This window comes from Barnesiella sp. B2-R-119 (assembly GCF_023656675.1).
GTDB lineage: Bacteria > Bacteroidota > Bacteroidia > Bacteroidales > Barnesiellaceae > Barnesiella > Barnesiella intestinihominis.
Genome location: NZ_JAMOKL010000006.1, coordinates 115,343 through 218,032, shown reverse-complemented (window position 1 = coordinate 218,032; position 102,690 = coordinate 115,343). Strand labels below are relative to the sequence as shown.

The following is a 102,690-nucleotide window of genomic DNA, read 5'->3' as shown; positions in this document are numbered from 1 at the left end:
CGGCCTCTTTACCCGCATGGCTGGTAAAATCGCAGCATTGACGTTCATGCAATATGTCAATTTCGTTAATCATCGTCCGATTGGAAAGATAAAATATTCTCTAATCTAATTCAACCAACAGGTTAATTTATCATTCGGTAATTTCGACATTGTTACCTTCCGGGTCGAGTATAGTACTCTCATAAAATCCATCACCGGTAAGCCGAGGTTGTCCTATAACCGTATATCCATCGGTTTGCAAACGTCGGGTAAGCTCGTCGACAGCTTCTCGACTACCTACCGATATAGACAAATGGGCCAAACCTTTCACTTGGCCTCGGTTGAAAGGCATATCTAAAATATCAGGACGATTCATTAATTCAAGACAAGCTGTTCCCTCATCAAAAGATAAAAAATAAGAAGTAAATTTCTTGGATTCATTGACATATCTGTCATTGCATAAAGCGCCGAAATATTTCATATAAAAAAGACGAACCGATTCGATATCGTCTGCCCATAGTGCAACGTGATTAAGTCTCATATGAATGTGTAATTTCTGTACAAATGTACATTACTTATCTATATTACAAATTCTCATCGATTAAAAAAAATTAAAAGAATAACGATTATCATGTGATTTTCATTTTGTTTTTTATTATTATTTTTGCAGAAAAATCTCAAATCATGAAAAAGATAGTATTTTTATTTCTAATTTGTATGCCGATATGCCAGGTTGTATCGGCTCAAACCTTAAAGAAGCAGAACCAAATGCTGAAAGATTCCATCGGTATTATGCACAAAGTAATCGATGAAAAGTCTTCGGTAAATAGTGCTTTATCGAAAGACAACAGTACACTTAAAAATCAAAATGTATTACTAAAAGCCAGTAAAGACTCATTGATTAAAGAGCAGAAAACACTTCTCGGTAAATATAAAAATTTATCAGAAGAAAACGATTTATTAAAAGATTCGCTTTTTATATATCGGGGCCAAAATAAAACATTGAATTTACAAGTAGATAGCCTTAATACAAAAATTGAGAATCTTACCGAAGAAATGAATACAAAACTTGATTACATGGCTAAACAAGAAAAAATTTGGGGAAGAAAAAAATACTTCAATATTTCTTATGGTATGCCTTCATTAACCCGGGGTAATGGCTTAGAAAAATTAAATAGTGATTTTGCTGTGGCTATAAACCGAGGGAATACTTATTATTTGCACAAAAAGCCTCTTTTCGGAATGTTGAAATTCGGATTGGATTGGACAGTCTTCGATATAGCAGCAGCAAAATATACCGTAGAAGAAAGTGATTTTGAAGACGGCGGAGATATTTATAAAGCTGAAATCGGAATGCAGTTTGGTCCTTCTATCACGATTAATCCGGTCGATTTCTTAAAAATAAACGTATATTTCCGTTATGATCCGACTTTCTCCGTCGCATATAATCAAGACAGTGATTTCCTGATGAACTATGGATCTTATTTTAATACAGGTTTAGCAGCTTCATACAAAGTTATATCTCTTGGTGCTGAATATCGTTGGGGTACGACTTCGTATAAGATAGATGAAGAAAATCAAGATTGGAAAGTATCAGGCGCATACCTATATGTTAGTTTCCGATTCTAATCTGTATAATTTATTATAGAGGCACAGCCGATAGGATTCCTTCTTATCGGCTGTGAATTTTTCGAACAATTTGCCAATATATAGATTTTATATCTGTATCTTGGGCAGATATAGCAAAACTACCGGTCTCTATGCGGCAATTGATACAGGGAGTACAAATAACTTCATCTTGAAAAACAAATCCAATTCGTTTCCCTATCGAATGCTCTGTTGCGTCTGCCCACTTTTCTACACAATCAGCAGCTACATGGCCCGTAATTTGATATATGAACTTACCTTTTAAGTTTTCTGCCGAATCTAATTTTATTTCTTCAAAATCATTAATAGTTACGATAGGTTCTAAAGAAATACTGTCTTCTACACGATCGGTGATATAATACCACCCATTTGGTCGCTCGTTTTTTTTCGGATTGCAGACACTCAACAAAAAGAGACATAAAGGAATACAAATAAACCTATTCATCATACAAATTGTAATCGAGGTAAAAGTACGTAAAACTTGGTTTACACCAAAGCATAAAATTTACATTTAGTACAAATGTACTATATTTCTCTGAATAGCTTTACCTCGTATTTCAAATTATTGGCAAAACAATTTAGAGATAAAGAATGTTTAAAAATAAACTGACATTTTATAGCCAGCTTTATACTCATAATAACAAAGATATCTTGTTAATATTAAAAAATTAAGTATATTTGAATTCTGACAATTATAAATGCATTTCTTTTTATACTTTATTCCCATCTCAATTAAACATAACAAAAAAATGAAAAAATTACTTTCTTTATGGATAACGGTTGTTATCATTCTATTTCAAGTTCAAGTCTCAGAAGCTTGTACCGGCATTACTTTAACAACAAAAGATAATTCTATGATTCTTGCCCGAACAATCGAATGGGGCGGCAGCGATTTAAATAGCCAATATGTTGTCGTTCCTCGTGGTTACGAACAGTATTCCTATATTCCCGGAGGAGAGCGATCGGGAATGAAATTTACAGCTCGTTACGGTTATATCGGGTTATCCGTCGAACAAAAGGAATTTGTGGCAGAGGGACTAAACGAGGCTGGACTATCTGCCGGATTATTTTATTTTCCCGGATATGGTCGATATGAAGACTATGATTCCAAACTGAAAGATTCCAGTATAGCCGATTTACAATTAGTATCATGGATATTGGGAAACTTTTCAACGGTAGACGAAGCTATGAAAGCTATAAAAAAGATACACATCGTGCCGATTGACCCGAGAGCCTCAACCGTTCATTGGAGAATGGCAGATATTACAGGAAAGCAAATCGTATTGGAGATTGTTGATGGTCAACCTAATTTCTATGAAAATACATTAGGAGTACTTACCAATTCTCCCGGTTTTGACTGGCATATGACCAATCTGAATAATTACATCAATCTTTATCCCGGGACTACTAATCCGAGGACACTCGGAAATATAAAACTTTCCTCATTTGGTGCAGGCAGTGGTTTCCTCGGCATTCCCGGTGATGTCACTCCCCCATCCAGATTCATACGTGCCGCTTTTTACCAGACTTCTTCTCCACAAAAAGAAACAGCGATAGAAGCTGTTATACAGAGCTTTCACATTTTGAACAACTTTGATATACCTATCGGTATAGAGTTTTCTGAAAGTGAAACGCCTATCGATATACCGAGTGCCACACAATGGACATCATCGACAGATCTTACACACAGAGTTATCTATTATCGTACTATGTATAATAGCGACATTCGTTGCATAGACTTGAAAGCCATCGATTTTAATCGTGTAAAATATCAAGCGGTTCCACTCGATTTGATAAAACAGCAACCTATACAGCCGGTACGAATCAATTGATCAATACTCGGTATACTTTGTAAATGTAATCACAAAAAGACCGTATCTATCATAACGATATGGTCTTTTTCCATTTTGGAAATATCGCCTTTATATTTGAATTTAATAATTAATTATAAATCAAATAATTATATAAATTTCAAACTATGGTATTTTAATTGCAAAGTATAAAACGAAAACTCTGTAATAGAGACATGTGAGAAATGGAAAAGCAGAAAATGGATCGTAAACAAGAAAAATTCAAAATCTTGAAATTCGGAGGAACTTCATTAGGAACCGTCGAGAGAATCAAACATGTAGCAAATCTTATTTGTAATAATGAGTTGAATCTGGTCGTACTATCGGCAATGTCGGGCACGACCAATTCATTAGCAGAAATAGCCTCATTACTATTTAATGGAGATATCGACGGTGCACAACGTGACATTGAGTGTTTGAAAAGCAAGTATATCGAAGTCGCCGATAAGCTCTATCTTTCTGCAAAGAGCATAGAAGAAGCTAAAAAGTTTATTCTGTGCTCTTTTTCATCGCTACAAACAATAGCTCAATCTCCCATTTCTTCAAAACAAGAAAAAATTATACTGTCACAGGGCGAATTACTGATAACTCGACTGATGCATATTTATTTGAAAGAAATTGGAATCGTATCGGTTCTGCTTCCTGCGATTGAGTTCATGCGTACCGACAGAAACGGAGAGCCCGATATACACTTTATCAAAAGGAATGTATGCAAATTATTAAAACACTATCCCAATAATCGTTTGTTTATTACGCAAGGTTATATTTGTCGTAACGTATCCGGTGAAATAGACAACTTACAACGAGGCGGTAGCGATTATACTGCATCATTATTGGGTTCTGCCTTGAATGCATGTGAGATACAAATATGGACCGACATAGACGGACTACACAACAACGACCCAAGAGTAGTATCGACAACTGCACCAGTGCGTACTCTGACTTTTGACGAAGCCTCCAAACTCGCTTATTTCGGTGCAAAGATTTTGCATCCGACATGTATCCTTCCGGCCAAATTAAAAAATATCCCTGTAAGGTTACTCAACACTATGAATCCCCAAGCTCCGGGAACGCTTATTTCCGATACTGCCGACACCGGGAAAATAAAGGCTGTTGCAGCCAAAGATAACGTAACTTATATTAAGTTGCGCTCTCATTATAAAATACCGTGTTACCGTTTCCTCGAAAAAATATTTCACTGCTTTGCACAATCCCATACACCTATCGATTTGGTTGTAACGTCTAATGTGGAAATATCTTTATCAATCGACAATAAGATACATTTGCCGAAAATAATCTCTATGCTGGAACGATATGCCGATGTTTCGGTCGAAGATGATATGGTAATTATTTGTGTTGTGGGTGATCTGAAATGGTATAATGTGGGCTTTGAACATCAAATAGTCGAAGCCTTAAAAGATATTCCTGTACGAATGATCTCTTACGGAGATAACTGCGATGTGTCGTTCGTTATGCGTCGTGATGATAAAAAGCGAGCTTTGGAAGCACTTAGCCAACGTGTCTTTTCTTAATAAATAGCAAAATAAACCTGTTAAAACGGGTGATAAAGTCAGACAAAAAAGGTCATTCTGAAAATGAATGACCTTTTTCTTATAAAAATAATTTTAATTCTACTAATTTACATCTTTCACTCCCGCAAGTTCCGGGTCGATCATAATACGTCCGCAATATTCACAAACGATAATTTTCTTACGCATTTTGATATCGAGTTGTCTTTGAGGTGGAATACGATTGAAACACCCTCCACAAGAGTCGCGTTGAATATAAACCACTGCCAAACCATTGCGTGCGTTCTTACGAATTCTCTTAAATGCAGACAACAAACGAGGCTCTACTTTATTTTCAAGTTTCTTGGCCTTTTCCCTCAGCTTTTCTTCATCTTGTTTGGTCTCCGAAACAATTTCATCAAGTTCGCTTTTCTTTTCATTCAAAATATGCTGGCGATCCTGTAAAATCTCCTCCGAAGCTGCGACTTCATTACTCTTGGCCTCTTGTGCTGCGATAAATTCATTGATACGTTTTTCGCACAATTGAATTTCAAGCGTTTGATATTCGATTTCTTTCGACAGAAAATCAAATTCTCGATTATTCCGCACATTATCCTGCTGCTTGGTATATTTCTCTATAAGCGTTTGGGCATTTTGTATTTCTACTTTTTTAGCCGACACAGCAGCTTTAAGGTCTTCTATTTCTGTATGAAAGTTTTTGATACGAGTTTCAAGACCTGCAATCTCATCTTCAAGGTCTTGAACTTCAAGAGGAAGCTCACCTCTCAATGTTTTTATTCTATCGATTTCCGAAAGAATGGTTTGCAAATCATACAGTGTTTTCAACTTCTCCTCCACTGTATATTCTTTCTCTGCTTTTGTTTTGTCAGTAGCCATACTTTACAAATAATTTATCGGATTTGTATCTACCTGTGTAGAATGGATTGCAAAGGTAGGGAATTTTTTTTGAATTATCTCACAAAAAATTTCTTTTGTATATTGTTCGCTCTCATAATGACCGATTTCGGCCAATAGTATATGAGATTCAAATTCGAAATAGTCGTGATAACGAATCTCTCCTGTAACAAACATATCGGCTCCGGCTATGACAGCTTTTGTCATCAATGAGGCTCCGGCTCCTCCACATAATGCTATTCGTGAAATTTTTCGGTTATGCAACGGAGAATGTTTTACGCAACCGGTCTTAAAAATTTCTTTCAGCTTTTCCAAGACCAACACTTCATCGACAGGTTCCGGTAAGGCTCCTACAACACCGCTCCCGACTTGTTCCCATCGGTTGGATAACGGAATCAAATCGAATGCCGGTTCTTCATACGGGTGGCTCCTTTTCAGCGCATCGATAACCGCTTCTTGTACATGTATAGGAACTATCACTTCCAAGCGCGTCTCTTGTTCCCGGTGAAACTCCCCTATCGTACCGCAATATGGATTAGCATAGGTTCCCGCACGAAACGTCCCTGTCCCTTCTTGTCCGAAACTACACTTGTCATAGTTTCCTATATGACCGGCTCCTGCTTCAAAAAGAGCGCTTCTTACGCTCTCGACATGAGTCGAAGGTACATAGGTAACCAATTTTATCAGTCGGCCGCATAACGGGTCTAAAACTCGAATTGAGGTCAATCCCAGTTTCCGAGCCATTCTGTAAGATACCCCCTCCGGGGCATTGTCGAGATTGGTATGGGCTGCATAAATGGCTATGTTGTGTTGAATAGCTTTAATGACAATCCTCTCGACATAACTATTCCCCGTTATCGATTTCAATCCCTTGAAGAGTAAAGGATGGTGAGATACAATCAAATTATATCCCATAGAGATAGCTTCGTCGACTACGGCTTCCGTGACATCGAGACAAACAACCGCACCCGAAACCGATTGAAACCGACCGCCCACTTGCAATCCTGCATTATCATAGGATTCTTGCCAATTCAATGGAGCGACCGATTCTATCGCCTTTATGATATCGTTAACTATTATCACGAATCTCTAATTCTTCGGGTTCACTTTTATACATAGTTCTTCTAACTGGGATTCCGCCAAAACAGAAGGTGCATTAAGCATAACATCTCGACCGGAATTGTTTTTGGGGAATGCGATGCAGTCTCGTATAGAATCTAATCCGGCGAACATCGAGACTAGACGATCCAAACCGAACGCCAAACCTCCGTGAGGCGGTGCTCCATACTTGAATGCATTGATTAAGAAACCAAACTGATCCAATGCTTGCTCTTCGGTAAATCCCAGCAAACGGAACATATGGTCTTGCAATTCACTGTCGTGTATACGGATAGACCCGCCACCCAATTCGACACCGTTGATAACCATGTCGTAAGCGTTCGCTCTGACGGCTCCGGTATCGCTATCCAATAGAGGAATATCTTCCGCTTTCGGGGAAGTAAACGGGTGATGCATGGCATAGAAGCGCTGGGTCTCCTCGTCCCATTCGAACAAGGGAAAATCGATAACCCACAAGGGTGCAAACGTATCTTTATCCCGCAACCCCAAACGAGAGCCCATTTCCAGCCGCAGCTCACAAAGAGCCTTACGGGTTTTCATCGCAGGACCAGCTAATATCAACAACAGGTCGCCTGGTTTTGCACCGAATCTTTCGCCCCACTTTTTCAAATCGTCTGCCGAATAAAATTTGTCGACCGATGACTTTGGCGTGCCGTTTTCATCGAAACGGACATAGACCAACCCTTTGGCTCCTATTTGTGGACGTTTGACGAACTCGGTCAATTCATCGAGTTGCTTACGGGTATATGTCGCACACCCTTCGGCACAGATACCGCCCACATACTCGGCACTATCGAACACCACAAAATTATGTCCTTCGGTTAAATCTTTCATTTCAACGAATTTCATACCGAAGCGCATATCGGGTTTATCGCTGCCATAGTATTTCATGGCGTCGGCCCATGTCATACGCAAAAACGGTTCGTTGAACTCAATGCCACGAATCTTTTTGAACAGGTGTTTAATCATACCTTCAAAAATATTCAAAACATCTTCTTGCTCGACAAAAGACATTTCACAGTCTATCTGAGTAAACTCGGGCTGACGGTCTGCCCGTAAATCCTCGTCACGAAAACATTTCACGATTTGGAAATAACGGTCGAATCCCGATACCATCAATAACTGTTTCAATGTCTGGGGTGATTGAGGGAGCGCATAAAACTCTCCCGGATTCATTCTTGAAGGCACTACAAAATCACGAGCCCCTTCGGGAGTAGACTTGATCAACACCGGCGTCTCCACCTCCAAGAAGTTCAATTCGTCGAGATAACGGCGAACTTCGAATGCCATCTTGTGACGTAATTCGAGATTACGGCGTACTACCGATCGTCTCAAATCAAGATAACGATACTGCATACGAATATCGTCTCCTCCGTCCGATTCGTCTTCGATAGTAAAAGGCGGTGTCTCTGCGGTATGCAACACGACCAAATTTTCGGCTATGATTTCTATTTCACCGGTCGGCAGATTGGCATTTTTGCTTGACCGTTCCGTTACCGTACCGGTCACCTGTATGACATACTCACGCCCCAATTTATTCGCTTTATCGCATAAATCGGCATCTGTTTCTTGATTAAAGACCAACTGTGTGATACCATATCTGTCTCGCAGATCGACAAATGTCATTCCGCCCATTTTGCGACTGCGTTGTACCCACCCTGCCAACGTTACCTTTTGGCCGACATGGTTCAACCGCAATTCTCCGCACGTATTCGTTCTATACATTATTATATGATTTATTTTCGTTGATTATACTCCGACATTCTTATGAAAAATTATCTTTGCAAAATTAAAATAAAACATCGGTAAACAAATATGATTCCTTAAAGAATTTGATAAAAATATGGGAGCATAGTTGTGGATATAAAAAAAAGCTGTAAATTTGCAGCACCAAAATCGAGAAACGATTAATGGGATTCGGGGTGTAGCGCAGTCCGGTTAGCGCACCTGCTTTGGGAGCAGGGGGTCGTGGGTTCGAATCCCGCTACCCCGACAAAATATAAACACTGATTATCAAATGATTTTCAGTGTTTTTTCTTTATATATTTCATCAAAAAATATACTTTCAATCGATACATAAATTATCGACGTTTCGTATATTTTTGTTGTGCTTAGGTGCGTTTTGTTTCAAAACCGTGCAAATTCCGTGCAAAAAAACTTGGCAAATATGGCTTCTACAAATCGTACTTAGACACACATCAAAAAAGAAAGATTGAATATCACCACTCAAATCGAGATTCAACCATTGGAATAAACATGCAATTCAAAATTCCTATTCACTATTTCCTTCCACTTTGATAAAATTTACAAAGACCACGTTTACAATCTCTTATAAAAGAAGGGCAAAAAATAATTTAGATTAGGTAAAAATTCTAGGATTATTTTACAAAATAATCAAAAACAAATCCTTATATTTGTATCATACAAGTGAATAAATTCGTGGTGGCGATTGCCATTTCGGGTGGTTTGACATAGGCCTCCGATCCATAATAAAATGCAAATAGAGTTTTGCATTTCACGAATTTATTCACTGTTCTTTTTATTATCGTGTATTATGGTCGGAGGCTTTTATATAAAAAAGTTATGACTAAAATTAAATGGTTTCAACTTAGATTATTTAGAACAATTCGTCATCAAATTTGTTCAATAGACATGATTGATATAGAAACATTTACAAATATATTCCGATTGCTCAACCACGTTGACCGGTCAATCATTGAAAAATATATACAAGGATATTCTATAAAATCTATTGCTGATGAATTCGAATATTCCAAAGCATTTGTGTCCGAAAGAATCTATGTATTCCGGAACGAATTAAAAAAAGAAATTTCCAAAAAACAGAGTAAAGTTAAGAATTAAAATAAATCTGTCCTATTTTTTTCTTATCAAGTTCATAAAAAGCGTATTAAAGCCTTTTCTTATCGATTTGCGACCCAGAAAATAAAAACGAAATCGTACATTCCGTTTCTTCTACTGTCGTATTATCGACCGTCATGATGCATGAATCGACAAGGGGAATAAATTGCTTCCGAAAAACATAAAAAAGAAAGGTTACCCGATATCACATCGGATAACCTTTCGAGAGAGGCAGTCTTTTCAGACTGTTATTAACCTGAAACAATCTTCTTTATTTCTTAAACATCTTCTGGCTACGTACCACATTGCCTTTCTGCATCTTCACTACATACATAGCAGAAGACAGATCGGAGACATTCACAGATTCGGGATTGTTGTTTACGTATTTAACCAACTGTCCATCGACCGTATATATCCAAGCCTTATCTACAAGGGTATGTCATGTATTAATAATGATTATATAATATCATAGAATAAGCTTAATCCCTAGTGAAAAATGGAATTTTTTTTGCTCCTTTGAAGAAAATAGTAGTAAAACCGATTGAAATGGTTTATAAACAAATACAAATTACCCCAAAGATTGCACTTTTTAGAAACTATCTATGATTTTCTCCCAAACAGCATTTCTTATTTATTATCGGAATCTCTATCCGGCACAGAACCGTCCCTTTCCGTATTACGTTTAATATCTAAATATTGTCACAAAAAAGGCGTATTTGAAGAAAAAAGAGTACTTTTGCGGACTATTCCATTCTCATATCAGGATTATTGTGTATTTACTATACAAAAAGTTTCTTGACTTTATGATAAAAATTTCATTTGAAAATATTCGGCAAGCCGCTAAAAATATCGGCAACTATGCTTTACGGCTTAGTGAAAAGATTCGTCGTGTTTCTCCTCGGGTATGGTTGTACGTGGGGGCAGGTATTCTCCTATTAAGCGGAGGATTATATTGGTTACTGCGTCCCGCACCTCCGGGTCCCGACCTACCGATAGTCGAAGTCGAGCCTGTTGTTACGGACGATGTGGAAATTTACGGGGAATATGTAGGCCGCATTCGTGCTCAGCAATTCGTTGAAATAAGGGCCCGGGTAGAAGGGTTCCTTGAAAAAATGCTCTTCGATGAGGGTACTTATGTAAAAAAAGGACAACCCCTTTTTATAATCGACCCCAAACAGTATCAAGCTCGAGCAAATAAAGCCAAAGCTCAGCTAAACAAAAACAAAGCGTTGGCATTGAAAGCCGAGAGAGACTTGGAGCGCATCAGACCTTTGTATCAACAAAATGCAGCCAGCCAACTCGATTTAGATAACGCCATCGCTTCTTATGAAAGTGCAAAAGCCGAAGTAGAGATGAGCGAGGCCGATTTAACCCAAGCCGAAACAGCATTGGGTTATACGACTGTGAGCTCCCCTATCTCGGGATATATATCGGAACGTAACGTCGATATAGGAACACTTGTCGGCCCCGGCGGACAATCGTTATTGGCTACGGTCGTAAAGAGCGATACCGTTCGTGTCGATTTCAGTATGACCGGACTCGATTATTTGAAAAGCAAAGCCCGTAACGTTAATTTAGGGCAAAAAGACACGACCCGAACGTGGGAGCCTTACATTACTATTACTTTACCCGACAATTCGCCTTATCCTCAACGGGGAATAGTCGATTTTGCCGATCCACAAGTCGATCCTCAAACCGGTACATTCTCAGTAAGAGCCGAAATGCCCAACCCCGAACATATATTATTACCGGGGCAGTTCACCAAAGTAAGGTTACTGCTCGATGTTCGGGAAGCGGCAGTCGTAGTCCCCAATAAAGCAATCGCTATCGAAAAGGGGGGCGCTTACATATTCGTCGTAAGAGCCGATAGTATTGCAGAAAGGCGTATGGTCGAATTGGGACCGGAAGTAGGAAACAATGTCATTATCGAACGAGGTTTGGTTCCCCACGAAAATATAGTGGTCGAAGGATTTCATAAACTCACTCATGGAGATAAAGTTATCCCCTCGACTTATCGGGCAGAACAAGAAGACCATTCTAAAAACTAGTATGTTATGAAATCGGACTTCTTTATCGACAGACCCATATTTTCAATTGTTATTTCAATTGTTATCGTTATCGTCGGTGTATTAGGTCTTTTTTTACTCCCGATAGACCAGTACCCCCAAATTGTTCCTCCGGTAGTCAAAGTATCGGCCTCCTATCCGGGAGCTAGCGCACAGACGGTCACCCAAGCTGTCGCCACTCCCATCGAGCAGGAATTGAATGGTACGCCCGGCATGCTCTACATGGAATCAACGAACAGCAATTCAGGAAGTTTTTCGGCAACAATCACATTCGACATATCGACCGACCCGGATTTAGCTGCCGTTGAAATACAAAACCGCGTGAAACAGGCCGAAGCTCGTCTCCCGGCCGAAGTAGTACAAAACGGCATTTCCGTGGAAAAACAGGCTTCCAGTCGATTAATGACTGTCACTTTGCGCTCTAACGATCCGAAATTCGACGAAATATACCTCAGTAATTATGCTACGCTCAATGTGTTGGACATGTTGAGACGGGTCAAAGGAGTGGGTAGCGTATCGAATGTCGGTAGCCGTTATTACGCTATGCAGATATGGGTTCAACCCGACCGCTTGGCTAATCTGGGACTTACAGTGGACGATTTACAAAAGGCATTGAAAGACCAGAATCGGGAATCGGCCGCCGGAGTATTGGGTCAGCAACCGATTTCCGACATCGATATAACGACTCCTATCATAGCACAAGGGCGATTATCTTCCGTAGGAGAATTTGAGGACATTGTCATACGGGCTAATCCCGATGGTTCTTTGATTCGTTTGCGCGATGTCGCTCGCATCTCTCTCGAAGCACAATCTTACAACACGGAAAGCGGAATAAACGGAGGTAACGCAGCCGTACTTAACATCAACATGCTACCGGGAGCCAACGCTATGGAGGTCGCTGAATCTGTGAAGAAAGAGATGGAGGAGATTAGTCGTAACTTCCCGGAGGGTATTACTTATGAAATTCCCTTCGATATGACCTCTTATATTTCCCAATCTATAAACGAGGTTTACCATACGCTTTTCGAAGCCCTGATTTTGGTTATCTTGGTTGTATTTCTCTCGCTACAAAATTGGAGAGCTACACTTATCCCGGTTATAGCTGTACCTATTTCGTTGATAGGAACATTCGGAATCATACTTGCGTTCGGATTCTCGCTCAATATGATGACCCTTTTGGGTTTAATCCTTGCTATCGGAATCGTGGTCGACGATGCCATAGTCGTAGTCGAGAATGTAGAGCGAATCATGAATGAGGAACATCTTAGTCCCTACGAAGCTACCAAAAAAGCCATGCAAGGATTGGGTAGTGCCATTATCGCTACCTCGTTGGTGTTATGTGCCGTATTCGTCCCGGTCAGCTTTTTGGTCGGTATTACAGGTCAATTGTATCGTCAATTCACGATTACTATTGCCGTTTCGGTCCTTATTTCGACATTAGTCGCACTAACTTTGAGTCCCGCCATGTGCGCGTTATTGCTCAAACCGGATTCAGGAAAAAAGAAAAACAAACTCTTTCGTTACATAAACTTATGGCTAGCACGAGGCAATAGACTTTACGAGAAACTCATTCGAAAAGGATTGAAGCATGCTCGTAGAGTAGTAGCGGCTTTCGGTATATCTCTGATAGCGATATGGGTTCTTAACGAAATAGTTCCTCAAAGCTTTATGCCACAGGAAGATCAAGGGTATTTTACCGTTGAGTTAGAATTACCGGAAGGCGCTACATTGGAAAGGACACGACATGTAACCGAACGAGCCATGAACTATTTAATGTCTCGTGAAGACGTAGAGTATGTACTCAATGTGACAGGATCTAGTCCCCGTGTCGGTACGAACCAATCTCGAAGTCAATTAACGGTTATTCTAAAACCCTGGGAAGATCGCAAATCGTCGAATCTCCGAGATATTATGGAGGATATTCGCGAAGAATTAAAAAAATACCCCGAAAGTAAAGTTTATTTGAGTACTCCTCCCGTTATTCCGGGATTAGGTAGTTCGGGCGGTTTCGAAATGGTGCTCGAAGCACGAAGCGATGCGAGTTATGCCGATTTACAACGAGCCGCCGACACATTACTTTATTATGCCTCTCAACGAAAAGAGATAAGCGGTTTATCGTCTTCTATTCAAAACGATATACCTCAGCTTTATTTTGATGTAGATCGGGACAAGGCCCAAATGCTCGGAGTAAAAATAGCAGATATTTTTTCAACGCTCAAAACATTTACGGGGTCGATCTATGTGAACGATTTCAATATGTTCAACAGAATCTACCGTGTATATATCCAAGCCGAAGCACCGTATAGGGCACATAAAGATAATTTGGGACTCTTCTTTGTCAAAGGAAGCAACAACGCCATGATACCTATTACCGCTCTTGGTACAACCTCGTATACAACAGGTCCGGGGACCATTCGTCGGTTCAATATGTTCACCTCCACAACCATATCGGGAGAAGCGGCCCCGGGTTATAGTTCGGGACAAGCGATGGCTATACTCGAAGAAATAGCAAGCAAGCATTTGCCTAAAAACATTGGCGTTGAATGGAGCGGACTTTCCTATCAGGAAAAACATGTAAGTGGTCAGACAGCCTACATATTGGCCTTAGCATTACTTTTTGTCTTCTTATTCCTTGCAGCTCAATACGAAAGTTGGTCTATCCCAATAGCAGTTATATTATCTCTTCCGATAGCAGGAGTCGGAGCCTATTTAGGAAACTGGATATGCGGCCTTGAAAATAATATTTATTTCCAAATCGGCTTGGTTATGTTGGTGGGATTAGTCGCCAAAAATGCAATTCTTATCGTAGAATTTGCCAAAGACGAAGTTGAGAAAGGAAATAATGCAGTGGATGCTGTAATCAAAGCCGCACACTTACGATTCCGCCCTATCGTAATGACCTCTTTGGCCTTTATCTTAGGAATGCTACCTCTTGTTTTTGCCAGCGGTCCGGGATCGGCCAGTCGCCAAGGTATCGGTACTGGTGTGTTTTTCGGTATGATTGTGGCGATTACCGTAGGTATTATTTTTGTTCCCCTTCTTTTCGTATGGGTTTACAAGTTAAAATCTAAAATGATGAAACGATGAAACAGATGAAAGTTTTCATATATATATTTGTGACAGCATTCATTTTAAGTAGTTGTTCTATACAAAAACGCTGTCAGGCTCCCGAACTGAATTTACCAGATGAAATTATTGCGGGAGAAAACGATACATTAACCATTGCCGATATGTCATGGTGGGAACTCTATTCCGATTCAACTCTTAGTAATTTAATCAAAAAGACATTAAGAAATAATCGGAATATGCAAGCCGCAGAAGCTCATATCAGGCAAATGGAAGAATTATACCGCGTGAGTAAAGCCTCCCGTTGGCCGACTATCGGAGCTCAACTTTTCGCCGATCACGAAACCAATGATTATTACGGTGAAAAGTTTAAAAAAAGCCCCGAATTTAGTCTTAAAGCCTCATTAGGTTGGGAAATAGACCTATGGGGTAGCCTACGTTGGGGAAAAAGAAAGGGCGCGGCAGAGTACTTGGCCTCAGTGGAAGCTGCACGAGCCATGCAAATGACCCTAATTGCCGAAACAGCGACTGCCTATTTCGAATTAGTTGCATTGGATCAAGAACTTGAAATTGTTTTACAAACCGTAAAAACTCGTGAAGAAAGTGTCAATCAAGCCCGATTACGATTCGAAGGTGGTCTCACTTCCGAGACAGCTTATCAACAAGCGCAAGTAGAACTGGCCAGTGCTTCGGCTCTTATCCCCGAGTTGGAGCAAAAAATCGCATTGAAAGAAAATCAAATTGCGGTATTAGCCGGAGAATATCCGTCGAAAGTGGAACGAGGAGAATTCGACTTAAATGTAAGTTGGCCAGAAAATATACCTATCGGGCTTCCCTCCACCCTACTCCAACGAAGACCCGATGTGCGTCAAGCAGAGCAACAGCTACAAGCCGCTATGGCGGCGGTAGGAATTGCATATGCCGATCGGTTTCCACGACTGACTATAAGTTTAGTCGGAGGGCTTGAAAACGACGAATTAAAAGGATTTTTCGAATCTCCATTTTCCTATGTGTCTGGCAATCTCGTAGCTCCTTTATTAACCTTTGGAAAGAAGAAAGCCCAATATAAAGCGTCATTGGCAGCCTATGACGAAAAACGTTTCGCCTATGAACAAAAGGTTCTTGAAGTTTTCCGAGAAGTAAATGATGCCGTGATAACTTATCAGAAAAAAAGACGAACATCGGAACTTCAACTCAATCTTTTTGAAGCAGCTCAAAAGTATGTAGATCTAGCACAATTACAGTATTTCAACGGAGTTATTCGTTACATCGATGTTTTAGATGCCCATCGAAATTTTTTCGATGCTCAAATCGGTTTGAGCAATGCTGTAAGAGACGAGTATCTTGCTATGGTGAATTTGTATAAAGTATTAGGTGGCGGCTGGGGAACAGACCCAATTTAAGCGAGCAAATTTTTCTATAAATAGATAGAGCCGGGGGATTATAATCCCCCGGCTCTATCTATTTATATCCATTTTTTATCAGCAAAGTTTACGTGCCCCATCGGCAATCACGACATCATAAACTTTGGGAAGACGACCGAATTTTGTCTTATATTCTGCTTTGGCTTTTTCCACAAACGCATCATACAATTCGTCCTTAACTAAGTTTATCGTACAACCGCCAAATCCACCTCCCATCACACGAGAGCCGGTCACGCCACACTCTTTGGCAATATCATTTAGGAAATCGAGTTCTTCACAACTTACCTCATATAATTTACTCATTCCATGATGAGTCTCATACATCTTCTGCCCTACTGTCTCATAATCTCCTTGTTCAAGAGCATCGCATACGTCAAGGACTCGTTGCACTTCACCGATCACATATTCTGCACGCATATAATCCTCGGCAGACACCTCTTCTTTTACCTCGTCTAACATAGACATATTGGCATCTCTCAGGAACTCTACATGCGGGTGTTTCTTTTGTATGGCGGCAACCACATTCTCGCACGATTTGCGTCGGTCGTTATAAGCGGAAGATGCCAACTCATGCTTTACGACAGAATCAAGCAATACGAGTCGGTAACCTTCGGGCTTGAACGGGAAGTATTGATATTCCAACGAACGGCAATCCAGTCGTATCAGATGACCGGCTTTACCGAACACCGAAGCAAATTGGTCCATAATACCGCAATTTACACCACAATAGTTATGCTCGGTAGCCTGTCCGATTTTAGCCAATTCGAATTTGTCGATGCCACAGTTGAACATATCGTTCAAAGCGAAAGCATAAGTACTCTCCAATGCAGCCGACGAAGACATACCTGCCCCCAGAGGAACATCGCCGGCAAATGCTGTATTAAATCCGACTATTTTACCGCCTCGTTTAATAATCTCGCGGCACACACCGAATATATAACGAGCCCAGCTGGCACGGGGAGCGTCTTCCTCGTTCAATCCAAACTCTACATAATCTTTTAAATCTATCGAATATGCGCGGACTTTATCCGTCCCATTAATTTTAAGTTCTGCAACCATTCCTTTATCGATGGCTCCCGGAAATACAAATCCACCATTGTAATCTGTATGCTCTCCTATTAAGTTTATACGACCGGGAGAGGCATATACCGACCCGGTAGAGCCATCAAAATGTTTGATAAAACGACTTCTTACAAATTCTATATCCATAATACTAAATTAAATAATTGTATAACTTATATGATTATTTCTCTCGAACCGAAAATTTAAACTGTGTATGACTTTCGAATTTTTCATGAGGGCGTAAGATAACGGAAGGATAATTTTCATGATTAGGGCTATCTGGAAAATGTTGAGTTTCGAGACAGATAGCAGCTCTCATCGGATACCGTTTCCCATTTTTCCCGATAAAATTTCCTGTCATCCAATTGGCTGTATAAAGCTGTACACCGGGCTCTGTCGTAAAGACGTCCATCACGATCCCGGTTTTGGGCGAAACACACTCTGCACAAAATGAAAATTCACCGCTCCGCTTCTTATTCAAAATATAAGTATGATCGTAACCTTTTCCATAAACCAGTTGTTCAAACGGCTCGTTTATACGGCTACCGACTTCATAAAGTTTACGAAAATCCATCGGGGTTCCCTCTACCGCCGACTTCTCTCCGTAAGGTATAGCCGTATCATCGGTTGGTAAATAGTAATCGGCATCAATGCATAACAGATGATCACCGATGTAAGGATCTCCCGCACCCGACAAATTAAAATACGAATGGTTTGTCAGATTAACGATGGTAGGTTTATCGGTTTCTGCATAGTAAGTTATATCAACGGCATTATCGTCAGTTAATTTAAATATGACCTTCACTTGCAGATTTCCGGGAAACCCTTCTTCACCGTCAGGAGACAATCGGGAAAATTCTATTGTTTGTTTATCCAATTGATTGGCATCCCAAACATGAAAGTTGAAGCCTTTTACCCCTCCATGCAGACTGTTAGGCCCATTGTTTATCGCTAATTTATCATACAAAACTCCATCGACCGTGAATTTTCCTTTTGCAATACGATTGGCATATCTACCACAAGTCGCTCCAAAATAAGGTTCCTCCGATGTAAGGTATTCCTGTATGTTATTATGCCCCGTAACCACGTCTATCATCTTCCCATTTTTATCGGGAACCATTAACGAAACGATACGCGCGCCATAATTAGTTAGGGTCAATTCGCACCCATTTTTATTAACCAAGATATAGAGACCGGTTTGTTTACCATCGACTAAGCCTTGAAAATGTGTTGGATTCAATCCTGAAAGAGTCATATCCATATTCTTCTTTTTAAGGTTAACTAAATTTGTTGATTGTGTAAAGTTAACGTTATCTTTTTTTCTTGCAAAGATTTTTTTATGGTTTTGCATAAAATTATCAGAGAAGAAAATTTTTAACGGATTTTTCACTACATCTCTCCTCTCCCGATTCACATCTGCATATCGAGCGATTCATAAAACCCGTGACGCAAATCTGTATCTGATTAAACATACTTATTGAAACTCATTTTTCCTTCGTTCTTAACACCTCTCATAGACTTGCACATAACTTCTAAATATCTCGGCTCATATTCATAAAATCCAACCCGGTGTTTCGTCAAGACTTTGCCGATCTGGATTTTCACCTATGTATTCGATTAAATCCCGTAGACGAGAGCCTATTCTTTTATCCTCCATTATTATCTTATATTAATAATTTTATGGGTTTGAAGTGAAAGCCTCCATCGGGGGTGGCTCTTAATGTATTCGATAGCTGCGGTAAGATTGTTTTCATTTTTTATCTCATCATTGACATCACAAGGTTGCAAGCTACAAAAACACTCATAAGCTGTGGCGATTTTTTCATACGGTTCCATATCTTGTCCCTGATAAACGACTTTGATTTCATTCATACGCTGTATTTTCACAGGAATCGTTTTAGGAGAGCAAGTAATCCAATCGATCGACCGTTCCAAATCGGTATCTAATGCGATTGATCCGTTGGTTTCGATTTGGACAAATTTCCCGACTTCATGCAATCGGTCGACAAGCGAATGCGTAAGTTGTAAAGTGGGTTCCCCTCCTGTAATAACTACATGTTTCGCAGGATAATCAGAAATAGCCTTTACAATCTCTTCTTCTGTAAAAATAGTATAATCCTCATGTTTTGTATCACAGAAATCACAATGCAAATTACACCCCGCTAACCTCACAAAAATCGCAGCCGTACCTGTAAACACACCTTCACCCTGTAATGAGTAAAAAATTTCATTTACTTTCATCTGTCAATATTTTCATTTTCAAAATCGTCGATTTCGTAAATAGCCGTATTTCCACCACTTTCTTGAACTTTGGTTTTATAACATTCGGGAATCTGATCCGTAATCCATTTCGCTATGTTTTCAGCGGTCGGATTAAAAGGCAGCAATTCATTCAGATTCCCATGATCAAGATAGCCATGAATCTTATCTTTAATATGTTTAAAGTCACAAACCATACCGTCTTGATTCAGTTCTTTCGCTTTACAATAAACCGTAATAATCCAGTTATGGCCATGTAATTTTTCACATTTACTTTCATATGAAAGGTGCAAAGAATGCGCGCCTGCAATTTCCATTGTCTTAGCTACGTAATACATTATAACTTAACCGTTTTATTCGTTATTAATCCTCGTATTCTGTCTGATCTTCAATCCCGGCATCCCGAAGAGCCTCTTTGCGTTCTACACAAGTACCGCATTTCCCGCAATGTTTCTCCCCTCCTTTGTAACAAGACCACGTTTCGGCATAGTTCAAATTCAACTTTTTCCCCCGACTGGCAATTTCTGTTTTTGAAATATCGGTATAGGGAGCAAAGATGCCAATATTCTCATAAGTTCCCGAACGCATAGCTTTATCCATAGCTTGGATAAACTCCGATCGACAGTCGGGATAAATAGCGTGGTCTCCGCCATGATTAGCAATGAGAACTTGTTTCAAGCCATTGCTTTCTGCGATACCGCAAGCAATTGATAACATAATGCCATTCCGAAACGGGACAACCGTACTTTTCATATTTTCATCGGCATAATGTCCCTCCGGTACAGAGTCGCTACCGTCCAACAACGAACTTCTGAAATATTCTTTCATAAACGCAAGAGGTATTACTATATGCTTTATTTTTAACCGCTCGCAATGAATACGAGCAAACGGTATTTCTTTATGGTTATGATTAGCTCCATAATCAAAAGAAACAGCTAATGCTATGCGGTCGGCACACTCATACAACAAAGTAATACTATCCATACCGCCAGATACTACGATCAACGAATCTTTCATATTTTCTATTCTTATATTCGATTGCAAAGATAATGAAAGGTAAGAGTAGGATAAAACGGACAAGTTCGTTTTTCGTACCTATTTTTGTATTTCTCACAAAGGGGGGGGACGTGCAAAGCCAGAGTTGAAACACGCTTTATTTAATTATTCAATGCAACCTATCTTTACAGGTTGTAAAGATAAATTAAATCCATATTCCTCTTATAGGATTTCTTGCGCAAGCCATTAAAAAAATCGCTATCTTTGTAGATACGAAGATGGGATTCGGTTCGGCATAGTCAAATCGGAAATGAATTTTCCGTTTGTCTCTGCGCTCACCTTTTATTATCTTTGCCAAAAGTAAAGATAAAATTGAATATCGCAATGAAAGCAAAAACACGTGTTCGCATTATCTTTTTTTGTCTAACCGTCTCTGCCATAGGCCTCCCTTTAATATTGATTAGCACCCCTTCTATCCATCAGCATTTCGAGCCTGAAAATATAGCCATATCTTTCGTCGAAAATCTATCCAACGCTAACTTCCAAGAAGCTAAAAAGCTATCGACTCCCGAGTCGGCCGAAACACTATATTTGTTTGAGACCTTAGTCGGGAATCAATCCGATGAATTAAAAAACACACCCACTCATTTCAATATTTCTTATTCTGAGATGAATACTTCACAAGATACCCTGTTCGTACAAGGGAAATTATTTTTCTCACATAAACACAAACTCATACGAAAAATTAATCTTACTTTGGTTAACCGTAGAGGAAGCTGGTTGGTCGATTGTCGTGACAATACTATTTTCTGATATTCACGGAACGAATCGAACCAACAGAACCATACCGCTGTTAAAATCATATTCATCTTATTAAATTTCAAGACATGAACAAATTTCAAGATATTATCGCAGGTGATACCCCGGTTCTAGTAGACTTTTTTGCAGAATGGTGTGGTCCCTGCAAAATGATGAAACCAGTCCTTGAAGAATTGAAAAAGAAAATGGGGAATAAAATCATTATACTAAAAATAGATATCGATAAAAATATTTCCTTGTCTTCGGAATATAGAATACAGTCAGTCCCTACCCTTGTACTATGGAAACAAGGCGAAATCATTTGGCGACAATCTGGTGCCCTGTCGTTAAACGAATTAGAACAAATTCTATCGTCTTATATACGATAGTTTCATAAGATTGTCACTTTTTTATACGATCTAGACAACTGAATACGAAAACAGGTTATACTTCGATATATCCAACTAAACTTGTTTCTGTTCCAACCTTATATTATCTTTGATAAAAGTCCTCAAAAGATTACTGGTCGAAAAGAAAAAAGAACTTATTCGTTTTATCTTTCTCTTGCCTTACACTATCTTTGCAAAAATGCGAAAATAGGCGGCACTCGACATAACCAAATAAATTTGTTTCTGCCCTCGTTTGCACTATCTTTGCAGCGCATTAAAAAGAAACTATGAGATCGAATCTGTATCTGAAACTATTCATATCATTTTTTAAAATAGGTGCGTTCACATTCGGAGGCGGTTGGGCTATGATACCTCTCATTGAAAGAGAAGTCGTGGATAAACAAAACTGGATTAAACGGGAAGATTTTGTCGACGCACTTGCCATTGCACAATCATTGCCCGGAGTTTTGGCGGTGAATATATCCATATTGATCGGAAACAAATTGCGAGGATTAAAAGGTTGTCTCACGGCGACACTCGGTACAATTCTACCCTCTTTTCTAATCATCTTGGCTATTGCAATCTGGTTTGTTCAAACGTATGACAATCCGGTAGTCGAGCGTATATTCAAGGGTATAAGACCAGCAGTGGTCGCACTCATCGTGTCTCCGGTATTCAGTACGGCTAAAACAGCACGTATCAATATTAAAACGGTTATTATTCCCATTATAGTGGCATTATCAATCTGGTTAGGAGGGGTTTCCCCCATTTGGTTCGTCTTGTTAGGAGCTATCGGTGGAATACTTTACTGCAATCATGTCATCGCCAGTTCAAAACAAAAGAGTAATAAAGAAGAAAAATAGCCATGTGGATCGTATATCTCAACTTATTTTGGGCCTACCTAAAAATCGGACTATTCGGTTTTGGTGGCGGATACGCCATGCTCTCTCTCATTCAACACGAAGCGGTAGAAGTCGTTCATTATGGCGAAAGCCAACCGTGGCTTACCCCGACCGAATTTACCGATATCGTAGCTATTTCTCAAATGACTCCCGGTCCCATAGGAATAAACAGTGCTACTTATGTAGGATATGTAGCTGCCGGTAATAGTATTTGGGGGTCGATAATCGCCACATTTGCCGTATGTTTGCCGTCTTTCATTTTAGTCTTATTAGTGAGCCGTTTTATACTTAAACATAAAGATAACATTACTATCAAAAGCATATTTTCCGGACTTCGTCCTGTGGTTGTCGGTCTGATAGCTTCTGCCGCACTCCTCCTCATGAATAAGGAAAACTTTCCAGACTATACAATAAGTATCGGTATTGCAGTAATCTCATTTGTTCTGGTACACTATGCGAAAATACACCCCATACTCGTTATCGTATTGGCTGGTATTTCAGGATATGCCTTATACTAAATATGAAATATGAATTATGAATTACGAAGAAACATTGGAATATTTATATAAACAACTACCCGTTTTTCAACAAATAGGAAGTGCCGCTTATAAACCGGGACTGCAAAATACCGAAGCGCTGGACAAATATTTCGGATATCCCCATCGAAAGTTTCACACCATACATGTTGCCGGGACCAACGGCAAGGGATCGGTATCGCATCTATTAGCCGCTATTCTGCAATTAAACGGATATAAAACTGGATTATATACCTCTCCGCATCTTATCGATTTCAGAGAACGTATCCGCATCAATGGAAAAATGATTTCCAAAGAAGATGTTATTCAATTTGCAGAGAAACACCTTGCATCTACACTCCATATCCAACCATCATTTTTCGAACTCACCATGATGATGGCGTTTAACTACTTTGCCGAAAATCAAGTAGATGTCGCTGTTATCGAAGTCGGATTAGGCGGAAGATTGGACAGTACAAATATCATTACTCCTGATTTATGTGTCATTACCAATATCAGCTATGACCATGTGCAAATGCTCGGAGACACCCTGCCGAAAATAGCCCGAGAAAAAGCAGGTATTATAAAATCCGGAATACCGGTCGTGATCGGTGAAGCTCAGGGAGAGGTGAAGCAAGTATTCATCGATCGAGCGAAAGAGATAAAAGCCCCCATTATATTCGCAGAGGGACAAATTCATTTCCGGTCGACCCAACGGAATGACAAAGGTTGGGAATTCGATTCTCCCGAATTTCCGCACCTTTTCGGGGAGTTAAGCGGGCTATGTCAGGAGAAAAATGCAGCTACCGTTCTGACAGCAGTCGGCCAATTACGAAATTTAGGATACAATATCTCCCACCAATCGGTCTATGATGCTTTCGCCCATGTCACCAGTCTTACCGGTTTAATGGGGCGATGGCAACAATTGGAATCGTCTCCCCGACTAATTTGCGACACCGGGCACAACACCGGAGGCATACAATATATAGTTCGACAGTTGCAAAACGAATCTTATCAAAACTTGCGTATTATCATCGGTATGGTCAATGACAAAGACATTTCGGGAGTTTTGGCTATGCTCCCCCAAAATGCCGTTTACTATTTCACCCGGGCCTCGATACCTCGCGCTTTACCCGAGGAAAGACTGTACGAATTAGCAATAAAAGCAGGATTGACAGGGAAGTGTTATCCGTCGGTTCAACAAGCTGTGGAAGCGGCGAAAAAAGAAAGCCGCCCCGATGATCTGATCTTCGTAGGCGGCAGTACATTCATCGTGGCCGACTTGCTAAAAACTATGCTTTCACAGCAATAACCTCTATTTCGACTAATGCTTGTTTCGGTAATTCTTTAACTGCAAACGCCGACCGAGACGGAAATACGGACCCGAACTGCTCGGCATATATTTCGTTCATTTCTCCGAAAAGAGACATATCGGCCAACAGCACGGTCGTCTTTACAATATGTTCGACCGAATAACCGGCCTCCGCCAAAATAGCTTTAATGTTCGCAAACGCTTGACGAGTTTGAGCTTTGATGCCCTCAGGCATTATTCCGGTTTTGGGGTCAATGGGCAATTGACCCGAAAGGAAAATCATATTTCCGGTTTCAACAGCTTGACTATAAGGTCCGATAGCAGCCGGAGCAGATGTCGTAGAAATTACTTTTTTCATATCACTCATTATTATTTAATTTATGGGAAAGCACTCGGCTTTCTTCTATTTTCAAATCTTTCAACGCAATACTATCACCCTTCTCTTCCATAAGCCTACGGGTATCTATTATAGCCGCCCATTCCTTTGGGAAATCGGCTTTTAAATTACAGATAAAATCCTCGTCTCCTTCTCTGTCGATGGCTCGCAATAAATAGCCCAAAGTCAATCGGCTGATGTCTACCGCCGGTTGATATGCAGGAACCCTCTCTTCTTCCGACAATGTCTGCGAAATAATATTCACCCGTTCCAATTCATCGACGGTACGCTCTACCAACTGTATGGGAATAGCATAACGTCTCGATATCTGTCCTTTGGTCATCGGCGGAAGTCCCTCCTTGAACCGATGGACAATAACTGTGGCTATGACTAATATAATATAATCGGAATACCGACGAGATATATCGTTGGTCTCTTTTTCGAAATTGAAATTTACTACATTTTGAGATGAGTAAGTCAACACAGCACCAAACAGACAAATCAACCATGAAAATTGCATCCAAATGAGCAACAACGGCAAAAATGCGAAACTCCCGTAAATAGCATTATATTTCGATACCCAAATTTGGCCCGAAATATATATAAATTGAAAAATCTGAAATACCGTACCACAAATAAGCCCAGAAATAAACGCATATTTGAACTTAACCTTTGTATTGGGTATAAAAATATAAATAGCGGTAAAGAACAAAGCGGTAAGTATATATGGAGCTAATCGAAAGACCCAACGCAGCAAAGGGCTCATAAAATCGAATAGAACCGAAGAACTGAGCATGGTTGACATAAACAAAGAAAATCCGCTCGATGCAACCATCAAAATAGGCAAAATCAAAAACATCGAGGTATAATCGGTAACCTTACGATAAAACGATCGACCGCCTTGTACCTGCCAAATATCATTGAATGCTTTCTCTATATTGGATAACAAACTTATCAAAGTCCACAAAAGGAAACAAAGGCCTATCCCCACGAATACTCCACCTTTCATCTGATCGAGATACTGGTCGACGAACCCTAACATATATTCCAATGCATTGCGTTGCGCCGGGAAATAATCGAACAACTGACTTTGTATAATATGTTGGAATCCGAATCCCTTACAAATAGCAAATAACATAGCCAACGCAGGCACGATTGCCAAAATCGTACTAAACGTCAAAGCGGAAGCCTTTTCCTGCAACTTTTCATTTAAGAAACAGCGTACCGACAAGTTCAATGTTTTAAGAATATGAATATGGAGCTTATACTCGGTCACATGCCATATATCGACCGAGACAAACTGCCATAACCGTTTTATCAAAAGGCTGGCGCGGGCAAAAAAAGAGGGCTTGTTTTTACGCTGAACCATAGAATATATCGTACAGAAAACTTCTACAAAAAAATACAGCAGGCCTGTAAGCCGGGTTATGTACTCTCGAAAGAGTGTCTGTCATTTATCTCGACCTTGTGTCACCACAAGGCTCTAGCGGTTTACCCCCCGGCATCGGGCGAGCAACCCTACAACGCCGGTATACATAACCTTACAACCCATAAGACGTACGGCATTCTACATTACTGTAAAACCCGGTGAGCTCTTACCTCACCTTTTCACCCTTACTGCTTTCGCAGCGGTTATTTTCTGTTACGCTACTCCACTCTCGCGAATGGCTTCCCGTTAGGAAATATGGTGCTCTATGTTGCCCGGACTTTCCTCTCGCATCATACGAGCGACAGACCGTCCTGCTGTACGTTACAAAGATACGATAAAAATGGCAAAGACAGAATACTGTCAGTATGATTTTTAATCTTGTAAATTTTAACGGACAATATGACATGCCTAAGTATATAAAAATGATTCTCATGACAGTCATCTGCGTTAACCCCTGTTAAGTAGCTATCCTGCTTATTAAAAGAGCTTAAAAAGAAGATGCAGGGGTTTCAACGGCACGATAAATGTATTAAATTTAACGTCTGAAAAACTTAAATACAAGATAATATTAACATTTAAAGCTAATAGATTATGAATTCTTACGGAAAAAAATTGATGGGCATCGCCTTAATTGCAGCTCTGAGCTCCGGAATTACAATCGGCGCATTTAGTATATTGAATAAGTCGGCCGATTCAAAAATACAAGATCAATCGCTCGACAGTGGATATGCACAGCCGACTCGCTTTACAAGAGTAATCAATCGACCGGCTGTTGAAACAGATTTCACCACTGCCGCCGAAAACACGGTTAATGCCGTCGTTAGTATAAAATCGATTTCTACACCCAAACAAAGTCAATTAGGCGGTTTTAGCGATCCGTTTTTCGAATATTTCTTTGGACAAGGAGGGCGCAATATACAACCTCAGCCTCGTGCTGGATTGGGGTCGGGAGTAATTATTACCCCCGATGGATATATTGTAACCAATAATCACGTAGTAGAAGGAGCCGATAAATTGGATATAACCCTGAATGACAATAGGACTTTCAATGGTCGTGTAATAGGAACCGATCCTTCTACCGATTTGGCATTGATAAAAATAGATGCCAAAGATCTCCCCATCGTCAAATTTGGCGATTCCGATAATTTGAAAGTCGGAGAATGGGTATTGGCGGTAGGAAATCCGTTAGGATTGACATCGACGGTTACTGCTGGTATCGTAAGTGCCAAAGCTCGTAGCATAAGCGCACTCAACCCTCGTAGCCAAAAAATGGGTATAGAGGCGTTTATCCAGACCGATGCAGCTGTAAATCCGGGAAATAGCGGTGGAGCATTGGTAAATACAGCAGGTGAATTAGTGGGTATCAATACAGCCATTTACTCCGAAACAGGAAGTTACGCCGGCTATTCATTCGCTATTCCCACTTCCATAGTAAGTAAAGTAATTGCCGATTTGAAAGAATATGGTACCGTACAAAGAGCCGTATTGGGTATAGGGTATAGAGAAATAGACTCCGAATTGGCCAAAGAAGAAAATCTTGAAGTACAAGAAGGAATATACGTCGGTGAAGTATACAATCGCAGCGCTGCGATGGAAGCAGGAATAAAAGAAGGTGATGTTATAACCTCTATTAATGGCGTAAAGATTAAAAATGGAGCTATGCTTTCCGAACAATTGAGTAAATATCGTCCCGGAGATAAAATAAAAATAGGGTTGTTACGAGGAAAAGAATCCAAAACTGTATCCCTGACATTAAAAAATAGTCAAGGCAATACCGAGATAACCAAGATTGCCGGAATGGATTCTTTGGGAGCTGGATTCAAAGAATTAGATACCAAGAGTTTGAGAGAGATGAATATCCGATATGGAGTGCAGGTCATTGGATTGAAAAACGGTAAATTCAAAGCGGCCGGTATGCGAGAAGGATTTGTCATTCTTGAAATCAATAACACCCCGATGAAGTCGGTTAGTGACTTGGAATCCATGTACGACTCTATTGTAAAATCAAATCAAAATCAAAAAGTTATGTTCATTACGGGTATTTATCCGAATGGAAAAATGATGTATTATGCAGTAGATTTGGCCGATTAAATCTTTTTGGAATATGACCCCTAAACAAGGGTCATATTCCAAATTAAAAGATAATTATTAAATATAGCACAACAAACACAACAGAACAAATATTCAAACGTTATAATAATAAATACGAAAAAGGCAGGAGCAGTAAAATGGTATTTTTGTAGATTCACGTTCAAAATTAAACATTTTTTACAGCTCCATTAACAATAAATATAGTATATTTGCAGTCCCAAAATCTCAATATTGCAAGATGAGACAATTAAAAATTACAAAATCGATTACGAACAGGGAGAGCGCTTCTCTTGACAAGTACCTACAAGAAATCGGACGCGAAGACTTGATTACGGTAGAAGAGGAAGTAGAACTTGCCCAACGCATTAAAAAAGGCGATCATGCAGCACTGGAAAAGTTGACACGAGCCAATTTGCGTTTTGTCGTTTCGGTTGCCAAACAATACCAAAATCAAGGGTTAAGTCTCCCGGACTTAATCAATGAAGGAAATTTGGGTTTAATTAAAGCTGCCGAAAAATTTGATGAAACGAGAGGCTTCAAGTTCATTTCCTATGCAGTGTGGTGGATTCGTCAATCTATTCTTCAAGCTCTAGCCGAGCAATCGAGAATCGTTCGTTTGCCATTAAATCAAGTAGGATCTCTCAATAAGATCAGTAAAGCTCTTTCTAAATTCGAGCAAGAAAACGAACGTCGTCCCTCTCCCGAAGAGCTCGCAGAAGAATTGGATATACCGGTAGATAAAATCTCCGATACATTAAAAGTGTCGGGACGGCATATTTCGGTAGACGCCCCTTTTGTTGAAGGAGAAGATAATAGTCTGCTCGACGTATTGGTTAATGACGATTCCCCCATAGCAGATAGGTCGTTAATTAACGAATCTCTCTCGAAAGAAATCGATCGCGCACTTAAACAACTTACTCCTCGTGAAAGCGAAATCATTAAAATGTTTTTTGGAATCGGCTGTCAAGAAATGACTCTCGAAGAAATTGGAGACAAGTTCGGATTAACCCGAGAAAGAGTTCGACAAATAAAAGAAAAAGCCATCAGAAGACTCAGGACTGCTTCGAGGAGTAAACTGTTAAAGACTTATTTAGGGTAACCTTATTGGATTGTCTGCCCCAATGGCAGGAAAAACCGACCTGCACCTCAGGTTGGTTTTTTATTTTAAATACCTCTTCATTTATTTTTTCAGTCGTTCGATTGCTCAATCGCAATAAAAAATTTACCTTCGTCCTCAACAAATAATAAAATCATGGCTAAATACCTATATCGGATATTGTTAATATCAACTCTATGCCTTTTTTTACAAAATACATCGGCACAAGAATCGACCACAGGTTTTGAAAACGGGAACAATCAATACGTCATGCGCGAAAGCAACTTGTCGGATATGAGCAAAGATAAAAAAATCAAACCTGTTACATTTGGAGTTGAAGCAGGAGCATCCATCGATATGTCGGGGAATGACTTTTCTTCTTTCGATTTAGATTTATTCGCAGGCTACCGGTCCCACACCATCAAATGCTTTGGTTTAGGAATAGGTCTTCACAGTTCATTTTCCAACAATCGATACTACCTCCCTATTTATGCACTTTTCCGTTGTAATTTGCTAAGCAACAAATCTCTTCTTTTTGTTGATTTCAGAGCGGGTTATTCTACCAATCAAATGTACAAAGGAGAAAATCAAGGTGGCTTTTTTGGTTCTGCCGGATTAGGTATGAACCTATCTGTAAGTAAAAAATTCGGGTCTCATATTCTTATCGGATATAATTTTTATCAAATATCTCCATTTACCGATGAAAAAGGAACTTTCCAAGATATGAACGGATGCCATCTCGTATCTATCCGATTAGGAATAAGCTTCTAATAACGCGAGTTATTAATTACAAATAAATATATTTTTAGCAATAAAAATTACAGATTATAGATTTAAATAAGAAAAATACGATATTTTATTTTGTTTTCTCAAAACAATAACTACCTTTGCACAAGAAACAAAATAATTCAATAATGATAATAGAATTGCTAAACAGCCTAATTATTGATCTTCTATCGAATGTAACAGAATAGAAGTGAGATATAGTGCCTAGCAATTTACGATACAAAAATTATAGCCTTTCTCACGAATACGTCGAGAAAGGCTTTTTACAATTTAATATAGCAATAACATGTCCGACAGATTATTTATCTTTGACACAACATTAAGAGACGGAGAACAAGTTCCCGGATGCCAACTCAACACAGTTGAAAAAATACAAGTAGCTAAGGCATTAGAGACACTTGGTGTCGACATCATAGAAGCCGGATTTCCTGTATCGAGTCCCGGAGACTTCGAATCGGTCGTCGAAATATCCAAAGCTGTAACATGGCCCACGATCTGTGCGCTTACCCGTGCTGTCGAAAACGATATAAAAGTTGCAGCCGAGGCTCTTCGATATGCCAAACATAAACGTATTCATACAGGCATTGGAACTTCGGACTATCACATTAAATATAAATTCAATTCGACTCGTGAAGAGATTGTAGAAAGAGCTGTGGCTGCTGTCAAATATGCGAAAAAATTTGTAGAAGACGTACAATTTTATGCTGAAGATGCAGGCCGTACCGATAATGAATATTTAGCCAGAGTAGTCGAAGCCGTCATCAAAGCAGGCGCTACGGTTATAAACATACCAGATACAACTGGATATTGTTTGCCGGACGAATTTGGGCAAAAAATATTATATCTCAAAGAACATGTCTCAGGAATCGATAACGTTACGATAGCCACTCATTGTCACAACGATTTGGGCATGGCAACGGCGAATACGATGGCTGGAATCCAAAACGGAGCCAGACAAGCCGAAGTTACGATAAACGGCATCGGTGAAAGAGCTGGAAATACAGCCCTTGAAGAAATAGCCATGATTTGCAAATGCCACCACAACTTACAGATAGAGACTAATATCAATACACAAAAGATTTACGGAATAAGCCGCATGGTCTCTAATCTCATGAACATGCCGGTACAACCGAATAAAGCAATCGTTGGCCGCAACGCATTCGCCCACTCGTCAGGAATCCACCAAGACGGTGTATTGAAGAATCGGGAAAGCTATGAAATCATAGATCCCAAAGACGTCGGAATTGACGAAAACTCTATCGTATTAACCGCAAGAAGTGGACGGGCTGCTTTGAAACATAGACTTCATTTATTAGGTATCGAATTGGAAAAAGATGCTTTGAACAAAGCTTATGATTCATTTCTTAAACTTGCCGATCGTAAAAAAGATATCAATGACGACGATATATTAATGTTGGTAGGGAAAGAGAGAACAGCCAATGCACGCATACAACTAGACTTCCTACAAGTAACTGCCGGAGTAGGAATAAAATCCGTTGCCAGCATCGGATTAGACATAGCCGGTGAAAAATTCGAAGCAGCAGCTTCGGGAAACGGACCGGTAGATGCCGCCATAAATGCTATACGATGCATCATTCACCGAAAAATGGTAGTCAAAGAATTTCTTATACAAGCTATCACCAAAGGCAGCGACGATGTAGGGAAAGTACATATGACTGTGACCTACAACGGAAACTCATACTACGGATTCTCGGCAAATACAGATATTGTCGCAGCCTCTGCCGAAGCCTTTATAGATGCTATTAATAAATTCATTATATAACGAAATCACATGAATACATTATTTGATAAAATATGGGATACCCACGTCGTAACCTCGGTGAAAGGAGGCCCCGATCAATTATATATAGACAGGCACTATTGCCACGAGGTTACCAGTCCTCAGGCTTTCAACGAACTGAGGGCTAGAAATTTGAAGGTTTTTCGACCGGAAAGAACAACTTGTTCTCCCGACCATAATATTCCTACGTTAAATCAAGATAAGCCTATTGCCGACCCGGTTTCCCGCAATCAAGTAGAGACACTCGCCACCAATGCTAGCGAGTTCGGTTTAGCTCATTATGGACTGGGAAATGAAAGAAACGGAATCATTCACGTTATCGGACCGGAATATGGGTTGACTCAACCGGGAATGACCATCGTTTGCGGAGACAGCCACACTTCGACCCACGGGGCTTTTGGAGCCGTCGCTTTCGGTATTGGCACGAGCGAAGTTGCTATGGTATTGGCATCCCAATGTATTTTACAGCCCAAACCTAAAACAATGCGCATAAATATCGAAGGAAAACTTTCTCCCGGAGTCACAGCTAAAGACATCGCTTTATTTATCATTTCTCGAATGACGACAGGAGGAGCTACCGGATATTTTGTGGAATATGCAGGAGAAGCAATCCGCTCGCTCAGTATGGAAGAAAGAATGACAGTCTGTAACCTCAGTATCGAAATGGGAGCTCGCGGAGGTCTGATTGCTCCCGACGAAACGACATTCGGTTATATAAAGGATAAAGAATTCGCACCCAAGGGAAAAGATTGGGACAAAGCCCTCGCCTATTGGAAAACTCTATATAGCGATAAAGATGCTACATTCGATAAGGAAGTGACATTTAATGCGGCAGAAATCTCCCCTCGCATTACATATGGGACAAACCCCGGAATGGGAATCGCTATCGACGAAAGAATACTGTTGGAAGAATCGATCGAAGACAGTGGAAAAATTTCGTTTCGCCGGGCATTGAGTTACATGGGTTTCTCTGCCGGAGAGCTTCTAATGGGGAAAAAAATCGACTATGTCTTTTTAGGAAGCTGTACAAACGGCCGTATTGAGGATTTCAGAGCTTTTGCCAATTTGGTAAAAGGGCACAAAAAAGCTAATCATATAATTGCTTGGCTCGTACCGGGTTCACAAGCCGTGTTGCGACAAATCAAGGAAGAGGGCATCGATCTTATCTTGTCGGAAGCAGGATTCGAAATACGTCAACCCGGTTGTTCGGCTTGCTTAGCCATGAACGAAGATAAAGTCCCCCCGGGAAAATATGCTGTATCGACCTCTAATCGGAACTTTGAAGGTAGACAGGGTCCCGGAGCGCGGACTATACTTGCCGGACCTTTGGTAGCCGCTGCGACAGCAATTACAGGAGAGATAACCGATCCCAGAAAATTTTTATAACTTTGTATGACTATGATAAAAAAAATCGACATCATAACATCGACATGTATTCCTCTTCCCCAAGAGAATGTAGATACCGATCAAATTATCCCAGCTCGTTTTCTAAAAGCCGTTTCTCGGGAAGGTTTCGGAGAAAACCTGTTCCGCGATTGGCGCTTCGATAAAACAGGGCAACCTATTCGAGATTTTATTCTTAACAACCCGCTCTATTCCGGTTCCATTTTAGTAGCGGGGAAAAACTTCGGTAGCGGTTCCAGCCGTGAACATGCTGCTTGGGCTATTGCTGGATATGGATTCCAAGTAGTAGTATCTAGTTTTTTTGCCGATATTTTCAAGAACAATGCACTTAACAACGGAGTACTTCCGGTAATTGTCTCAGAGCAATTTCTTACCAGTTTATTCAAACATATTTTTTCGAACCCACAATCGACTGTTACAGTCAATTTGAAAGAGCAAACCATTACAGATGACACAAGCGGAGAATCGGAACATTTCGAAATAAATCCTTACAAAAAGAACTGTTTGCTCAACGGATATGACGACATCGATTATCTACTGAGCAAAAAACAAGAAATAGAAAACTGGGAAAAAAAACATTCATAACGAAATCGAGAAGTACTATGGTTGTAGAAATTATGGATACTACTCTGCGAGACGGAGAACAAACGTCGGGGGTATCGTTCGCCCGACAGGAAAAATTGAGTATCGCTCGCTTACTTTTAGAAGACCTAAAAATTCCTCGCATCGAAATTGCCTCGGCAAGAGTTTCCACCGGAGAATACGAAATGGCGAAACAATTATGCGAATGGGCCGAGAAACGAGGACACATCGACAAAATCGAGATATTGGGATTTCTCGATAAAGGAGCTTCTATCGAATGGATTCGTTCTTGTGGAGCCAAAGTGATGAATTTGCTCTGCAAAGGATCGGAAAAACATTGTACCTTCCAACTTCAAAAAACGGTACAGGAACACGTCGAAGATATCAAACAAACTATTAAGAAAGCGAAAGAAGTCGGACTGAAAATCAATCTCTATTTGGAAGATTGGTCCAATGGGATACAACATTCCCCTCAATACGTTTTTCATTTAATGGATGCTTTAAAAAATGAAGCTGTGGAAAGGTTCATGTTGCCCGACACATTAGGTATCTTGAATCCTCTTCAAACGCTAAAATTTTGCAGAGCCATGCGCAGGCGTTACCCCGACTTACGATTCGACTTTCATGCTCATAACGATTACGATTTGGCGACTGCCAACACTTTCGCTGCAACTCTAACCGGAATACAAGGCGTGCATTGTACCGTAAACGGGCTGGGCGAAAGAGCAGGAAATGCACCCCTCACCAGTGTCGTAGCCGTGTTGCATGATCACGTAAAAGCAACAACCGGAATTACCGAAAACATGGTAAACAAAGTGAGTCGTATCGTTGAATCCTATTCGGGAATACGAGTCGCAGCCAATAAACCTATTATTGGAGAATCCGTATTTACTCAATGTGCGGGAGTTCATGCCGACGGAGATAATAAGAACAATCTTTATTACAATGATTTATTACCCGAACGATTCGGGAGGAAACGCGAATATGCACTTGGCAAGACTTCCGGGAGAGCCAATATCCGTAAAAATCTCGAATCGTTAGGTATCGAACTCGATGACGAATCCATCAAGAGAGTAACTCAGAGAGTGGTCGAGTTAAGTGATAAAAAAGAAATGGTTACCCCAGAAGATCTTCCCTATATCATTTCAGACGTATTAAAACACGAAACCATAGCTCAGCACGTCAAGGTAATAAATTATACTTTAAACCTTTCTCAGGGATTAAAGCCAGTAGCAATCATTGCCATCGAAGTAAACGGAAAAACATACGAAGGAGCGTCTACCGGCGACGGACAATACGACGCATTCGTAAAAGCCATACGGAAGATATACAAAGAACAACTCGGACGAACGTTCCCGTCGTTGACAAACTATACAGTAAACATACCTCCCGGCGGACACACCGATGCATTGGTACAAACCGTTATCTCATGGGATTATAATGGAAATATTTTGAAAACACAGGGATTGGATGCCGACCAAATGGAAGCCGCCATACAAGCCACAATCAAAATGCTTAACTTAATAGAAGATAAAGAGCTGAATATACAAGACAATTAAAATAGAAAGAATATGAAATTACATATCGCAGTATTGCCCGGCGACGGAATTGGACCAGAAGTAGTGGAACAGGCTTTGAACGTAACGAAAGCCGTTTGTGAAAAATTCGGACATTCTCTGGAATATCAAACAGCCCCGGTAGGAGCTTGCGCCATAGAAGAAACCGGATTGCCCTACCCCGACTCTACTCATGAATTATGTATGCGCTCCGATGCCGTTTTGTTTGGAGCCATAGGTTCGCCCCAATACGACAATAACCCCAATGCTACCGTACGCCCTGAACAAGGATTACTTGCCATGCGGAAAAAGCTCGGACTATTCGCAAATATTCGTCCCATAACCACCTTTCCCGGATTGATTCATAAATCCCCCCTCCGTTCCGATATTATCGACGGCGCAGACTTTATGTGTATCCGAGAATTAACAGGAGGACTATATTTCGGACGACCACAAGGCCGTAGTGAAGACGGGAACATAGCCTATGATACCTGTATATACAGTCGGGAAGAAATTGTACGAATTGTCCAATTAGCATACGAATACGCCATGAAACGGCGTAAAAAAGTTACAATGGTCGATAAAGCGAATATATTGGCGACCTCCCGACTATGGAGAGAAATCACGCAAGAAATAGCATCGGAGTATCCAGAAGTCGAAACCGAATTTTTATTCGTCGATAACGCTGCCATGCGCATGATTCAATGTCCCAAAAGTTTCGATGTCGTCGTTACCGAAAACATGTTTGGCGATATACTCACCGACGAAGGTTCCGTTATCACAGGATCCTTAGGCATGCTGCCATCGGCATCGATTGGCCTGCATACTTCTGTATTCGAACCTATACATGGGTCCTATCCTCAGGCAGCAGGGAAAAATATAGCTAACCCGTTGGCGACCATATTGTCGGCGGCTATGATGTTCGAATATGCATTTGGGTTGAAAGAAGAAGCCTTATCGATTCAAACGGCCGTGTCCAAATCGATGAATGCCGGAATCGTGACCGAAGACCTCGCCGGCACAAGTACGAAATCCTACCATACCGACGACGTAGGTGAATGGATTGTCGAATGGATAAAAAGCCACTGATCAAAGCAATAATAAAGCGGATAGTAAATTTTGAATACTATCCGCTTTTTTGCTACTTCCTTATCTAATTATCTATTGAACCGAACCAGAAAATACGACAATTCTATTCCAATTATTATTTTTCGGATATAATTGAGAATCACTACCATTAGCAATAATCTGTATTCGTTTTCTATCTATATTGTATTTCTCGGTCAATAATTTGACAACAGACTCTGCACGACGCTGGCTCAATTGTTTATTATACTCGGGTGTTCCGGTTGCTTTATCGGCATACCCTATTACCGAGATATTACAAGAAGGATTGCTTTTCATCCATTGTGCTATGTTATAAACATTTACCATTTCTTCATTAGAAACAACAGCGCTATTGATCGTAAAGCGTACTACACCCGTCAACTCTTGGCTACAAGCAGCTGGCTCTATTACAGTTACCTCCTCGACAACCGCTTCTGGACATGGAGGACATTCCACAACTCTTGACTCGCACTCGTTCAATTGAGCCCTCAATGCATTAACCCTATTATTCAAATCGCCGATAACCATTTGATCGGCATAAGCATCGTATGCCTTAAATCGGTCTTTGCCGAATTTAATAGAAAAACCTCCGATTGCCGAAATAACACTTTCGACTTCTGTTCCTTCGACAATTCCATTAAAATGATCGCCAATTAAATTACCTCGTCCCTCCAAGAAGAAATCGACATAATGCGACAATCTGAAATTCAACTTAATACCGGCTGTTATAGGGAAAGCATACGTTTTATTATTATATGGAGTATTATGGAATGAATAAATACCACCGGCTCCGGCAAAAGGTATGATAGAAAATACACGATCCTCGTTATAACCGTGGAAAGTATTAAACATATTCCACATGATATCGCCGTAAACCGCAGCATAACGCATATGTGTCATCACTCCTTCGGCAAGCGGCCAATTGGTATGTAAAGCACCTCCCATCGCAGATAACCGGAATCCCAAATACGGGCTGATCCATTTACCGATAGCAAAGTCCATAGCCAGCGTATATTGAGCATCTCCTACATGTTCGGTCAAAAAAGTTTGACCTCCGGCTCCTATCGAAATAAACCAGTTATTTTTATGACTATCAGAATAATACCGAGGCTTGGTAGGTACAACCTCTGTTACCGAAACATCTTCTTCAACAATAATCGCTTGAGCTCCTGCCGATTCGGAATAACAGAAAAGCGAAGTTGTAGCTATGGCTACTGCTAAATAAAAGAAATTTGTTTTCATTTTAATTTGTTTTAGTTATACAATTTTGCAATTACATTTCAAAAAAAACAGGAGCATAAGTCAAACGCTATTATCCGTTTTTGTAAATTAAAACAAACAGATAAAAGAATGTGTTCACCAACCGTCAAAAAAAGAGATAGTAAAATTCTATATTATTTAGGCTATATAAGCTTCTTATAAAAAATGAAAACAGGTTATACCGGTTGGTAATAAATTATTAAATTTGCACATACCGATGAATGCGAAACTTTTACCCATCGAATAACAGAGGTAATATTTATGAAACGAAATAAAAAAAATTCTGATTTTTTCTCAAAAAAACGCTCCAAATACAAACTTACATTTTTCAACGAAAGCTCTCTTGAAGATGTATGGACTATTTGTTTTTCCCGATTTGGAGCCATAATGACCGCCATTCTTCTCATTGGTCTGATTGTCGTAGCTATACTCTCTGTAATCGTAGGTACACCTGTAAAAAATTTATTACCCGGATATTTGAAAACAGAAGAACGAATCGAAATGGTTGATAAAATCCTTAGAGTCGATTCTTTGGCGGCAGAAGTACAGCGTCGCGACGCATATATAAAAAATCTTGCTTCCATACTTACCGGTGAAATAAAAATAGATTCTATCGGACAACAAGCCGACAGTCTGCTTTCCACAACGACAGATACTCTTCTACCGGAATCTAAACTGATGGCAAACTATATCAAGCAATACGAACAAGAAGAAAAATACACGCTAAATGTTTTTACCCCGACTACTCCTATCGACGGAAAACTGTTTTACCCGCCGCTAAAAGGCAAAATAATCAAAGCCTATAACCCCAAAGAAGGACATTTCGGTATCGACATACAGTGCCCCAGAAATACAGCTGTTTCTGCCGTCCTCGATGGCACGATTGTTTCCGCCGGTTATACAATCGATTACGGATATGTCGTATATATACAGCACAGCAATAATTACCTGTCGGTCTATAAATATAATTCGGGGATTCTTAAAAACATAGGAGATAAAGTATCGGGAGGTGAAAAAATAGCCGTGACCGGGTGGGAAGATGGTAAATCCTCAAAACAATCATGTGTGGCCGAATTTCAATTGTGGCACATGGGTCAGTCGTTAGACCCGGAAAAATATATCACTTTCTAATCCCGATTCATTAAAGATACACTTTATTTTATACCTTTGTAAAGTTAAAATTGAGATTTGACCTCTTAAACCGAATGAAAAAGCAATTAGCAATATTAGGCTCTACCGGATCGATTGGAACTCAAACATTAGAAGTTGTCGCCGAATATCCCGACTTATTCGAGGTATACACATTAACAGCGAATAATAACGTCGACTTGCTGATAGAACAGGCCAAACATTTTAATCCCGATTCGGTAGTAATAGCCAACGAAGCTCATTATAATAAGCTGAAAGAAGCTCTGAAAGATTTCCCTATAAAAATATATGCGGGAGAAAATGCCATTTCTGAAATCGTAGAGGCAGCGCCCATCGATATAGTAGTCACGGCAATGGTAGGATATTCGGGGTTAAAACCTACTATACGAGCTATCGAAGCTCATAAGACCATTGCTTTGGCCAATAAAGAAACATTGGTAGTTGCCGGGGATCTCATCAAACGTCTTGCTCTCGAATACCGGACACCTATCATTCCTGTCGATTCGGAGCACTCTGCTATTTTCCAGTGCTTAGTTGGCGAAGGAGATAATCCTATCGAGAAAATCATTTTAACGGCATCCGGCGGACCATTCCGAAAATTCACGGCAGAACAGATGGCGCATGTTACCAAAAGCGACGCTTTAAAACACCCCAAGTGGCACATGGGACATAAAATTACCATAGATTCTGCAACACTTATGAACAAAGGCTTTGAAATGATCGAAGCCAAATGGCTGTTTGACGTATCCCCTCAAAACATAGAAATTGCCGTACACCCGCAATCTATCGTGCACTCTATGGTTCAATTCAAAGATGGATCTGTCAAAGCTCAACTGGGGACCCAAGATATGAGACTCCCCATTCGATACGCCTTGTCCTATCCTGCTCGTTTGGAAAGCTCGGCTCCGAAATTGACACTCGAACAATACTCCGAACTCACATTCGAGTATCCCGATTTCGAACGATTCCCTTTGTTACGATATGCATTTGACGCTGTCGCAACAGGTGGGAATATGCCCTGCATTATGAATGCGGCCAACGAAATAGCCGTAGCCGGTTTCCTTAACGACACGATCGCCTACCCCGACATTGCCCGCATTGTTTCTGAAACAATGGAGCACATAGAATTTATCGAGTCACCCGAATATGAGGATTACGTCCACACAAACAAATTAGCCCGCAATTATGCGACCGAACTTGTTAAATCATATCAATAAAAAATAGCATTATTAATGGAAACATTCTTAATAAAAACAGTACAACTACTATTAAGCCTCTCCATATTAGTCATTTTCCACGAATTTGGACATTTTATATTCGCCCGAATGTTCAAGGTTCGGGTTGAAAAATTCTATCTGTTTTTCGATCCGTGGTTTTCTCTTTTCAAATTCAAACCTAAAAATAGCTATACCGAATATGGAATCGGCTGGCTACCGTTCGGAGGATATGTGAAGATTTCGGGAATGATCGACGAATCGATGGACAGAGAACAAATGAGCCAGCCGCCCAAACCGTGGGAATTTCGGTCGAAACCGGCATGGCAAAGGCTCCTAATTATGGTAGCGGGCGTTGTATTTAATTTCATTTTGGCCGTCTTCATCTATTCGATGATCGTCTACACATGGGGAACATCTTATATACCGTTCAAAAACGCTTACGCTGGTATGGAATACTGTGAGTCGGCAAGAAACATAGGATTCCAAAACGGAGATATTCCTCTCTCGGCCGACGGTGTCGATTTGAATTATATGTCGAGCGAGACCCTTCAAAAAATAGTAGACGCCAAAGAGGTGAAAGTTTTGCGAGATAACGACACAGTAACCATCGAAATCCCCAAAAACTTTATGTTACGATTGATCGATAAAGAAGAACTGTTCGCATTATACCGTATTCCTTCTGTCGTGTTCGAAGCCTCCCCGAATACCGGGGCAGCACGAGCCGGTCTGCAAAAGGGAGACCATATAGAATCGATCGATGGAGAAAAGGCATCATCACTAAATGAAATGCACAAAATACTGGAATCCAAACCTAACACCAGCGTGTCGGTTGTCTACTCCCGAGGCTCAGAAGTGAAAACGACAGAAATCACGACAGATTCTTTGGGACGATTAGGCATAGCCATTGCTCCTTTGAGCGATAGTTATGCAATAGTCACAGAACATTATGGATTCTGGGAATCTTTTCCCAAAGGGATAGAATTGGGAGTGGACAAATTGAAGAGCTACGTGAGTAGTATGAAATATGTATTCACCAAAGAAGGAGCTCAAAGTTTAGGCGGATTTGGAGCTATCGGAAGTATATTCCCGGCAACATGGGACTGGGAGGCTTTTTGGAGCATGACAGCATTTCTCTCGGTCATATTAGCCTTCATGAATATTTTACCTATTCCTGCTCTTGACGGAGGACATGTCTTATTCCTACTATACGAAGTGATTACAAGAAGGAAACCGAACGATAAATTTATGGAATACGCACAAATGGGAGGCATGCTCTTCCTATTTGCATTATTGATTTATGCTAATGGAAACGATATATTCCGATTTTTCTTTAAGTAACAGACTATGGACTACATTAAAATAACATTAAAACCGGGGAAAGAAGACTCGTTCCACAGATTCCACCCATGGGTATTCTCAGGAGCGATATATCGCTTTGAGAAACAACCAGAAGAAGGAGATATCGTCGAGGTAACAGACCATCAAGGAAATTTTATCGGTATAGGCCAATACCAAATCGGTAGTATTGCCGTTCGTATATTGACTTTTAAACCGGAAGAAATAAACGAGCAATTCTACTTCAAAAGATTGCAAGAGGCATATAATGTGCGATTAAGTCTCGGTCTCCTTAACGGAGAGTATAACAATACCTGCCGATTGGTACATGGAGAAGGAGACAATTTACCGGGGCTTATCATCGACTTATATAATAAAACGGCTGTCATGCAAGCTCATACTCCGGGCATGCATTACGCCCGTCATCAAATAGCCCAAGCGTTGAAATCGGTTTTGGGAAATGCGATAGACAATATCTACTACAAATCGGAAACTACTCTCCCCTATAAAGCAGAACTTGATGCAGAAAACGAATATCTGTTGGGGGGCGATGCACCTAATATCGCCACGGAAAACGGACTGAAATTTTATGTCGATTGGGTTCGTGGGCAAAAGACCGGGTTCTTCGTCGACCAACGGGAAAACCGGGCCTTGCTCGAACGCTACGCTCACGGACGATCGGTTTTAAACATGTTCTGCTATACCGGCGGTTTCTCTTTTTACGCCATGCGGGGTAATGCCAAATTGGTACATTCGGTCGACAGCTCTTCGAAAGCTATCGATCTGACCTGCAAAAATGTAGAGTTGAACTTTCCCGGAGATAACAGGCATCAAGCATTTGCCGAAGATGCGTTCAAATTTTTGGATACTATGGGAGATCAATATGATTTAATTATTCTCGATCCACCGGCATTTGCAAAACATAAAAAAGTATTGAATAATGCTTTGCAAGGTTATCGGAAACTGAATGCAAAAGCATTCGAAAAAATTCGTCCGGGAGGAATATTGTTCACATTCTCTTGTTCGCAAGTAGTAAGTAAAGAAAATTTCAGATTGGCTGTTTTCAGTGCCGCAGCACAATCGGGACGCAATGTCCGCATTTTACACCAACTGACTCAACCCGCCGACCACCCGGTTAATATCTATCACCCGGAAGGTGAATACTTGAAAGGGTTAGTCTTGTATGTAGAATAAACCAAATTTCAAAAAATCACGTTATATGAAAAAAATTGTTTGTACAATGGCTTCATTGCTTATCTTAGCATCTTGTGCTACCAAACAGGAAAAAGACGACTTCGATTACACCGTAGAATCGTTTGCCGATCTTGAAATCCTGCGTTATAAAGTTCCCGGATTCGAGGAATTATCTTTAAAACAAAAAGAATTGGTTTATTACCTCTCCGAAGCTGCGGCATACGGCCGGGATATACTTTATGACCAAAACGGAAAATGGAACTTGGCCATTCGCCGCACTCTCGAAGCAATCTATCAAAACTATACCGGAGACCGCGAAAGTCAGAATTTCAAAAATTTTGAAGTTTATCTGAAACGGGTGTGGTTTTCAAATGGAATTCACCATCACTACGGCTGTGACAAATTTGTTCCCGAATTTTCACAAGAATTTTTTACCGAAGCTGTTAAATCGCTCGACCCTGAAACACTTCCTCTAACCACTGGTGCAAGTGTAGACGATCTACTCAATACATTGACTCCTGTTATTTTCGATCCCTCGGTCATGCCCAAACGAGTAAATCAAGCTGCCGGTGAGGACCTCATCGTCACCTCGGCATGCAATTATTACGATGGTGTGACTCAGGCCGAGGCAGAAGCGTTTTACAACAAAATGAAAAATCCCAAAGACGAAACTCCTATCTCGTACGGACTGAATAGCCGTTTAGTAAAACGTGACGGAAAAATCGTAGAAGAAACCTATAAAGTGGGCGGACTCTATACCGAAGCTATCGAGAAGATTGTATATTGGCTCGAAAAAGCTGCCGGCGTAGCAGAAAACGAACAACAGAAAGAAGTCATCGAGAAACTCATCGATTATTACCAAACCGGTGATTTGAAACAATTCGACGAATATGCCATTCTCTGGGTAAAAGATCTCGATTCCCAAGTAGATTTTGTCAACGGTTTTACCGAAACTTACGGCGATCCATTGGGCATGAAAGCGAGCTGGGAATCTATCGTCAACTTTAAAAATCTCGAAGCATCGGAACGGACTCATACGATCAGCGATAATGCTCAATGGTTCGAAGACAATTCTCCGGTGGATTCTCGATTCAAAAAAGATAAAGTAAAAGGTGTTTCAGCCAAAGTAATCACAGCGGCAATGTTAGCCGGAGACTGTTACCCCTCCACCCCCATAGGTATCAATTTACCCAACTCTAACTGGATTCGCCACATTCACGGATCAAAATCGGTAACGATCGAAAACATTACCGAGGCTTACGAGAAAGCCGCGCAAGGTAACGGATTCAACGATGAGTTCGTATGGAGCGATACCGAACGGAATTTGATGAATAACTACCTCTTCCAAGCCGACAACCTTCACACCGATTTACACGAATGCTTGGGTCATGGATCCGGTAAATTGTTACCCGGTGTAGATCCCGATGCATTAAAAGCATATAGCTCCACATTGGAAGAAGCTCGTGCCGACTTGTTCGCTCTATATTATATGGCCGATCCCAAAATATTGGAATTAGGTCTTCTTCCTTCGGAAGATGCTTACAAAGCAGCTTATTACAAATACATGATGAACGGGCTCATGACTCAGCTCACCCGCATAGAACCGGGAAAAAACATAGAAGAGTCGCACATGCGTAATCGCCAATTAATCGCCCGTTGGGCCTACGAACATGGTAAAGCCGACAATGTCGTGGAATTTGCCAAACGTGATGGAAAAACTTACGTTGTCATCAATGATTATGAAAAACTACGGAGTTTGTTCGGTAAATTACTGGCCGAAGTACAACGGATAAAATCGGAAGGTGATTACGAAAGCGGTAAAAACTTAGTCGAGGAGTATGGAGTAATTGTCGACCAAGATTTGCACAATGAGGTATTGGCTCGATATGAAAACCTACACATAGCTCCGTACAAAGGATTTGTAAATCCGGTCTATACACCTATCACCGACGAGAACGGAAATATAACCGACATACAAATCTCCTATAACGAAGGATATGCCGAGCAAATGTTGAGATACTCCAAAGATTATTCTCCTCTGCCTATCTATACGTCTATACCCGTTGTTTGTAAATAATCGATACAACGATACTATCCTCACCCCGATATATGCCAGATATATCGGGGTGCTCTTTTTCTACAAAACATCTTTACTCGCTTATTTTTAATTTGTATCTTGCAACAAATTTCAATTACACATCATGCAACAAAAAATCAAAGACATAAAACTTAAATTCAGACAGGCAATGAACGGGATCGTTTCTCAAAACATGAGAAATCTCGGAGCCAACTACAAAATAAACTTTGGACTAACATTACCCCTGTTAAAAAAAATAGCCGAAGAGATACCGGCGGATGCTCAACTGGCAAATGCTTTGTGGAACGATACCGCCGTGCGTGAATCGATGATGCTGGCGCCTATGCTCTACCCCTCAGATGAATTTAACGAAGATGAAGCAGAAAAGTGGGTCACGAATATGCCCAATATCGAAATTGCCGATATATGCTGTAAAAGCCTGTTCCGCCGACTCCGATTCGCACCTCGAAAAGCACTGTCATGGAGTCTCTCCGACAAGATGATACGACAGTATACCGGATTGCAGTTAGCGACAGCTTGGCTTATCGACCACCACGAAATAAACGACATTTCGATATTCGAGCAGATAGCCGATATCGCACTAAAAAAAGTGGCAGACCCAAATGTCAATTTAGCTTTTCCTGCCGTCAATTATCTCAAACAAGCCATGCATCATGACAAACTTTCTGTCTATATTCTGTCGAATTCAAAAAACTCATTCGAGAACAATGAGTTATACAGTAACTTATTCGATGAATTAAACCAAGAAAAGGAACTGTTCAAAGAATTTTCGAGATACGATTCAAACTGAATTTGTTTTGCTTGTAATACAAAAATAGCTAAATTTGTAACATAGGTTGTTTACCATGCCAGAAGAAAAATCAAAAGAAACTGTAAAACAGTTGTTTATACAATTTTTAGAATCCCGGAATTTACGAAAAACCCCGGAACGGTTTGCTATATTGGAGAAAATATACACGACAACTCAACACTTCGATGTAGAAACTCTATATGAAGCTATGATCCAAAATGGATACAGAGTAAGCAAAGCCACGGTCTATAACACGATAGATCTGTTACTCGAAGCCAACTTAGTGCGCAAACACCAATTCGGGAGTAATCTGGCACAGTATGAACGAGTATATAATGCCAACCATCATCATCTCATCTGTATGAAATGTGGTAAAGTCAGGGAAGTAAAAGATTTGGATTTGATGTCCAATTTGAATACTCGCAAATTCAATAAATTCAATACATCGTACTATACCCTATATGTCTATGGCATTTGTAGCCGATGTAGCAACAAAAACAAAAAAGATAAAATCGAAAAGAAATAAACCGAATTAAAGTTTACATAACACTCAAATTATGAAAGTCGATGTTCTCTTAGGATTGCAATGGGGCGACGAAGGTAAAGGTAAAGTCGTTGATGTATTGACACCCAATTATGATATAATCACTCGCTTTCAGGGAGGCCCCAATGCCGGCCATACACTGGAATTCAAAGGCGAAAAATATGTTTTACGCTCTATTCCTTCGGGTATTTTTCAAGGAGGGAAAATAAATATCATCGGGAATGGCGTAGTTTTGGATCCTATTCTGTTCAAAGAAGAAGCCGAAAGTTTAGCCGAAAGCGGACACGATCTCACCCAATGCCTCTACATTTCAAAAAAAGCTCACCTGATTTTACCCACACACCGAATTCTCGATGCGGCTTATGAAGCTGCGAAAGGAAGCTCCAAAATCGGGACCACAGGAAAAGGTATCGGACCCACCTATTCCGATAAAATCAGTAGAAACGGTGTTCGCGTAGGCGACATATTCCTCGATTTCAAAAAAATATATACCACGGCAAAAACTAAACACGAAAATATTCTTCGCTCTCTTAATTACGATTACAACATAGACGAATTGGAACCCAAATGGTTCGAAGCTATCGAATACTTGAAAAGATTTAAAATCATTGACAGCGAACACGTTATCAATCATTACCTGAAAGAAGGAAAATCTATCCTCGCCGAAGGAGCGCAAGGAACGATGCTCGATGTCGATTTCGGTTCTTACCCGTTCGTCACGTCATCGAATACCGTATGTGCCGGGGCATGTACCGGATTGGGAGTTGCTCCTAGTAAAATCGGAGAAGTGTATGGTATATTCAAGGCCTATTGTACCCGGGTAGGAAGCGGCCCCTTTCCAACTGAACTATTCGACGAAACCGGAAAGAAAATACGAGACCTCGGCCATGAATACGGTGCTGTGACAGGACGAGAACGACGCTGCGGCTGGATCGATTTGGTAGCCTTGAAATACGCAATTATGATAGATGGAGTAACCAAACTAATCATGATGAAAAGCGATGTTCTCGATTCTTTCGAAACCATTAAGGCTTGTGTCGCTTATCGGATAAATGGAAAAGAAACTACTGAATTCCCCTACTCTATTGAAGAAAATATTGAACCGGTTTATGTAGAACTTCCGGGCTGGAAAACCGATATGACTAAGATTCACACAGAAAAAGAATTTCCCCAGAAGTTCAATGATTATATCGCATTTTTGGAAAAAGAATTACAAGTACCTATCCAAATTGTATCGGTGGGACCGGATCGTGAACAAACGATTATCCTCTCCAATAAATAATAACTAACCTAACCTCTATCTACTATGGCAAAGATTAAACCATTCAAGGGAATACGTCCTCCGAAAGATTTCGTCGAGCAGGTGGCCTCACGGCCTTATGATGTTCTCAATTCAGAAGAAGCGCGCCAAGAAGCTGATGGCAATGAAAAATCGCTCTACCATATTATTAAACCTGAGATCGATTTCGTTTCCGGTACGGACGAACATAGCCCAGAAGTTTATCAAAAAGCGGTAGAGAACTTTAATATGTTCCAAGAGAAAGGTTGGTTGGTACAAGATAACAAAGAACATTATTACATCTACGCTCAAACCATGAACGGACATACTCAATATGGATTGGTCGTAGGTGCATGCGTCGAAGACTATATGTCGGGAGCAATTAAAAAGCACGAACTTACTCGGCGAGATAAAGAGGAAGACCGTATGAAACATGTGCGTATCAATAATGCCAACATCGAACCGGTATTCTTCGCTTATCCTGATAATACAGAACTCGATGCAATCATCAAACAAGAAACTTCTGTTTCTCCTGAATATGATTTTGTAGCTCCCGATGGATTCGGACACCATTTTTGGGTAATCGACAACGATAAAACGATAGCTCGAATTACAGAACTATTTGCACAAATTCCCAGTTTATATATTGCTGACGGACATCACCGAACGGCTGCTGCCGCCCTAGTGGGGAATGAAAAAGCCCGGCAAAATCCCAATCATCGCGGTGACGAAGAATACAATTACTTCTTAGCTGTCTGCTTTCCAGCCTCTCAATTACAGATTATCGATTATAACCGAGTTGTAAAAGACCTGAACGGACTTACCCCTCATGAATTTCTTGAAAAACTAAAAGAAAATTTCATTGTCGAAGAAAAAGGAGTGCAAATATATAAACCGAAAAAGCTACATAATTTTTCTCTATATATAGATGGAAAATGGTATTCCTTAACGGCAAAAGAAGGTACATACGACGATAACGATCCCATAGGAATACTCGATGTAACTATATCTTCCGACCTAATTCTCAGGGATATTTTGGGTATAAAAGATTTACGTTCGGACAAACGAATCGATTTCGTCGGAGGAATCCGGGGACTCGAAGAATTGCAACACAGAGTCGACAGCGGTGAAATGAAAATGGCTTTGGCTCTATATCCGGTATCGATGAAACAACTGATGGACATAGCGGATACGGGTAACATAATGCCACCCAAAACAACATGGTTCGAACCTAAATTAAGATCTGGGCTGATTATTCATAAATTGGAGTGAGAAGGCTGGCCTATTTCCACACTTAGCGGTTCTTTGATATAATATTATTTAACAAAGAACTGCTATATTATTTTTTATCTCATGCAGCAAAAAAGGGTTTGATTACATCTATTTAATGTAGAAGTAACTCAGGCCGAGTAAATCGGTATGAATGAAAAAGAGCTGATAGAAGCTTGTAAAAACAACGACGTTCGAGCGCAGAAGTTACTTTACGAAACTTTTGCTCGCAAAATGATGTCAGTGTGTTTGCGTTATGCCGATAATCGAGAAATGGCAGAAGACTTTTTGCAAGACGGATTTATCAAAGTTTTTTCTTCCATACGGAGTTACAGTTACGAAGGTTCTTTTGAAGGATGGATGCGGCGTATTTTTGTCAATACGGCATTAGAGGCTTTACGCAAAAACGATCTGTTAAGAAACGGAGTCGAGTTAAATGCGTTAGAACCACAGCAAGAGGCCGACTACTCTGCCGTAGAAAAAATCTCGGCCGATGAATTGATGGAACTCATCGCGCAACTACCTCCGGGCTTTCGGACGGTTTTCAATATGTTTGCTATCGAAGGCTATTCACATAGAGAAATAGCCGAGACTTTAAACATCAATGAAAGTACTTCGAGATCGCAGTATACACGGGCAAAAAGATTGCTGCAAAAATGGATTAAAGAATTAAAGTAAACAGGTATTGATAACAATCTATTAATGATAGACGATCAGAATTTCGAAAAAGCAATACGCACCAAACTGGTACAACATGAATCCGATGTTCCGGATGCCATGTGGTCGGGTATTGAGTCGAGATTGCTTAAAAGAGTACCCAATAAAGTACCCCTCTATCGTCGTATCATGTGGTATTCGGCCGCTGCAATCGTTATGGGTGTTATCGTTACGGTGGCTTTATGGCAATATCCGGATAAAGAAATATCCGCACCTCTCGCTGTTAATGAGGATTACACGGTTCCCACAATAACACAACCTTCTATTTCAAATCTTCATTCAAGTATTGAATCTCCTTCGGTAGAGACACTCAAATTTTTACCGGTTTCATCGCCTCAGTCTCAGAGTCAAACAAAGCAAGAAACTCAAACTGACTCAAAAATTGAAATCGTCGAAACGAATAAAATGAATGAATCCCAAGTAGAAAACAGATCTAACAATACGAAATCAGAACAATACGATTCACAATCCTATCGGAAAAAGTTAGAAGATTTCGAAAATGACGGCAAAAAACTGAAAGAAGCCGATCTTGCAATTACCGAACCGATGAAAAAGGGTAAAAGCAATGGGCTAAAATTCGGACTTATGGCATCCAATGCGACCTCTGGAAACAGTAAGAATCCGGCAAAAGCTATTCGCACGAGGAATCCGCTAATGATGATGTCGGCAAAAAGGAATCCGGTTTATGAGTTTGACCACAAGATGCCATTATCTGTGGGAGCCACAGTTTCCAAAAGTTTGGCAAGAAACTGGGAGTTAGAATCAGGTATAATATATACTTATTTATACTCCAAATATCATTCAACCAACGGAAATGGCAGCCAAGAATTACATTATTTAGGTATTCCCATAGATATTATATATCGATTTGCCCGAGTGAAACGAGCATCTTTTTATGCTTCTGCGGGAGGTAAGGTCGATTTTTACCTTACCGGACAACAGAAAGACGAAGGGCACGACAAAGGAATTTCCGGATCTGGGTATAAAAAGCTCGAACATGAAAATGTACAATTCTCTGTACAGGCCAAATTAGGAGCGGCTCTCACACTGTATAAACAAACGGAACTTTATTTGGAGCCTCATATCGCATATTATATCGAGAATAATTCGAGTATACACAATATATGGAAAGATAAACCTTTCAACTTTGGATTAACGTTGGGAATAAGAACTGGCTTTTAAACGAACAACATTTATAAACTAAGAACAAAAAAATAATGAACACATTGAAACTTGTATCTATTCTAATTTTACTCTGTGGCGTTTTATCATTATCCGGCTGTTTAGGCGATGGTGGAAATACATTATCTGTATACTCTACGGGCAGTATCTATAAAACTTCGACAGGAACTTCCTATATGTTTATAGACCGAGCCGGTATATCTGCGACAAGCGCAGAATTACAAGGTGAAAGGTTAGAAGTAGGCGACAGAATATTAGCTACTACGACCATCGATTTCGATAATCAGGGAACCCAATTGGCGCAAGGCATATACAATGCCACAATTGCAGGAGTACATAAATTCGATTGTAAAAACTATACATTCGACAATTCTATATCCTCTTTCGCTAGTGACACATTGCCCACACTATATGGTGTAGAACCTTTCCTAAGCTATCGCAAAGACGACACGATATTGACTTTTGCATATGTCAAACATGATGTAGAAAACGGTGATCCGAGCTCTTTGAAGCTAGTCCAACCTAAATTATACAATCCAGAGGCTAAAACAGATACTCTCTTTCTCATATATGAAAAAGGGAATATCAAAGATAGCAAAAGCTCGGACTATATTTCTTTCAAATTACCTCAATATCCGAGTGACACAGATATTAACGTCGTTGTAAGATACAATGCCGAAAGTTCCAATTTATCGACCAATAACGGCGACAGAACCAGTAAACTATTTTCTATAACATATAACAGACCTTCGACACTAAACTAATTCTATAAAGAACTTTTATTTTTGATGTTTATAATTTCAGACGGGGTGTCCGTGAGGATACCTCTTTCTTTTTATAAAAATGGAGGCATTTCTATCGATTTCACTCATTGCAATAATTACAAAATAATATTATCTTTGTCTCCTTATAATACTCATAAAAAACGATGAAAAAACTTTTTTTCTTTACTATTGCCCTGCTATGGACAGGGTTCAGCTCTTTCTCGAAAACTCTTTCTTTGCAAGGAGAGTTTATAAATTCCTCGCACCGATACATTCAATACATAGGCCGTATCAGCCATAAAGCTCCGGATACTATTCGTTTCAATTATCCCGGAGTTCAAATACGGGCTTCATTCCGGGGTACATCTCTAAAAATGTATGCCAAGCCCATGAGTGGATTTTTTATGGTAAAGATAGACAATGCTGCCCCTTTCAAAATTTCATTCAATTCCCCCTCCGACTCGATCGTTACCCTTGCCACTGCACTAAACGATACGGTTCATACCGTGACTATCATGAATGTAATAGAGTCTTTTCATCGTCAACCGGAATTCAAAGGCTTTTTGCTTGACAAAGGGAAAAACTTGGTATCCCCGCCAAACCTTCCACAACGCAAAATAGAATTTATCGGTAATTCCATCACATGCGGATATGGAATAGAGAGTGTTGAAGCCTCCGATCCCTTTACCGAAGAAACGGAAAATCACTATTACACCTACGCCGCAATCACCGCCCGAAACCTCCATGCCCAACATTTTGCAATAGCTCGCAGTGGAATAGGTATCTACCGAAATTATAACGGGCCACGTGAAGGCAGTCCAGATTGTATGCCTGCCATGTATAATCAAACTCTTTTCAATGATTCCTCCGAAATTTGGGACTTCTCCCGATATATCCCAGATGTCGTATGCATAAACCTCGGTACAAATGATACCAGCACGCCCGGTTATGATACGGATCGTTTGTATAATGCCTATCTCGCTTTCCATAAAACAGTACGCAATAATTATCCAAAAGCCAAAATCGTGTGGCTTACAGGCTGTATGCTTCATGGCGAGTCGTTGTCTCTGGTTAAAAATACGCTCGACCGACTCTCCGATACACTTCACAAAGCCGGAGACCTCGAAGTATATCGTTTCGATATGACTCCCCAAACCGGAGAATTAGGATACGGAGCAAGCTGGCATCCCAGCCTTTTACAACAACAACGAATGGCTGACGAACTGACTCCATTTCTCCGTAAGTTAATGAGCTGGACAGACTAACCATCTTCAACAAAAAACATTACGGAAAGCGGGCTTAAAATAAATTCGTTTTATTTTGAGCTAAGCCATATTCTGTAAAAGTCAAATATAAAAAAGCCCAGAAAGATTGAGTTCTTTCTGGGCTTTTTTATATGTTGGGTAGAACTATCTTAACGAAACAAATCCGTGTGGTCTGCGATATACCAATCGTACATCTTTTGTACCCCCTCCTCTATCTCGATTTTATGATGCCACCCCAAAGCATGTAGTTTGGAAACATCGGTCAATTTACGCATGGTCCCGTCCGGTTTATCGGCATTGAACCGAATCTCTCCTTCATAACCGACAACTTCCCGTATCCGATGAGCCAAAGCAGCTATGGTTATTTCTTTACCTGTTCCGATATTGATATGGCAATTCCTTACTTCCGGGTTATCACCTTTCACATCAGAGAAATCGACATGTTCGAGAATATATACCGAAGCATCGGCCATCTCCTCGCTCCACAAAAACTCACGTAACGGTTTCCCGGTCCCCCACAATTCCACATAATCGGGATAAATACCATACTTACCCAACACCGTGAGAATAGCTCCTGTCGTGGCGGTTCCGTCGATACCCTCCACTGGCCGCAACGATAGATCTTTACGAACAGCGCCCCAATCGTCCATCATTAAACATTTTCCCAAATGTATTTTACGAATCATAGCAGGCAACACATGGCTTCGCTCCAAATGGAAATTATCGTTAGGGCCATAGAGGTTAGTAGGCATTACAGCAATATAGTTGGTTCCATATTGCAAATTAAAACTTTCACACATTTTCAAACCGGCAATCTTGGCAATCGCATACGGCTCGTTCGTATATTCCAACGGAGAAGTTAACAATGCATCTTCTTTCATCGGCTGTCGAGCATCACGCGGATAAATGCAAGTACTGCCCAAGAACAACAATTTCTTTACTCCATGTCTGAAACTTTCACCGATGACATTCTGCTGTATTTGCAGGTTTTGATAGATAAAATCTGCCCGATAGATACTGTTTGCCATAATTCCCCCCACATGAGCGGCCGCCAGAATCACATACTCCGGTTGCTCTTCGTCAAAGAATCTCTTCACAGCAACCCCGTCGAGCAAATCCAATTCTTTATGAGAACGACCTATCAAATGGGTGTAACCCTTTTCCTGCAAATTCTTCCAAATAGCCGATCCCACCAATCCGTGATGTCCGGCTACATATATTTTGGCACTCTTTTCCATACCGATTCTTTTCTTATTTAACAATACCCTTTTCCAGATATTCAGCCAAGTTCATGCGAATCTCGTCTCCGGCTCTCTCGACCGCCACTTTCGCCATGTCGGCATCGACCATAATCTTCACCAATTCTTCAAAAGAGGTCTTCATGGGATTCCACCCCAACTCTTTCTTCGCTTTCGTCGGGTCACCCCACAAATTCACCACATCGGTAGGACGATAAAAATCAGGAGAGACCTCGACAATGATCTTTCCGGTCGCCCGATCTATTCCCTTTTCATTCTCCCCTTCGCCTACAAAATCCAATTCTATACCTACATGATGGAATGCCAACTGACAAAACTCCCGTACCGAATGCTGTACACCGGTGGCAATCACAAAATCCTCCGGTTTATCATTCTGTAAAATGAGCCACATGCACTCTACATAATCCTTGGCATATCCCCAATCTCGCAACGACGAAAGATTTCCCAAATAGAGCTTCTCTTGTTTCCCTTGTGCAATACGAGCGGCGGCCAATGTAATCTTACGAGTCACGAAAGTCTCCCCCCGACGTTCCGATTCATGGTTAAACAAGATACCCGAACAGCAGAACATATTATAAGCCTCACGATACTCTTTGACAATCCAAAATCCATAGAGCTTGGCCACTGCATAAGGGCTGTACGGGTGGAATGGAGTCTGTTCGTTTTGTGGAACTTGTTCTACCTTACCATACAACTCCGACGTCGAAGCCTGATAAATGCGACAAGTTTCGGCCAAACCACATTGGCGGACGGCTTCAAGAATGCGAAGCACACCGGTGGCATCTACATCGGCTGTAAATTCCGGGGCATCGAATGACACTTGTACATGGCTTTGAGCTGCCAAATTATATATTTCATCGGGCCTTACTTTCCCGACCACCTGAATCAGACTCATCGAGTCTCCTAAATCGGCATAATGCAAATGGAAATGAGGCCGACCTTCCAAATGGGCTATACGTTCACGGTAGTCTACCGAAGACCGACGGATCGTTCCGTGCACTTCATAGCCCTTTTCCAATAAAAATTCTGCAAGAAATGACCCATCTTGCCCGGTAATACCGGTAATTAGCGCTGTTTTCATAACTGTATTTATTCGCTTTTATTGATTATTTCATCTATTTATAATGTCACCATAAAAATATGGCCGAATGCAAAAAACGAGCTTATTCGAGTTCCTTACCGAAGTAACTCCTTCATTTTACAAATATACGGAAAGGTGAGTGCAAAGGCAAACGGAAATCACATTTCCGAATGGACTATACCGATATTCTACAAATATAGGGAAAGTCGAAAGCAAAAAAGTTAAGCTCGCTTAGGCTTTTTGATAAAACACATCTTATATTCCATAAATATAACAAAAGACAAATGTAGTATCAAATTTTCAAATTCGGCTCTACCGGCCTACTTCCTCGAATCAATCACTCGGTTTTTCCCGCCAATTTTTTACGTTTTCGCTTGCGATTCCACTCTTGATAAAGCAATTTAGGCAGAGATTCCACAATCATCGAGCAACGCCCTATTTGCTTTTTCGGTTCGCAATAAATTCGGTGCAAAAATTCCAAATGAGCCCGCACCATCCAATAAGGAGCCCTGTTCACATCGGTTCCGCTATAAAATTTGAATGCCGCTCCCACTGCGATCATCACCCCTCGTTTCAAATAGGGTTTCAATTTGCTCATAAATATCTCTTGCTTGGGAGCACCCAATGCAATCCAAATAATTTCGGCGCCATCTTTTTCCAACATCTCGGCAATAGCCGGATAGTCAAACTCTTCAACTCTCTTATAAGGTAATGAGTAAAACCACATGTTTGCAATTCGTGGATCTATCTCCGACAAGTTATTTTGCAGCCCGTTTAAAGTCGCTTGCGTCGTTCCAAGAAAAGCCATTTTATATCGCTTCATATGGACAATATCCATAAAAATCTCGCTTCCGCAATACTGGTGACGTTCTATGCCATAAATCCATCGCAAATACAAGGGTACATAACCACTGTCACAAATAGAGAACATAGCTCCATCTACAACCTGTCTGTAATCCGGGTCCCGGTTTACCGTACTTAAAATAACCCCGTCCGAGACACATATATATCCCGGCTTCCCCAATAACAACGCTTCGTCGATAGCCTGTAAAACGGCTCGTTTATCAAACTCATACCTGATATTGAAATAATTCTCCATAAAAATTGATATATAAAGTGACTGTCGGAACTCCCCTATCCCGACTATAAAACAATCTTACCCGCTTGTTTGATTTCAGACCGAGCCCATCGATGACTTATTTACCCGGTTTGTAAATGTATTACTCTACTTGAAATATAATCCTTCGTTATTCCCTATCTACTCCACCGTTCCGAATCTTTTTCACACCATTCTCCCCTCCCAAACACGGGAATCACAGAAGCAGAGAAATATTTACTGAAATACAATCTACGACAATATGCCTCTTGCTTACGATTCAAAAGTCCCGGCTTCTCGTAATTTCACTAAGAAGAAAATAGAAAAAATTAAAACTGTACAAATTTTTACATCAACCTTTTCACCAAACAGAATGTACCCTCTTTCACCCAAGCCAATAAGAATGAGCCAATAAACAATATGGGAACAATAACAAAGAAATAGATCCCAAATTGCGACTGATTCACAAAATAGTGTTCCATGAAATAGGGATAAACCATTGCGTCGAACAGATAACAACATAGATACATATCGAGAGACAAAAGCGAAATCTTTGTCAAACTTTTACGCAATACCGGTAATTTGAAATCGGTCTGATAAAACAGCAGAAAAAATGCCATAGCAATAACCGTTCCAAATACACCCCACGGGCCTCCCGCAATTTGAATAAGCGTATGATTATGTACGAACAATGAATTAAATACAGGATTTATCAGGCACAATAACAAAATCACAATCCACAACTTCCAACTTTCAAACCGTGGTTTATACTCATGAATATAAGAGCCGGCAAAGAAAAATGTCAACGGATAGCACGAAGCCCAGAATCCGGGAACCAAATGTAGTCCATACCGATTCAACAAATCGGGCAATGCCGTCATCACATACAATGTCAATATCAAAACCTGTTTCTGCCACCGAGTAGGTATTGCTTTATACAACATATTCAAGAACGGTGTCAAGAGGAACAATCCTATCCACATCTCGATATACCATGCATATGGTATAGCCGAAAAATCGAATATCTTCAAAATCCATTTTGCCCAAGTCAAATCCTCTTGTAAATAATATTTACGAAACAAAATCGTAAGGAGCGAAAACAGAAAATAAGAAGCCAGTACCCGAATACAGCCTTTATAATACCGTTTCGATACCGTTTTATTGATATTCAAATAACCGGTCAACAGAAGAAATAACGGAACTCCCGTCATAAATAACGGAATGGACATTGCCTGCAAAAACATCGAAAAACCTCCAAAATCTGTATTTTTAAATGGAGTATTCAAAACAAAAAAATGGCCTGCTATCACAAATAATATCGCACAGCTTCGAACTAAATCCAGCCCTATTATTCGATTTTGGCACGATTTTTGCCCCCCCCTAAATTGTTCTTGCATAATTGTTCCATATTAATTTTTGAAATAGATTATCCCATTTTTGATAAATTACTTCCGACGAATATTCCCGTTTCAGTTTCTCGAAAGCCTTCTCACCCAATCGGGCAATCTCGTCGGGACGGTTCCACAACGATACCACTTTTCGCTCCAAATCATCTAGATTATTAGGCTCGAACAAGTCTCCTATCGCCTGCTCTCCCCGACCGATAATCTCGGTAAAACCACCATGAGCCGGCCCAATAGTAGGTTTGCCGTAGCAAGCAGCTTCGAGAATAGCCATAGGGAACCCTTCGTACCACTTACTCGCCATAACGAAAAAAGCAGACTCCCTATAAAATCGAGATAAAGACTCACCCGATAAATATCCAACTAATTCACAATTAGACGGTAAATCTTCAACAAGTCCTTTATCCCTCACTTCCCCTGCCAACTTAAACAATATATAAGGATTCCGACGAGCTATTTCTAAAATTAAATCAACTCCTTTTTCTCTACTGATACGTCCACAAAAAGCTATATATTTACCGACTTCGTTTTCATATAACTTCGGCATAGGTAAAAAATTAGGGATAACTACTATTTTCTCCGAATCATATCCAGCAGCGATCAACTTCTGCCGTTGAAAATCGGTAATGCAAGCAAACGCAGCTACATTCTTTCGATAAGCCCCAGTCCAACGGGCATATACATTGCGAAGGGTATATCCAATCGATTTTAATCGACTACATTCGCAATTATATCGCACACAACTCCACTCATTACTTCGCGCCAAACACGCTTCACACGGCAAACCATCACGCATAAACAATCCCGTGGGACAAATCAATCGGAAATTATGTATAGTCATAACGATCGGAACTCCAGCCTTTTTACACTCGAAAAGTGCAGCCGGACTGATAAACGGATACAGATTGTGCACATTCACAATATCGGGACGTTCCCGTCGCAAGGCTTCCCGCATCCCCCGTACTCCGGACGGCGAATAAATCCCTGACAAAAATCCCTTTATCTTCCCAACGGCCGATTCTCTCACGCCCTCAGTTGTCCGGCGATAAAACGCCACCTCATGACCGTGAGACGTAAGCATATCTGCCATCTTATCGACAACAGCCTCCTCCCCGCTATACTTCCCGTAGTTATTATGAACAATTAAAACTTTCATTTATAGTCTCCATCCTCCTATTTCTTTCAATTCTCGTGCTGGAATTCCTCCTATAATTCTATTTGAAATCAAATAAGATCTATTTAAGAGCGAATTAGAAGCTATTACACAATTATCAGGTATAACCGTTCCTTTTAAAAGGGTACAATTAGCAGCAACCCAGACTTTATCTCCAATTACAATCGGTTGCATATTAATATATTCCGTACCATTTCTATCCCAAACGATATGAGCATCACTATCCATAACCAACGTGTTCCAACTAAATTGAACATCATTGCCTATTGAAATACTTTGGCTACATACTATACTTGTCGTACCTGATATTGCAAAATTTTTTCCGATAGTCAAGATACCACTTTTTACGCATATCAAAGCCCCCCTACCGATATGAGCGTCCCCTGTAAAAATAAGTTGTCCTCTTTTCCGAATATCTATAATCGTATGAACAGAATAAATATCAACCGAATCAGCCAAATGATAACCAAGTCGGACTAATCCAATAGAACATTTCCCCTTCAATTTTATTCCACCTCTATGTAAATTCCTAATTCTAACATTATTAGCAATCCAAATTGGTAAACAAACAGCTTCACGAAACGGTAAATACCTGAAATTAAACCAAATTGAGCGTGGTAAAGTCAATAATCTATTTAATACATAACTAAATGACATACCTTAATATATTTATGATTAATATCGATTTATAATATATGCCCTCAACTTAGATGGTAACAACATAAGGAAAAAGAAAAATATTACTTTCAAATTTAAAACATTATATTTTAATGCAAGAAAAACCTCCTTCATAACTTCCATAGTTTCTCCACACCTTACAGCAACAGATGCTCTCATCTTATGCCAATGAGATATATATTGTTTTAATGCTTTCTTATCCGGATATCTATCTAACAATTTTACCAATTCTTTACCGACTGGATCCCCTACATCTTGTCGACGAGGTGGCAAATTAGATAAAATATATCCTTCTCCCATATTATAAATTGCTAATGGACGAGTTGAATACGCTATATTCGTTTCCACCGCCAATCTTGCCCACGTTAATAAATCTTCACCCGACTTTATACCAACAGGAAAGCCTCCTATGCTTTTTAAGACTTGTTTATCTACAGCTACACTTATTGAACATATAGGAGGATGAGAATATGTTGCGACCTTAAAATAATTAGTCAATATACCAGATTCTTCAAAAAATGGTATCTTTCGCAATGTTATTGGAAGTAAATTTCCATTCCAAGAATTAAAATATGATGTAGCCCAAACTTTACAATTAAAATATATTTTTTTTAATTGCAAAATAGTTTGTAAAAACTCTGGCATCCATTCATCGTCAGCATCAAGAAACGCAATCAATTCACCATTAGCTTCCTCGATCCCCCGATTTCGAGCAGCAGAAACACCTGCATTAGATTGCTGAATTAACAGAACACGAGGGTCATCAAATTTTTTGACTTCCATTACACTGTTATCAGTCGAACCATCATCGACAATAACAATTTCAAAATCTTGAAAAGTTTGCGCAAAAACCGACTGTAAAGTATGAGCTATCTGCTTTTCTTTATTATATAAAGGTATAACTATGGATATCATAAACTATCGACCTCCTGAAATAATATGATATACTTTTGGTATTCTCATTCTAAAAAATTTACCAATAATAAGGCAAATAAAAATAGTAATTAACGGTGCAAAAAAATAAATTATTAAGATCATAGAAGATGAATTACTTATACTCAACAATATTTTTTTTATTCCAGTCAACAAAGGTTCATGAGCCACATAAATGAAAAAAGAATAAGTAGAAATTTCTTGTAATTTTTTTATACGATTTAAATAAGAATATACGCCATCATATGAATACCATACAACTATTATTCCTAATAAAATACCCAAACAATGATATGAATAACCAAGTTTATAATAAGCCAACACACCACAAAAAACGACCCATGCACAGACTAATAGATAATACACAAAAGGGCACAAATGATTTGCTTCTAAACAGTCCTTATATCTCAACGCAATATATGCACCAACTGTGAAAAAGAAAATAGACTCTATATTGACGAAATACTGTATTCCATTAATCCATAAAAAGAATAAGCCTAACAAAAAGATGATTCTTATATGTTTTATTCCCCAATAAATAACCGGACTAAAAATAACCAAAATAAATAAATCTCGCAAAAACCACAACTGATATGTCCCTACCGGTTGTATAAAAATAGCATATAAGATTTCTTGTATATCATAATTCGCAATCAAATCTTTCAAGGGAAAAGAAGAGTCCGGTAAAATTTGTTGCATTACATACACAGAAACGATACCAAAAATACTCCAAAACAAATATGGGATTAATAATGTATATATCCGTTTTTGAATCTTCTTTTGAAAAAATGGAATCAACGGCTTTGAAAAATTCTGAAAAAATAGATAACCTGATATGGCGAAAAAAAGAGGCACTGCAATCCGTGTTAATTCTCCTGTAACAAACTGCTGTACCCACAATACATATCCCGAAGAAATAGATATCAGTTGTCCATGTAAAAAGACAACCAATACCATAGAAAAAAAAGATAAAATCCTAATTTTTTCACTAAGATAAGCTGTCATATTTCGCTAAATCGATAAACTTCAAAAAAAATCCTATAAATATAAAAGGATTGATCAATGATGTCATCGAATGAGAGACCACATTATCAAATCCCATAGAGAAAGCAACACCTGCCATACTCGATACAGCCATAATTCCACTAACTTTAATCCATGGATCAACACCTCTCCAAGAGTATATAAAAACCTTACAAATGACACACAAATAGAATAAAGCCAATAACACAATACCTATAATACCATTATCACACAATATTTGTACATAATCACTATGCAACAGTGCTATGGTATGTTCTTTCTGAGCGCGATCTTTTATAAAATGAGTCGTTGTTCCCAATCCTGAACCAATTATAGGATTCGGTTCATAAAACTTATTCATTACCAACTCCCATAAAAACTCTCGACCAGACGTTTGGATATTATCCATACTCAAAGCACCACCTTGAACAATATCAGTAGCATCAACTGTCCCTGCATTTTTACCGAAGAATTTTTCATTAACACTTGGAACATACAAAACGATACTTACAAATAAAATTCCTGTAACTATAATATATGGAATAGATTTCAATTTATATCGAAAGAATACAAAAAATGTACCGACCAATGCCATTCCCCCTAAACCGGTTCGTACCACTTCCAATATAGTCGATAATAACAACCACAAGGCTCCCCATAAATAAATTTTACGCCTTGTTATCCAATATAATATAAAAAATACCACGAATATAGAAGTAAAGTAATCGGCCAACCCTGCATATGTTAAGAACATTGCTCCAAAAGGAGAAAAATATAACCACGGCATAAATACAGCACTCACACCTCCTGCGATAAGAGCATAAACACCAGATGTTTTAGCTACGGATTTTGAAAAATAATATAAATCATATTTCCCCCCTATAGCACTATAACCTAACCATAAAGATAATAAAGGAATAGAATATTTAATTAATAGCATCACTGAATCATACCGTGATTCTGAATAGGAAGTAGAAATAATCAACCACAAAAAAAATAGTAAATAAGTACCCACTATTACATCTATCTTAATTCTAATTTTCCCTAAAATTAAAAGATAAATTAAAGCTAAAAAATAAACACCATATTTGATCAATGAAAATTGCCCCAAAAAGAAAGGAGCCGTACAAACCACAAAAATCAAAAAATACATATTTCGATTGATGCGATACAAGTAATCTCTATTCTCTGGAAATTTAAGTAGTCTATATTTATCAAATTTAGGTGTAAATATCCAAATGGATATAAACACGAAAACTATCAAAGCTAATAAATTCAAAAAAAGACTCATATCAACCGCCTATACAAATCATTAAACAATTGAGAATAGCGTTCGAAACTATACCTACGAACATACCGTATCGCTTCTGATGAATATTTTTGCAACAACTCAGGAGTAGCAATCAGCGATATGATTTTATTTGCCATATCGTCAATTGAACCAGCCTCGTGCAACAGTCCGACTTCTCCATTTTGAACAACTTCGGGCAATCCTCCCGTTCGAGAAGCGACCACCACACAACCGTTAGCCATAGCCTCGATAGCCGTCAGTCCAAACCCTTCACTACGGGAGGGCATCAGTACGATATCCATGCGGCGATACCACTCCGTCAATCTCTCCTGCGGTTGACGACCTACCCACTCGACATATTCGGTACAATCGAACTCTTGTGCCTGTCGTTGCATTTTCGTCCGCAAAGAACCGTCACCCACAATCACCAATAGGATATCGGGACATCGCTTTTTCACCTGTGCAAACGCCGGAACAACCAAATCCATACCCTTAATCTCTTCCAATCGGCTGACAACCCCTATCGTGATTGGACGAGAAAAGCTCCTATTCTCACTCACAATTGAAAAGCCGGGAGGCAACGCGTTATAAATCGTAAAATGGTTACGTTTGTTCAAAGGAGTATTCTCATTATACAATCGAGACGCCCCAAAGAAAGATCGCTCGGCCAACTCGGTAATACATGTAAACGCCCGCACACAATGTCGTTGAATAAAATGTATCAATCGCAAACTGGGGTATATATCGGCAGCCGTATGTGCCGTGGCAATAATCTGCCGTACTCCTAACCATCGTAGCAACAGGATAGGAATAGCCCCCGGCGCCATATATTGCACATGAGCTACATCGGGCTTATACAACTTCAATACCCTGCGTAATCCTTTGTATAAAAAAAGTATTCCCCGCCAACCATTCACTCGCGTTCCGGTAGGACTCAGACAAACCACCTCGCTACCGACTTTTCGAAATCGAACGACCATATCATCGCTATATTCAAAATAGCATGTCGTCACTACCCGATGTCCTCCGGCAACAAGCGCCTGTACGAGATTCAACGTCTGAATCTCCGTTCCCCCGGTTAATAAACAAGGTATGCAAATGAGGATAGTCATAACTTACAAGTGCAACTTTTGTTTAATTTTATTCTTATAATAACAAACTGTCGGATTCAAATCTTTCAAATTAATATTTATAAAACATCGTGTTCTCAACAAATCCCGAATCCACGACCACAAAGATAATTCACCATTTTTCACGTAAAGAAAATCCAAAGAATAATTCATCATATAAATCCTGTGGACTTTATTCTTCTCCATTTTCATGTCCGGGTTCAGATATAATGCATGTAAATTCGCACCTGCTGCAGTCGCCACATAAGCCAAGCCTTCGTTTCGAAAATTCACTTCCATAAAATAATTCTTATTATCTCTATGAAGAAATTCCACACTAAACGGCCCATAATAATTAACTTGCTCCAAAAATTTCTCTACACAGTCCACATCAATATCAAAATCCTCCATCGGCCGAAACTGCCCATAAGCCCCTGCACCGATTAAACGAGGATAATGTCTAATCTTCCTCACTCCTCCTGCCACATACATCTCCTTATCGGTTCTCACACCAATACAATCGATCTCGTACTCTTTATCGATAAACTCTTGAAGAATAAAATCGGCACAATGACTTTCAATTGCTAACGCAGCCTCTACCTCTACCTTACTCCGGCAGATATGAATATCGCCTTTTTCACCTTGCGTACTATTAAGAGGTTTTAAAAGGATAGGATAATCAAAATCGACATTATCTATATTCTCCGTTCGATGGAATTTAATCGATTTTGGAACTGTCAAGCCACATTTTTCAGCCAACTTACATTGCTCATCTTTATTAAATAATTTACCGATCTGTTTTCCTCGTGCGGGAGTACGAAAGAAAGGAGATAATACCGGTTCCTTCTTATCGATAAAAACTGCCGCTTCGTCAAAACTACAAATTATATACTGTTCCCAATCCTCATCTTTCAACCGTTCCAATATGGACATGCACTCCTCTATCTTACAAATACGATATACCTTACTCTTTTTAAGATATTTGCTTTCTGCGACAAAACAGGTATCTTCATCGCATTTGAGGATTAACGTTTGCGCTACATTTGCCTCTCCCAAACTACGAACGATGCTTAATGTATTATTGGTCGAATCCCCTATAATAATAGCTTGCTGTCCTATCTCTCCCATTATCGTTCCCTAAAATATAGTTCTCCCCTCCAACGATTTGCCCCAACAAAAACCTTAGGTAAAACACCCGACCAAGGACGGCCACAAGGCGCTACCGGTTGTATATAGGCATCAATCGCTCTATTTTTAGCAGTATGATCCTGTCTATTCATTTTCAATACACAAGCATTTTTCCAATCGATATTCCATGTATTATAATACCAAAACCACACGCAATATTCATACAATTCCACGCACGAGTCCTCTCCTATCAATTTCTTCACTATGTCACCCGCAGCCAAGTGGTCGTTCCACCCTTCTCCCTTATGGGGAATAAAAATAGCCTTCGGTCGAAGTTTGTCGATCAAGGTTCTCAATTTACAGGTCTCCGGACAATCGAATGAAATTTCACCATCGGGATAATCAAGAAAATGAAGATGATTCAATGGCAGCCCCAATATACCGGCAGCCGTTCGTGATAAAGCTCGCCTAGATTCTATCAATTCTTTTTCATCGATACTGCAACAACCACTATGACTTTTACCTCCACCAGATAATATGACGACATCTACCGGCTTCTCTTCTTTTAACGATCTTTGTATCAGTCCCGAGCAGCCCAAAACTTCATCATCGGGATGCGGTGCAATGATTAATATCCTTTCTTTTATAGGTAACCGACGCTTGCCACAAGAAAGGATACGAATTATCTGAATCCTTATTCGACGAATAAAATTTTTCACGAAAGTAAAGTTTTATAAAGTTCTACGACTCTTCGAGCAGAAAAATTTTGATATAACTCATTTGTATTATATTCTTCAAAAAGTTTCTTTTGTTTCCAACTTTGGTATAGCTTTAATAAAGCTGATTTAATCGATCGATAATCTTCATTATCAGCAGCAATCCCCCCCCCATAACAAGATAGCATTTCTTTTGCAAAACCATCTTTCGGAGAAACTGCTAAAATCGGTCTGTTCAATTGTGCATAATCGGTAAATTTACTAGGGAAGAATATCCCTTTTTCCATCTTAGCCTCCAACAGGACAAACACATGATAAAACTGCATCTTTCTCAATGCTTCCAAATAAGGGAAGCCACCTATAAAAGAGACATAACCATTTAATGCATATTTTTCTATCAATTGTTGAGTATAATCATTAATATGTCCCATAATCTCTAACTTCATAGACGTATATCCCTCATCTATCAATTCCCGAATAGCCTTAAACATCAACTCGGGGTTTCTCTCCGAAGACAAATTTCCCGAATGACACATATACAATTTATCATCTTTCAGTAATATCGGTGCTTGATGATACAAACTGTCCGGCATTGCTATATGCGGTATTACAACATTCCGTTTATCTTTCAATAAAGGGTAGTTATCCTGAAAATGTTCCAATAGCCAACTTGATGGGAATGTATTGATTGCTGCATGACATAAACATAATTTATTATACCTATCCCGTAAACGATATGCCTTCTTTGAGAAATGATGAGTGTACGGCTCTGGCCAAATCGTCGAAGCCGGATCATTCCAATTCGCAATCCATTTTATACCTACTTTTTTTGAAAACTTATACCCTACGATATGAGGAATATCACTAGGTGAACGTGTAATTACCACATCATAATGATTTTTTCGATGTAATTCTAATGCTTTTTGATAAGCTCTCCTTGCCCAACGGATACCATCGACAGGAAATCCCCCCATCATAATACTCGATTTCAGCAAATCATACAATCGGCTTAATTTTCCACCTATAAAATAAGAGATCTCATAAGTATGCTCTTTCAATGGCAACCATGGTTCTTGCCATTCTGTACTATAAGTCGGTCCATTATCTTTCTTAGAAATAACATCTACATGCCAACCTGCTTCTTGTAAAGCATAAACGAGCTTAGCATTACACAAATTTTCAGAGAATGTATAAGGTAAATAACCAGAGGCGATAAATAAAATTTTCATAGGCTATTTCAATAATTCGACTATTCGTTCACATGCTTTTCCATCGCCATAAGGATTTACGGCTTCACTCATCGTTTTGTAGTACAAAGGATCGTCTATCAACCGCGATACTTCGCCCACAATTTTGTCGTAATCGGTTCCCACCAATTTCACCGTCCCTGCCTCCAAAGCCTCGGGACGCTCGGTCGTATCGCGCATGACTAATACCGGTTTGCCCAATCCCGGAGCCTCCTCCTGTATACCTCCGCTATCGGTCAATACGATGGTCGACTTCTCCATTAAATAAACGAACGACAGATATTCCAACGGTTCAATAAAATACATATTGTCATACGAACGACCATCAAAGGCTTCGTGAATGGGTTTGCGCACATTGGGATTCAAGTGCATGGGATAGACAAAATCAACCTCGGGGTATTGCTCTACCAATGTTTTTATGGCTTTACATATCCGTATGAATCCATCTCCGAAATTCTCTCTTCGGTGACCGGTTATCAGCACTAATTTCTTCCCCTGCGATAGTCGGTTCACATCATATCCGCTATGTAAAAGTTCTTCACTTAATGTTTGGGACAAAGCTCCATCGCTTTTTATTCGGTCAACGACCCAATAGAGCGCATCGATGACCGTATTGCCGGTAACATGTATATGGGCAGGCTCTACCCCTTCATTTAAAAGATTTTGCCGGCTCAACGGAGTCGGAGCAAAATGATAGGTAGCGATTCGGCCCGTTAACTGGCGGTTAATCTCTTCGGGCCATGGGCTGTATATATTGTGCGTGCGCAGCCCGGCCTCGACATGTCCCACCGGTATTTGTTGATAAAACGCCGCCAATGCCGCCGCCATAGAGGTGGTCGTATCGCCATGAACCAACACCACATCGGGTGAAACGGCCTTCAATACATCGCGCAATCCTACCAACACCCGGGCGGTCACATCATACAAGTCCTGCCCCTGTTTCATGATATTCAAATCATAATCGGGCTTTATCTCAAAAATCTGCAAGACTTGATCCAACATTTCCCTATGCTGCCCTGTCACACAGACTACCGTTTTATAATCATCGGAATATCGTTGAAATTCTTTTACCAACGGCGCCATCTTAATGGCCTCCGGCCGTGTCCCAAATATCAATAATATCGTTTTCATAATAAATATCCTTATCCGATTAAAAATCTACCAACCTTTGTTTTGAGCAATAACCAAGTTAAAAGATAAGAAATTATCAAAGATAGCAAGAAAAAGCCGAATGGGAATAATATGGTATGTTCTCCCGCCCATCTTTCTAACGGAAATAACCGTTGTGCCGTAGATGATATGAGATACATCTGTATCCAATTGTGGAATATATAAATACCATAACTATAATTACCAAATGAAATTATTGGTTGTGCCCATGTTTGTTTTTCCCAATTCACTCGATTGCATAAATACCATAGCGATATAATCATACAAACTTGGGCTATTATATTATACCAATATACATCGGCATACTCCGTAGGTTTATAAATCGTGATAAATAAATAAATAAATATAAGTATATATACCAACTTATACTTAGCGATATTCGATATAATCACATCTTTATGACAATAAACCACCATACCCAAATAGAACCAACAGAACCAAATTGTAATATTATGAGTACCTAAAATGCGCGGTATGAAACTCGGGAATAAAGATAAAACGAAACTCACAAAAAGAATTATTATTTGCAAATACGATTTTATCGCATATTTATCTATTAAATATGCCACAATAAAGCACCAAAATAACATAGGCAAAAACCATAAATGCCAATATGATCCATAAAGAAGCACAAGTGGGTGGAAATTATTGGTTGTAGCCATCATTATTAGCCCAAAAACGAAATATGGCAATAATACCCGTTTCGCTTTATTCTTCACTAAATCCACAAAATTGGGGTACTTCCCTCTCTGACGTAGAAATGCAAACAAATAACCCGAAACAAAAACGAACATAGGCATCGCTATATTTATAAAGACACACTGGTTCAATGTAAAATACATCTGATAATATGTATCTTTCAATGCCGGGAAATGTGCTGCAGCATACATCATGCCATAAGCATGAAAAGCAACAACAAATACAATTGAAATAGCCCGAAGAAAAACAATATCAGACAAAAAATTTTTATTTTGCATATATTATCTCTTTTATATCATTATAAATTTTAGATGATACAGCACAGACTTGATTAAATAAAGATTCACCGATTTGATCTATTTCTAGTTCTATATTATCAAATTTTCTTATTAATGATTTACTTGAAAGTTCTTTATCAATGATGCAATACTGAGGAATTGAAAATTGTTTCATAAATTCCTCCGTTTTAGGATGGTAAGCTATACCTATCAGAGGAGTTCCAGTAGCAAGTGCAAAAATTGTTGAATGAGTTTTATGCCCAACAAAAATTTGACATTTTGAAACCTCTTGCAAATGTACATCTGTCGGTAAATCTTTATCTATAAAATCACAATACGTCTTATTATCAACTCTTTTTATAATATCCAATATAACAGGTCTATCGTCTGGTAAAGATCCTTTTAATTCCATAGGGAAAAATCGGACTGAATAACCTTTTTTAATTACATAATTTGCAAATAATGAAAAACACTCTATATACGATTCTCTATTTTCTTCTTTAAGCTGTGTACTATAAATCGCTATTCCTATCCTTTTTTCTCTCTCACTAGGATATTTATAACTCTTAAATAAAGAATTCAAACTTAAAACCGATTCATAAGTATCTTTTATTTTAGCATCCGGTATACCTAATTGAACTAAATATTGTCGAGCTCTATTTTCTCTTACATATAAAGAGGTACATTCTTGTAAAATTTTTTGCGTAAGTATTCTATTCCTTATATTGAAGAAAACAAATGGTCCGAAAGATTGTGAAAAACAACTTAACTTTTTCCCAACAGAAAGAATCGCCATCGCATCAAAATTTATTGAGGAAACTAAATCCCTCGATAAAATTGTTGTAAAATGATGTCCCCCAACGCTTATAATAACATCTGCTGCTTTTATACGTTTATAAAATATTGGATTAATTAAAAATCGAGTCACTAACCACGAACAATGATGCAAATAGCATTCCCGCATAACAGTAAATGTATATTTCTTTATTCGATTAATGCTATTCCAATACCATCGAGCCTTAACAATATTTTTATAATCCCACGCAGACGGTATAAACTCAATTTGTTGTTCTTTATAATATCCATATCCGGTCCATAATTCTGGGGAAGATGTAGACACACTGATATTTATCGAATTATCTACCGATTTTATCATGGAACACATTGCAAACAAAACAGCACGATCTCCTTTGTTCCCCGCATATTGATGTATTAATAGAATATTCATTTTATATCCTTTCTTGTAGGTATTTGATAACGATATAAAGGATATCCAATAACTGCACAAAACACAATAATACAGTCATCTGGAATCGATAATAATTTCCTTAATTGTAAATTTTCCTGAATATTTTTTTGAGCCCAAGATAAAATAGTTCCTGATAACCCAAATGTTTCTGCTGCTAAAAAAATATTTTGAGCCCCTAAACTTACATCAACAAAAGGTAAATACATCTCCGAAGGCCACACATATCCACGACAATTTGCAGTAAAAGCCCAAAACGTCGGAACAAAATCACTAAATCCTGTTCCTCCTTTACAACACATTAAACATTCTTTAGCCCAAATAGGATCATTGGTGACAAATAGCTGTATTGGCTGTTTATTGCAACTACTTGCAGCCCAATTTACAACTTCTTTCAATTTTATTATAATATCTTCTGTAACTAGTTGCTCTTTAAATGCCCTATTAGACCGTCTCAGTTTTATTAACGAGACTAAATCTTCATAACTAATTTTCGATGTTATTTCTTTTCCTCGAAATGGTTTAAAAGATTTAGGTTCTTCTTGAAGCATTTCATATTTCTTTAACTTTGATTGTGCCCATATACATGTAGCATCGTTACTATATTTTGTGGTCGATAATCTTTCTATTAAAGACTTCAACATTTCGTATATATTTTTACTATGTCCAGCTTCAACATCACTTCTGTGTAATCCTTTATCTAAAATATGCGCATATTTACGCATCAAAAGGATATCTTTTTCTGGACTATCTTTCAACGATAAATCCATATAAGTTTCAGCATCTTTTATGATTGTTTTATAATAAGATGGGACTATTATAAATCCATTTGCTACCAATTTATAATATTTAAATGGTAATAATTTTCGCAATATTTTCCCTACTAAAGATTTCATTTTTTCTTATTTATAAATCTACATACAAATTTTCTCATTCCTGGCGTAAAAACATATAACAAGACCAAACAACTCAAAGTGTATATTGGCACGAGTATGATAGTATAAAATATCCATGATACAAAGGACTGGGAGGGCTCTATATCGAGTATTGGAATTAAAATTATCTCTATCATAACCCAAGGAATAAAAATCAACACTATATATTTTACCCAGTTTCCCCAATAATAGAATACACTTTCTTTAAATCCACAATGATACAAGAAATAAGGTTTCCAAATTCCTACAATTAATATTTGACTTACAATTCCACCCATCAATACACCAGGTAGTCCATATAACTTACCACAAATAATCGCTGTCCCAAGATTTAATACAATCTCTGCAATAGGGGCCCAAATATCTCGAAACAAACCATACCCATACAAAAATTGCATAACTCCCCCTCGAGTATAGCTTATAAAAATACTGATTACTATTAAAACAAGAATTATATGATCCAATATATACTCTTTACCCAACCACAAGACAATAAATGGATCTATCAGATGATAAATAGAGAAACAAATTATACCTGCAATAAAATAACGAGCGCTAAGCAATTCCCAAAATACAGACTTTATCTTACTCTTATTCCCTTCTGCTATTAAATTCCCAATTCCAGCTCCTGTACTTTCTAAAAATGTATTTACAAAAACAGCTAGCTTATCTGTTATTATTGTATAGTTTCCATAAAAAGCCACAATTTTTAGATTCACAAATGTATATATTAAGAAGGGGGTCGTTTGCCATTGTACTATACCACTAATTTTTTGTATAAAAAGCTGCTTGGTGTACTTCATCACCTCGGGATATTTTTTGAAAAGGTGCTTGCCTTGACGTACTTCACTACGAAGCCACGGGTAGACTTGATTGATTTTCCAATTCAATATGAAAGAATAAATGATGCCAAAAGTTAATTCAATGGCAACCCACAGGTAGTAACTGCCGGTATAGTAGGCCGAAGCCATTTGAATGAGAACCTTTATAATATTTGCTGTTTGGAAATAGGCGGTAACCACATAATTTTTTTGGTCGGCTCCCAAAAGCGTTTGTTTGTAGTTGGCAAAATAACCGATTAACGAGGAGGCCAAAAACGAGAAATAGGCAAAAAAGATAACTCCCATCTCAAACTCCGTATTGGGAAATATCAACGGAAGAAAGCAAGCCAGTACAATGCCTGCACCCAAGATAATAAAACCTATCCAACGATAGAGATAACCGAACACAGAGATAATCTCGTTGATCTTTCCTTCATCGTGCTCGAATAGGGGCTTATAAAGCACATAACCTATGGCGCTTCCTATCCCCAATTCTGCCAAATTAAGGAATCCGAGCAGGTTTTGCAACGTGCCGGTGAGTCCCACAAAATCAGCTCCCAGCGTATCGAGAAATATCTTCCGGGAGAAGAACGAGAGAATAAGAGTCAGGAAATAGAATATGAGATTGACCCTTGCATTCAACAATGATTTTTTGACCCGCGATTCTTGTTGAGGCATATAATATAAAGATATTCTATTTTTATTATTACCGGAAGAAAGACTTAACCATTTTCCTCTGAAACCATCGTTTCTTCCAGCATCTCCACTGTCTTGGATTTACATCGACGCAGGAGCAGTTTTATTTTCAATTCTATTTTACAAATCCACGCTTAAACTATTGTTTTCCCTCTATCTCATCATGGGTAATAAGCAATAGCATTAAAGTACCAACAGGATTCAAAGCAAGAGGTAAAAGACAGATAAATTTACCCCCTAAAAATCCGTCCTATTCTATGAGCAATTTTATAGATGACATTACGTTTTTTCTTTCTTCCATGTTCCACTCCATAGCCGTAACCGTATCCATAACCATAGCCGTAACCGTATCCATACTTTTTGCTCTCCATTTCGACACCATTGATGACAACCGTAAGGTTCTTGAATTTATTCTCCCGGTAGAGTTTTTCCAATTCCGGCAAATAACGGCGATCCAACATTCCGTTACGGATTACATAGACCGTAAGATCGGCTACCCGACCGATGATAGAAGAATCGGCTACGACTAATGCCGGCACGCAATCCAATATAATATAATCGTATTGTTTCTTCAACTCTTCCACCAAAACGGGTAATCGATCGCTCATCAACAATTCCGAAGGATTGGGAGGTACAATACCGGCCGAGATGATATCGAACATCGTATGAATGTTACTGGACTGAACGAGCTCGGACACACTGTTGTTTTTCCCGGAAAGCCAAGTCGACACACCGTTTTTCGTAGTCAGATCCAATGTTTTACTCAATGTGCGTTTTCTCAAATCCATATCGAGCAAAACCACTTTTTTATTGGTCATAGCCAATGTTACGGCAAAATTGCGGGAAACGAAACTTTTTCCCTCTCCCGGCATAGTAGACGTAAACATAACGACCCGTGCCTGAGGAGCGACGAAATCCATATTGGAACGTAATAACCTGAAAGACTCGGCCACACTGCTGGTCTTATTCTCTTCCACGACAATGGCATGTTCTCCATCTCGGTCTTTCATCAATGGGATTTCGCCCAATATAGGCATCGACGTATAATCCTCAATATCTTTACGCCCCCTCACACCGGTGTTCCACAATAATCGCAAAAGCTGTATCGCCAACGGTATAATGAGTCCCACGATAAAGGCTCCCATCAATAACATTCTGCGAGCCGGGGCAACGGGCGCCGACGAACCGAAGGGTGACTCGATCACCCGTATATTGGCCTCGGTAATAGCCAACTGCAAAGCATTTTCTTCCCGTTTATTCAGCAAGAATGTATACAACGACTCTTTAATACTTTGCTGACGTATAATGCCCAAAGCCTTTTTCTCTTGTTGTGGTACCGACTCGATACGATCGAGTGTCTGCGACTCGACCTCCCGGGCCTTTCTCAATTTTAGTTTCAGTGTAGACAGATAACTATCCATCGAGGCTGTAAGATTGACTCTTACAGCGGCTAAATTATTGTCTAAATCTTTTACCAAAGGGTTATTCTCACCCGAGTTGGCGGCTAATCTTTCTCTCTGTAACAGAATCTCGTTATAGGTCGTTATCTGATTTTGCAAGCCACTATCCCCCACGCCTGACACATTGGGTATCAACTGCTTACTATGTTCATTATCGGTCAAATAACGTTCTACCGCCCGGGCGATGGCATACTCGGTTTCCAGCTGCACCAATTCGTCTCTCATCTTACTGCTTTCGCTCATAAATTGAGTGGCCGCTGCATCTATACTGACAATGCGATTCTTTTGTTTGAAATCGGTCAATTCATTCTCTACGTCGCCCAACTCTTTACTGATAATTTCGACTCGTTCATTAATAAATTTAGCCGTACTGGTCGCAATGCGGTTTTTATCTTCGATAATCGTTTCCCGATAAACATCGATCAAAGCGTTCAATATAGCCTCGGCACGTGAGATATTCGAGTCCACGCAGTTTATTTGTACCAATGTCGTACGTTCTCCGGCCAAAGAGGTCGAAATAAACGAATGATAAATATTTGCCGCAGTATTCAAGTCTATACGAGATACTTCGACCGGTACATTATAATAGGCCGATATTTTATCGGGAATATCCTCTACAATAAATCGACCGGCTGCGGAAATTATAGTATCACCGAACAAAAACTCTTGGCCTTCGTTGTCACTTTTCTTCGTACCTATTTTGAGTTGATTCAGTAAAAAACGATTCCCATTTAAGGGCTTAATTTCCATAGAAACCGGAGCCGTATAAGCATCTAAGAAATTCACCCGGATAGGCGACTCGGCATACAACTGATCATAATGCAACCAATTTTTTACCTGATAAGTGACGTCCAAATGTAAGCGTCCGACAACTTCACGCATTAATTGATGCGACTGCAAAATATAGATTTCATTCTCGACTCCGCTACCCGATATGCCCCCATTTAATTCAAGAACAGCCGACATATCGTTTCCCGATTTGTTTTCGCTCTTCACTAACATTACCGCGCTTCTCTTGTATAACGGTGTTTGCATAGCTAAATAAAACCATGCGACCGACATACATATAACGACCGATAGCACAATCCAATACCAATTATCGAATACCAACTCGACAATATCCCGCAGGGTTACCCCTCCTTCATTTTTCTTATCGTTCTTAGTTTCTTGAATGAGCTCCATATAGAGATGTTACTTATCTTTTAACACAATAATCATAGACACAATAGACAGCACCGATGCTACAAGAGATATAATACTACTACCGGCAGAAATAAACGACAAGGTCGAGCTACCTTTCACTCCTATCGATTTATTAGGCTGCACATAGATTACATCGTTTTGCTTTAAATAATAACAAGGTGATTCCAATACTTTTTCGCCCGAAGTTAAATCTACGGTATAAGTTTTTCGTTGATCTCCGTCCTCGCGTATTACCAATATATTATCCCGTTTTCCCGAGGGAGTCAAGTCACCTGCCATAGTCAAGGCTTCGAGAAGCGTAATACGGTCTCCCGATATAGTTTGCACACCGGGACTGTTTACTTCACCCATTACCGAAACCTTAAATCCCTTTATCTGTACATTCACCACAGGATCTTTTACATATTCCCCCTCGATGAGCTTGTTCTCGACGGCATCGGCCAACTCTCTTCTCGATAATCCACCGGCCTGCATCTCACCCAAAATAGGAACTTCTATTTTTCCGTCCTTATCGACCCTTAAACCAACAGTTTCCTGTATCGTGGTCGATGCCCCCGTACTACCTAATACCTGACTATTGCTGAATATTTCCAGCAACTCACCATCTTTACTACTCACTGTTATGAGTAACTGGTCGTCCGGGACAATCTTTAATTCATAGTCTTGTACTATGGTTTGAGGGGACTGCTCCAAGCCATCGGCTCCCTGCAAATAAACCATTTTCTTAGAAGGCACGCATGATACCAAACCTACAAGTATCACAGCCAAGAGAATTTTCGGAATATATTTCATTTGTCTAAAATAACAATTTAACATATCAAGCCTTTGAACCAGCCACTTTCCTATTAATCTTTTTAGTAAGATAAAGTTGCATAATGGTCCAAATAAAAATGTCTAAAAATAATAATAAATTTATATTTATACGAGTCAATAACAACAAATTCATGGCTGCAAAGCCAGCAGAGATTAACAATATCGTAATCATAGCTGCTCGATGCGAAAATCCTAATGCTAAAAATTTATGATGAATATGATTTTTATCAGGACTGAAAATGTTTTTACCAAAACGTGCCCTATGCAAAATTACCCGAACAACATCAAATACCGGTGTAATCAGCAAAGAAAAAGCAACTACGATAGCATCGGGAACTCGATGTAACACTGCATTATCATACATACTGAACCGAATCGCCAAAATGCTCAATATAAAGCCAATAGTCAACGATCCGGTGTCACCCATAAAAATTTTTCTACCTCGGTTTGGATTTCCGAAAACATTATAATAGAAAAACGGGATAATTGTTCCCAAAGTTACGATAGCGAGAGCCGCATACAGCCATTCTCTCTGATAAATAAACAATATAGTAAAAAATAACAATGCTATTCCGCTCAATCCAGAAGCCAGTCCATCTATTCCGTCTATCAGATTTATAGCGTTAGTAATAAAAACAATAGTAAATACAGTAAACGGGAGTCCCACTACCGGAGGTAATTCGTAAATTCCGAAGATTCCATAAAGATTATTGATCCATAATCCCGAAGACACCAACAAAATGGCACAGAATATTTGAACAATAAATTTCTGACGATAGCGAACTCCGATCAAGTCATCGGTAATACCTGTCAAATACAACAGCAATAAACTACTCAACCCAAAAGATAGAACGGACGTATCACTCACTCCGATAATAGAGGGAAACAATTCCTCCCCGTAAATTCTATTCAGCCCTATCATCAAAGAAAGAGTAAAAATAACGGCAGGGAAAAACGAAACACCTCCCAGACGAGGTATTATACCCTTGTGTACTTTTCGTTCATCTGGCATATCGAATAAATGCTTTTTAAACGATATCAATAAAATTCTTGGAATAATAAAAATAGAAAATCCCAAACTAATAAAAAATGACAACAATAAAATCGAAATATAACCCATAAAATATTAGATTTAATTCATCATTTTCAATACTAATAAACCCAATTTTTTCAACATATTGACCCAATTCTATGCAAAAATATCTTTATCCACTAACGCCCCCTCTATGAAAGAAATCAATCCTATCTGTTAACCCAAAATCTCAGGCGAAAGAAATTACTTTATTTTTTATGCATTCCTTAAATATACGCCTCTATACTACTGGGGGGACACCGAAAAGAAAGCTTTTCCCGGCTCTAAGAATCACTTATAACCCCTCTTTAACCCATCCCTATCTCAGTGGATAATCATTATTGGAAGGGTAAATAAATATAACGCTTCATACAAGAGATAGATTACTATAAACTATCAATTTCAGAAGAACTACATTTACTTTTCTGTGAAGAACAGGGTAAATAACAACAGAATAACTTAAACATATCTGTATATTATACTAACTCTGACTTCACAGAGTTTTGCAAAGGTAGCTACATTTCTTAAAAAACACAATAAAATCTTACAAAAAATACTTCCATTCTACAAAAATCCAGATAAATATATAGTATTGAGCAGTTTACAAATTATTTATTAAATATTAAACAAACCAGTAAAAAAACAGAAATCAAAAACACTTAATAATCACATAAAAAACTGACATTTATGTATAGTTCAGAAACCACCAGACAACAGTTTATACAACACAGCCTCTCTTTCATTTTTGAATATTACCGAATGCAACTTAATATAGTATTTACAGCATATATATCAAGTATCCTGTGTAAACTACATAAGCAAAAATCATAAATACACCTTCCACCCGAGTAATCGCACGCACCTTATAATATCTCCCGACAAAAAACAACAACAAAGAAACCCCTAATAAATAAAACAGATCGACATTTGTTATTCCACCCAAAGGTAATGGAGTGATAGTAGCGCTCATGCCCAACACAAGAAAGACATTGAACAAATTGGACCCGATCACATTCCCGATAGCAATCTCAGGATTTTTTTTCAAAGCGGCTACTACCGAAGTTGCCAATTCAGGAAGAGAAGTTCCCAAAGCGACAAGAGTCAACCCTATAACAGACTCGCCTATCCCCAACGACCGGGCTATCTCGCTCGCCCCATCTACAAAAAGCCGACCACCGAAAATCAAAGCGGAAAGGCCTCCAACGATATACAGCAAACAACGCCATGCAGACAACGGTCTAATTTCAGCTTGCTCCTCTCCTGTATTATCGTGTGCAATAGCAAACGTATACCCGAGAAATATGGCAAAAAAACAAAGCATAAGCAAACCGTCCGCCCTATTCAGAATATTCTCCGTACCGGCTTCCAAAAACACATCGTTAGCACAAATTAAGACAACCACACACGAGAGAATGGCGAGCGGTATTTCTTTTGTCAATGTTCCTTTGGTTATTGTTATAGGAGCAACAACTGCTGTCACACCCACGATCATCAAAATATTAAAAATGTTACTGCCCACAACATTCCCGATAGAAAGTTCGGCACTCCCATTAATAGCCGATACGATACTAACTGTCAACTCGGGAGCCGAAGTTCCAAAGGCCACGATAGTTAGACCTATTACCAACGACGATATGTTAAACCTTTTGGCCAATGCAGCCGCTCCATCAGTCAAAAAATTAGCACCAGACAGAATTAAGCCCAAACCCACAAGTAAAAACAAAATACTCATCATGAATCTTTACGCTAATATTTATTATATGTAGGCAAATATACAGGAAATATGCCTAATATGAAAATCCACCTCAGACCGGAGGCGCTCTTTTTCGTCCAATACGACCCGAAAGCAACTTGGTTCGATCAACAGAAACCAGCTTTTCGGTGAAAAAGAATCTTTCTTCAAAAACAAAACACGTCCCCCCCTTAAAACACGCCTCTATCGTCTTATTCGAATAAGCATATCTTCATTAATTTATATTAAGAAATATCAGCTGTAAGAAAATAATCCATACCTTTGTTTGCAAACAAAGGGGTGCCTAAAAGCGGCTGAGATTATACCCTATGAACCTGATACGGATAATGCCGGCGCAGGAATTGTTCATAGTTCTATCTTTTTCAATACGGTTTTATGTGCATCCCCTTAAATGAAACAAACCGTATGAAAACTTATCCTGTCGTATTGACAATAGCCGGTTCGGACAGCAGTGGAGGAGCCGGAATACAAGCCGATTTGAAAACCATGTCGGCCATCGGGGTGTTCGGCACATCGGCTATCACGGCCATTACGGCACAAAACACCTGCGAAGTGAGGGACATACAAGGTATCGAACCCGATATCGTGCGGCAACAAATCGAAGCCATACTCGATGACCTACCTTGTACAACCGTTAAATTAGGCATGCTATACTCTCGCGCGACCATCGAAACGATTGCCGATTGCCTACAACGTTATCCGTTACGGAATATCGTGCTCGATCCGATTATGGTTTCTACTTCGGGTTGTCGGCTAATCGAGGAAGAAGCTATCTCTGCCGTTAAAACACTATTGTTGCCACAGGCGACAGTCATCACTCCCAATATTCCCGAAGCCGAGATACTGAGCGGACTTGCCATCGACAGTGAGAAAGATATGGAAAAAGCAGCCAACAGACTGTTTCAAGCCGGTTGTCGTGCCGTTCTCGTGAAAGGAGGACATTTGAAAGGAGCAGAATCCTGCGACATACTCTTTATGCCCGATTCTGTTCCTGTTCGCTACACCTCACCCCGCATTTCTACCCGGAACACACACGGAACAGGGTGTACCTTTTCTTCTGCCATCGCCTCTTATCTGGCGTTGGGACACATGTTGACCGATGCCGTTTCCCTCGCAAAAAAATATCTCACCCAAGCGTTACAGGCCGGAGCCGACATTGCAATAGGAAACGGACATGGTTCGGTAAACCATTTTTTCGCCCCTCGTGTTTTAACCCCATTAAACCCAATTAAAGATGAAAATCTATATTAATCAAAAGGAAATAGAAACCCAAGACAGCATTTCCGTAAAAGAGTTACTCGATATACAACAAATCGCCATCGAAGGTACGGCTATCGCCATCGACAACAAGCTGGTTCCCAAAAATGAATGGAACGATCGGATTTTAACCGATGGGAACAAGATAACGATTATCCGGGCTACATTCGGAGGATAACGAACGGATTTCTCGAAATGAAATATATAGGCATTACAGAGGAACACCCCATAGAACAGGAAAACCGCTTAATCACCGCCCTGCTCGACAACGGATTGGATTTAATCCACCTCCGCAAACCGAAGTATTCCGGAGAAAAAACAGAGCAACTGTTACTCTCGATTCCTCCCCGCTATTACGATCGAATAGTACTTCACGACCATTTCGAACTGGCAGAAAAATACCGGCTTGCCGGTGTTCATCTCAATGGAAGGAATCCGCATTACCGACCCCTGTCGAACGACTATATCCCCACCCTATCCCGCTCTTGCCATTCCATCGAGGAACTGACGGACGGACAACGATATGACTATCTGTTTTTGAGCCCCATCTTCGACAGCATATCGAAAAAGGGATACCGTTCCGCATTCTCGCCCGAACAACTGACTAAGGCTGGGAAGAAATGTGTTATCAACGAGAGAGTCATTGCCTTAGGCGGTATCACCCCCGAAAAAAAAACTGCTATAAAGGATTGGAATTTCGGAGGGATCGCCGTACTCGGTTTCCTATGGCAGGAACCGACCATTGCAGGGGTTATTCGACAGCTCACTCGATTAAGAAACGATTAATACGAACAAAATATGTTACAATTCATTACCCACCAGACACCCCGATTCGGAATCATAGAGGGAGCAGTCGCCGCCTTGAACGGAGGTTGCAAATGGATACAGCTCCGTATGAAAGGTGCTCCTATCGAAGCTGTCAGGCAAACCGCCCAGCAACTCATTCCGCTCTGTAAAGAACATGAAGCCATACTCGTCCTCGACGATTATGCCCAACTGGCGGCCGACCTCGACATAGACGGCGTCCATCTGGGAAAGCTCGACATGCCTGTTTCCGAAGCTCGTCTGCTTATCGGCGAGAAATACATTATCGGAGGAACGGCGAATACCTTTGAAGACATACAAGGATTAGTCCGGCAAGATGCCGATTATATCGGTTTGGGACCATTCCGATATACCGAGACGAAAAAGAACCTGAGTCCTATCCTCGGCCTCGAAGGTTATGCCCGAATCATGGAACAATGCCGGACGAACGACTTGAAAATTCCGGTGGTCGCCATCGGAGGTATCACAGCCGACGATATTCCGGCCATCATGGAAACCGGAGTGTCGGGAATCGCTTTATCGGGAACGATCCTGCAAGCCGAAGATCCCGAAAAGGAAACTAAAAAAATAATAGACCTATTAAATAAATATCGTAAAGCATGAACAAATTAATTATCGGAGGACGGGAATTTTCTTCCCGCTTATTCGTAGGAACCGGGAAATTCAGTTCAAATGAACTAATGGAAAAAGCCATCGAAGCCTCCGGATCCGAAATGATTACCGTGGCCATGAAACGTATCAACATGACCCAAGAAGCCACAGACGATATGTTGACACACATCGACCGCAATAGAGTACAATTTCTACCTAACACATCGGGAGTACGCAATGCCGAGGAGGCCGTACTCGCGGCTCAATTTTCCAGAGAATGTTTCAGGACCGATTTCGTTAAACTCGAAATCCACCCCGATCCCAAATATCTCCTACCCGATCCTGTGGAAACCTTGAAAGCTACCGAACAACTGGCAAAACTGGGATTCGTGGTACTTCCCTATATTCAAGCAGACCCCGTACTTTGTAAACGGCTCGAAGAAGTCGGCGCTGCCACCGTAATGCCCTTAGGCGCACCAATAGGCACTAACAAAGGATTGCGCACTCGCGACTTCTTGCAAATTATCATCGAACAAAGTAATGTACCTGTTATCGTCGATGCTGGGATAGGTGCTCCTTCCCATGCCGCAGAAGCTATGGAACTGGGAGCCGATGCTGTGTTGGTAAATACGGCTATCGCCGTCGCCGGGAATCCCGTAGAAATGGCTATCGCATTCAAACAGGCTGTCGAAGCCGGCCGCCGGGCATACGAAGCCGGATTAGGCGCACAATACCATTTTGCACAAGCCAGCAGCCCGTTAACCTCTTTCTTAGATTAAACACAGAAGTAATATGGACACAAAAAAAATAATCAAAGATTCTTATCCCAGTTCCGAAAAAATATATATTCCGGGGAAATTATTCCCCATACAGGTGGGGATGCGAAAAATAAACCTCACCGACACAGTCACCGTAGAAAACGGAAAACGGATACACACGCCAAATGCTCCCGTATATGTATACGACACCAGTGGGCCCTATACCGATCCCGATATTACGGTAGATATAGACAAAGGGCTTCCACGTCTGCGCGAATCATGGATTACGGCGCGAGGCGATGTGGAGCGACAAGACGATATCACCTCGGAATACGGCCGTGCCCGTCGCGACGACCCGTCTCTCGACCCTATACGATTCAAAAATACTCCCCTTCCCTACAAAGCCAAACCGGGACATGCCATCACGCAAATGTATTATGCCCGACAGGGAATCGTCACGGCCGAAATGGAATATGTCGCCATACGGGAAAACTTGCAAAACGAACAATTAGGTATTAAAAGCCACATCACACCCGAATTCGTGCGACAAGAGATAGCCGCCGGGCGAGCGATCATTCCGGCGAATATCAACCACCCGGAAGCCGAGCCGATGATTATCGGCCGTAATTTCTTGGTCAAATTAAACACCAACATCGGGAACTCTGCGCTATCCTCGGGTATAGAAGAAGAGATCGACAAAGCCGTATGGAGTTGCCACTGGGGGGGCGATACACTGATGGATCTATCGACCGGCGACCACATACACGAAACCCGCGAGTGGATTATCCGAAACTGTCCTGTCCCCGTGGGAACTGTCCCCATCTACCAAGCCCTTGAAAAAGTAAATGGAAAAGTCGAAAATCTGTCGTGGGAGATTTACCGCGACACACTCATCGAACAATGCGAGCAAGGAGTGGACTATTTCACCATTCACGCCGGCGTGTTGAAAGCTCATGCCGATTTGGTGGGCGAACGACTTACCGGAATCGTATCGCGCGGAGGGTCTATTATGACAAAATGGTGCGTCATTCACAATCAGGAAAGTTTCCTGTACACACATTTCGATGAAATCTGTGAAATCTTAAAACAATATGACGTAGCGATTTCTCTGGGTGACGGTATGCGTCCGGGCTCGATACACGATGCCAACGACCGTTCGCAATTCCTCGAACTCGATGTGTTGGGCGAACTCACTACAAAAGCATGGGCTCATGATGTACAGGTCATTATCGAAGGCCCCGGCCATATCCCCATGCACAAAATCAAAGAAAATATGGAAAGAGAACTGAACAGTTGCCACGAAGCTCCTTTCTATACGTTAGGCCCATTGACGACCGACATCGCACCGGGATACGACCACATTACATCGGCTATCGGAGCGGCTCAAATCGCGTGGTTAGGCACAGCCATGATCTGTTATGTAACCCCCAAAGAGCACTTGGGATTACCCGATCGAGAAGATGTGCGCAACGGTGTTATCGCTTATAAAATAGCAGCACATGCCGCCGACCTTGCCAAAGGATTTCCCGGAGCACAAATACGCGACGATGCCATGAGCAAGGCCCGGTATGAGTTCCGCTGGAAAGACCAATTCAATTTAGCACTTGACCCCGAACGTGCCCTCGAATACTACAAACAGGGCTCGTTCCACGACGGTAATTATTGTACCATGTGCGGACCGAATTTCTGCGCCATGCGCCTGTCGCAAGATATTACCGACTGTATCGAGAAATAAATGATAAAAAACGATTACTAAAAACAAAAGAAAGATATGTTTTCCGATGAATTAGAAAAATATTCTTGGGAAGATATAACTGCCTGCATAGCTTCGAAACGGAGTCGTGATGTCGAAATCGCTCTTGGCAAAGAGCATTTACAACTCGACGATTTCATGGCGCTCGTCTCACCTGCTGCCGCCCCCTATATAGAACATATGGCGGCATTGAGCAGGCTCTATACCCAAGAACGTTTCGGCAAAACGATACAGATGTATGTACCGCTTTATATCACCAATTCATGTACAAACCACTGTGTCTACTGTGGATTCAATCACAATAACCCCATCGCCCGAATTATTCTTACCGAGAAAGAAATTGAAAATGAATGCCGGGCAATCCGTCAAATGGGACCGTTCGAGAATTTGCTTATCGTAACCGGAGAAAATCCACGCGATGCCGGAGTCGATTATTTGGAACGAGCTCTACAAATCGCACGTCCCTACTTCTCGAACCTATCGATAGAAGTCATGCCCCTCAAAAGCGAAGATTACTATCGCTTGACCCAATCGGGTCTCAACGGCGTGGTCTGCTTTCAAGAAACCTATCATAAAGACCGGTACAAAGTATACCACCCGAAAGGCATGAAATCTATCTTCGAATGGAGAGTAAACGGATTCGACCGCATGGGACAAGCCGGTGTACACAAAATAGGCATGGGAGTGCTCATCGGATTGGAAGACTGGCGTACCGATGTAACCATGATGGCCATACACTTGCAATACTTGCGCAAGCACTATTGGCAAACTCGATATAGTGTCAACTTCCCCCGCATGCGCCCGTCCGAAGGTCATTTTCAGCCCAATGTAATCATGACGGATAAAGAGCTGGCACAGTTGATTTTTGCATTTCGTATTTTCGACCACGACGTGGATATTTCCGTATCCACCCGAGAAAACGCAAAATTCAGAGATCACATCGCCACTCTCGGAGCGACTTCGATAAGCGCAGGTTCGAAAACCGACCCGGGAGGTTATGCCACTTATCCGCAAGCGTTAGAACAATTTTCGGTCAGCGACGAACGGACACCTGCCGAAGTGGAACAAGCTGTCAAAGCTATGGGGTATGAGGTCGTATGGAAAGACTGGGACAAAATATTCGATCGATGAACGAAAGGTATATCCGCCAAACCATGATTCCCGAAATCGGGGAAGCAGGACAGGAAAAATTGAAGAATGCCAAGGTATTGATTGTCGGTATAGGAGGGTTAGGTTCTCCCATCTCTCTATATCTGACCGCAGCCGGAGTAGGACAAATAGGACTTATCGACGATGATATCGTTTCAAGTAGCAACTTACAAAGGCAAATTCTTTATACCGAGGCAGAAATAGGACAATCGAAAGTCGAGTGCGCTTGTCGAAGACTGTCGGCTTTGAACAGTTCAACTCGATTCGAGACCTATCCCAATCGTTTCACCTCCGACAATGCAGATCGACTTGTCTCCACTTACGATATCATTGTCGACGGATGCGACAATGCTGCGACCCGTTATCTGATCGACGATGTCTGTTCCTGCTTCAAAAAGCCCTATGTATATGGGGCCATTTCGGAATTTCGGGGACAGGTTTCCGTCTTTAATTACCGAGGTGGACCTCGATACAGCTATCTTTATCCCCGCCCCGAAGTTATTCCCCCGGCTCGTCCCGGAGGAGTTATCGGTACTATTCCGGGAATTATCGGCTGCATGGAAGCCGCAGAAGTGATTAAAATCATTACCGGCTATGGCGAAGTTTTAAGCGGGAAACTTTTCCTGCTCGACACACAAACCTTACAACATGAAATCATCGAGATATGATTTTCGTATTATCCTCCCAAAAAGAGGGTGTGTCAAAACTCAATTTTTGAAGATATGAACTTATAATTTGAAATTTGAGTGCCCTCAAAAGGCTAAAAAAGGGTCGTATCATTACTCAATACAGAGCTTGATACGACCCTTTTTAAATGTCATAGTTACAATCTATAACTTTTCGGAGGGGACATTTTAGTTTTGACACACCTCCTTTTTTGTTTCCATATCGATTATTTTTCGAACTACAAATCCAATAATCCGTCGGGGATATTCAGATACAACTTGCGATTATCTTCGTCTATTTCACAAACAAATTCATCGACAGCCGGTATAAGCAACAATCGCCCGTTATATTCCACTTCAAACAATATATTTTCCGTAGAATCATCGATCGAGACAATCTTTCCCAACTCTCCTTTCTCGCTATCGATCACTGTGAATCCTATAAAGTAATCCCCCGGAGCTTCATCTTCATTCAATTCTTTGTAATAAGACTTCGGGAAATAAACATCGAGTAAAGTAAATGGACGCGCATCCGCTTCATTATCTACATCTTCCAATTTAATCAAAGCCGTCGTATCGCTCTTAAACCTATATTCCTCGATAAAAAACGGTACGAATATGCCATCTATCTCACATACGATATAAGGACACTCCGTGCGGTCGAACACATCATCGGTAAAAGTAAAAGACAACTCGCCTTTCACTCCATGAGGCTTATTAAACCTTCCTATCCTTATCAATTCTTCCCTTGTAATCATTCTTTCACTTTTATTTCGTCCAAATCCACACCGGTTACAACCGTGTATTTTCCCTCTACCTGCACCCATCGAGAAAGTAAAACTTTTTTTCGGAACTCCCCGATATACCGGTACAGGCTATCGACATATTCGGGCATGGTATAATCGAGAGCTTTGACATGTACATAAATCGTCCAACTGTTACGGGCATCGTAACAAACCGTATCGAACACTGCAACCGTCGGTTCATCGGCCCGAAGTCGGCGTATCTCACACACATAGGCATACAACGAATCTAATAACTGCCGAGAATTTCGCCGGGGAATAACCGTTACCTCGTCGCTCCCGACGACCTCGACAATCTGTTTCCTCGCTTTTGCCGAATCGCCAAGCACTTGTATCACAAAATGACCTTTTTCATCGACATACGCCGCCCCCAAATATTTGGGGAAATCCTTCCATTGAAAATAAGAAGGATTCTTTCCTATCGCAGCCAAATATTTCCGATACAAACGGTATCCGGTAGAATCGCAAGTCTCATCTACGGGAACTTCCGTTATTATTGTATCGGAAGTTTTCCCGCCGTCGGCACGCTCCTGTACTTGCTGCGAACAAGAAGACAGGAGCAATCCCGCCACGGCAACACAAAAATACCACTCTTTCATCGATCTATAAACGGGTAATACGTGCACCTATCGCATTGAGTCGTTTATCGACATCTTGATACCCCCTATCGATTTGGTCTATATTATGAATACGACTTGTACCCTCGGCACTCATTGCGGCGATAAGCATGGCTATTCCCGCTCGAATATCGGGTGAAACCATATTGGTAGCCCTCAACGTGTGTGCGTGAGCCTGACCGATAACTGCCGCCCTATGCGGGTCACAAAGAATGATTTGCGCTCCCATATCGATAAGTTTATCCACGAAAAACAAACGGCTCTCGAACATCTTTTGATGAATCAAGACACTACCTTTCGCCTGTGTCGCCACAACGAGGAATACGCTTAACAAGTCGGGAGTCAATCCCGGCCACGGAGCATCGGCAAAAGTCATAATCGAACCATCGATGAAAGTCTCTATCTCGTAACATTCATGTTCGGGTATATGAATATCGTCGCCCTGTTGTTCCACGGTTATCCCTAACCGTCGGAAACTATCGGGAATAATTCCCAAATCGTTATACGATACATTTTTAATCGTAATGTCCGAACGTGTCATCGCTGCCATACCGATAAAACTACCCACCTCGATCATGTCGGGAAGAATAGTATGCTCACACCCTTTTAACGATGAAACCCCGTGAACGGTGAGCAGATTAGACCCGATACCTTCGATATGCGCCCCCATACGGTTCAACATTTTTGAAAGTTGTTGCAAATAGGGCTCGCAAGCGGCATTATAAATCGTCGTATCGCCTTCGGCCAATACAGCTGCCATTAGAATATTTGCCGTACCTGTAACCGATGCTTCATCGAGCAACATGTAACTACCCCGCAATTTATCGGCTTTAATTTCATAACGCTGGGCTTTGGGACAATAATTGAATGTAGCTCCCAACTTTTGGATACCGAGAAAATGGGTATCCAACCGGCGTCTTCCGATTTTATCGCCTCCCGGTTTCGGTAAAACGGCATACCCGAAACGAGCCACAAGCGGTCCGATAATCATTACCGACCCCCGCAAAGAAGCTCCTTTTTGAAAAAATTCGTCACTATCGAGATAATCGAGATTTATCTTATCGGCCTTGAAACTGTACGCATTCAGACCTATGCGTTTTACCGTCACGCCCAAATCTCGCAAAAGCTGTATCAAATTATTTACATCGAGTATATCGGGAATATTGTATATCTTCACTTCTTCCGGGGTCAACAGTGTAGCACACAAAACCTCCAACGCCTCATTTTTAGCTCCTTGCGGTATAAGATCACCATTTAAGCGATGCCCGCCTTCAATAATAAAAGATGCCATACTCTCTTTCTCTATTAAGGTTAATGAGTGAAAGATACAAAAAAAGCGGTTATTTACCCGCTTTTTTCGAATTATTTTTTGATTTACGCTGCTGCACGACCGGTTCCCTCACATCTCTCAAATGATATGTGGATGCATCGAGATCGATCACACCATGTGTATACTCCCGCAAATCTTTCAAAATCTTCTCATCTTCCACCGAATCCTTATTCCATTGATAAAACAACTTTTTCATATGATTCGCCAGCATGGAAACCAATGCACTCCTTTCGGGTCCATCGGGCATCGACTCCGCCTTTTTCAACATCTCTTCCATAATTTTCCCATAATGACGATACTTTATGGGAGAAGCCTGATAAGGAACCGACTCGGGCACGGTATGAAGATTTTCTTTTTTGATGATTTCATACGGATAATCGATATCCAACTTGAAGTCGGACATAATTGCCAAATGATCCCACAATTTGTGCTTAAAGTCCTCGATATCCCGTAAATGAGGAAACAGATTCCCCATGATATTTATAATCGTATTGGCACAACGGGTACGTTCCGCTTTGTCCTCTATGGTCATGCAGTGATCTACCATCTGCTGCACATTGCGGCCATATTCGGGCAACACGAGTCTTTTCAATTCCGAAGTATATTGCATATAATTTCTATTGATATAACTTTTATAATATTTTATTTTTAGGAGTCGTGGCTATAAACTCTTTCAGGTAAAAAGGTTCGAAATAAGCCACGTCTTCAAATTGCCCGTTACGGAAAGCACGCTCGGCCAATGCCAACATATCGGTAGCCAATGGAACTATTCCTTCTACAAATATGGCATTGCGATGTTTAATCACATCTTTACATTTTGTCGAGCCGTTTCCCGCAAATACAATCCGACGATTGTCCAACAAGTCCGAGAAAGTATGCTCATCGATTACATACGCACCGACAGGAACGACATCATTCAACGCATTATCGTAAACTGCCGAATAGACCTCCATGCGACGGGCATCGATCATAGGACAATATAACACATCTTCCTCAAAATAGTTTCTAAACATGGTCGTACAAGCCAAAAGTTCGAGCGTAGGAACTGAGATGAGAGGAACTTTCAATCCGAAACAAAGACCTTTGGCTTCCGAAACACCGATACGCAATCCCGTATAGGAACCGGGACCGCTACTCACGGCAACCGCATCCACCTTGACTCCTTTATCTCTCGAAAAATCCATAATCTGTTTTACATATACTCCTAACAACGAAGCATGCGAAGGCCCCTCGAAATTCTCGAAATGGCATTGAACGACACCATCGGAAGACAAGGCGGCGGAACAAACAGACGTAGAAGTCTCTATATGTATAATATTCGGCATAATTCAATCCGTAAAGTATGATTTATCTCCCGATACCCGGTCGGAAAGGCGATAAACCAACGATGTAATCAACGTTAACGAGTGTACAAAATTAGCTCTTTTTTTTCAATTTATTGCTTTCTCATCGGAATTAAGATTAAATTTGCAAAAACATTTACAGACTTATGATACAATCGATGACCGGTTTTGGTAAAGCCGTAGTGGAATTACCGCATAAAAAAATAACTGTTGAAATAAAATCCTTAAATAGTAAACAACTCGATTTATCGACCCGTATTCCTCAGCAATACAGGGAAATGGAGATGGAAATTCGATCCGAAATAGCCAAACGTCTGGAACGTGGGAAAGTAGACTTCTTCGTATACAGCGAAGCTATCGGCAAGGAGGCTTCTGCCCAAATAAATATTCCGGTTTTGGAAGGTTATTTCCAACAAGTCAAAGAAGCCTCGATCAAATTAGGTATTGCGATGCCCGACGATTGGTTCTCCATCTTGTTACGTCTGCCCGATGCCATGAGCTCCGAAAGTCAAGAGATAGACGAAACAGAACTCAACGCTTTGAGAAAAGCAGTCGACCAAGCCATCTCTCAATTGGAAGAGTTCAGAATTCAGGAAGGAGCCATGTTGCAGCACCTTTTTGAAGAGAAAATCGCCAACATAGCTCATTTGTTACAAGAGGTAGAACCTTACGAAAAAGAGCGCATCGAAAAGATAAAAGGTCGGATAATCGACGCTTTGAACAAAATCGACAATTTCGATTACGACAAAAACAGATTTGAACAAGAGATGATTTTCTACATCGAGAAACTCGACATCAATGAAGAAAAACATAGACTAGACAATCACTTGAAATATTTCCTTGAAACCCTGCAATCGGGCAAAGGGCAAGGCAAAAAACTCGGATTTATCAGTCAAGAAATGGGACGTGAAATCAACACACTCGGTTCCAAATCGAACCATGCCGAGATGCAACGCATTGTCGTGCGTATGAAAGACGAGTTGGAACAAATCAAAGAGCAAGTACTAAATGTAATGTAATGGAACAAAGAGGTAAACTCATCATCTTTTCGGCCCCCTCCGGTTCGGGTAAATCCACCATCATACAATCGTTATTGAATCGCGATTTGAACTTGTCATTCTCTATCTCTGCCACCAGTCGTGCTCCGAGAGGGACTGAGAAAAACGGCATCGAATATTATTTCATCACACCCGATGAATTTCGCGAACGTATAGCGAACGACGAATTTCTGGAATATGAAGAAGTCTATGCCGGGAAGTTCTACGGCACTTTGAAAAGCGAAGTAGAACGGATTCTCGACTCGGGGAAAAATGTTATTTTCGATGTCGACGTTGTCGGCGGACTCAACATAAAAAAATATTACGGAAACCAAGCTCTCGCTTTGTTTATCCAGCCACCCAGCATACAAGCGTTGGAACAACGATTGAAAAACAGAGCGACAGATACCCCGGAAGTTATAGCTCATCGGATAGCGAAAGCTGAATACGAATTGTCGTTCGCACCAAAATTCGATAAAATCATAGTGAACGATATTTTGGAAAAAGCCCAAGAAGAGGCATACCGTTCAATAAGACAATTTCTCGATAAATGATAAGTAAAACATGCAACCGATAAAGACAGCCTTTTTCTCCGGGACGTTCAATCCGGTTCATACCGGCCACCTCATATTAGCGAACTACTTGTGCGAATATGAAGGATTCGACGAAATATGGCTGTCTGTGTCTCCTCAAAATCCTCTACGAGAAAAATTGTCCTCGAATAATGATAGACAACGAATCGAAATGTTAAATATGGCCGTGAACGGCAATTCTAAGATTCGGACGACCGATATAGAATTTACCCTGCCCCGCCCCTCCTATACGATTCAAACACTCGAAGCCCTCAGAAAGAAATATCCCGAAAGAATATTTACTTTGATTATCGGTGCAGACAACTGGCTTTCATTCAACAAATGGAAAGACTACAATAAAATTATCGAAGAGTATCTTATTTATATCTATCCGCGCCGGGGGTACGACATAGACGAAAGATCGCTGCCTGTAAACGTAAAATTGTGTCATGCTCCTATCATAGAAATTTCATCGACCCAAATACGACAGGGAATTTCAGAAGGGAAAAATATGAACTATTTTATACCTCGACCGGTATATGATTATATCATAAATCACGGACTTTATAAAAATAAAGACTAATGGACGAACGTATTTATTCAAAAAATATCATCGAATTTGTAACGGTCAGTGCCGAATATTGTGCTTTTATCGAACGTGTTCCGGAATTGGAGAAAGAAGAATTTCTCGATAAAATCACAAAAATACTACCATTGCTATATCTGAAAGCAACACTATTAACACCGGAAGAACCCGAAGAAGATGGATTCTCCGAAAAATTCGTCACAGAGAATATGTACGAGAGCGTTCGGGAAAACATAGAAAGTCTATTGGGGGAAGACGACAGTTATCTGGAAGTATTTCAAAACGATATGAAATACAGTGAAACCCCGATAATAGCCAATGTTTCGGAAGCTCTTGCCGATATTTATCAAGACTTGAAAGATTTTATTTCGGTATATCGCATGGGAAATGAGCCTCAAATGCTCGAAGCTCTTTACATTTGTTTCGAAAATTTCGTTACATACTGGGGGCAACAACTAGTTAATGTACTCCGAGCATTACACAACATAAGATACACTCTGGATAACGATGATGATGAATGTGACGACAATTGCGACTGTGGACACCATCATTCTCACTCCGATAATTACACCGATATATTCGGTCATCAACAAGAGAACGGAGATATTCTCGACAAGTTGAACGATGATTTGGATTAAAAAATTATGGAGAACGATACACCCAATAAAATAAAAATCAGTAAAGAAATCATTGCTACTTTACCCATAGAAACATTTCCGGGGAAAATAGTCGTAATCGATAATGAAAGAGATGCCGATAATGCAGTACTCCAACTAAATAACGAGAGAATTATCGGATTCGATACAGAGACTCGGCCAACTTTCAAAAAAGGAAAAAGCAATCATGTAGCACTTATCCAATTATCGACCCACGATACGTGTTATTTGTTTCGTATAAATCGCATAGGATTTACACCTGCGATTAAGAATCTGCTCGAAAACGAATCCCTCTTGAAAGTAGGAATATCGCTCAAAGATGACTTCTGTATGTTGAGTCGGCTAAACGGCGGACAATTTATACCGAGAAATTTTATAGAATTACAAAAATTTGTGAAAAAATACAACATCGAAGATCAAAGTCTACAAAAAATCTATGGTATAGTTATCGGAAAAAAAATTTCCAAAGGGCAACGATTATCCAACTGGGAAGCCGATCATCTTACCGAAAATCAACAACTTTATGCAGCGACCGATGCTTGGAGTTGCATAAAAATATACGAAGTTTTGAAATCTGGAAAATTCAAATCCCCCATATATAAAATTCAACCCTCGTCTTTATAAAACTACAATATTATGAAACGATACGACATTATAGCATTGCTCTTGATTATTTATTTGGCTGTGATGGCCTACTTCGGCAGAGGTATGCTTTTGAGCGGAAATTACTGGGAATATTTTAGTATTATCGGTGTTACTTTACTCGTCATTTTCATACTCAGATGGGCAATGAAACGTAGAGAAAAAATCAGAGAAGAACGAAGGAAAAAGCAAGACGCCTCTGAACGAAGAACCCTACGAAACGACAATATATCATAAACCATAAATAAAATTCATCGGACTATGACAAAGAAAGTACTATTAACCTTTTTGGTTATATGGTTGTTTTCGAACACCGGTTCGGCTCAAATCCTAAAAAACACATGGATCATCAACCCTCAATTAAGCGGCTTTAATTTAGGCAGTACCCACACGGAAGATACGGGCAAAGAAACGTTCGACCTCGGACTAAAAGTCGAAGCAGGTAATTTCATTGCCAATAATTTGGCTATTCTTGTCGGGATCGGCGGTGACTTCGCATGGAATAAAGAGTACAAAGACAATAGCATCGATATAATGGGAAGCATTAGATATTATACGCTCACGACTCTGTTTCTCGGCGTAAACGCAGGATACACCCATGCATGGTATAAACCCAAAGGAAGTGATTCTCAATGCAGAGATTACCTATATGTCGGAGCCGAGCTGGGATATGCGATTTTCGTGAGTCACAACATATCTCTGGATCCGGCCGTATATTGGAAGCACAGTTTTACCGATAAATTCAACCAGTACGGAATAAAAATGGGGCTTTCTGTCTATTTCTAAGAAGTTAATATATAAAACACATAAACACAATGACTGAAAAAATGAACCAATTGATGAAGGACGTCCCGGCCATACGATGGACGGCCCTTATTCTACTGGCAAGTGCCATGTTTTTCGGGTATATTTTCATGGATATACTATCGCCTTTACAAGAACTTTTGCAAACATCAAGAGGGTGGTCTCCCGATGCCTATGGACACTATGCCGGTTCTGAAACATTCCTGAATGTATTCGTATTCTTTTTAATTTTTGCGGGTATCATTCTCGATAAAATGGGTGTTCGCTTCACGGCTATTCTTTCCGGGGCCGTTATGCTCGCAGGGGCATCCATCAACTATTTCGCTGTCAGCAATGCATTTATCGGTAGCGAAGCAGAATCTCTCATGAACCGATTTATGAATTTACCTTTGGAATGGTGGAACATCACCCCGTTTTACGAGGGCATGCCTGCGTCGGCTAAAATGTCGGCTATCGGTTTCATGTTCTTCGGTTGTGGCGTAGAAATGGCGGGAATTACAGTTTCCCGCGGAATTGTCAAATGGTTCAAAGGGAAAGAAATGGCACTCGCCATGGGGGTAGAAATGGCTATTGCCCGTGTGGGAGTCGCCGTAGTCGTCTTAGGCTCTCCGGTCTTGGCCAATAAAATCTCTCCTATCGATGTATCTCGTCCTGTTCTCGTAGCAGTTATATTACTGGCAATCGGACTCATCTGTTTTATCACTTATGCCTTCATGGATAAAAAACTCGAACGACAGATGGGCGAAAGCGGTGAGGAAAAAGACGATCCTTTCAAATTGAAAGATCTCAAACTCATTTTTTCGAGCAAAGTATTCTGGTTAGTAGCTCTTCTTTGCGTACTCTACTACTCGGCTATTTTCCCATTCCAAAAATATGCAATCAATATGCTGCAATGTAATTTAGGATACACGGCCGAACAAGCCGGTTGGGTATTTTTCGTATTCCCTTTGGGCGCGGCGGCTATTACTCCCATTTTAGGAAATTTTCTCGACCATCGTGGTAAAGGAGCTACTATGCTCATCTTCGGTGCACTGCTGATGATTGCCTGCCATTTGGTATTCGCATTGGTGTTGCCGGCCCTGAAAGGTACTACCGCAGCAGTTATCGTCGCCTATTTATCTATCATATTATTGGGAATCTCTTTTTCATTGGTTCCAGCTTCTTTATGGCCGTCCGTCCCCAAACTTGTAGACAACAAACTATTAGGTTCGGCATACGCCGTTATTTTCTGGATTCAAAACATAGGATTATATGCATTCCCCATGATTATAGGTGCAGCATTGAGAATCTCGAATCCCGGCATAACCGATCCGTTACAATACAACTATACAACCCCTATGCTTATATTTGCAAGTTTAGGTGTGTTGGCTCTTCTCTTCGGGTTATGGTTAAAAGTTGAGGACAAGAAACGTGGATACGGGCTCGAACTTCCCAATATTCAAAAATAATGATAAAAGAAAAAGAATAATACATTAGTTATTAGTCCAATATAATCGGTAATAGATGTTTACACTCTATTGCCGATTTTTCTTTTCTTCCCAATCAAACTATAAGCAGTAGTTAATAAACTATTTTATTTAGTTTTATTAACTATAATAATTAGTTGAAAAACTAAAACATTTAGTTTATTTGTATCATAAATAGAAAAAATATGAAAGGACTTACATCGAAAGAAGAGGAAATCATGAATTATTTCTGGCATAAAGGGCCATTATTCGTGAAAGAACTGTTGGATTTTTATGACGAACCCAAACCTCACTTCAATACGTTATCGACCATCGTAAGAGGACTCGAAGAAAAAGGCTATGTGTCACACAAAGCATATGGTAAAACCTATCAATATTTTGCTGTTGTAAGCGAAGAATCGTTCAAAAAACGGACCTTGCGACAAGTCATACGTAAATACTTCAACAGCTCCTATTTGGGAGTCGTTTCCTCTTTAATCGAGGAAGAAGATATTTCACTGAAAGAATTGAAAGAGCTTATCGAAAAAGTAGAAAAAGGAAACGCAGAACAATAACCAATCACCACCAATGGGCACATTCTTTGTTTATATATTAAAAGCCTCTGTTTATCTAGCCATTCTGTATCTGTTTTACAGTATATTGCTAAGTAAGGAAACATTTTACCGCTACAATAGAACAGCATTGCTACTATTGATACCTCTATCGTTTATTCTTCCGCTATATCCGGTTCATACGGCTGTTCCCGAAACGTATTCAAACACCACTATACTCGACAGTCTACCGGCAACATCTTATATAGAAAACGAATCACAAAGTAAAATTCCGATAGGTATTATCGCAGTATTAAGTATCTATCTCATCGGGATTTTATACTTTATCACTAGATATGTCTGCACAATTATAAAACTTCTGCGACTGATTCGGAGCGGGGAAAAAATATACCGACAGCGACGGACTTTCTCTTGTCGTTATCTCCCAATCCATTGCTCCTTTCAGTTGGTTCGGGAAAATAGTCATTTCAAAAGCCGACTTCCAAAACCATCGCCGAGAAATACTCCTACACGAATCTGCACACATTCGCAAACATCATTCATGGGATTTACTGGCTGCCGATCTCTGTATAGGATTACAATGGTTCAATCCGGCCGCTTGGTTACTGAAACGAGAGCTGCAAACCGTACATGAATACGAAGCCGATAATTACGTTTTGGAACAAGGCATCGATGCCAAACAATACCAATTACTGTTAATAAAACAATCGGTCGGTTCCAAGTTTTATTACATAACCAATCACTTTAATCACAATAAACTTAACAAAAGAATTACCATGATGTTAAAAAAGAAATCAAACCGCAAAGCGACCTTGAAGTATCTCTACGTCATACCGGTCGCATTATGTACCGTTTCGGTATTCGCCCACCCCGAAATCTCCGATGAATTAAACAAAGTATCCTCGGTCGATTTGAGTAACTTGACAGCTATGATCGGTAGTTCCGAAAACACCGCAACCATAAAGGATAAAGAGATAGAAATATCCGGGTGTGTTTTAGACATAGAAACCAACGAACCTATCGTCGGAGCCACCGTCTTGGTCAAAGGCAGCAATACAGGAACAGTAACCGATCTAAACGGAAACTTCTCCTTAAAAACGCCCATAGGAAAAACTTTGCTCATCTCTTATGTCGGTTTAGGCTCGGCCGAAATCAGTTGCAATGACAAAGACAGGCAAAATCTGAAAATATACCTCGGGGAAAGCAGCGAAAAGAATAACAGTTCGAAAATTATCATAGTCGGAAACAAAACCGAGCCGAACACTTCGATCGGCACGAAAGGAAAAATCAACAGCATAACCATTACGACAAAAGACAGCGCAGAAAACAATAGACAGAAAATCGATACGAAGGGAAAAATTAGCAATATAAATGTAGATATCCAAAAAGATGGTTCGGTCATAGTCGATGAAAACAACAATACCAGAGTCTTTTACGATCCTATATATATTTTAGACGGTAAAAAAATTTCCAAAGACAAATTCAAAAAACTCGATGCCGACAAAATAAAATCGATAACTGTCCTCAAAGGAGAAGAAGCGATCAAAAGTTATGGAAAAGATGGTGAAAATGGAGCCCTTATCATACAAACCAAAGGAAACGCTGCAACTTCGACAGATCCGATAAAAACCATAACGATTACCAAGAAAGATACTTCTGAGGATATCATGAAAAATACACTTTGCATCGTAGACGGGAAAAAGATTTCGGAAACAGAACTAAAAAATATAGATCCCAACAATATACAAAGTATAACAGTCCTGAAAGATGAAAAATCGAAGGAAGAATATGGAGCGACCGACAAAGATTGCATTATATGGATTACCTTGAAAAAATAATATGACTCGACGACTGAATGCAAAAAAGGCTGTTTTCAAAATAGAAAACAGCCTTTTTGTTTTATTGGTCTACTTTTCTGAATTTCATTTTTGCCCGTACAAACTCTATTACGGCAGGTAACAAAGATACAAATATAATCGCGACAATCAGAAGTTTTAAATTTTTCTGAACAAAAGGCAAATCACCGAAGAAATAGCCCGCATAACAAAAAATCGCTACCCACAAAGCTCCTCCGATTAGATTATACATCATGAAATAATAATAGTGCATTTTCCCCATACCACCCACAAAAGGAGCAAAAGTACGAACGATAGGGACAAACCGAGCTATAATTATGGTTTTCCCTCCATATTTTTCAAAGAAAGCATGGGTTTTCTCTAAATGGCTTTGTTTGAAAATCTTTGAATTGGGGTTACTGAATAGCTTCTTACCGAAAAAATGGCCTATTGCATAATTACAAGAATCTCCCAATACCGCAGCGACAAACAAAATAAGTACCAAAACATTTATTTCTAAGGGAATTCCTGGCAACGCTGTAATAGCCCCAGCAACAAAAAGTAAAGAATCTCCCGGTAAAAAGGGTGTGACAACCAAACCCGTCTCACAAAAAATAATCATAAACAATATAGCATAGGCCCAAGTATGATAATCCTGTACTATCTCAATCAGATGCTTGTCTATATGCAAAATAAAGTCAATCAAAAATTCCATAAATCCATATATAAATACATTAACTTTATTGGGGCATAGTCACTTTGAAATAAGGATTTTCTACATGCTGTTCAAATACGATACGCTTCATATCTTCTACACGATCGGGATATTGGGCAGCCAAATCACAATCCTCATGAATATCATCGACCAAATTATACAAATGACATTTACCCTTCTCAACAAATAACTTCCAATCGCCTTGCCGAACAGCAATTTGATCGGTCTCGCAAAACTCCCAATAAAGAAACTCATGATTCTTTTGATGTTTGTCTTTACCCAGCAAGGTAGGTTTGAATGAAAGTCCATCGAAATAGTCTTTCCTATTCTCTCCATATCGCTCGATATGATTCACCCCTATCAAGTCGCAGAAAGTAGGCAATATATCATAAAACGCCAACTGGTGGTCATTGACAGCTACCGGGACATGACCGGGCCAACGAACGATAAAAGGAATACGTATACCTCCCTCATGGCAAGAACGCTTGATTCCTTTCAGTTTCCCATCTCGTCCAAAAAATCCGGGGTCGGCTCCCCCTTCTTCGTGAGGGCCGTTATCCGATGAAAAAATAACGATGGTATTCTCATCGAGCCCTTTCTCTTTCAATTTTTTCAAAATCTCACCTACATAAATATCTAACCGAGCAATCATTGCCGCAAACTGTGCATGGGTATGAGTCACGGGATTATAGCGCCCACCATAACTGCCATTAAACACACCGGTTTCCCCCAACCGTTCTCGATAGTAATTTAGAAGGGAATCTTCTGGCTGTACCAATTCGGCATGAGGTAATGTGTAAGTAAAAAAACCGAAGAAAGGTTTGTCTCCCGACTGACGATCCAACCAATCGATTGCAGCTTCGTGAATAAGATCGGCCGAATATTGAGGCCGTAAAGCATAACCGGCCCCCCACATGGGATATTTGATATTCTCTTCGAGCGTCACACGAATAGTCGCAGTGTCGCCCAACCGGGAACTATACCGATTCAAAAAGTTGGGATAATACAAGTGAGCCTGAAATTGACAGATATATCCAAAGAACTCATCGACACCACGCTTGTCCGGAGTAGAAACAGAGCCTTCATATCCCCCGGCCCATTTACCGAACATTCCCGTCCTATAACCGTTTTCTTTCATAATTTCAGGAAGAATAACACGATTGGGATCATAAGGGTGTTGGCCTACGATGGCATAGTCGGTATTAACTCCATAACGCACCTCGCCACTATCTCGCCAATACTCTTTATTTCCTCGTACTTCTCCGTGTCCGGTGTGCTGTCCGGTCATTATACAAGCCCGGGAAGGAGCACTAACAGGGCTACCCGAATAAGCCTGTGTAAATCTCATACCCTCCGAAGCCATACGATCTATATTCGGAGTCTCGATATATTTCTGCCCATAGCACCCTAAATCTCCATAACCCATATCGTCACATAAAATAAAAACGATATTGGGCTTATCACTTTTCTTTGCCGAAAATGCAGCGAAAACAGAGGCCAACATTCCGCCTCCAACAAATAATAACCGGCTATATTTCATTGATAATTACCTCGAAAATTTATAATATCTTATTCTTTTTCGGTTCAAATATAAGACGAAAGATTCGATTCCTAAAACATAAAACTTAAAAATAATTCGAGTACCGAATTATTGTATTCCCTATTTTTACTAATTTTGAACCGCTTACTAAATCTATCTTTGATACAATCATGAACCAATCTCTTTACACACCTTTCGACCGGATATTATATATCATGACCAAGCCGGTGGGGGCAATTTGTAATCTGGCCTGCACATATTGCTACTATACCGAAAAAGCGAAACTCTATCGGGACTCTCCCAAGCACATCATGAGCGAAAGCCTATTAGAGAAATTTATCAAAGAATATATCGAAAGTCAGGCAAACGACCATATTTTATTCACATGGCATGGTGGCGAAACCCTAATGAGACCGTTGGATTTCTACCAAAAAGTAGTACGACTTCAAGCTCAATACGGAAAAGGTCGAATTATCGATAACAGCATCCAAACCAACGGAACATTATTAACAGACAGCTGGTGTCGTTTTTTCAAAGAAAATAACTGGCTGGTCGGTATCAGTATAGACGGGCCACAAGAATTTCACGACGAATACCGATTGACCAAACAGGGAAGGCCCTCATTCGTAAATGTCATGCGAGGGATAAATCTGCTCAATAAACATGGCGTCGAATGGAATGCTATGGCAGTAGTTAACGACTTTAATGGGGACTATCCCTTAGATTTCTACCATTTTTTCAAGGACATCAACTGTAAATATATACAATTCACACCCATTGTCGAACGTATTCGGCAACATGAAGACGGGCGCATATTAGCCTCTCCCGATGAAGAATCAATAGACGGAGTAACAGACTTCTCCGTCTCTCCGGAACAATGGGGCAACTTTCTTTGTACGATATTCGACGAATGGGTTCGAAATGACGTAGGAGAATACTACATACAATTATTCGATGCTACTCTTGCCAATTGGGCTGGTGTAACACCCGGAATATGCTCTATGGCCGAAACTTGCGGTCATACCGGAGTTATGGAATTTAATGGAGATGTGTACAGTTGCGACCATTTTGTATTTCCTGAGTATAAATTGGGAAACATATACACCCAATCTTTAATCGAAATGATGAATAGTCCCCGACAAATTGCTTTCGGTCAAAACAAGCGCAATGCTCTGCCCCAACAATGTAAAGAGTGTGATTTTCTATTTGCCTGCCACGGAGAGTGCCCCAAAAACAGGTTTGTAAAAACGGCCACCGGAGAACCGGGATTAAATTATTTGTGCGCTGGTTATCACCGATTCTTTAAACACGCAGCTCCTTATATGGACTTCATGAAACACGAATTGGATAATCAACGCCCACCAGCCAATGTCATGCAATGGGTGAAACAAAATATCCCCGACAAATAGAAAAAGGCTTTATACCGAATCGGTATAAAGCCTTTTTCTCTCTTTCAATAAAATTATTCCATATAACAGAACACTTCATAGGCCGATTCGTTCCAACTCACAGGGCAGCCCTCTTCGCGAGATTCTGGAACAATGCGTATATTCAAAACCGATTTGTCGCGAGTAAGAGATTCCGGTATTTCAAACTCATCTTCAATCCAGCGTTTGTACGGATTACTGTCCGCCAAATACCACACGCCGGCATCCTGTCCATCGACCCAAACTCTCGCACACTGTCTGGGAAGCTCCTGATCGCTGCATCGACGCAATCTTACTCCATGATTATTCGGTAATACTGTTATACGAAACGAACTCTCTCCGGTAAATTTATGAACCATAGCCGTAACTTCCACATCATCGGCATCCCCCTCAAAACAAGAAGTTAGCATCTCCACAGATACATCTCCTTCTACTTTATATTTATGTCGTTTCAACGACTTTTTCGAGGCCATATCTATGCTATCGGTCTTAACTAAGGAAACTTTATCCTGCCCATAATAAAAAAC

95 protein-coding genes, 1 tRNA gene, 1 other RNA gene, 2 pseudogenes and 1 riboswitch (1 of these 100 running past the window's edge) are annotated in these 102,690 nt (G+C 40.2%); of the genes and pseudogenes, 54 read left to right on the top strand and 45 right to left on the bottom strand.

The window, feature by feature from the left end; genetic code table 11:
* Window positions 1-109 (top strand): annotated as a pseudogene (locus NBH06_RS12020) (IS982 family transposase); the annotation flags it as partial.
* Window positions 110-130: 21 nt separating this feature from the next.
* Here NBH06_RS12020 and NBH06_RS12015 read toward each other — a convergent pair.
* Window positions 131-520 carry a VOC family protein gene (locus tag NBH06_RS12015; RefSeq protein WP_046412886.1) on the bottom strand — a complete coding sequence of 130 codons (390 nt, stop codon included), beginning with the start codon at window positions 518-520 and terminating at the stop codon, window positions 131-133.
* 143 nt (window positions 521-663) lie between these two features.
* On the opposite strand from NBH06_RS12015, the gene NBH06_RS12010 reads away from it, so the two are divergent.
* Window positions 664-1,608, top strand: a complete 945-nt coding sequence (locus NBH06_RS12010; RefSeq protein ID WP_021892561.1) for a hypothetical protein — start codon at window positions 664-666, stop codon at window positions 1,606-1,608.
* A gap of 43 nt (window positions 1,609-1,651) precedes the next feature.
* On the opposite strand, the gene NBH06_RS12005 is transcribed toward NBH06_RS12010, so the two are convergent.
* On the bottom strand, window positions 1,652-2,074 hold the full coding sequence (locus NBH06_RS12005; protein WP_250794544.1) for a SecDF P1 head subdomain-containing protein: 423 nt from the start codon (window positions 2,072-2,074) through the stop codon (window positions 1,652-1,654).
* A 301-nt stretch (window positions 2,075-2,375) separates the two neighbouring features.
* Here NBH06_RS12005 and NBH06_RS12000 point away from each other — a divergent pair, with 301 nt between their 5' ends.
* Window positions 2,376-3,458 (top strand): linear amide C-N hydrolase, encoded by a 1,083-nt coding sequence (locus NBH06_RS12000; RefSeq protein WP_250794540.1) that lies wholly within the window; start codon window positions 2,376-2,378, stop codon window positions 3,456-3,458.
* Window positions 3,459-3,661: 203 nt separating this feature from the next.
* Window positions 3,662-5,008, top strand: a complete 1,347-nt coding sequence (locus NBH06_RS11995; protein WP_229037036.1) for an aspartate kinase — start codon at window positions 3,662-3,664, stop codon at window positions 5,006-5,008.
* Window positions 5,009-5,110: 102 nt separating this feature from the next.
* Here NBH06_RS11995 and NBH06_RS11990 read toward each other — a convergent pair whose 3' ends face one another.
* From NBH06_RS11990 to aspS, 3 genes are read right to left on the bottom strand one after another with little or no spacing between them, the layout of a single operon-like run.
* Window positions 5,111-5,881 (bottom strand): zinc ribbon domain-containing protein, encoded by a 771-nt coding sequence (locus tag NBH06_RS11990; protein ID WP_008862094.1) that lies wholly within the window; start codon window positions 5,879-5,881, stop codon window positions 5,111-5,113.
* 3 nt (window positions 5,882-5,884) lie between these two features.
* Window positions 5,885-6,979, bottom strand: coding sequence for a Nif3-like dinuclear metal center hexameric protein (locus tag NBH06_RS11985; RefSeq protein WP_046415502.1), 1,095 nt, complete (start codon window positions 6,977-6,979; stop codon window positions 5,885-5,887).
* A gap of 9 nt (window positions 6,980-6,988) precedes the next feature.
* Complete coding sequence (gene aspS, locus NBH06_RS11980) at window positions 6,989-8,743, bottom strand: aspartate--tRNA ligase (protein ID WP_155012446.1); 1,755 nt, start codon at window positions 8,741-8,743, stop codon at window positions 6,989-6,991.
* A 193-nt stretch (window positions 8,744-8,936) separates the two neighbouring features.
* On the opposite strand from aspS, the gene NBH06_RS11975 reads away from it, so the two are divergent.
* A tRNA-Pro gene (locus tag NBH06_RS11975) sits at window positions 8,937-9,011 on the top strand.
* A gap of 1,137 nt (window positions 9,012-10,148) precedes the next feature.
* Here NBH06_RS11975 and NBH06_RS11970 read toward each other — a convergent pair.
* Window positions 10,149-10,292: a T9SS type A sorting domain-containing protein gene (locus tag NBH06_RS11970; RefSeq protein ID WP_302788681.1), complete on the bottom strand. Its 144-nt coding sequence runs from the start codon at window positions 10,290-10,292 to the stop codon at window positions 10,149-10,151.
* 391 nt (window positions 10,293-10,683) lie between these two features.
* On the opposite strand from NBH06_RS11970, the gene NBH06_RS11965 reads away from it, so the two are divergent.
* The 3 genes from NBH06_RS11965 to NBH06_RS11955 are packed head-to-tail and all read left to right on the top strand — an operon-like array spanning window position 10,684 to window position 16,412.
* Window positions 10,684-11,925: an efflux RND transporter periplasmic adaptor subunit gene (locus NBH06_RS11965; protein WP_250794550.1), complete on the top strand. Its 1,242-nt coding sequence runs from the start codon at window positions 10,684-10,686 to the stop codon at window positions 11,923-11,925.
* Window positions 11,926-11,931: 6 nt separating this feature from the next.
* A complete protein-coding gene (locus NBH06_RS11960; RefSeq protein WP_250794538.1) occupies window positions 11,932-15,030 on the top strand; it encodes an efflux RND transporter permease subunit in 3,099 nt (1,032 codons plus the stop codon).
* A complete protein-coding gene (locus NBH06_RS11955; RefSeq protein WP_250794536.1) occupies window positions 15,027-16,412 on the top strand; it encodes an efflux transporter outer membrane subunit in 1,386 nt (461 codons plus the stop codon). The genes NBH06_RS11960 and NBH06_RS11955 overlap by 4 nt, the downstream gene beginning before the upstream one ends.
* 78 nt (window positions 16,413-16,490) lie before the next feature.
* On the opposite strand, the gene galK is transcribed toward NBH06_RS11955, so the two are convergent.
* From galK to queC, 5 genes are all read right to left on the bottom strand, one after another.
* Window positions 16,491-17,642, bottom strand: coding sequence for a galactokinase (gene galK / locus NBH06_RS11950; RefSeq protein WP_250794534.1), 1,152 nt, complete (start codon window positions 17,640-17,642; stop codon window positions 16,491-16,493).
* Window positions 17,643-17,676: 34 nt separating this feature from the next.
* On the bottom strand, window positions 17,677-18,756 hold the full coding sequence (locus NBH06_RS11945) for an aldose epimerase family protein (RefSeq protein ID WP_195331201.1): 1,080 nt from the start codon (window positions 18,754-18,756) through the stop codon (window positions 17,677-17,679).
* Between the two features lie 398 nt (window positions 18,757-19,154).
* A complete protein-coding gene (locus NBH06_RS11940) occupies window positions 19,155-19,736 on the bottom strand; it encodes a 7-carboxy-7-deazaguanine synthase QueE (protein WP_250794532.1) in 582 nt (193 codons plus the stop codon).
* On the bottom strand, window positions 19,733-20,092 hold the full coding sequence (locus NBH06_RS11935) for a 6-pyruvoyl trahydropterin synthase family protein (RefSeq protein ID WP_021892548.1): 360 nt from the start codon (window positions 20,090-20,092) through the stop codon (window positions 19,733-19,735). The genes NBH06_RS11940 and NBH06_RS11935 overlap by 4 nt, the downstream gene beginning before the upstream one ends.
* A gap of 25 nt (window positions 20,093-20,117) precedes the next feature.
* The gene (gene queC / locus NBH06_RS11930; protein ID WP_046412273.1) at window positions 20,118-20,771 is read right to left on the bottom strand and encodes a 7-cyano-7-deazaguanine synthase QueC; all 654 of its coding nucleotides are present in this window, start codon (window positions 20,769-20,771) and stop codon (window positions 20,118-20,120) included.
* Window positions 20,772-21,134: 363 nt separating this feature from the next.
* Between queC and NBH06_RS11925 the strand changes: the two genes are divergently transcribed.
* From NBH06_RS11925 to NBH06_RS11905, 5 genes are all read left to right on the top strand, one after another.
* Window positions 21,135-21,563: a hypothetical protein gene (locus NBH06_RS11925; RefSeq protein ID WP_250794530.1), complete on the top strand. Its 429-nt coding sequence runs from the start codon at window positions 21,135-21,137 to the stop codon at window positions 21,561-21,563.
* Window positions 21,564-21,637: 74 nt separating this feature from the next.
* On the top strand, window positions 21,638-21,937 hold the full coding sequence (gene trxA / locus NBH06_RS11920) for a thioredoxin (protein WP_008862110.1): 300 nt from the start codon (window positions 21,638-21,640) through the stop codon (window positions 21,935-21,937).
* A 287-nt stretch (window positions 21,938-22,224) separates the two neighbouring features.
* A complete protein-coding gene (locus tag NBH06_RS11915; protein ID WP_250794527.1) occupies window positions 22,225-22,800 on the top strand; it encodes a chromate transporter in 576 nt (191 codons plus the stop codon).
* An 8-nt stretch (window positions 22,801-22,808) separates the two neighbouring features.
* Window positions 22,809-23,357, top strand: a complete 549-nt coding sequence (locus NBH06_RS11910; protein ID WP_195331231.1) for a chromate transporter — start codon at window positions 22,809-22,811, stop codon at window positions 23,355-23,357.
* A gap of 16 nt (window positions 23,358-23,373) precedes the next feature.
* Window positions 23,374-24,666, top strand: a complete 1,293-nt coding sequence (locus NBH06_RS11905; RefSeq protein ID WP_250794525.1) for a bifunctional folylpolyglutamate synthase/dihydrofolate synthase — start codon at window positions 23,374-23,376, stop codon at window positions 24,664-24,666.
* Here the strand turns inward: NBH06_RS11905 and NBH06_RS11900 are convergent.
* From NBH06_RS11900 to rnpB, 3 genes are all read right to left on the bottom strand, one after another.
* On the bottom strand, window positions 24,647-25,024 hold the full coding sequence (locus tag NBH06_RS11900) for a RidA family protein (RefSeq protein ID WP_008862114.1): 378 nt from the start codon (window positions 25,022-25,024) through the stop codon (window positions 24,647-24,649). The two genes, NBH06_RS11905 and NBH06_RS11900, sit on opposite strands and share 20 nt — an antisense overlap.
* 1 nt (window position 25,025) lies before the next feature.
* Window positions 25,026-26,411 carry a YihY/virulence factor BrkB family protein gene (locus tag NBH06_RS11895; RefSeq protein ID WP_021892541.1) on the bottom strand — a complete coding sequence of 462 codons (1,386 nt, stop codon included), beginning with the start codon at window positions 26,409-26,411 and terminating at the stop codon, window positions 25,026-25,028.
* A 31-nt stretch (window positions 26,412-26,442) separates the two neighbouring features.
* An RNA gene (rnpB, locus tag NBH06_RS11890) (RNase P RNA component class A) lies at window positions 26,443-26,789 on the bottom strand.
* A gap of 273 nt (window positions 26,790-27,062) precedes the next feature.
* On the opposite strand from rnpB, the gene NBH06_RS11885 reads away from it, so the two are divergent.
* The 8 genes from NBH06_RS11885 (at window position 27,063) to leuB (ending at window position 36,876) form a co-directional block, all read left to right on the top strand.
* Window positions 27,063-28,562 (top strand): Do family serine endopeptidase, encoded by a 1,500-nt coding sequence (locus NBH06_RS11885; RefSeq protein ID WP_046415436.1) that lies wholly within the window; start codon window positions 27,063-27,065, stop codon window positions 28,560-28,562.
* 238 nt (window positions 28,563-28,800) lie between these two features.
* Window positions 28,801-29,661, top strand: a complete 861-nt coding sequence (locus tag NBH06_RS11880; protein WP_008862117.1) for a sigma-70 family RNA polymerase sigma factor — start codon at window positions 28,801-28,803, stop codon at window positions 29,659-29,661.
* A gap of 153 nt (window positions 29,662-29,814) precedes the next feature.
* Window positions 29,815-30,429 carry a hypothetical protein gene (locus tag NBH06_RS11875; protein WP_155012438.1) on the top strand — a complete coding sequence of 205 codons (615 nt, stop codon included), beginning with the start codon at window positions 29,815-29,817 and terminating at the stop codon, window positions 30,427-30,429.
* 301 nt (window positions 30,430-30,730) lie between these two features.
* Window positions 30,731-32,227 (top strand): 2-isopropylmalate synthase, encoded by a 1,497-nt coding sequence (locus tag NBH06_RS11870; RefSeq protein WP_021892538.1) that lies wholly within the window; start codon window positions 30,731-30,733, stop codon window positions 32,225-32,227.
* A gap of 9 nt (window positions 32,228-32,236) precedes the next feature.
* Window positions 32,237-33,631: a 3-isopropylmalate dehydratase large subunit gene (gene leuC / locus NBH06_RS11865; RefSeq protein WP_250794523.1), complete on the top strand. Its 1,395-nt coding sequence runs from the start codon at window positions 32,237-32,239 to the stop codon at window positions 33,629-33,631.
* Window positions 33,632-33,643: 12 nt separating this feature from the next.
* Entirely contained in the window at window positions 33,644-34,234 is a 591-nt protein-coding gene (gene leuD / locus NBH06_RS11860) for a 3-isopropylmalate dehydratase small subunit (RefSeq protein WP_046412290.1), read from the top strand.
* Between the two features lie 17 nt (window positions 34,235-34,251).
* A complete protein-coding gene (locus NBH06_RS11855; protein ID WP_021892536.1) occupies window positions 34,252-35,790 on the top strand; it encodes a hydroxymethylglutaryl-CoA lyase-like TIM-barrel protein in 1,539 nt (512 codons plus the stop codon).
* Between the two features lie 12 nt (window positions 35,791-35,802).
* A complete protein-coding gene (gene leuB / locus NBH06_RS11850) occupies window positions 35,803-36,876 on the top strand; it encodes a 3-isopropylmalate dehydrogenase (protein ID WP_250794521.1) in 1,074 nt (357 codons plus the stop codon).
* A 72-nt stretch (window positions 36,877-36,948) separates the two neighbouring features.
* Here the strand turns inward: leuB and NBH06_RS11845 are convergent, their stop codons facing one another.
* Window positions 36,949-38,136 (bottom strand): OmpA family protein, encoded by a 1,188-nt coding sequence (locus NBH06_RS11845; RefSeq protein ID WP_008862124.1) that lies wholly within the window; start codon window positions 38,134-38,136, stop codon window positions 36,949-36,951.
* 279 nt (window positions 38,137-38,415) lie between these two features.
* On the opposite strand from NBH06_RS11845, the gene NBH06_RS11840 reads away from it, so the two are divergent.
* The 13 genes from NBH06_RS11840 (at window position 38,416) to NBH06_RS11780 (ending at window position 52,957) form a co-directional block, all read left to right on the top strand.
* Entirely contained in the window at window positions 38,416-39,285 is an 870-nt protein-coding gene (locus tag NBH06_RS11840; RefSeq protein ID WP_008862125.1) for a murein hydrolase activator EnvC family protein, read from the top strand.
* Between the two features lie 74 nt (window positions 39,286-39,359).
* Entirely contained in the window at window positions 39,360-40,520 is a 1,161-nt protein-coding gene (locus tag NBH06_RS11835; protein WP_040296041.1) for a 1-deoxy-D-xylulose-5-phosphate reductoisomerase, read from the top strand.
* A 15-nt stretch (window positions 40,521-40,535) separates the two neighbouring features.
* Window positions 40,536-41,858: an RIP metalloprotease RseP gene (gene rseP / locus NBH06_RS11830; RefSeq protein WP_195331212.1), complete on the top strand. Its 1,323-nt coding sequence runs from the start codon at window positions 40,536-40,538 to the stop codon at window positions 41,856-41,858.
* A 6-nt stretch (window positions 41,859-41,864) separates the two neighbouring features.
* On the top strand, window positions 41,865-43,049 hold the full coding sequence (locus NBH06_RS11825; protein WP_008862128.1) for a class I SAM-dependent rRNA methyltransferase: 1,185 nt from the start codon (window positions 41,865-41,867) through the stop codon (window positions 43,047-43,049).
* Window positions 43,050-43,074: 25 nt separating this feature from the next.
* Window positions 43,075-45,126: a dipeptidyl-peptidase 3 family protein gene (locus NBH06_RS11820; RefSeq protein WP_250794519.1), complete on the top strand. Its 2,052-nt coding sequence runs from the start codon at window positions 43,075-43,077 to the stop codon at window positions 45,124-45,126.
* A gap of 124 nt (window positions 45,127-45,250) precedes the next feature.
* Window positions 45,251-45,937 carry a DNA alkylation repair protein gene (locus tag NBH06_RS11815; RefSeq protein ID WP_250794517.1) on the top strand — a complete coding sequence of 229 codons (687 nt, stop codon included), beginning with the start codon at window positions 45,251-45,253 and terminating at the stop codon, window positions 45,935-45,937.
* A 55-nt stretch (window positions 45,938-45,992) separates the two neighbouring features.
* Window positions 45,993-46,463, top strand: coding sequence for a Fur family transcriptional regulator (locus NBH06_RS11810; RefSeq protein ID WP_008862131.1), 471 nt, complete (start codon window positions 45,993-45,995; stop codon window positions 46,461-46,463).
* A 31-nt stretch (window positions 46,464-46,494) separates the two neighbouring features.
* Window positions 46,495-47,763 (top strand): adenylosuccinate synthase, encoded by a 1,269-nt coding sequence (locus NBH06_RS11805; protein ID WP_008862132.1) that lies wholly within the window; start codon window positions 46,495-46,497, stop codon window positions 47,761-47,763.
* 24 nt (window positions 47,764-47,787) lie between these two features.
* Complete coding sequence (locus tag NBH06_RS11800) at window positions 47,788-49,032, top strand: DUF1015 domain-containing protein (RefSeq protein WP_046412302.1); 1,245 nt, start codon at window positions 47,788-47,790, stop codon at window positions 49,030-49,032.
* Between the two features lie 147 nt (window positions 49,033-49,179).
* Window positions 49,180-49,707, top strand: a complete 528-nt coding sequence (locus NBH06_RS11795) for an RNA polymerase sigma factor (protein WP_008862134.1) — start codon at window positions 49,180-49,182, stop codon at window positions 49,705-49,707.
* A 24-nt stretch (window positions 49,708-49,731) separates the two neighbouring features.
* On the top strand, window positions 49,732-50,928 hold the full coding sequence (locus NBH06_RS11790) for an outer membrane beta-barrel protein (protein ID WP_250794515.1): 1,197 nt from the start codon (window positions 49,732-49,734) through the stop codon (window positions 50,926-50,928).
* Window positions 50,929-50,963: 35 nt separating this feature from the next.
* Window positions 50,964-51,692: a hypothetical protein gene (locus NBH06_RS11785; protein WP_250794513.1), complete on the top strand. Its 729-nt coding sequence runs from the start codon at window positions 50,964-50,966 to the stop codon at window positions 51,690-51,692.
* Window positions 51,693-51,856: 164 nt separating this feature from the next.
* Window positions 51,857-52,957 carry an SGNH/GDSL hydrolase family protein gene (locus NBH06_RS11780; protein ID WP_250794511.1) on the top strand — a complete coding sequence of 367 codons (1,101 nt, stop codon included), beginning with the start codon at window positions 51,857-51,859 and terminating at the stop codon, window positions 52,955-52,957.
* A gap of 149 nt (window positions 52,958-53,106) precedes the next feature.
* On the opposite strand, the gene NBH06_RS11775 is transcribed toward NBH06_RS11780, so the two are convergent.
* The 22 genes from NBH06_RS11775 to NBH06_RS11670 form a co-directional block, all read right to left on the bottom strand.
* Window positions 53,107-54,195, bottom strand: a complete 1,089-nt coding sequence (locus tag NBH06_RS11775) for a GDP-L-fucose synthase family protein (protein ID WP_046416136.1) — start codon at window positions 54,193-54,195, stop codon at window positions 53,107-53,109.
* 13 nt (window positions 54,196-54,208) lie between these two features.
* Window positions 54,209-55,297: a GDP-mannose 4,6-dehydratase gene (gmd, locus tag NBH06_RS11770; RefSeq protein WP_021892525.1), complete on the bottom strand. Its 1,089-nt coding sequence runs from the start codon at window positions 55,295-55,297 to the stop codon at window positions 54,209-54,211.
* 337 nt (window positions 55,298-55,634) lie between these two features.
* Window positions 55,635-56,396 (bottom strand): WecB/TagA/CpsF family glycosyltransferase, encoded by a 762-nt coding sequence (locus NBH06_RS11765; RefSeq protein WP_046412313.1) that lies wholly within the window; start codon window positions 56,394-56,396, stop codon window positions 55,635-55,637.
* A 344-nt stretch (window positions 56,397-56,740) separates the two neighbouring features.
* Window positions 56,741-57,790, bottom strand: coding sequence for an acyltransferase (locus NBH06_RS11760; protein WP_250794509.1), 1,050 nt, complete (start codon window positions 57,788-57,790; stop codon window positions 56,741-56,743).
* A complete protein-coding gene (locus NBH06_RS11755; RefSeq protein WP_250794506.1) occupies window positions 57,774-58,952 on the bottom strand; it encodes a glycosyltransferase family 4 protein in 1,179 nt (392 codons plus the stop codon). Before NBH06_RS11755 ends, NBH06_RS11760 begins: the two co-directional genes overlap by 17 nt.
* Window positions 58,953-59,627: an acyltransferase gene (locus NBH06_RS11750; protein WP_250794504.1), complete on the bottom strand. Its 675-nt coding sequence runs from the start codon at window positions 59,625-59,627 to the stop codon at window positions 58,953-58,955.
* An 18-nt stretch (window positions 59,628-59,645) separates the two neighbouring features.
* Window positions 59,646-60,563 carry a glycosyltransferase family 2 protein gene (locus NBH06_RS11745; protein WP_250794502.1) on the bottom strand — a complete coding sequence of 306 codons (918 nt, stop codon included), beginning with the start codon at window positions 60,561-60,563 and terminating at the stop codon, window positions 59,646-59,648.
* Window positions 60,564-60,566: 3 nt separating this feature from the next.
* Complete coding sequence (locus NBH06_RS11740; RefSeq protein WP_250794500.1) at window positions 60,567-61,586, bottom strand: acyltransferase family protein; 1,020 nt, start codon at window positions 61,584-61,586, stop codon at window positions 60,567-60,569.
* Entirely contained in the window at window positions 61,570-62,895 is a 1,326-nt protein-coding gene (locus tag NBH06_RS11735; protein ID WP_250794499.1) for an O-antigen ligase family protein, read from the bottom strand. The genes NBH06_RS11740 and NBH06_RS11735 overlap by 17 nt, the downstream gene beginning before the upstream one ends.
* A complete protein-coding gene (locus NBH06_RS11730; protein WP_250794495.1) occupies window positions 62,892-64,007 on the bottom strand; it encodes a glycosyltransferase family 4 protein in 1,116 nt (371 codons plus the stop codon). The genes NBH06_RS11735 and NBH06_RS11730 overlap by 4 nt, the downstream gene beginning before the upstream one ends.
* 3 nt (window positions 64,008-64,010) lie before the next feature.
* Complete coding sequence (locus tag NBH06_RS11725) at window positions 64,011-65,132, bottom strand: ATP-grasp domain-containing protein (protein ID WP_250794493.1); 1,122 nt, start codon at window positions 65,130-65,132, stop codon at window positions 64,011-64,013.
* Window positions 65,132-65,851, bottom strand: coding sequence for a PIG-L deacetylase family protein (locus tag NBH06_RS11720; RefSeq protein ID WP_250794491.1), 720 nt, complete (start codon window positions 65,849-65,851; stop codon window positions 65,132-65,134). Before NBH06_RS11720 ends, NBH06_RS11725 begins: the two co-directional genes overlap by 1 nt.
* Window positions 65,848-67,077, bottom strand: a complete 1,230-nt coding sequence (locus NBH06_RS11715; RefSeq protein WP_250794488.1) for a glycosyltransferase — start codon at window positions 67,075-67,077, stop codon at window positions 65,848-65,850. Before NBH06_RS11715 ends, NBH06_RS11720 begins: the two co-directional genes overlap by 4 nt.
* A gap of 3 nt (window positions 67,078-67,080) precedes the next feature.
* A complete protein-coding gene (wecB, locus tag NBH06_RS11710) occupies window positions 67,081-68,226 on the bottom strand; it encodes a non-hydrolyzing UDP-N-acetylglucosamine 2-epimerase (RefSeq protein ID WP_195555143.1) in 1,146 nt (381 codons plus the stop codon).
* Window positions 68,227-68,237: 11 nt separating this feature from the next.
* Complete coding sequence (locus NBH06_RS11705; RefSeq protein ID WP_250794487.1) at window positions 68,238-69,242, bottom strand: acyltransferase family protein; 1,005 nt, start codon at window positions 69,240-69,242, stop codon at window positions 68,238-68,240.
* A complete protein-coding gene (locus NBH06_RS11700) occupies window positions 69,232-70,470 on the bottom strand; it encodes a polysaccharide pyruvyl transferase family protein (protein WP_250794486.1) in 1,239 nt (412 codons plus the stop codon). Before NBH06_RS11700 ends, NBH06_RS11705 begins: the two co-directional genes overlap by 11 nt.
* Window positions 70,467-71,384, bottom strand: a complete 918-nt coding sequence (locus NBH06_RS11695; RefSeq protein ID WP_250794485.1) for a nitroreductase family protein — start codon at window positions 71,382-71,384, stop codon at window positions 70,467-70,469. The genes NBH06_RS11700 and NBH06_RS11695 overlap by 4 nt, the downstream gene beginning before the upstream one ends.
* Window positions 71,381-72,922, bottom strand: coding sequence for a lipopolysaccharide biosynthesis protein (locus tag NBH06_RS11690; RefSeq protein WP_250794484.1), 1,542 nt, complete (start codon window positions 72,920-72,922; stop codon window positions 71,381-71,383). Before NBH06_RS11690 ends, NBH06_RS11695 begins: the two co-directional genes overlap by 4 nt.
* 248 nt (window positions 72,923-73,170) lie before the next feature.
* Complete coding sequence (locus tag NBH06_RS11685; RefSeq protein ID WP_250794483.1) at window positions 73,171-75,582, bottom strand: GumC family protein; 2,412 nt, start codon at window positions 75,580-75,582, stop codon at window positions 73,171-73,173.
* A gap of 9 nt (window positions 75,583-75,591) precedes the next feature.
* A complete protein-coding gene (locus NBH06_RS11680; RefSeq protein WP_040296141.1) occupies window positions 75,592-76,395 on the bottom strand; it encodes a polysaccharide biosynthesis/export family protein in 804 nt (267 codons plus the stop codon).
* A gap of 25 nt (window positions 76,396-76,420) precedes the next feature.
* Window positions 76,421-77,536 (bottom strand): MraY family glycosyltransferase, encoded by a 1,116-nt coding sequence (locus tag NBH06_RS11675; protein WP_008862155.1) that lies wholly within the window; start codon window positions 77,534-77,536, stop codon window positions 76,421-76,423.
* 730 nt (window positions 77,537-78,266) lie between these two features.
* Complete coding sequence (locus NBH06_RS11670) at window positions 78,267-79,220, bottom strand: calcium/sodium antiporter (RefSeq protein ID WP_250794548.1); 954 nt, start codon at window positions 79,218-79,220, stop codon at window positions 78,267-78,269.
* Between the two features lie 286 nt (window positions 79,221-79,506).
* A riboswitch (TPP riboswitch) is annotated at window positions 79,507-79,599 on the top strand.
* A 47-nt stretch (window positions 79,600-79,646) separates the two neighbouring features.
* Here NBH06_RS11670 and thiD point away from each other — a divergent pair.
* The 8 genes from thiD to NBH06_RS11630 are packed head-to-tail and all read left to right on the top strand — an operon-like array spanning window position 79,647 to window position 86,242.
* The gene (gene thiD, locus NBH06_RS11665) at window positions 79,647-80,492 is read left to right on the top strand and encodes a bifunctional hydroxymethylpyrimidine kinase/phosphomethylpyrimidine kinase (RefSeq protein ID WP_250794482.1); all 846 of its coding nucleotides are present in this window, start codon (window positions 79,647-79,649) and stop codon (window positions 80,490-80,492) included.
* The gene (thiS, locus tag NBH06_RS11660; protein ID WP_195329316.1) at window positions 80,476-80,676 is read left to right on the top strand and encodes a sulfur carrier protein ThiS; all 201 of its coding nucleotides are present in this window, start codon (window positions 80,476-80,478) and stop codon (window positions 80,674-80,676) included. Before thiD ends, thiS begins: the two co-directional genes overlap by 17 nt.
* Window positions 80,610-81,284 (top strand): thiamine phosphate synthase, encoded by a 675-nt coding sequence (locus NBH06_RS11655; protein WP_250794481.1) that lies wholly within the window; start codon window positions 80,610-80,612, stop codon window positions 81,282-81,284. Before thiS ends, NBH06_RS11655 begins: the two co-directional genes overlap by 67 nt.
* Before the next feature lie 12 nt (window positions 81,285-81,296).
* Window positions 81,297-81,926: a thiamine phosphate synthase gene (locus NBH06_RS11650; RefSeq protein WP_046412177.1), complete on the top strand. Its 630-nt coding sequence runs from the start codon at window positions 81,297-81,299 to the stop codon at window positions 81,924-81,926.
* Window positions 81,923-82,693: a thiazole synthase gene (locus tag NBH06_RS11645; protein WP_250794480.1), complete on the top strand. Its 771-nt coding sequence runs from the start codon at window positions 81,923-81,925 to the stop codon at window positions 82,691-82,693. The genes NBH06_RS11650 and NBH06_RS11645 overlap by 4 nt, the downstream gene beginning before the upstream one ends.
* A 13-nt stretch (window positions 82,694-82,706) precedes the next feature.
* Window positions 82,707-84,407, top strand: a complete 1,701-nt coding sequence (gene thiC, locus NBH06_RS11640; protein ID WP_250794479.1) for a phosphomethylpyrimidine synthase ThiC — start codon at window positions 82,707-82,709, stop codon at window positions 84,405-84,407.
* 36 nt (window positions 84,408-84,443) lie between these two features.
* The gene (gene thiH, locus NBH06_RS11635; protein ID WP_195342987.1) at window positions 84,444-85,556 is read left to right on the top strand and encodes a 2-iminoacetate synthase ThiH; all 1,113 of its coding nucleotides are present in this window, start codon (window positions 84,444-84,446) and stop codon (window positions 85,554-85,556) included.
* Window positions 85,553-86,242 carry a HesA/MoeB/ThiF family protein gene (locus NBH06_RS11630; RefSeq protein ID WP_250794478.1) on the top strand — a complete coding sequence of 230 codons (690 nt, stop codon included), beginning with the start codon at window positions 85,553-85,555 and terminating at the stop codon, window positions 86,240-86,242. The genes thiH and NBH06_RS11630 overlap by 4 nt, the downstream gene beginning before the upstream one ends.
* Before the next feature lie 236 nt (window positions 86,243-86,478).
* Here NBH06_RS11630 and rimM read toward each other — a convergent pair whose 3' ends face one another.
* Genes rimM through tsaB form a run of 5 tightly spaced genes read right to left on the bottom strand, consistent with a single transcriptional unit; the run spans window position 86,479 to window position 90,314 of the window.
* Window positions 86,479-86,997, bottom strand: coding sequence for a ribosome maturation factor RimM (rimM, locus tag NBH06_RS11625; RefSeq protein ID WP_250794477.1), 519 nt, complete (start codon window positions 86,995-86,997; stop codon window positions 86,479-86,481).
* On the bottom strand, window positions 86,994-87,641 hold the full coding sequence (locus NBH06_RS11620) for a hypothetical protein (RefSeq protein ID WP_250794475.1): 648 nt from the start codon (window positions 87,639-87,641) through the stop codon (window positions 86,994-86,996). The genes rimM and NBH06_RS11620 overlap by 4 nt, the downstream gene beginning before the upstream one ends.
* A gap of 4 nt (window positions 87,642-87,645) precedes the next feature.
* Window positions 87,646-88,950 carry a UDP-N-acetylglucosamine 1-carboxyvinyltransferase gene (murA, locus tag NBH06_RS11615; RefSeq protein ID WP_250794473.1) on the bottom strand — a complete coding sequence of 435 codons (1,305 nt, stop codon included), beginning with the start codon at window positions 88,948-88,950 and terminating at the stop codon, window positions 87,646-87,648.
* Window positions 88,951-88,999: 49 nt separating this feature from the next.
* A complete protein-coding gene (locus tag NBH06_RS11610) occupies window positions 89,000-89,599 on the bottom strand; it encodes a DUF4290 domain-containing protein (protein WP_046412169.1) in 600 nt (199 codons plus the stop codon).
* A 22-nt stretch (window positions 89,600-89,621) separates the two neighbouring features.
* Window positions 89,622-90,314, bottom strand: coding sequence for a tRNA (adenosine(37)-N6)-threonylcarbamoyltransferase complex dimerization subunit type 1 TsaB (gene tsaB / locus NBH06_RS11605; RefSeq protein WP_195329323.1), 693 nt, complete (start codon window positions 90,312-90,314; stop codon window positions 89,622-89,624).
* Window positions 90,315-90,478: 164 nt separating this feature from the next.
* On the opposite strand from tsaB, the gene NBH06_RS11600 reads away from it, so the two are divergent.
* The 11 genes and pseudogenes from NBH06_RS11600 (at window position 90,479) to NBH06_RS11555 (ending at window position 98,484) form a co-directional block, all read left to right on the top strand.
* Window positions 90,479-91,351, top strand: coding sequence for a YicC/YloC family endoribonuclease (locus NBH06_RS11600; protein WP_195329324.1), 873 nt, complete (start codon window positions 90,479-90,481; stop codon window positions 91,349-91,351).
* Complete coding sequence (gmk, locus tag NBH06_RS11595; RefSeq protein ID WP_046413847.1) at window positions 91,351-91,923, top strand: guanylate kinase; 573 nt, start codon at window positions 91,351-91,353, stop codon at window positions 91,921-91,923. The genes NBH06_RS11600 and gmk overlap by 1 nt, the downstream gene beginning before the upstream one ends.
* A gap of 10 nt (window positions 91,924-91,933) precedes the next feature.
* Complete coding sequence (gene nadD / locus NBH06_RS11590; RefSeq protein ID WP_195329325.1) at window positions 91,934-92,524, top strand: nicotinate (nicotinamide) nucleotide adenylyltransferase; 591 nt, start codon at window positions 91,934-91,936, stop codon at window positions 92,522-92,524.
* Complete coding sequence (locus NBH06_RS11585) at window positions 92,524-93,165, top strand: DUF5063 domain-containing protein (RefSeq protein ID WP_250794470.1); 642 nt, start codon at window positions 92,524-92,526, stop codon at window positions 93,163-93,165. The genes nadD and NBH06_RS11585 overlap by 1 nt, the downstream gene beginning before the upstream one ends.
* A 6-nt stretch (window positions 93,166-93,171) precedes the next feature.
* A complete protein-coding gene (locus tag NBH06_RS11580; protein WP_046412164.1) occupies window positions 93,172-93,807 on the top strand; it encodes a 3'-5' exonuclease in 636 nt (211 codons plus the stop codon).
* A gap of 12 nt (window positions 93,808-93,819) precedes the next feature.
* Complete coding sequence (locus tag NBH06_RS11575; RefSeq protein WP_195329327.1) at window positions 93,820-94,062, top strand: hypothetical protein; 243 nt, start codon at window positions 93,820-93,822, stop codon at window positions 94,060-94,062.
* A gap of 24 nt (window positions 94,063-94,086) precedes the next feature.
* Window positions 94,087-94,611: a hypothetical protein gene (locus NBH06_RS11570; protein WP_046412163.1), complete on the top strand. Its 525-nt coding sequence runs from the start codon at window positions 94,087-94,089 to the stop codon at window positions 94,609-94,611.
* Window positions 94,612-94,640: 29 nt separating this feature from the next.
* A complete protein-coding gene (locus tag NBH06_RS11565; RefSeq protein WP_250794468.1) occupies window positions 94,641-96,077 on the top strand; it encodes an MFS transporter in 1,437 nt (478 codons plus the stop codon).
* A 203-nt stretch (window positions 96,078-96,280) separates the two neighbouring features.
* Entirely contained in the window at window positions 96,281-96,649 is a 369-nt protein-coding gene (locus NBH06_RS11560) for a BlaI/MecI/CopY family transcriptional regulator (RefSeq protein ID WP_008862179.1), read from the top strand.
* 416 nt (window positions 96,650-97,065) lie between these two features.
* Window positions 97,066-97,413, top strand: a pseudogene (locus NBH06_RS13645) (M56 family metallopeptidase); the annotation flags it as partial.
* Between the two features lie 9 nt (window positions 97,414-97,422).
* A complete protein-coding gene (locus NBH06_RS11555; RefSeq protein ID WP_250794466.1) occupies window positions 97,423-98,484 on the top strand; it encodes a carboxypeptidase-like regulatory domain-containing protein in 1,062 nt (353 codons plus the stop codon).
* 61 nt (window positions 98,485-98,545) lie between these two features.
* On the opposite strand, the gene NBH06_RS11550 is transcribed toward NBH06_RS11555, so the two are convergent.
* Both NBH06_RS11550 and NBH06_RS11545 read right to left on the bottom strand, forming a co-directional pair.
* Window positions 98,546-99,196, bottom strand: a complete 651-nt coding sequence (locus NBH06_RS11550) for a DedA family protein (protein ID WP_021892486.1) — start codon at window positions 99,194-99,196, stop codon at window positions 98,546-98,548.
* Window positions 99,197-99,221: 25 nt separating this feature from the next.
* Complete coding sequence (locus NBH06_RS11545; protein WP_278450735.1) at window positions 99,222-100,700, bottom strand: arylsulfatase; 1,479 nt, start codon at window positions 100,698-100,700, stop codon at window positions 99,222-99,224.
* 206 nt (window positions 100,701-100,906) lie between these two features.
* Here NBH06_RS11545 and NBH06_RS11540 point away from each other — a divergent pair, with 206 nt between their 5' ends.
* Entirely contained in the window at window positions 100,907-102,145 is a 1,239-nt protein-coding gene (locus tag NBH06_RS11540) for an anaerobic sulfatase-maturation protein (RefSeq protein WP_250794464.1), read from the top strand.
* Window positions 102,146-102,198: 53 nt separating this feature from the next.
* Here the strand turns inward: NBH06_RS11540 and NBH06_RS11535 are convergent, their stop codons facing one another.
* Window positions 102,199-102,690 carry the 3' portion of a DUF2961 domain-containing protein gene (locus tag NBH06_RS11535; RefSeq protein ID WP_250794462.1) on the bottom strand. 1,485 nt of this gene lie beyond the right edge of the window, so only the last 492 of its 1,977 coding nucleotides appear in the window; its start codon lies off the right edge, out of view; the stop codon is at window positions 102,199-102,201.

Excerpts from the sequence above, each read along its gene's own strand:
- NBH06_RS12015 (WP_046412886.1), bottom strand. The coding sequence starts at position 520 with ATGAGACTTAATCACGTTGCACTATGGGCAGACGATATCGAATCGGTT.
- NBH06_RS12010 (WP_021892561.1), top strand. The coding sequence starts at position 664 with ATGAAAAAGATAGTATTTTTATTTCTAATTTGTATGCCGATATGCCAG.
- NBH06_RS12005 (WP_250794544.1), bottom strand. The coding sequence starts at position 2,074 with ATGATGAATAGGTTTATTTGTATTCCTTTATGTCTCTTTTTGTTGAGT.
- NBH06_RS12000 (WP_250794540.1), top strand. The coding sequence starts at position 2,376 with ATGAAAAAATTACTTTCTTTATGGATAACGGTTGTTATCATTCTATTT.
- NBH06_RS11995 (WP_229037036.1), top strand. The coding sequence starts at position 3,662 with ATGGAAAAGCAGAAAATGGATCGTAAACAAGAAAAATTCAAAATCTTG.
- NBH06_RS11990 (WP_008862094.1), bottom strand. The coding sequence starts at position 5,881 with ATGGCTACTGACAAAACAAAAGCAGAGAAAGAATATACAGTGGAGGAG.
- aspS (WP_155012446.1), bottom strand. The coding sequence starts at position 8,743 with ATGTATAGAACGAATACGTGCGGAGAATTGCGGTTGAACCATGTCGGC.
- NBH06_RS11960 (WP_250794538.1), top strand. The coding sequence starts at position 11,932 with ATGAAATCGGACTTCTTTATCGACAGACCCATATTTTCAATTGTTATT.
- NBH06_RS11955 (WP_250794536.1), top strand. The coding sequence starts at position 15,027 with ATGAAACAGATGAAAGTTTTCATATATATATTTGTGACAGCATTCATT.
- galK (WP_250794534.1), bottom strand. The coding sequence starts at position 17,642 with ATGGATATAGAATTTGTAAGAAGTCGTTTTATCAAACATTTTGATGGC.
- NBH06_RS11945 (WP_195331201.1), bottom strand. The coding sequence starts at position 18,756 with ATGGATATGACTCTTTCAGGATTGAATCCAACACATTTTCAAGGCTTA.
- NBH06_RS11940 (WP_250794532.1), bottom strand. The coding sequence starts at position 19,736 with ATGAAAGTAAATGAAATTTTTTACTCATTACAGGGTGAAGGTGTGTTT.
- NBH06_RS11935 (WP_021892548.1), bottom strand. The coding sequence starts at position 20,092 with ATGTATTACGTAGCTAAGACAATGGAAATTGCAGGCGCGCATTCTTTG.
- queC (WP_046412273.1), bottom strand. The coding sequence starts at position 20,771 with ATGAAAGATTCGTTGATCGTAGTATCTGGCGGTATGGATAGTATTACT.
- NBH06_RS11925 (WP_250794530.1), top strand. The coding sequence starts at position 21,135 with ATGAAAGCAAAAACACGTGTTCGCATTATCTTTTTTTGTCTAACCGTC.
- trxA (WP_008862110.1), top strand. The coding sequence starts at position 21,638 with ATGAACAAATTTCAAGATATTATCGCAGGTGATACCCCGGTTCTAGTA.
- NBH06_RS11915 (WP_250794527.1), top strand. The coding sequence starts at position 22,225 with ATGAGATCGAATCTGTATCTGAAACTATTCATATCATTTTTTAAAATA.
- NBH06_RS11905 (WP_250794525.1), top strand. The coding sequence starts at position 23,374 with ATGAATTACGAAGAAACATTGGAATATTTATATAAACAACTACCCGTT.
- NBH06_RS11900 (WP_008862114.1), bottom strand. The coding sequence starts at position 25,024 with ATGAAAAAAGTAATTTCTACGACATCTGCTCCGGCTGCTATCGGACCT.
- NBH06_RS11895 (WP_021892541.1), bottom strand. The coding sequence starts at position 26,411 with ATGGTTCAGCGTAAAAACAAGCCCTCTTTTTTTGCCCGCGCCAGCCTT.
- NBH06_RS11885 (WP_046415436.1), top strand. The coding sequence starts at position 27,063 with ATGAATTCTTACGGAAAAAAATTGATGGGCATCGCCTTAATTGCAGCT.
- NBH06_RS11880 (WP_008862117.1), top strand. The coding sequence starts at position 28,801 with ATGAGACAATTAAAAATTACAAAATCGATTACGAACAGGGAGAGCGCT.
- NBH06_RS11875 (WP_155012438.1), top strand. The coding sequence starts at position 29,815 with ATGGCTAAATACCTATATCGGATATTGTTAATATCAACTCTATGCCTT.
- NBH06_RS11870 (WP_021892538.1), top strand. The coding sequence starts at position 30,731 with ATGTCCGACAGATTATTTATCTTTGACACAACATTAAGAGACGGAGAA.
- leuC (WP_250794523.1), top strand. The coding sequence starts at position 32,237 with ATGAATACATTATTTGATAAAATATGGGATACCCACGTCGTAACCTCG.
- leuD (WP_046412290.1), top strand. The coding sequence starts at position 33,644 with ATGATAAAAAAAATCGACATCATAACATCGACATGTATTCCTCTTCCC.
- NBH06_RS11855 (WP_021892536.1), top strand. The coding sequence starts at position 34,252 with ATGGTTGTAGAAATTATGGATACTACTCTGCGAGACGGAGAACAAACG.
- leuB (WP_250794521.1), top strand. The coding sequence starts at position 35,803 with ATGAAATTACATATCGCAGTATTGCCCGGCGACGGAATTGGACCAGAA.
- NBH06_RS11845 (WP_008862124.1), bottom strand. The coding sequence starts at position 38,136 with ATGAAAACAAATTTCTTTTATTTAGCAGTAGCCATAGCTACAACTTCG.
- NBH06_RS11840 (WP_008862125.1), top strand. The coding sequence starts at position 38,416 with ATGAAACGAAATAAAAAAAATTCTGATTTTTTCTCAAAAAAACGCTCC.
- NBH06_RS11835 (WP_040296041.1), top strand. The coding sequence starts at position 39,360 with ATGAAAAAGCAATTAGCAATATTAGGCTCTACCGGATCGATTGGAACT.
- rseP (WP_195331212.1), top strand. The coding sequence starts at position 40,536 with ATGGAAACATTCTTAATAAAAACAGTACAACTACTATTAAGCCTCTCC.
- NBH06_RS11825 (WP_008862128.1), top strand. The coding sequence starts at position 41,865 with ATGGACTACATTAAAATAACATTAAAACCGGGGAAAGAAGACTCGTTC.
- NBH06_RS11820 (WP_250794519.1), top strand. The coding sequence starts at position 43,075 with ATGAAAAAAATTGTTTGTACAATGGCTTCATTGCTTATCTTAGCATCT.
- NBH06_RS11815 (WP_250794517.1), top strand. The coding sequence starts at position 45,251 with ATGCAACAAAAAATCAAAGACATAAAACTTAAATTCAGACAGGCAATG.
- NBH06_RS11810 (WP_008862131.1), top strand. The coding sequence starts at position 45,993 with ATGCCAGAAGAAAAATCAAAAGAAACTGTAAAACAGTTGTTTATACAA.
- NBH06_RS11805 (WP_008862132.1), top strand. The coding sequence starts at position 46,495 with ATGAAAGTCGATGTTCTCTTAGGATTGCAATGGGGCGACGAAGGTAAA.
- NBH06_RS11800 (WP_046412302.1), top strand. The coding sequence starts at position 47,788 with ATGGCAAAGATTAAACCATTCAAGGGAATACGTCCTCCGAAAGATTTC.
- NBH06_RS11795 (WP_008862134.1), top strand. The coding sequence starts at position 49,180 with ATGAATGAAAAAGAGCTGATAGAAGCTTGTAAAAACAACGACGTTCGA.
- NBH06_RS11790 (WP_250794515.1), top strand. The coding sequence starts at position 49,732 with ATGATAGACGATCAGAATTTCGAAAAAGCAATACGCACCAAACTGGTA.
- NBH06_RS11785 (WP_250794513.1), top strand. The coding sequence starts at position 50,964 with ATGAACACATTGAAACTTGTATCTATTCTAATTTTACTCTGTGGCGTT.
- NBH06_RS11780 (WP_250794511.1), top strand. The coding sequence starts at position 51,857 with ATGAAAAAACTTTTTTTCTTTACTATTGCCCTGCTATGGACAGGGTTC.
- NBH06_RS11775 (WP_046416136.1), bottom strand. The coding sequence starts at position 54,195 with ATGGAAAAGAGTGCCAAAATATATGTAGCCGGACATCACGGATTGGTG.
- gmd (WP_021892525.1), bottom strand. The coding sequence starts at position 55,297 with ATGAAAACAGCGCTAATTACCGGTATTACCGGGCAAGATGGGTCATTT.
- NBH06_RS11765 (WP_046412313.1), bottom strand. The coding sequence starts at position 56,396 with ATGGAGAATTATTTCAATATCAGGTATGAGTTTGATAAACGAGCCGTT.
- NBH06_RS11760 (WP_250794509.1), bottom strand. The coding sequence starts at position 57,790 with ATGCAAGAACAATTTAGGGGGGGGCAAAAATCGTGCCAAAATCGAATA.
- NBH06_RS11755 (WP_250794506.1), bottom strand. The coding sequence starts at position 58,952 with ATGAAAGTTTTAATTGTTCATAATAACTACGGGAAGTATAGCGGGGAG.
- NBH06_RS11750 (WP_250794504.1), bottom strand. The coding sequence starts at position 59,627 with ATGTCATTTAGTTATGTATTAAATAGATTATTGACTTTACCACGCTCA.
- NBH06_RS11745 (WP_250794502.1), bottom strand. The coding sequence starts at position 60,563 with ATGATATCCATAGTTATACCTTTATATAATAAAGAAAAGCAGATAGCT.
- NBH06_RS11740 (WP_250794500.1), bottom strand. The coding sequence starts at position 61,586 with ATGACAGCTTATCTTAGTGAAAAAATTAGGATTTTATCTTTTTTTTCT.
- NBH06_RS11735 (WP_250794499.1), bottom strand. The coding sequence starts at position 62,895 with ATGAGTCTTTTTTTGAATTTATTAGCTTTGATAGTTTTCGTGTTTATA.
- NBH06_RS11730 (WP_250794495.1), bottom strand. The coding sequence starts at position 64,007 with ATGACTATCCTCATTTGCATACCTTGTTTATTAACCGGGGGAACGGAG.
- NBH06_RS11725 (WP_250794493.1), bottom strand. The coding sequence starts at position 65,132 with ATGGGAGAGATAGGACAGCAAGCTATTATTATAGGGGATTCGACCAAT.
- NBH06_RS11715 (WP_250794488.1), bottom strand. The coding sequence starts at position 67,077 with ATGAAAATTTTATTTATCGCCTCTGGTTATTTACCTTATACATTCTCT.
- wecB (WP_195555143.1), bottom strand. The coding sequence starts at position 68,226 with ATGAAAACGATATTATTGATATTTGGGACACGGCCGGAGGCCATTAAG.
- NBH06_RS11705 (WP_250794487.1), bottom strand. The coding sequence starts at position 69,242 with ATGCAAAATAAAAATTTTTTGTCTGATATTGTTTTTCTTCGGGCTATT.
- NBH06_RS11700 (WP_250794486.1), bottom strand. The coding sequence starts at position 70,470 with ATGAATATTCTATTAATACATCAATATGCGGGGAACAAAGGAGATCGT.
- NBH06_RS11695 (WP_250794485.1), bottom strand. The coding sequence starts at position 71,384 with ATGAAATCTTTAGTAGGGAAAATATTGCGAAAATTATTACCATTTAAA.
- NBH06_RS11690 (WP_250794484.1), bottom strand. The coding sequence starts at position 72,922 with ATGCCTCAACAAGAATCGCGGGTCAAAAAATCATTGTTGAATGCAAGG.
- NBH06_RS11685 (WP_250794483.1), bottom strand. The coding sequence starts at position 75,582 with ATGGAGCTCATTCAAGAAACTAAGAACGATAAGAAAAATGAAGGAGGG.
- NBH06_RS11680 (WP_040296141.1), bottom strand. The coding sequence starts at position 76,395 with ATGAAATATATTCCGAAAATTCTCTTGGCTGTGATACTTGTAGGTTTG.
- NBH06_RS11675 (WP_008862155.1), bottom strand. The coding sequence starts at position 77,536 with ATGGGTTATATTTCGATTTTATTGTTGTCATTTTTTATTAGTTTGGGA.
- NBH06_RS11670 (WP_250794548.1), bottom strand. The coding sequence starts at position 79,220 with ATGAGTATTTTGTTTTTACTTGTGGGTTTGGGCTTAATTCTGTCTGGT.
- thiD (WP_250794482.1), top strand. The coding sequence starts at position 79,647 with ATGAAAACTTATCCTGTCGTATTGACAATAGCCGGTTCGGACAGCAGT.
- thiS (WP_195329316.1), top strand. The coding sequence starts at position 80,476 with ATGAAAATCTATATTAATCAAAAGGAAATAGAAACCCAAGACAGCATT.
- NBH06_RS11655 (WP_250794481.1), top strand. The coding sequence starts at position 80,610 with ATGGAACGATCGGATTTTAACCGATGGGAACAAGATAACGATTATCCG.
- NBH06_RS11650 (WP_046412177.1), top strand. The coding sequence starts at position 81,297 with ATGTTACAATTCATTACCCACCAGACACCCCGATTCGGAATCATAGAG.
- NBH06_RS11645 (WP_250794480.1), top strand. The coding sequence starts at position 81,923 with ATGAACAAATTAATTATCGGAGGACGGGAATTTTCTTCCCGCTTATTC.
- thiC (WP_250794479.1), top strand. The coding sequence starts at position 82,707 with ATGGACACAAAAAAAATAATCAAAGATTCTTATCCCAGTTCCGAAAAA.
- thiH (WP_195342987.1), top strand. The coding sequence starts at position 84,444 with ATGTTTTCCGATGAATTAGAAAAATATTCTTGGGAAGATATAACTGCC.
- NBH06_RS11630 (WP_250794478.1), top strand. The coding sequence starts at position 85,553 with ATGAACGAAAGGTATATCCGCCAAACCATGATTCCCGAAATCGGGGAA.
- rimM (WP_250794477.1), bottom strand. The coding sequence starts at position 86,997 with ATGATTACAAGGGAAGAATTGATAAGGATAGGAAGGTTTAATAAGCCT.
- NBH06_RS11620 (WP_250794475.1), bottom strand. The coding sequence starts at position 87,641 with ATGAAAGAGTGGTATTTTTGTGTTGCCGTGGCGGGATTGCTCCTGTCT.
- murA (WP_250794473.1), bottom strand. The coding sequence starts at position 88,950 with ATGGCATCTTTTATTATTGAAGGCGGGCATCGCTTAAATGGTGATCTT.
- NBH06_RS11610 (WP_046412169.1), bottom strand. The coding sequence starts at position 89,599 with ATGCAATATACTTCGGAATTGAAAAGACTCGTGTTGCCCGAATATGGC.
- tsaB (WP_195329323.1), bottom strand. The coding sequence starts at position 90,314 with ATGCCGAATATTATACATATAGAGACTTCTACGTCTGTTTGTTCCGCC.
- NBH06_RS11600 (WP_195329324.1), top strand. The coding sequence starts at position 90,479 with ATGATACAATCGATGACCGGTTTTGGTAAAGCCGTAGTGGAATTACCG.
- gmk (WP_046413847.1), top strand. The coding sequence starts at position 91,351 with ATGGAACAAAGAGGTAAACTCATCATCTTTTCGGCCCCCTCCGGTTCG.
- nadD (WP_195329325.1), top strand. The coding sequence starts at position 91,934 with ATGCAACCGATAAAGACAGCCTTTTTCTCCGGGACGTTCAATCCGGTT.
- NBH06_RS11585 (WP_250794470.1), top strand. The coding sequence starts at position 92,524 with ATGGACGAACGTATTTATTCAAAAAATATCATCGAATTTGTAACGGTC.
- NBH06_RS11580 (WP_046412164.1), top strand. The coding sequence starts at position 93,172 with ATGGAGAACGATACACCCAATAAAATAAAAATCAGTAAAGAAATCATT.
- NBH06_RS11575 (WP_195329327.1), top strand. The coding sequence starts at position 93,820 with ATGAAACGATACGACATTATAGCATTGCTCTTGATTATTTATTTGGCT.
- NBH06_RS11570 (WP_046412163.1), top strand. The coding sequence starts at position 94,087 with ATGACAAAGAAAGTACTATTAACCTTTTTGGTTATATGGTTGTTTTCG.
- NBH06_RS11565 (WP_250794468.1), top strand. The coding sequence starts at position 94,641 with ATGACTGAAAAAATGAACCAATTGATGAAGGACGTCCCGGCCATACGA.
- NBH06_RS11560 (WP_008862179.1), top strand. The coding sequence starts at position 96,281 with ATGAAAGGACTTACATCGAAAGAAGAGGAAATCATGAATTATTTCTGG.
- NBH06_RS11555 (WP_250794466.1), top strand. The coding sequence starts at position 97,423 with ATGATGTTAAAAAAGAAATCAAACCGCAAAGCGACCTTGAAGTATCTC.
- NBH06_RS11550 (WP_021892486.1), bottom strand. The coding sequence starts at position 99,196 with ATGGAATTTTTGATTGACTTTATTTTGCATATAGACAAGCATCTGATT.
- NBH06_RS11545 (WP_278450735.1), bottom strand. The coding sequence starts at position 100,700 with ATGTTGGCCTCTGTTTTCGCTGCATTTTCGGCAAAGAAAAGTGATAAG.
- NBH06_RS11540 (WP_250794464.1), top strand. The coding sequence starts at position 100,907 with ATGAACCAATCTCTTTACACACCTTTCGACCGGATATTATATATCATG.